The 103,354-nt window shown below is 62.1% G+C and carries 83 protein-coding genes and 1 tRNA gene; 35 read left to right on the top strand and 49 right to left on the bottom strand.

Going from position 1 to position 103,354, the window contains the following annotated elements:
- The first annotated feature begins 525 nt into the window (after nucleotides 1-525).
- On the top strand, nucleotides 526-888 hold the full coding sequence (locus J5N58_RS23170) for a helix-turn-helix domain-containing protein (RefSeq protein ID WP_244713288.1): 363 nt from the start codon (nucleotides 526-528) through the stop codon (nucleotides 886-888).
- Nucleotides 889-1,406: 518 nt separating this feature from the next.
- Here J5N58_RS23170 and J5N58_RS23165 read toward each other — a convergent pair.
- From J5N58_RS23165 to J5N58_RS23145, 5 genes are read right to left on the bottom strand one after another with little or no spacing between them, the layout of a single operon-like run.
- Complete coding sequence (locus J5N58_RS23165) at nucleotides 1,407-2,366, bottom strand: glycoside hydrolase family 26 protein (protein ID WP_112828352.1); 960 nt, start codon at nucleotides 2,364-2,366, stop codon at nucleotides 1,407-1,409.
- Between the two features lie 18 nt (nucleotides 2,367-2,384).
- Complete coding sequence (locus tag J5N58_RS23160) at nucleotides 2,385-2,888, bottom strand: DUF995 domain-containing protein (RefSeq protein ID WP_113442117.1); 504 nt, start codon at nucleotides 2,886-2,888, stop codon at nucleotides 2,385-2,387.
- Nucleotides 2,889-2,934: 46 nt separating this feature from the next.
- Complete coding sequence (locus J5N58_RS23155; protein ID WP_425314487.1) at nucleotides 2,935-4,788, bottom strand: glycosyltransferase family 2 protein; 1,854 nt, start codon at nucleotides 4,786-4,788, stop codon at nucleotides 2,935-2,937.
- 20 nt (nucleotides 4,789-4,808) lie between these two features.
- Nucleotides 4,809-5,792, bottom strand: coding sequence for a UDP-glucose 4-epimerase GalE (galE, locus tag J5N58_RS23150; RefSeq protein ID WP_113339731.1), 984 nt, complete (start codon nucleotides 5,790-5,792; stop codon nucleotides 4,809-4,811).
- Between the two features lies 1 nt (nucleotide 5,793).
- Nucleotides 5,794-6,786, bottom strand: coding sequence for a UDP-glucuronic acid decarboxylase family protein (locus J5N58_RS23145; RefSeq protein ID WP_244713322.1), 993 nt, complete (start codon nucleotides 6,784-6,786; stop codon nucleotides 5,794-5,796).
- Between the two features lie 568 nt (nucleotides 6,787-7,354).
- Here J5N58_RS23145 and J5N58_RS23140 point away from each other — a divergent pair.
- Entirely contained in the window at nucleotides 7,355-7,546 is a 192-nt protein-coding gene (locus J5N58_RS23140; protein ID WP_113442115.1) for a hypothetical protein, read from the top strand.
- Between the two features lie 15 nt (nucleotides 7,547-7,561).
- Here J5N58_RS23140 and J5N58_RS23135 read toward each other — a convergent pair whose 3' ends face one another.
- Entirely contained in the window at nucleotides 7,562-8,332 is a 771-nt protein-coding gene (locus J5N58_RS23135; RefSeq protein WP_113339729.1) for a helix-turn-helix transcriptional regulator, read from the bottom strand.
- A gap of 702 nt (nucleotides 8,333-9,034) precedes the next feature.
- On the opposite strand from J5N58_RS23135, the gene J5N58_RS23130 reads away from it, so the two are divergent.
- The 7 genes from J5N58_RS23130 to J5N58_RS23100 all read left to right on the top strand — a co-directional run bounded on the left by J5N58_RS23130 (nucleotide 9,035) and on the right by J5N58_RS23100 (nucleotide 20,118).
- Complete coding sequence (locus J5N58_RS23130; RefSeq protein ID WP_414900418.1) at nucleotides 9,035-10,024, top strand: fibrinogen-binding protein; 990 nt, start codon at nucleotides 9,035-9,037, stop codon at nucleotides 10,022-10,024.
- A gap of 140 nt (nucleotides 10,025-10,164) precedes the next feature.
- The gene (locus J5N58_RS23125; protein WP_112828359.1) at nucleotides 10,165-12,213 is read left to right on the top strand and encodes a hypothetical protein; all 2,049 of its coding nucleotides are present in this window, start codon (nucleotides 10,165-10,167) and stop codon (nucleotides 12,211-12,213) included.
- Between the two features lie 22 nt (nucleotides 12,214-12,235).
- Nucleotides 12,236-14,824 carry a type I secretion system permease/ATPase gene (locus J5N58_RS23120; protein WP_425314486.1) on the top strand — a complete coding sequence of 863 codons (2,589 nt, stop codon included), beginning with the start codon at nucleotides 12,236-12,238 and terminating at the stop codon, nucleotides 14,822-14,824.
- 5 nt (nucleotides 14,825-14,829) lie between these two features.
- Nucleotides 14,830-16,179 carry an HlyD family type I secretion periplasmic adaptor subunit gene (locus J5N58_RS23115; protein WP_112828430.1) on the top strand — a complete coding sequence of 450 codons (1,350 nt, stop codon included), beginning with the start codon at nucleotides 14,830-14,832 and terminating at the stop codon, nucleotides 16,177-16,179.
- A gap of 39 nt (nucleotides 16,180-16,218) precedes the next feature.
- Nucleotides 16,219-16,710 (top strand): hypothetical protein, encoded by a 492-nt coding sequence (locus J5N58_RS23110; protein WP_112828360.1) that lies wholly within the window; start codon nucleotides 16,219-16,221, stop codon nucleotides 16,708-16,710.
- A 26-nt stretch (nucleotides 16,711-16,736) separates the two neighbouring features.
- Nucleotides 16,737-18,362: a GNAT family N-acetyltransferase gene (locus tag J5N58_RS23105; protein WP_244713286.1), complete on the top strand. Its 1,626-nt coding sequence runs from the start codon at nucleotides 16,737-16,739 to the stop codon at nucleotides 18,360-18,362.
- A 166-nt stretch (nucleotides 18,363-18,528) separates the two neighbouring features.
- Nucleotides 18,529-20,118: an MBL fold metallo-hydrolase gene (locus J5N58_RS23100; protein WP_112828361.1), complete on the top strand. Its 1,590-nt coding sequence runs from the start codon at nucleotides 18,529-18,531 to the stop codon at nucleotides 20,116-20,118.
- Between the two features lie 18 nt (nucleotides 20,119-20,136).
- Here J5N58_RS23100 and J5N58_RS23095 read toward each other — a convergent pair whose 3' ends face one another.
- Nucleotides 20,137-20,499 carry a YbaN family protein gene (locus tag J5N58_RS23095; protein ID WP_112828362.1) on the bottom strand — a complete coding sequence of 121 codons (363 nt, stop codon included), beginning with the start codon at nucleotides 20,497-20,499 and terminating at the stop codon, nucleotides 20,137-20,139.
- Between the two features lie 435 nt (nucleotides 20,500-20,934).
- Between J5N58_RS23095 and J5N58_RS23090 the strand changes: the two genes are divergently transcribed.
- From J5N58_RS23090 to aguB, 4 genes are all read left to right on the top strand, one after another.
- Nucleotides 20,935-22,188, top strand: a complete 1,254-nt coding sequence (locus J5N58_RS23090; protein WP_244713280.1) for an NAD(P)/FAD-dependent oxidoreductase — start codon at nucleotides 20,935-20,937, stop codon at nucleotides 22,186-22,188.
- Nucleotides 22,189-22,500: 312 nt separating this feature from the next.
- On the top strand, nucleotides 22,501-23,859 hold the full coding sequence (locus J5N58_RS23085; RefSeq protein WP_113339724.1) for a glutamine synthetase family protein: 1,359 nt from the start codon (nucleotides 22,501-22,503) through the stop codon (nucleotides 23,857-23,859).
- A gap of 3 nt (nucleotides 23,860-23,862) precedes the next feature.
- The gene (locus J5N58_RS23080) at nucleotides 23,863-25,170 is read left to right on the top strand and encodes an NAD(P)/FAD-dependent oxidoreductase (RefSeq protein ID WP_280520081.1); all 1,308 of its coding nucleotides are present in this window, start codon (nucleotides 23,863-23,865) and stop codon (nucleotides 25,168-25,170) included.
- Nucleotides 25,171-25,181: 11 nt separating this feature from the next.
- On the top strand, nucleotides 25,182-26,054 hold the full coding sequence (gene aguB, locus J5N58_RS23075) for an N-carbamoylputrescine amidase (protein ID WP_113425891.1): 873 nt from the start codon (nucleotides 25,182-25,184) through the stop codon (nucleotides 26,052-26,054).
- A gap of 111 nt (nucleotides 26,055-26,165) precedes the next feature.
- Here the strand turns inward: aguB and J5N58_RS23070 are convergent, their stop codons facing one another.
- The 3 genes from J5N58_RS23070 to rirA all read right to left on the bottom strand — a co-directional run bounded on the left by J5N58_RS23070 (nucleotide 26,166) and on the right by rirA (nucleotide 29,092).
- Nucleotides 26,166-26,696 carry a gluconokinase gene (locus tag J5N58_RS23070; RefSeq protein WP_244713278.1) on the bottom strand — a complete coding sequence of 177 codons (531 nt, stop codon included), beginning with the start codon at nucleotides 26,694-26,696 and terminating at the stop codon, nucleotides 26,166-26,168.
- An 88-nt stretch (nucleotides 26,697-26,784) separates the two neighbouring features.
- Complete coding sequence (locus J5N58_RS23065; RefSeq protein WP_113425890.1) at nucleotides 26,785-28,383, bottom strand: GMC family oxidoreductase; 1,599 nt, start codon at nucleotides 28,381-28,383, stop codon at nucleotides 26,785-26,787.
- Between the two features lie 232 nt (nucleotides 28,384-28,615).
- On the bottom strand, nucleotides 28,616-29,092 hold the full coding sequence (rirA, locus tag J5N58_RS23060; RefSeq protein WP_112828369.1) for an iron-responsive transcriptional regulator RirA: 477 nt from the start codon (nucleotides 29,090-29,092) through the stop codon (nucleotides 28,616-28,618).
- A 202-nt stretch (nucleotides 29,093-29,294) separates the two neighbouring features.
- Between rirA and J5N58_RS23055 the strand changes: the two genes are divergently transcribed.
- Complete coding sequence (locus J5N58_RS23055) at nucleotides 29,295-30,320, top strand: Fe(3+) ABC transporter substrate-binding protein (protein WP_244713300.1); 1,026 nt, start codon at nucleotides 29,295-29,297, stop codon at nucleotides 30,318-30,320.
- 50 nt (nucleotides 30,321-30,370) lie between these two features.
- Here the strand turns inward: J5N58_RS23055 and J5N58_RS23050 are convergent, their stop codons facing one another.
- From J5N58_RS23050 to J5N58_RS23040, 3 genes are all read right to left on the bottom strand, one after another.
- Nucleotides 30,371-31,444: a M48 family metallopeptidase gene (locus tag J5N58_RS23050; protein ID WP_113442109.1), complete on the bottom strand. Its 1,074-nt coding sequence runs from the start codon at nucleotides 31,442-31,444 to the stop codon at nucleotides 30,371-30,373.
- Nucleotides 31,434-32,507 carry a YjgN family protein gene (locus tag J5N58_RS23045; protein ID WP_112828372.1) on the bottom strand — a complete coding sequence of 358 codons (1,074 nt, stop codon included), beginning with the start codon at nucleotides 32,505-32,507 and terminating at the stop codon, nucleotides 31,434-31,436. Before J5N58_RS23045 ends, J5N58_RS23050 begins: the two co-directional genes overlap by 11 nt.
- A 185-nt stretch (nucleotides 32,508-32,692) precedes the next feature.
- Entirely contained in the window at nucleotides 32,693-34,189 is a 1,497-nt protein-coding gene (locus J5N58_RS23040) for a CoA-acylating methylmalonate-semialdehyde dehydrogenase (protein ID WP_112828373.1), read from the bottom strand.
- A gap of 115 nt (nucleotides 34,190-34,304) precedes the next feature.
- Here J5N58_RS23040 and J5N58_RS23035 point away from each other — a divergent pair, with 115 nt between their 5' ends.
- Entirely contained in the window at nucleotides 34,305-35,186 is an 882-nt protein-coding gene (locus tag J5N58_RS23035) for a LysR family transcriptional regulator (protein WP_113442108.1), read from the top strand.
- Between the two features lie 2 nt (nucleotides 35,187-35,188).
- On the opposite strand, the gene J5N58_RS23030 is transcribed toward J5N58_RS23035, so the two are convergent.
- The 3 genes from J5N58_RS23030 to J5N58_RS23020 all read right to left on the bottom strand — a co-directional run bounded on the left by J5N58_RS23030 (nucleotide 35,189) and on the right by J5N58_RS23020 (nucleotide 37,144).
- A complete protein-coding gene (locus J5N58_RS23030) occupies nucleotides 35,189-35,791 on the bottom strand; it encodes a DUF1007 family protein (RefSeq protein WP_244713276.1) in 603 nt (200 codons plus the stop codon).
- Nucleotides 35,788-36,450 carry a hypothetical protein gene (locus tag J5N58_RS23025; protein WP_162757318.1) on the bottom strand — a complete coding sequence of 221 codons (663 nt, stop codon included), beginning with the start codon at nucleotides 36,448-36,450 and terminating at the stop codon, nucleotides 35,788-35,790. Before J5N58_RS23025 ends, J5N58_RS23030 begins: the two co-directional genes overlap by 4 nt.
- 88 nt (nucleotides 36,451-36,538) lie before the next feature.
- Complete coding sequence (locus J5N58_RS23020) at nucleotides 36,539-37,144, bottom strand: HupE/UreJ family protein (protein ID WP_244713274.1); 606 nt, start codon at nucleotides 37,142-37,144, stop codon at nucleotides 36,539-36,541.
- A 241-nt stretch (nucleotides 37,145-37,385) separates the two neighbouring features.
- On the opposite strand from J5N58_RS23020, the gene J5N58_RS23015 reads away from it, so the two are divergent.
- A complete protein-coding gene (locus tag J5N58_RS23015) occupies nucleotides 37,386-38,069 on the top strand; it encodes a HupE/UreJ family protein (protein WP_112828376.1) in 684 nt (227 codons plus the stop codon).
- 290 nt (nucleotides 38,070-38,359) lie between these two features.
- On the opposite strand, the gene J5N58_RS23010 is transcribed toward J5N58_RS23015, so the two are convergent.
- From J5N58_RS23010 to hglS, 3 genes are read right to left on the bottom strand one after another with little or no spacing between them, the layout of a single operon-like run.
- On the bottom strand, nucleotides 38,360-39,592 hold the full coding sequence (locus tag J5N58_RS23010) for a pyridoxal phosphate-dependent aminotransferase (protein ID WP_244713272.1): 1,233 nt from the start codon (nucleotides 39,590-39,592) through the stop codon (nucleotides 38,360-38,362).
- Between the two features lie 56 nt (nucleotides 39,593-39,648).
- Nucleotides 39,649-41,070 carry an FAD-binding oxidoreductase gene (locus J5N58_RS23005; protein ID WP_244713265.1) on the bottom strand — a complete coding sequence of 474 codons (1,422 nt, stop codon included), beginning with the start codon at nucleotides 41,068-41,070 and terminating at the stop codon, nucleotides 39,649-39,651.
- Nucleotides 41,071-41,080: 10 nt separating this feature from the next.
- Nucleotides 41,081-42,481 (bottom strand): 2-oxoadipate dioxygenase/decarboxylase HglS, encoded by a 1,401-nt coding sequence (gene hglS, locus J5N58_RS23000; protein WP_113339713.1) that lies wholly within the window; start codon nucleotides 42,479-42,481, stop codon nucleotides 41,081-41,083.
- A 106-nt stretch (nucleotides 42,482-42,587) separates the two neighbouring features.
- On the opposite strand from hglS, the gene J5N58_RS22995 reads away from it, so the two are divergent.
- On the top strand, nucleotides 42,588-43,517 hold the full coding sequence (locus J5N58_RS22995) for a LysR family transcriptional regulator (protein ID WP_113339712.1): 930 nt from the start codon (nucleotides 42,588-42,590) through the stop codon (nucleotides 43,515-43,517).
- Between the two features lie 15 nt (nucleotides 43,518-43,532).
- On the opposite strand, the gene J5N58_RS22990 is transcribed toward J5N58_RS22995, so the two are convergent.
- The 4 genes from J5N58_RS22990 to J5N58_RS22975 all read right to left on the bottom strand — a co-directional run bounded on the left by J5N58_RS22990 (nucleotide 43,533) and on the right by J5N58_RS22975 (nucleotide 48,063).
- On the bottom strand, nucleotides 43,533-44,633 hold the full coding sequence (locus J5N58_RS22990; RefSeq protein WP_244713258.1) for a L,D-transpeptidase family protein: 1,101 nt from the start codon (nucleotides 44,631-44,633) through the stop codon (nucleotides 43,533-43,535).
- 247 nt (nucleotides 44,634-44,880) lie between these two features.
- Nucleotides 44,881-47,220 (bottom strand): heavy metal translocating P-type ATPase, encoded by a 2,340-nt coding sequence (locus tag J5N58_RS22985; RefSeq protein ID WP_244713298.1) that lies wholly within the window; start codon nucleotides 47,218-47,220, stop codon nucleotides 44,881-44,883.
- Between the two features lie 180 nt (nucleotides 47,221-47,400).
- Nucleotides 47,401-47,477 (bottom strand) — tRNA-His (locus J5N58_RS22980).
- A gap of 136 nt (nucleotides 47,478-47,613) precedes the next feature.
- Nucleotides 47,614-48,063, bottom strand: coding sequence for a phasin (locus J5N58_RS22975; RefSeq protein WP_112828382.1), 450 nt, complete (start codon nucleotides 48,061-48,063; stop codon nucleotides 47,614-47,616).
- Between the two features lie 239 nt (nucleotides 48,064-48,302).
- On the opposite strand from J5N58_RS22975, the gene J5N58_RS22970 reads away from it, so the two are divergent.
- Entirely contained in the window at nucleotides 48,303-52,028 is a 3,726-nt protein-coding gene (locus J5N58_RS22970; RefSeq protein ID WP_244713292.1) for a PAS domain-containing sensor histidine kinase, read from the top strand.
- A 240-nt stretch (nucleotides 52,029-52,268) separates the two neighbouring features.
- On the opposite strand, the gene J5N58_RS22965 is transcribed toward J5N58_RS22970, so the two are convergent.
- The 3 genes from J5N58_RS22965 to J5N58_RS22955 all read right to left on the bottom strand — a co-directional run bounded on the left by J5N58_RS22965 (nucleotide 52,269) and on the right by J5N58_RS22955 (nucleotide 56,260).
- Nucleotides 52,269-52,700, bottom strand: a complete 432-nt coding sequence (locus J5N58_RS22965) for a hypothetical protein (RefSeq protein ID WP_113442101.1) — start codon at nucleotides 52,698-52,700, stop codon at nucleotides 52,269-52,271.
- 181 nt (nucleotides 52,701-52,881) lie between these two features.
- Complete coding sequence (locus J5N58_RS22960; RefSeq protein WP_244713250.1) at nucleotides 52,882-55,014, bottom strand: autotransporter domain-containing protein; 2,133 nt, start codon at nucleotides 55,012-55,014, stop codon at nucleotides 52,882-52,884.
- 274 nt (nucleotides 55,015-55,288) lie between these two features.
- On the bottom strand, nucleotides 55,289-56,260 hold the full coding sequence (locus J5N58_RS22955) for a helix-turn-helix transcriptional regulator (protein ID WP_244713248.1): 972 nt from the start codon (nucleotides 56,258-56,260) through the stop codon (nucleotides 55,289-55,291).
- A 344-nt stretch (nucleotides 56,261-56,604) separates the two neighbouring features.
- On the opposite strand from J5N58_RS22955, the gene J5N58_RS22950 reads away from it, so the two are divergent.
- A complete protein-coding gene (locus J5N58_RS22950; RefSeq protein WP_244713290.1) occupies nucleotides 56,605-58,179 on the top strand; it encodes an ABC transporter permease in 1,575 nt (524 codons plus the stop codon).
- A gap of 253 nt (nucleotides 58,180-58,432) precedes the next feature.
- Here the strand turns inward: J5N58_RS22950 and J5N58_RS22945 are convergent, their stop codons facing one another.
- Entirely contained in the window at nucleotides 58,433-60,385 is a 1,953-nt protein-coding gene (locus J5N58_RS22945) for an acetoacetate--CoA ligase (RefSeq protein ID WP_244713246.1), read from the bottom strand.
- Nucleotides 60,386-60,533: 148 nt separating this feature from the next.
- Here J5N58_RS22945 and J5N58_RS22940 point away from each other — a divergent pair, with 148 nt between their 5' ends.
- A complete protein-coding gene (locus J5N58_RS22940) occupies nucleotides 60,534-62,453 on the top strand; it encodes an AsmA family protein (RefSeq protein WP_113339704.1) in 1,920 nt (639 codons plus the stop codon).
- 2 nt (nucleotides 62,454-62,455) lie between these two features.
- On the opposite strand, the gene J5N58_RS22935 is transcribed toward J5N58_RS22940, so the two are convergent.
- From J5N58_RS22935 to J5N58_RS22915, 5 genes are all read right to left on the bottom strand, one after another.
- On the bottom strand, nucleotides 62,456-63,271 hold the full coding sequence (locus J5N58_RS22935; RefSeq protein ID WP_112828390.1) for an ABC transporter permease: 816 nt from the start codon (nucleotides 63,269-63,271) through the stop codon (nucleotides 62,456-62,458).
- 9 nt (nucleotides 63,272-63,280) lie between these two features.
- The gene (locus J5N58_RS22930; RefSeq protein WP_112828391.1) at nucleotides 63,281-64,192 is read right to left on the bottom strand and encodes an ABC transporter permease subunit; all 912 of its coding nucleotides are present in this window, start codon (nucleotides 64,190-64,192) and stop codon (nucleotides 63,281-63,283) included.
- Between the two features lie 10 nt (nucleotides 64,193-64,202).
- Nucleotides 64,203-65,363 carry an ABC transporter ATP-binding protein gene (locus J5N58_RS22925; protein ID WP_113339703.1) on the bottom strand — a complete coding sequence of 387 codons (1,161 nt, stop codon included), beginning with the start codon at nucleotides 65,361-65,363 and terminating at the stop codon, nucleotides 64,203-64,205.
- A gap of 82 nt (nucleotides 65,364-65,445) precedes the next feature.
- Nucleotides 65,446-66,543 carry a polyamine ABC transporter substrate-binding protein gene (locus J5N58_RS22920; RefSeq protein ID WP_113339702.1) on the bottom strand — a complete coding sequence of 366 codons (1,098 nt, stop codon included), beginning with the start codon at nucleotides 66,541-66,543 and terminating at the stop codon, nucleotides 65,446-65,448.
- A 127-nt stretch (nucleotides 66,544-66,670) separates the two neighbouring features.
- Nucleotides 66,671-68,092, bottom strand: coding sequence for a helix-turn-helix domain-containing protein (locus J5N58_RS22915; protein WP_112828394.1), 1,422 nt, complete (start codon nucleotides 68,090-68,092; stop codon nucleotides 66,671-66,673).
- A gap of 237 nt (nucleotides 68,093-68,329) precedes the next feature.
- Here J5N58_RS22915 and aceA point away from each other — a divergent pair, with 237 nt between their 5' ends.
- The 4 genes from aceA (at nucleotide 68,330) to J5N58_RS22895 (ending at nucleotide 71,616) form a co-directional block, all read left to right on the top strand.
- Nucleotides 68,330-69,619, top strand: a complete 1,290-nt coding sequence (aceA, locus tag J5N58_RS22910; protein ID WP_112828395.1) for an isocitrate lyase — start codon at nucleotides 68,330-68,332, stop codon at nucleotides 69,617-69,619.
- Nucleotides 69,620-69,761: 142 nt separating this feature from the next.
- Nucleotides 69,762-70,007: an SMc00767 family acetate metabolism repressor gene (locus J5N58_RS22905; RefSeq protein ID WP_112828396.1), complete on the top strand. Its 246-nt coding sequence runs from the start codon at nucleotides 69,762-69,764 to the stop codon at nucleotides 70,005-70,007.
- Between the two features lie 218 nt (nucleotides 70,008-70,225).
- On the top strand, nucleotides 70,226-71,269 hold the full coding sequence (locus tag J5N58_RS22900) for a hypothetical protein (protein WP_113466769.1): 1,044 nt from the start codon (nucleotides 70,226-70,228) through the stop codon (nucleotides 71,267-71,269).
- 14 nt (nucleotides 71,270-71,283) lie between these two features.
- Complete coding sequence (locus J5N58_RS22895) at nucleotides 71,284-71,616, top strand: Pepco domain-containing protein (protein ID WP_244713240.1); 333 nt, start codon at nucleotides 71,284-71,286, stop codon at nucleotides 71,614-71,616.
- A gap of 192 nt (nucleotides 71,617-71,808) precedes the next feature.
- Here the strand turns inward: J5N58_RS22895 and J5N58_RS22890 are convergent, their stop codons facing one another.
- Complete coding sequence (locus J5N58_RS22890) at nucleotides 71,809-72,681, bottom strand: LysR family transcriptional regulator (protein WP_113339698.1); 873 nt, start codon at nucleotides 72,679-72,681, stop codon at nucleotides 71,809-71,811.
- Nucleotides 72,682-72,774: 93 nt separating this feature from the next.
- Here J5N58_RS22890 and J5N58_RS22885 point away from each other — a divergent pair, with 93 nt between their 5' ends.
- The gene (locus tag J5N58_RS22885; RefSeq protein ID WP_162758908.1) at nucleotides 72,775-73,068 is read left to right on the top strand and encodes a hypothetical protein; all 294 of its coding nucleotides are present in this window, start codon (nucleotides 72,775-72,777) and stop codon (nucleotides 73,066-73,068) included.
- 4 nt (nucleotides 73,069-73,072) lie between these two features.
- On the opposite strand, the gene J5N58_RS22880 is transcribed toward J5N58_RS22885, so the two are convergent.
- Nucleotides 73,073-73,219 (bottom strand): hypothetical protein, encoded by a 147-nt coding sequence (locus J5N58_RS22880; RefSeq protein WP_244713238.1) that lies wholly within the window; start codon nucleotides 73,217-73,219, stop codon nucleotides 73,073-73,075.
- A 237-nt stretch (nucleotides 73,220-73,456) separates the two neighbouring features.
- Entirely contained in the window at nucleotides 73,457-74,638 is a 1,182-nt protein-coding gene (locus J5N58_RS22875) for a BaiN/RdsA family NAD(P)/FAD-dependent oxidoreductase (protein ID WP_244713236.1), read from the bottom strand.
- A 127-nt stretch (nucleotides 74,639-74,765) separates the two neighbouring features.
- Here J5N58_RS22875 and J5N58_RS22870 point away from each other — a divergent pair, with 127 nt between their 5' ends.
- From J5N58_RS22870 to edd, 5 genes are all read left to right on the top strand, one after another.
- Nucleotides 74,766-76,202 (top strand): glutamine synthetase family protein, encoded by a 1,437-nt coding sequence (locus J5N58_RS22870; protein ID WP_112828401.1) that lies wholly within the window; start codon nucleotides 74,766-74,768, stop codon nucleotides 76,200-76,202.
- Nucleotides 76,203-76,220: 18 nt separating this feature from the next.
- Nucleotides 76,221-77,507, top strand: coding sequence for an NAD(P)/FAD-dependent oxidoreductase (locus tag J5N58_RS22865; RefSeq protein WP_112828402.1), 1,287 nt, complete (start codon nucleotides 76,221-76,223; stop codon nucleotides 77,505-77,507).
- A gap of 100 nt (nucleotides 77,508-77,607) precedes the next feature.
- Nucleotides 77,608-79,080, top strand: coding sequence for a glucose-6-phosphate dehydrogenase (gene zwf, locus J5N58_RS22860; protein ID WP_112828403.1), 1,473 nt, complete (start codon nucleotides 77,608-77,610; stop codon nucleotides 79,078-79,080).
- Nucleotides 79,081-79,090: 10 nt separating this feature from the next.
- Nucleotides 79,091-79,789, top strand: coding sequence for a 6-phosphogluconolactonase (gene pgl, locus J5N58_RS22855; protein ID WP_112828404.1), 699 nt, complete (start codon nucleotides 79,091-79,093; stop codon nucleotides 79,787-79,789).
- Nucleotides 79,790-79,912: 123 nt separating this feature from the next.
- A complete protein-coding gene (edd, locus tag J5N58_RS22850) occupies nucleotides 79,913-81,730 on the top strand; it encodes a phosphogluconate dehydratase (RefSeq protein ID WP_112828405.1) in 1,818 nt (605 codons plus the stop codon).
- A 137-nt stretch (nucleotides 81,731-81,867) separates the two neighbouring features.
- On the opposite strand, the gene J5N58_RS22845 is transcribed toward edd, so the two are convergent.
- Together J5N58_RS22845 and J5N58_RS22840 are read right to left on the bottom strand one after the other, a co-directional pair.
- Nucleotides 81,868-82,872, bottom strand: a complete 1,005-nt coding sequence (locus tag J5N58_RS22845) for an inorganic phosphate transporter (RefSeq protein WP_244713234.1) — start codon at nucleotides 82,870-82,872, stop codon at nucleotides 81,868-81,870.
- Complete coding sequence (locus J5N58_RS22840) at nucleotides 82,872-83,516, bottom strand: DUF47 domain-containing protein (RefSeq protein ID WP_244713228.1); 645 nt, start codon at nucleotides 83,514-83,516, stop codon at nucleotides 82,872-82,874. Before J5N58_RS22840 ends, J5N58_RS22845 begins: the two co-directional genes overlap by 1 nt.
- Before the next feature lie 178 nt (nucleotides 83,517-83,694).
- Here J5N58_RS22840 and J5N58_RS22835 point away from each other — a divergent pair, with 178 nt between their 5' ends.
- Entirely contained in the window at nucleotides 83,695-84,174 is a 480-nt protein-coding gene (locus J5N58_RS22835) for an NUDIX hydrolase (RefSeq protein ID WP_112828434.1), read from the top strand.
- A gap of 75 nt (nucleotides 84,175-84,249) precedes the next feature.
- Here J5N58_RS22835 and J5N58_RS22830 read toward each other — a convergent pair whose 3' ends face one another.
- Entirely contained in the window at nucleotides 84,250-84,645 is a 396-nt protein-coding gene (locus J5N58_RS22830) for a DoxX family protein (protein WP_244713223.1), read from the bottom strand.
- A 146-nt stretch (nucleotides 84,646-84,791) separates the two neighbouring features.
- Nucleotides 84,792-85,991 carry an MFS transporter gene (locus J5N58_RS22825; protein ID WP_244713217.1) on the bottom strand — a complete coding sequence of 400 codons (1,200 nt, stop codon included), beginning with the start codon at nucleotides 85,989-85,991 and terminating at the stop codon, nucleotides 84,792-84,794.
- A gap of 186 nt (nucleotides 85,992-86,177) precedes the next feature.
- Here J5N58_RS22825 and J5N58_RS22820 point away from each other — a divergent pair, with 186 nt between their 5' ends.
- From J5N58_RS22820 to J5N58_RS22810, 3 genes are all read left to right on the top strand, one after another.
- Nucleotides 86,178-87,179 (top strand): AraC family transcriptional regulator, encoded by a 1,002-nt coding sequence (locus J5N58_RS22820; protein WP_113466929.1) that lies wholly within the window; start codon nucleotides 86,178-86,180, stop codon nucleotides 87,177-87,179.
- Nucleotides 87,180-87,395: 216 nt separating this feature from the next.
- Nucleotides 87,396-89,282 carry a methyl-accepting chemotaxis protein gene (locus J5N58_RS22815; RefSeq protein ID WP_244713215.1) on the top strand — a complete coding sequence of 629 codons (1,887 nt, stop codon included), beginning with the start codon at nucleotides 87,396-87,398 and terminating at the stop codon, nucleotides 89,280-89,282.
- A gap of 593 nt (nucleotides 89,283-89,875) precedes the next feature.
- On the top strand, nucleotides 89,876-90,379 hold the full coding sequence (locus J5N58_RS22810) for a Holotricin-3 precursor (RefSeq protein ID WP_113442092.1): 504 nt from the start codon (nucleotides 89,876-89,878) through the stop codon (nucleotides 90,377-90,379).
- A gap of 69 nt (nucleotides 90,380-90,448) precedes the next feature.
- On the opposite strand, the gene J5N58_RS22805 is transcribed toward J5N58_RS22810, so the two are convergent.
- The 8 genes from J5N58_RS22805 to J5N58_RS22770 all read right to left on the bottom strand — a co-directional run bounded on the left by J5N58_RS22805 (nucleotide 90,449) and on the right by J5N58_RS22770 (nucleotide 99,817).
- A complete protein-coding gene (locus J5N58_RS22805) occupies nucleotides 90,449-91,732 on the bottom strand; it encodes a DUF2778 domain-containing protein (protein WP_244713214.1) in 1,284 nt (427 codons plus the stop codon).
- Nucleotides 91,733-92,029: 297 nt separating this feature from the next.
- Complete coding sequence (locus tag J5N58_RS22800) at nucleotides 92,030-92,731, bottom strand: SDR family oxidoreductase (protein WP_113437342.1); 702 nt, start codon at nucleotides 92,729-92,731, stop codon at nucleotides 92,030-92,032.
- Nucleotides 92,732-92,878: 147 nt separating this feature from the next.
- Nucleotides 92,879-93,271 (bottom strand): hypothetical protein, encoded by a 393-nt coding sequence (locus J5N58_RS22795; RefSeq protein ID WP_112828414.1) that lies wholly within the window; start codon nucleotides 93,269-93,271, stop codon nucleotides 92,879-92,881.
- A gap of 143 nt (nucleotides 93,272-93,414) precedes the next feature.
- A complete protein-coding gene (locus tag J5N58_RS22790) occupies nucleotides 93,415-94,503 on the bottom strand; it encodes an ABC transporter ATP-binding protein (RefSeq protein WP_113437341.1) in 1,089 nt (362 codons plus the stop codon).
- A gap of 15 nt (nucleotides 94,504-94,518) precedes the next feature.
- Nucleotides 94,519-96,174 (bottom strand): beta-galactosidase BglA, encoded by a 1,656-nt coding sequence (gene bglA, locus J5N58_RS22785; RefSeq protein ID WP_244713212.1) that lies wholly within the window; start codon nucleotides 96,172-96,174, stop codon nucleotides 94,519-94,521.
- Nucleotides 96,175-96,223: 49 nt separating this feature from the next.
- The gene (locus tag J5N58_RS22780; RefSeq protein ID WP_113339683.1) at nucleotides 96,224-97,372 is read right to left on the bottom strand and encodes a carbohydrate ABC transporter permease; all 1,149 of its coding nucleotides are present in this window, start codon (nucleotides 97,370-97,372) and stop codon (nucleotides 96,224-96,226) included.
- Between the two features lies 1 nt (nucleotide 97,373).
- On the bottom strand, nucleotides 97,374-98,384 hold the full coding sequence (locus J5N58_RS22775) for a carbohydrate ABC transporter permease (RefSeq protein WP_162748310.1): 1,011 nt from the start codon (nucleotides 98,382-98,384) through the stop codon (nucleotides 97,374-97,376).
- Nucleotides 98,385-98,458: 74 nt separating this feature from the next.
- The gene (locus tag J5N58_RS22770) at nucleotides 98,459-99,817 is read right to left on the bottom strand and encodes an ABC transporter substrate-binding protein (protein ID WP_113339681.1); all 1,359 of its coding nucleotides are present in this window, start codon (nucleotides 99,815-99,817) and stop codon (nucleotides 98,459-98,461) included.
- A 296-nt stretch (nucleotides 99,818-100,113) separates the two neighbouring features.
- Here J5N58_RS22770 and J5N58_RS22765 point away from each other — a divergent pair, with 296 nt between their 5' ends.
- Entirely contained in the window at nucleotides 100,114-101,139 is a 1,026-nt protein-coding gene (locus tag J5N58_RS22765) for a LacI family DNA-binding transcriptional regulator (RefSeq protein ID WP_244713211.1), read from the top strand.
- A gap of 54 nt (nucleotides 101,140-101,193) precedes the next feature.
- Here J5N58_RS22765 and folD read toward each other — a convergent pair whose 3' ends face one another.
- Both folD and J5N58_RS22755 read right to left on the bottom strand, forming a co-directional pair.
- A complete protein-coding gene (gene folD / locus J5N58_RS22760; protein ID WP_113442087.1) occupies nucleotides 101,194-102,093 on the bottom strand; it encodes a bifunctional methylenetetrahydrofolate dehydrogenase/methenyltetrahydrofolate cyclohydrolase FolD in 900 nt (299 codons plus the stop codon).
- A gap of 135 nt (nucleotides 102,094-102,228) precedes the next feature.
- Nucleotides 102,229-103,050, bottom strand: coding sequence for a WecB/TagA/CpsF family glycosyltransferase (locus tag J5N58_RS22755; protein ID WP_113442086.1), 822 nt, complete (start codon nucleotides 103,048-103,050; stop codon nucleotides 102,229-102,231).
- Nucleotides 103,051-103,354 lie beyond the last annotated feature (304 nt).

Genomic DNA, 103,354 nt, shown 5'->3' with positions numbered 1-103,354 from the left:
TACCTCAGCCGCAGACGCTCTCCCGCGCAGCGGGTTCGTTCACCGGCACAAAGGCAGGCAGATCCTTAACAGCCGATTTGGCGGCGCAAAACTGCCGTGAGCCTTTTGGCCGCCCCGCCGCAAAAATGAGCCCGGAAGCGGAAATTATTGCCGTTCGACCGTCCAGTTGACTGATGCCCAAAGCCAGGGCACAAAGGTGGTATCCACGGTCGCTCGCGGCAGGAAAACAGAGGGAATTTCAAGGTTTTTTCTCTAAGCCATTGAAATCATGTGAGAATCCAGGTTCCCCAGCCAATCTCTCCAAACTCCAATGATTTCAATCACTTGAGCGTACCTTAGAATGTACCTCATGCGCGACCAGTCGCAATAAAGTCGTACAGATTGCTGCTTCCAGACAGCTATGTCCTCATGCATTCGATCAGCACGATGGAGCCACTGCAATGCGTACGGACAATTTGTCCGTTGACATCAGCACACAAACGATACACTCTTCTTGGCATGGAAACGGTCTCTAAGGAGGACCCAATGGCCGAGAATATCAAAGACGAGTTCGCCCGCCGCGTCTACAAGCTGATGCTCAATAAGGGCATGAACCAGAGCGAATTGGCCCGCGCCTCCGGTTTGGAGCGCAACCGCATTTCGGCTTACGTGCGCGGAGTGGCGCTGCCGACTGGGCTATTCTTGACGAAGCTAGCCTCGGCGCTCGGCGTGAAGCCTACCGACCTGCTGCCGGACAGCAGGCTCGACGAGGAGAAGCCAACCTACTCTGTGTTGCGTTCAGCTGATGGAAAAGACATGCGCCTCACTACTGACGTGTGGCTTCCGGTCGACATTGGCAACCAAGTTGTCCAACTGCTCACAAAACATGCGAAGACACCTGAACTGTGACGGAAAACCTATGCCCTCTTCGAGGTAAACCCGGATGGGGCACCGTTGGAAACTTGAGGGAATATTTGTCCGAAAAGATGTGAAGAGGCAATCTGACAAGAGGCCTTGCCAGCGCCCCCGCCTTCCTCTTTTTTGTCGAAGAAGCCAATACCGTTGCAGTTGCCTGTGAATATCCTCCGAGATTTGTAAACGCCTTCTTCCTGATCTTGAGGCAAGAGGAGCATCATGAGCAAACTGAATTTCAAGTGGGGAGTTTAAGCGCGACGCTGCGCGTCAGACCACAGCGCCACTGACTGCCTGATGCTCCAGGTGTTTTCCAGAGTTTGGAGCCACCGGTCGGCAGGCTTGATGTGGCCGCAAAGGTTATGCGACCGGCTTTTGGCGATACGGTCGCTGGTGAACGGCTTGCCCAGGGACGTTGATGCGCCGAGCGCGGAAAGGCCGGAACAACCGCTCGGGTTGCTCCGGCCTTGCGCACTGCCCCGTCTCCCCCGACAGCAAGCAGAAGATCTTTCCGGTCAGTTGGTCGCCTCGCCCCGGACCACCCGCCAGTCGGGGCGGCCGAGGTTGAAGGGCCATGCGTGAACGTCGCGGTCGTTGAAGTAGACGACCTCGACGAGGCTGGGGAACTCGTCCCGTTTCAGCGTCGCCTCCTGCATCCAGGGGGTGATATAGCCGTCGCTGCCCTCGTAGCCGAATTCCGCGACCCAGACCGGCTTGCCGTAGCCCTCGACCAGATCGTAGCCCTGCTTCAGGCTCTCGGGGAAGTTTCGCGGCGCGCCATAGGCGCGTTCGTCATATCCCTCGAGACCGAAGACCGAGAGGCCCACCTGGTCGACATAGCCGTCGCCGGGATAGTAGGCCGTGAGGTTCGGCAATCCCTTCGGCGACCACATGCGTTCCGCCTTCGGGGCCTCCTGCCGCAGGATGTCCATCATCCGCCGGTAAGCGGTGATGTAATCCTGCGGCGCCCACCCGGCCCATGAAAAGCGCCCCGAAGTATCTTCCATTTCCTGAGCCCAGCGCACGATGACCGGGCTCTTCATCTGGCCGATCAGCGCAGAGATGGTCCGCATGTTGACGTCGTAGTCGCCGCGCATCACCTTTTGCCGCAACTGATCCGAGGTGAGCCGCCAGCCCACGTCCCATGACCAGGGCTCGATGGTGATGAGCAGGTTGCGGTTTCGCTCCAGCGCATAGGTATCGGCAAGCTTCAGCGAGTCGAGATCGACGTCTTCCCACGGCAGGAAGAGGCCTTCGGTCGATACGTTCTTCTGGCTCGAAAAATCCCCGTGCGGATCGTAGGCTCCGAACCTGATGCCCCCTTCGTGGACAATCGGCCGCTTGTCGCGGATCGTCTGGGCGGTCGTATTGACGAGACCTCCCAGGCCCTGCGCCCGTGTCAGGGGATAGGAACCGACGACGACCAGCGACGTAACCGCCGTTGTCAGAAGCGTTCTTCTCTTGATCTTTTTCATCGCAGTCCTCCTTCCTTTTCAGTTTGCCGCCAGGTTCTTCTTGAGATCGAGCGCGCGGCGGCTGATCGTGTCGGCGGCAATCAGCCTGCGGAACTCGTCTCCGGTTTGTTGCGGCGCGTGCCGGAATACATACCAGTGACCGAACGGATGGCGGCGCTGGTAGACCTTGTCGCCAACCTTGGCGTGGCCGAAACAGGTGGCCGCCCGGCCGGCGCCGTCGCTTGCGGTCCATTTGGCGAAGATGCAGAGCTTGCCATTGTTGTCGACGGCCCACCTGCCCTCACCCAGGGAAGGCTTGCCCTTCTCGTTGGTATAGGCGACGAAGCGGTGTCCCTTGGTATTGAACCGGCCGCCGCCCGTGCCCCAGACCCAGGTCTTGCCGCTGTAGATCGCCGTCAGTTCGGCCGCGCTCAGCGGTTCCACCTTCTTCTGCGATACGCCGCTGGCGGCGAAAGCGGCGACCGGCAAGAACAGGGTGAGCGCCAGGCATGCGATGCCACCGTTCCTCAGTTTTTTCTTCATTGTACCCTCCCTTTCTACAGATGCGCGTGGACAGTCCGGCCCAGCGCTACGCCTTGGGTTCAATTTCACCGATGGTTTCCGGCGGAGCGGCCCCAAGGCCGTTCCAGCGCAGATGGAATTTCACCGTCTTCGTCTTGCCGCCGAAACCGGCGCCGGCGACCGTGAACTGGGTCTTGGTGACGGTCAGAACATTCTGGCCGTGAGCCAGCGCCTCCAGCGAGCCGAGGCCGTTTCGACGGAGTTCGGCGCCGCTGACACCGACCGCCAGTACGCAACCGACCATCGCAAAACCCACGCCGCCGGAGCGGGAGACCGCACGCAAGCCGTTTTCGGCCGCATGACGCATGACGATCAGGGCGGCGGCCATCGCATAGACCGCGGCATTGATGCAGACGAAGATGTAGAAACCCCGCGCGGCGCCATCTGCCGGCGCAAACGCCATGGCGGCCGCCGAAAAGCCGGCCAGCACGGCGTAAGGCGCAAGGATGCGAACCGGCAGAAGCCGCACGTCCTGCTTGCCCTTGGGCGTGATGCGGAAATCAACGAAGCTGCGGGTGATGCAGTCGCGAATGGCGAGCAATGTTCCGGCAAGCGACCACGGCCAGCGCAACAGGATGAAAACGATACCTTCCCAGCCGAACAGCTTGGCATCATGGGGGCGATAGGTGCCGCTTCGCCTCCAGAAGATGGCAAGGCCGATCAGCACCAGGGACACGGGTGCAAAATGGAGAAGAAAATCCGGATAGCTGACATTGACGAAGACCTTGCCCGTCACGAGAGCCACCAGCGGCATGGCAAACATCAGCGCCATGAAGCCGGAGAAGAGCGGATACCAGAGCTGCGAGAAGATGAACTGGAACTTCAGCCGCGGCGGCAGTTGGCTGACCAGCGGCGCGGAATACTGGAGCAGGATCGTCGTGAGGCTGCGCGACCACTGGAACTCCTGCACGCAGAGATCGGCGAAGGTTTCCGGTCCGTCTCCATGGGCGATCGCGTCGAGCGCATGCACGCCGCGCCAGCCGCCGGCATTCATCATCAGCGTGGTCGAATGGTCCTCGGCAAGCTCGGGGCCGAGACCGCCGATCTCGCGCAATGCCCTGGTGCGAACCGCATAATGCGACCCGATGCAGAGCGGCGCCCAGCCATTGTTGTAGCCGGCCTGCAAGGCGCCATGCAGGCTCGCCTCGGCATAGAGCCGTCCGCGTGCCGCCCAGCTCGATTTGGCATTGGCATCGCAGATGCTCGGCGCGGACACGTAACCGACCGACGGGTCCGAGAAGGGACGGATCACCTCCTGCAGATAATCCGGATCGGGCACATGATCGGCATCGAATTGTGCGACGAAATCATAGCGGTCATAGCCGTAACGATCGTAGAAATAGGCGAGATTGCCTTCCTTGCAGCGCGTCCGGCGTGGCCATTCGGCACGGTGGTATTCGGCAATGCCCTTGCGGGTGGAGATAAAGATCCCGCGCTCGGCGCACCAGCGCCTGGTCTCTTCGTCAGGGTCCTCGTCAGCCAGCCAGACGTCGAAATCGAGACCGCGTTGCGACAGCATGGCGGACAGCGTCCTGCAAACGACCTCGAAGGGCTCGGAAGGAGCCTTGGTGACGACCATGGCAACACGACCGTTCGGCAGAGGTACGGAGCGCCGCATGCGCCTGGCATTGAAGAAGATCAGGATGAAATAGGCCGGGACGAGCGATATCCAGGCCATGACAAGCGTGATGAGGGCAAATGACAGCCAGCCGATGACATGGGCCGGATCGAGCCACCAGATCCAGAAATTGGCGAGCGCTCCGAACCAGCAGAGCATGCCGAAAAGGTAGGCAAGCCGTGCTTTCCCGCAGAAAATCGGCTCCATCGCCCCGTCCCCGATATCCTGCCTGTCGGCGGCCATGCCGATGTTCGGGATCGCGCTCATCGAACCACCTCCAGGCCGAAGGTGGGGCTGGCGGTTCGGATGATCGTATCGATATCCGAAAGGCGCGGCACGAAGCCGAGCGCGATACGGGCGCTCGCGGTATCCGCGAACAATGCCGGCGGATCGCCGGGCCGCCGTGGCTTGAACGTGACGGGAACGCGCCGGCCGGTGACGCGGCCGATCGCCTGCAGGACTTCATCGATCGAGGTGCCCTGGCCCGAACCGAGGTTCAGCCGAAGCGTCCTGCCGCCGTTCGCGAGATGCCGGAGCGCCGCCACATGGGCATCGGCCAAATCGCTGACGTGGATATAGTCACGAATGCAGGTGCCGTCGTCGGTCGGGTAGTCCTGGCCGAATATCTCCAGCCGGTCGAGCCGTCCGGCGGCCGCAAGCAGGGCCCGCGGGATAAGATGCGTCTCCGGCTCATGGCGTTCGGCGAGTTCTCCGTCCGGATCGGCTCCCGCGGCGTTGAAATAGCGCAACGCGACGAAGTTCAGCCCATAGGCTTCGGCGTAATCCTCAAGAGCCATCTCGAAGATCAACTTGGTGCGCCCATAGGGATTAACCGGCACCTGCATGCTGTCTTCGCGGATCGGCAGTTGCTCGGGAATGCCGTAGGTCGCACAGCTGCTGGAAAAGACGATCCTGCCGATGCCTGCCGAAAGGCAGGCATCGAGCAGGCTGAGGCCCGCTACCACATTGTTGCGGTAGTATTTTTGCGGATTGGCGACGGATTCCCCGACATAGGCATTGGCAGCGCAGTGGATCACGCAATCCGGCGCGAAGCGGTCGAAGGCCGCCCGCAGCGCACCGCCATCCGCGATATCGGCCTCGATCAGCGGTCCCCACCGGACCGCATCCGCATGTCCGGTGGAAAGGTTGTCATAGGCCACCGGGATGAAGCCCGAATGGGAAAGCGCCTTGCAGATATGGCTGCCGATGAAGCCGGCGCCTCCGGTAACGAGAACAGTGCGAGACATCTCACAATGCCTCCGCGGGTTCGCGTCCTTCCGTTGCAGCTTGGCCGATCACGGCATCGAAGTAACGGATGGTCTTTTCCAGTCCGTCCCTTAACGACACACGCGGCCGCCAGCCGAGTTCTTCCGCAGCCCGTGAAATATCGGGGCGGCGCTGCTTCGGATCGTCGACAGCAGCGGCAAGATGCACGATGCGCGAGCGGGAATTGGTCAGGTCGCGGATCAGTTCGGCGAGTTGAAGAACCGGGATCTCGACCGGATTGCCGAGATTGATAGGCCCGATGCAATCGCTTCCGGCGCCGGAGAAGCGCATGAAAGCCTCGATCAGGTCGTCGACGTAGCAGAGCGAGCGGGTCTGGCGACCGTCGCCGTAAATCGTCATGTCCTGGTTCTGCAACGCCTGAACGATGAAGTTCGAGACAACGCGGCCGTCATCCAGGCGCATGCGCGGGCCATAGGTATTGAAGATGCGGCCGACCTTGATATCGACGCCGTACTTGCGGTGATAGTCGAAGAACAGCGTTTCAGCGCAACGCTTGCCCTCGTCATAACATCCCCGCGGCCCGATCGGGTTGACGTTGCCGCAATAGCTTTCCTGCTGCGGGTGCTGGAGCGGATCGCCATAGACCTCGGATGTCGAGGACTGCACCACCGTCGCCCGATTGCGGCGCGCGAGATCCAGTGCATTCAGCGCACCGAGCACGCCCGTCAGCAAAGTGCCAACGGGATCGCGCTGATAGTCCGGCGGAGAGGCCGGCGAGGCGAAGTTGAAGATCAGGGAAGCCGCGACATCGTAGGGCTCGCGGACATCGTGCTCCATCACGCGGAAACGCGGATTCGACAGGAGATGACGGATGTTTTCCCGCCGCCCGGTCGAAAAATCGTCGCAACAGACAACGCTGTGGCCCGCCTGGAGCAGCCGCTCGCACAGGTGCGATCCGAGGAACCCGGCACCGCCATTGACGAGAACTGTTCGGGGAAAAGGTCCGGACGCCATGTCAAGCGCCGGAGAACCATCAGAGAAGAGTTTACGCATTACACATACCCCCTGCCTCGGAGCCATGAATAAAGACCCCGAACGCGACACTACGAAAACCATACACCGCAAGTCTTATTACATCTGTATCAAAACAGAACATCTTTCTTTTGGAGAAGACTTTTAAATTAAGCTTGCGTAAACATAAGTACGCTCTCGATTTCTATTTAGGTCAATGATTTTTTTTGGTAAATTCCGATTTGATTATGAGTAATACTTTGTGGTTACAATTCCTTAATCATTTGATGGCAGGCCCCCTTCCCTCCGCGTAGCACCTGCCGCATCAACAGAAATCGCTAATACACCTCTGTCAAAATGCGCTCGAATCAGTCAGATTGTGTCGGAGAGCAACCGGCGGCGGAGAGATCTCGTGCGATACCACACAAGGGCAGCCAGCAAAGGGCTGGGCGCGATGCTCAGATTAAGCGCGTTGGCCGCAGTTGCGCTCGGCGCAGCATCGCTCGCGTCGTGCTCCGTCGCAGATGAAGAAATGGCGACAAGCCAATCCACGCCCAGGAAACAACAGGCCATGGTCCGCAGGACGGCTTCGGACGCGATGGCCTATGGCTACGGCGATACCCGCAGCGGACGGAAGACCGTTGCCGATGACGTCATCAACACGCAACCGGCCCGAGCAACCAGAACCGCCTATCTCGGTTCCGCGCCCTACATCTGCTCCCCGAGTGGCTTCGGCCAGAAGTCACGCTGCTTCCTGCGCTGAGACGACCGGCAGCGATCAGTTCTGACGCCTGCTTGAACCGCCACCCCGATCATTGTTGAAGAACCGGGACGCCGCCTCCGTACGGTTGCGCACGTGCATCTTCTTATAAATATTGCGGATATGAACCTTCACGGTATTTTCCGAAAGGTTGAGACGATCGGCGATGATCTTGTTTTGCGTCCCCTCGCAGATCAGATCGAGGATCTGCACCTCGCGCGTCGTGAGCGCCGCCATGTCGCCGTTCGGCAAGGTAAGCGTGTTGGATCTCGCTGCCTTGACGAGACCGCTTTCAAAGGAGGCCTCCACCAGGGGAGCGTCACTGCTCAGGCGTTGCAGAAGTGCGGATGGAAAATGCTCGCCACCCTTTGCAAGAAGGTCGACAGCGGCGAGAAAGACATCCAGCCGCAAGTTGAGCGGCAAAATCCCATCAATTGTTCGGGCTTCCGCCAGAGTGCGAAAATATGGGTCGAGCTGGCCTACGGCCTCGACGACGATGCCCACCGATGTGTCACCCTTGCTCGGCTGCAGGCGCTGAAGAACTTCCTGTATATCCACGGTGGACAAACGATAGAGCAAGATCAAATTTGCCCCGTCGCCTTCATAATCCTTTATATCCTGGATACCTTGCCGAACAATAATGTTATGATTTGGGAATTTTCTGGAAAGAACCTCTGCGAGGCATTCCGCGAGCAAGTCCTGCTTCGCTATCATCAGTATTGTATTTTCTTGCATTACCCCCGGCATATGACGTGCGGTATCACTTATATGTGACTCTGTCATAAACATACATGCCTCCCCTTGGCGTTAACTTACGCGCTACATGTAGAACCTCGGGAGAGCCGCTGTTGGCCCCCAACACCCCTTCGTCTTTTAACTATTAGTTAATTATGTTAGTGCGAAAAACAGGGATTGGAAATGACCATTTTGGGTTATTCCGCGTCAAAAAAACCACAAACGCGGGCAAAACGCGACTTTTTTGGGCACATTCGGGCCTTCTCCACAGGTTTTGCGTCCATGACGCCCTTCAGTATTACCCCCTGCTTTTTAGTGAAATTTTAACGGATTTCCAAAGCCCTCCGAAAACGCCTGACGCCAACGCCGGCCATCAACGGGGTCTTCGGGAGCATCCGGCATTTGTGACTAATCCCATTTCGTGGCTATGAACGCCGCCCGTTTTCCTGTTGATTTTGATCGTCGGGAGGAAAAATCGACGGCATTCACGGGTACTTTGTAAGAATTCCTGCAATTTCTCTCTTCCGATCAATAAACAAAACTCAAAACAGGAACGATTTCGAAATGTATTCGCATTTCGGGACGGGGAGAATACGTCTTCAGGATAGATACATCCCGAAAACGACTTAGCCACGGTGGATAAAACGTAGTTCGTATACCCACTGCACACAACAATACGGAGCAAGCGCGAAACAGATCCCATTTGAGATGAGAGGGATTTTCGAGAGCTGCTCCATTTTTTTTGGAGGAATGGAAATGTCCCACGACTATGATCCGAAGGGCTCCGAGGAGACCAATGTCGGCGCTCTGGCTGACGGCTTTGCCAACAGCGCGATCAACTCAACCGAGGTCGATGAGGGGTCGACCGGCTATGTCGGCGGCGTCGCCAACGGCGACAACCGTGACAATACCGACAACAGCGTCGATGTAGACGTCGATTCCAAGATCGACGTGGATGTCGCGGCCGACAACGGCAACAATCGCGACAACGAATATGACTGGAGCTACGACAGCAAGTCCTATTCGAACACCGAAACCGAAACCGACATCAAGACCATCACGGACAACGACACCAAAACCGTGACGGACAGCTACAATTCCTCCGACTACGACTGGAGCTATGACAGCAAGTCCTACTCCAACACCGAAACGGATATCGACACCGACATCAAGACGGTCACGGAAACCGAGACCGACATCAAGACGACGACCGACAGCTTCAACATCACCACGAGCGACAGCTTCAATTCGTCCGATGACGATTTCGGCCAGCTCGACAACGTCCACGACTTCGGCAATCTCGGCATCGCCGGTGGCGACCTTACCTTCGATATCGGCGACGACTTCTCGTTCTCGCTCAACGTCGACAACATCCTGAACAACTCCCTGAATGGCGTCGGCAACGACAGCGGCTTCAGTGCGGTCCAGGCGAGCCACCTCGCCGACCAGGATACCGCCTGGGAAGTCAGCATGCAGAATGGCGGAGCCCAGAACTTCCTCTCGGCAACCGGCGGCACTGCCGACAGCAGCGAGGGCATGGAACTCGACGCCAAGGGCTGGGACCTCAGGGCCAGCGACGACGTCAGCGGCGCCAGCACGGCTGATGCCTCCGCGATCCTCGCTAATTCGGGCTTCCACTTCGAATTCGTCCAGGGCGCCAACATGCTGTCCAACACCATCGACAGCAGCGTCATCGGCGGCAATTCGAACGTCACCGACATCGGCGAGGATTCGTCCGGCGCTTAACTGCTCTCCCCCAAGACAGGAAAGGACTGCACCGGTCGTGGCCGGTGCAGTCTCAACGGCTTGAGGCTCACCAGCGGATGCAAGAGATGCGCCGAAACGCACGGACGCATGCTGGAGGGCGTGAGTAAAGGGAGGCGGCCATGCAGGCGGACAGGATTTCCGACATCATCGCCCATTTCATCGGGCATTTCGACAGCGTGATAGACGAGGCGCGGCTGCGCATCGGCTACACCGAAGGTAAAGTTCATGGCGAGGACCCGCCGCCTCCGCCGGAACTCGAGGCCCTCGATCCGGACTTCGCATCGCAACTCGTGCTGAGAGGGTTCGATCCCGACGTCACCTACAGGGATGGCGATTATCGCCTGTTCGATGTCGGGGGCCGGGCGCCGTTCGATCCCGATCCGCAACAGCTTCTGCGCGACCTGGATGACGGCCTGTCGGGAGGCTACAGGCTGCCGCGCATAGACCAGGCCGACCCGACCATCCCGATGGAGATGCCGGAAGAACGTCTCGCAGTCTATCCGGGCCCCGGGTCCGCGATATCCCACATTTCCCAGGTCAACCTGCTTTTCGACGATGACTATCTGAACATGACCGGCCAGGAGCACGCACGCCTGGACACCGGCTACGTCACCGAACGGCTGGCCGAATTCGCAAACGCAGCGGACGTCTTCACGCCATTTGCGGATTTCGACCGTACCGACACCTATGAAAACCTGCAGCAGATAGCGCAGGAAGTCCACGAATTCAACGAGGGCCTGCTCGCCAACGACACCACCTCGTTGACCGAGGATGCGGAAGTCGATTTCGTGATCGCGGGCAACGATATTCAAGGCACCTACGTCAACGGCGTCCTGACGGACGAGGCTCCGGCACTGGACGATCACATGCCCGACCGCGGCATCGCGGACCAGCCGGAGGAGCCGGAGCCGAGCGAGACGCCGCTCGAACAGGCCGGTCCGGAAAACGTTCTGACCGTCGCCGCCGGCGCCAATGTCGTCGCCAACGTCGCGAGCGTGACCACGACGGGTGTGATTACGCCTGTGATGAGCGTCATGGGCAATTACCATCAGGTCGATGTCATCACGCAGGCCTATGTCTATTCCGACAACGACAACAACGACTATATCCCGACGGGATGCGGGAAAGGCGAGGACGGCGCGGGCGAGCAGGCACCGACGGTCGCGATGAATATCGGCGTCTTCGACCGTACGACCTTCGGAGAAACGAGCGAAAATCAGGCGGACGACGGCCAGGGCGAAGACCCCGTCTATCCTTCGGACTGGCGCGTGAGCGTCATCGAAGGCGATGTCTGTTTCGTGCAGTGGATCGAGCAATACAATTTCGTCACCGACAACGACCAGATGGTGGTCACGACGACCGGCTGCGAGACCTCGGTGCTGGTGGGCGGCAATGCGGTCTTCAACCTTACCGCCTATCTCGGGATAAGCCAGCAATACGATCTCGTCATCGTCGGCGGCAATGTGCTGGACATGAACATCATCAGCCAGCTCGCAATCCTCTACGACAACGACAGGATCGGGGGCGACGGCACGCTTCCCGATGGCGTCGAGACGCAGACCGGAAACAACCTTCTCTGGAACCAGGCTTCGATCCAGAATGTCGGGGCCAATGACCGTTTCGAGACGATGCCGGACCACATGCAGCAATCGCAGCAGGCGATCGAAACTGGCGATCCGGACATGCCGGAGACTCTGGCCGGCGACACCAATTTCGCCGGATACGAATGGCTGAACGTGCTCTACATCACCGGCAATCTCTACGACGTGACCTACATCAAGCAGGTCAGCATTCTCGGTGACGCCGACAGCGTCACGCAGGTGGCTTCCGAGTTGCTCGCCAACAACGAGAACGCATCGGTCATCATCGATACCGGCAGCAACACGGTGGCGAATATCGCTCAGGTCATCGATTACGACAGCTTCGGCGGAACGACCTATGTGGCGGGGCAGACCTATTCCGATGCCATTCTCATTCAGGGAGGGCTGGTGGAAAACGACACGACGCAGCCGCAGCCGTTGAACAACCAGCTCGCCAACGAAATCCTCGCCTTTCTCGATGACGATCCCGTGACCCCCGACACGGATGACGCAATCTTCAATTCAGGCGGCGATCTTTGCGGGCCGGGCGCAAGTCCGGCGGACGTGATGCAGACCGTGATCGCCTGAACGCCAATCCCTGGGGAACGCAATGAACCACGTATCGAAAGAGGAACTGTCGAAAAGCGAGGCGATCGAGCTTGGCAAGGACGCGCAACCGGCCTTACCGGCCGGCAAGGAGGATGCGGGCCTGACGGATGCATGCATCTCGGCGATCGATGACGTGATCGATAACCTGAAGAAACTGACGGTCTCGACCACGCAACTTGCGGAGAGGCTGGAACCGCCCCAACCGGTTGTCGAAAGAACGGCGAGCGAAATGCCGAAGGCCTTCGTCCGGCCGCAGCCGGACAGCCCGGCGCGGCCTGCCGGCCCGCCTCCCGCTGCCGTCGATCGGATCGGAACCGGTGACATGCGGGCCGCAGTTCCTCCGGCACGGACGCCGCCCCAGCAGCCGGCGGCGGCCATTCCGACGATCAACGATGTTATCGAGAACCTGAAGCGTCTCGATGACGCCGCCTTCCAGCCCTCCATGCGGCAGACTGCCGCCACAGAGGCCGCAGTCGCGAAACCGGACGGTCCCGCCTCCAGGGGGCCGCAGGCAACTGCTCGAACGGTGCCGCCGGACACCGCGGCTGCGGCACCAGACAGGTCCGCCGGACGGGCGGCCGCCCCTGCTCAAAATAATGAGAACAAAAGCGGGGCGGCCGTCTCGTCAACGACCGCAAAGGTCGTGCCCACCACAGCCGAAACGGTGGCCCGACGCGAGCAGCCGGTCCGTGAAATCGACGGCAAGCCCTTGCCGGACAAGCCATTCGGCAAGACGATCGAAAATAACCGCGGGCCTGTCCGGGAAAACGAACGGCGTCCCTCCGGCGGCGGAGGCGGCAACGGCAAGGAACCGGACGGCGGCGGCAATGGCGGCGGCGGCAGCGGCGGTCACGCCGGCTTCCACAAACGCAGCGGTCCGGTGAATTTCGCCGCAAGTCTCGCCAAGGGCATCGCAGCCGTCCGGCGCAACATGCTGATCGTGATGGTGTTCACCGTTGCCATCAACGTGCTGCTTCTCGCCATCCCGCTCTACCTGTTCCAGATTTCCGACCGCGTGCTCACCAGCCGCTCGATGGACACGCTCATCATGCTGACCGTCGCGGTCGTTGGCGCGGTCCTGTTGCAGGCTTTCCTCGACGCCATCCGCCGCTTCATCCTCATGCGCACGGCCGTCGAACTGGAGGTGCAGCTTGGCGCCCCCATCCTCAGCGCAGCCGCCAGGGCCTCGCTGCACGGGTCCGGCAAGGACTACCAGATCCTGCAGGACCTGCAGCAACTGCGCAGTTTCCTGACCTCGGGGACGCTGATCGCCTTCCTCGACGCGCCCCTGATGCCGCTCTTCGTGCTGGTGGTTTATCTGGTGCATCCGCATCTCGGCCTCATCATTCTCGGCTGCTGCGCGGTGCTGTTCTTCATCGCCTTCCTGAACCAGCGTTTTACGGCGCGATATTTCGCGGAGGCCAACGGTTTTGCCAGCCGGGCGAACTTCCACCTCGAATCCATGTCACGCAATTCGCAGATCATCAATGCGCTCGCCATGATCCCCGAGGCAGTCCGAATGTGGGGGCAGGAGACCGCCGGCTCGCTGAAGTCGCATGTCGCGGCACAGGACAGGAACATCATGTTCGCCGGCGTCTCCAAGGCCTGCCGCATGATGACGCAGATCGCCCTGCTTGGCTGGGGGGCTCATCTGTCGCTTTCGGGGCACTTGACCGGCGGGATGGTGATCGCGGCCTCGATCATCTCCGGCCGGGCTCTTGCTCCGATCGAAGGCGCGATCGAGGGATGGAACCAGTTCAACAAGTCGGCCTCTGCTTACGGCCGCATCAAGCAGTTGCTGGTGAATTCTCCGCTGAACTTTCCCCGGCTTCGACTGCCCAATCCCGAGGGAAGGCTCGATGTCGAGCGGATCCTCTTCGTGCCGCCGCCGCAGAAGAAGGTCATCCTCAACGGCATTTCCTTCTCTCTCCGCAAGGGGGAATCGCTTGCGATCATCGGCAATTCCGGCTCCGGCAAGACGACGCTCGGCAAGATGCTGGTCGGCTCCATCCTGCCGACTTCGGGCAATGTGCGCCTCGACCTGATGGACCTCAGGAACTGGGACCAGCGGCAGTTCGGCGAAAGCATCGGCTACCTTCCGCAGGACGTGCAGCTTTTCCCCGGCACCATCAAGGCGAATATCAGCCGCATGCGCGACGACGTCGACGACCGCCAGATCTTCGAGGCGGCCATGCTGGCGGACGTCCACGAACTGATCGCCGGTTTCCCGCAGGGCTACGAAACCGTTGTCGCCGCAGACGGGGCGCCGCTTTCGGGTGGGCAGAAACAGCGTATCGCCCTTGCCCGCGCCTTTTTCGGCGATCCGAAATTCGTGGTGCTCGACGAGCCCAACTCCAATCTCGATACCCAGGGCGAGGCAGCGCTCGCCCGCGCGCTCATTCATGCGAAGAAGCAGGGCATCACCACGGTCACGATCACCCAGCGCCCTGCTCTGCTGCAGGTGGTCGACAAGATCCTCGTGCTCAAGGACGGTTCGGTCGCGATGTTCGGCGAGCGCGTCGAAGTGCTCAAGGCCCTGAGCAAGAGTGCCGGCGGCGAGCGCGATGCGCCGCGCATCGACAACAGGTGACGATCATGACACGCAGCGTTTCAGCGAAAACCGACCAGGGACCCGTAGAATGGTATAGCGAGGTTCCGCGCTCAATCCGGCGGCACAGCATGATCGGGCTTGCGGTTCTCTTCAGCACGTTCGGCGGCTTCGGCTTCTGGGCGGCGACAGCGCCACTTGCTTCCGCGATCATCGCGCAGGGCAGCTTCGTGGCGACCGGCAGCAACAAGATCGTGCAGCATCTCGAGGGCGGGATCATCAGGGAAATGCGTGTCAGCGAAGGCGACATGGTCAAGGAGGGCGACATTCTGGTCACTCTCGATCCGACCGCGGCGCTGGCCAACGAAAGGGCGCTTACCCTGCGGCGGCTGCGGCTGGAGGCCGTGGTGGCGCGGCTCAAAGCCGAAGCCCAGGGCGCCAAGCAGCTTCAAATCCCCGACATCGTCATGAAGGAAGCAAGCGATCCGGACGTCAACGCGATCATCCAGAGCCAGAACGTCATATTTCACAGCAAGCAGGTCAAGCTGGAGGAACAGCTCAACCTCATCGAAAAGAACATCAAGTCGCTGGAATTCCGCTACAAGGGCTATCAGGGCCAGAAGGAATCCTTCCAAAGACAAATTTCGCTCTTGACGGAGGAGCGCGATTCCAAAGCCAAACTCGTCAAGGTCGGCTATCTGCGCAAGATGGATCTCCTCGCCATGGAGCGGGCAATCGCCGACGCGCTCGGCGATCTCGCAAGGCTTGAGGGCGAGCTGAACGAGAACCAGGCGCAGATCGCCAAATACCAGCAGGAAGCCGTCATCGCCGTCAATTCCAACAAGCAGGCGGCGCTCGACGCCCTGGAAACGGCGGAATCCGATCTCGACAGTGTGCGTGAACAGATGACCGAGGCAGCCGAGGTGCTGGAGCGAACGGTCATCCGCTCGCCGGTCAGCGGCACCGTCGTGCGCTCCTATTACCATACCGCCGGCGGCGTCATCACCACCGGCAAACCGATCATGGAAATCCTGCCAGCCGGGGTTCCCTTGATCATCGAGGCGCAGGTATTGCGTACCTCGATCGATCAGCTGCGCGAGGGCCAGACCGCAGCGATCAGGCTTTCGGCGCTCAACCGCCGCACCACGCCGGTGCTGACGGGCAAGGTATTCTACGTCTCGGCGGACTCGATCGAGGAGGGCACGCTCGGCACCCAGAAGGACGTCTACATCGTGCGGGTGGAGGTGCCGGACGAACAGCTGTCGTTGGTCCATGGCTTCCATCCCGTGCCGGGTATGCCGGCCGACGTGCTGATCCAGACATCGGAGCGGACATTCTTTGAATACCTCTCGAAACCGATCAGCGACAGCATGTCACGCGCATTCAAGGAACAATGAGGAAAGCCGCCGCTTACGAATGACCTGGAGGTCCAAACCATGGGAAACATGCCGGATGTTTTGTTGCGGGTCGGCCGGCTGAACTATGTCTGGACCAATACCGAAAGCCTGCTGATCTATGTCATCGCGCATCTTCTGGGGGTCGACAAGGAGGCGGCGATCATCGTCTTCCTGACGCTCAACACCACCCGGGCGCGCATCGATCTGGTGGAACGGCTCGCCAAGCGCCGCTCCACTTCGAAGGCCGACCGGGAGGCCGTGCTCCTCGCCATGGCGCGGCTCAAGAAGGAAGCCAAGGTCCGCAACAAGTACAACCACAGCATCTATTCGTTCGACGAAAGCGGCGACATCTCCAGCACCCAACTCATGCGGCTGGTCGAGACCGACAGCGAGATCCGCTACGGCAAGGTCGAGCAGATGGACGACAGGGAAATCCGGCAACTCGAAAACTCGATCGCCGAAATTACCGACATCAGCAAGGCTCTGTGGGCTTTCATCCATGCAAGCCCGCATCTGGCAGGCTCGATCTGATTTCCGGAATTCAGGAGGGGAATACGGTGCGGATAGACGTCATCGACACACCGGAGGCTTTCGCAGCCATCCGCGAAAACTGGGAAGCGGTGTTCATGGCCGATCCGGATGCCCAGCATTTTCTCTCTTGGACATGGCTGAACCGTTATCTCTCCCGACGCCGGCGCTGGTTCATCCTGGCGCTGCGGGAGGCCGCGCCGGGTTCCCCCTATGTCGCCTTCTTTCCGCTGCGCCTTCAGACGAGGGCGAATGCGGACGGCGTCTTCTTCGACGAGATCATCATGGCCGGCAATTTCGCTGCCGACTACACCGGTTTCATCACCCGGCCGGAATATGAGAAGCAGGCGGTCGCCGGCTTTGCCGCCGGCCTCAGGCACGAAAGATGGATGCAGATCAAGCTCGATTATTTCAGCGGCCCGCCCGGACGCCGCGAGGCGATGATCGTTGCGCTGCAGGGACCGGACGTGATGTTCCGCAACAACGTACCGCGCAACGAACAGCGGATCGACAACACCATCTGCCCCGTCATCCACCTGCCCGATAGCTGGGACAGCTACCTGGAGCAGCACATGAGCAGCCAGACCCGGCAGAAGCTCCGGCGCTTCCTGCGAAAGGTCGAAAACAGCGGCGAATATCGCATCACCATGGCGACGCCTGAAACCGTCGAACGCGACCTCGATATCCTCTTCGATTTCTGGCGGACACGGTGGACGCCGTTCAAGGGAGAGGACAAGACCGAGAAACTGATCCGGTCGTCGCGCGAGATGCTGACGGACTGTTTTTCCGACGGCAATCTCGACGTGCCGGTTCTGTGGTACGGCGAGCGGCCACTCGGTGCGCTCGCCAACATCGTCGACCGTCAGAAGAAGGCGGTGCTGTTCTACATCACCGGCCGCGACGAAAGCTGGACCACTCCCTCTCCCGGCCTCTTGCTCCATGGCTATTGTATCCGCAAGGCAATCGCCGAGGGTTTCCGCACCTATGACTTCCTGCGCGGCAACGAGCCCTACAAATACATGTTCGGTGTGACGGAGAGGCGTATTTCCTGCACGCTGTTTCGAACGCGCAACGGGCTGAATACCGGCGGCCTCATCAATCCGCGCAGCGTCCGTTTCGTTTACGAGCGTGGGCTCGACTTTTACCGTTCCGGCAGGAAAGCGGAGGCGGAAACGGCCTTCCGCCAGATCCTCGACGCCATGCCAGACCATCGGGGCGCCGAATTCGGCCTCGCCAACCTTTTGTTCGAACGCGGCGAGTTCAGCGCGGCGGAGACCTCCTATCGGGCGCTGATCCCCCGGCTTCGCGATCCCGTGCCGGTCCTCCTCAGGCTCGGGGAATTGCATCTTGCCACACGGCGCTACGGACTGGCGGCAGAGACGCTGCGCACGCTTTGCGAGCGCGCACCGCAGCATGTGGAAGGCCGCTACAAGTGGGGGATCGCCCTTCTTGCGGACAAACGCCTGCCGGAAGCCGCCTCGGTCCTGGCGGAGGCGGCCCGCACCCGGCCCGGCGACGATGCTCAGCAGGTCTTTGCAGGGAAGGCCCGTGCGGCGCTGCTGCGCCTTTCCTTCGCCATGGAGCCGCGTCCGGACCCGGCCTTCTATCCGGACCTGGCGCGCTTCGGAGAAGACATGCCCGCACGTCTGAACTGAACGGACGATGCGACCGTAGATCGCGGTCGGCCTCTGCAGGCTTGACGCTGCCGGACGATATCGGGATGACTGATGTGGTGCCCCACGGGTTACCATCGCAGCAACCGGCGGCCGGCCGGAATGCGACAGCGATGCGCTGAAAGCCGGCCATCCACGGAGCCGCGATATGAAGCCTTCCTCCCCTGTCCTCCGCTTCCATGGCGCCGCCGGCACGGTGACCGGCTCCTGCTTTCTCGTCGAAAACGACGGTGCGCGCGTGCTCGTCGATTGCGGCATGTTCCAGGGTTCGAAGAGCGAGAAAGAGCTGAATTATCGCGCCTTTCCGTTCGAGCCCTCCTCCCTCGACGCGGTGATCCTGACCCACGCGCATATCGACCATTCGGGATTGCTGCCCAAGCTTACGAAGGTCGGATATGACGGGCCGATCTTCGCCACCCGCGGCACGATCGATCTCTGCTCTGTGATGCTGCCGGATTCCGCCCATATCCAGGAGAGCGAGGTCGAACAACTCAATCGCCGCAACCAGCGTCGCGGCCGCGATACCGTCGAGCCGATCTATACGGCGGAAGATGCCGCCCGCGCCGTCACGCTGATGCGCACCGTCGAACTCGAACGCTGGCAACAGGCCGCCGAGGGGATACGCTTCCGCTTCTGGAATGCCGGCCATCTGCTCGGCTCGGCATCCATCGAAATGGAGATCGACACACCTTTCAAGCGACTGCGGGTGCTCTTTTCCGGCGATATCGGTCCGAGCCACAAGCTTCTGCAATTCGATCCTGAAGCGCCTGAGGGTTTCGACTATGTCATCTGCGAAAGCACCTATGGCGACACCGACCGCGACAATGTCTCCGATCAGACGCGGCGGGCGGCGCTAAAGGCCGAGGTGAAGGCGGCGACCAATATCAACGGGGCGCTTCTGATCCCGTCCTTTGCGGTCGAACGTACGCAGGAACTGCTGGCCGACCTCGTCTACCTGATGAAAACGGGCGCAATCGCCACCTGCCCGATCGTTATCGATTCGCCGCTCGCCACCCGGGCGAGCGAAATCTTCCGCCGCCATTCCCGCGAACTGGAAAACGGACGGATGCTGGCCGAGGCCATGGAGGCGCGCAATGTGCGCTTCACCGAGACGGTCGAGCAATCCAAGGCCATCGATCACATGCACGGCTTCCATATCGTGATCGCCGCCAGCGGCATGTGTGATGCCGGACGCATCAGGCACCGGCTGAAGAACTGGCTCTGGCGCGAGGAGGCGACCGTCCTGCTGGTCGGCTATCAGGCAGCCGGCACTCTCGGCCGCATTCTCGAAGAGGGCGCGCAGACGGTGCGCATCCAGGGCGATGAAATCACCGTTCGCGCCCGCATCCGCCGCCTCGATATCTATAGCGGCCACGCCGACGGGCCGGAACTTGCTGCCTGGGTGAAGGAGCGGCTGCCGATCACGTCAGGCGTTTTCCTCGTGCATGGCGAAGAGATGGCGCTTGCCGGGCTGGGAGAACGGCTTTCAGCCTTCCTTGCGCCGGAGCGGATCTTCATTCCGCGCCTCGACAGCGCTTTCGAACTGACAGCAGGAGGACCGGCCGACATTTCCGAAATCAGGGCTCCGCGCATCGATCCCGCCCGACCCGGCCACAAGGACTGGCACAACGATCTGCAATCGCTGGTGCTCGATCTTCAGGACGAACTCAAGCAGGCGGCCGACGACAAGGCGCGCGGCGTCATTCTCCGGCGGCTTCGCCGGGCGCTGAGCGAATAGCGGAAGAGGAATCGCCACTCAGAGCGAGGGCGACGGGCGGGACAGGACGAAGACGGCGCAGGCGACGAGAATGACGCCGACCAGCAGTTTCAGCCAGAGTTGCGGCGGGCCGGCGAACCAGACGATGGCGTAGCTTGCCGTCATCAGCGAAACGGAGGCGATCTTGGCGTTGCGCGAGATCGCGCCCTCGCGCCGCCAGTCGGTCAGCGGCTTGCCGTATTTCGGATGTTCGAGCAGCCAGCGCTCGAAACGCGGCGATGACCGGGCGAAAAGCCCTGCGGCGAGGATCATGAAGGGCGTGGTCGGCAGGACGGGCAGGAAAACGCCCACAATACCGATCGCCACCATCAGCCATGCGATTGCCAACATCACGATCCGCATCGGCGGAACTCCCGTCCTAGGTTTCAATGCAACTACTGTTCACTCGTCGAAACGGCCATGCACACCCGCCGGTCACCTCGCCTGGAACCCGGGACACATCCTCATCGGACTGGCGCTGCGACTCTCCGGCTAAGAGGTGCGGGGGCTCTTGGCTACCATGCTTTCGCGGGAAAGCCATGCGTGATATTCGCCCACCTGCCAGTCGAGCCCCCGCGGCCCCGTCATGAAACCCAAAGCCTCGACGGCAGCGTTTTTGCCGTCAATCCGCTTCTGCCGGCGCCGCGGCATCGCAGTCGCTTTTTCTCTCGGTTCCCCACGTTCCCCATTTGCAACGGTAAGGTCGATTTCACGAAATGTGGCAATTTTTCGTTTGCGCCGCACCAAAGCGGGTAGCATCTTCCCGTTTCATCGTCATCGAAATGGAATTCAGGTAACATGTCTGCAGATACCATCGTGCTCGGCGCCGGCATTGTCGGCGTTTCCACCGCTATCCATCTGGCGCGTCGCGGAAGGTCGGTGGTTCTGGTGGATCGGCGTGGCGCCGGCGAGGAAACCTCCTTCGGCAATGCCGGTCTGATCCAGCGCGAAGGCGTCGTTCCCTACGGCTTTCCGCAGGACCTTACCCTTCTCATGCGGTACGGCCTCAACAATCGCATCGATGCGCATTATCACATGCGCGCCATGCCGAAGCTGGTGCCGTTTCTCTCGCGCTACTGGTGGCATTCGAACAAGGTGCGGCACGACGCCATTGCCCGTGCCTATGCGCCGCTCATCGAAAACTCGATCACCGAGCATAACGATCTTATCGAAGCCGCCGGGGCGCAACACCTGATCCGCAAGGACGGCTGGATGGAAATCTTCCGCACCGGCGCCAAGCGGGATGCGGAATACGCAGAAGCCGAACGGCTGGGCCGAGAATACGGCGTCAAGTTCGTGGAACTCTCTAACGCCGACCTGGCCAAGGAGGAACCCTTCCTCAGAGGCGATTTCGCCGGTGCGCTGAAGTGGGCCGATCCATGGTCGGTGCTCGACCCGCACGGCCTGACCATGGCCTATCTCAAATATTTCGAAAGCCTCGGCGGCCGCTTCGTCAAGGGCGACGCCACGACGCTCACACGCAAGTCCGGAGCCAAGGGCTGGCAGGTGAAGACCGATGGCGGTCTGGTTGAAGGTGGCGAGGTCGTACTGGCGCTCGGCCCATGGTCCGAAGACGTGACGCAGAAGCTCGGCTACAACTTCCTTGTCGGCGTCAAGCGCGGCTATCACATGCATTACGCCCCGGCCGGCAAGGCGAAGCTCAACAACTGGACGATGGACAACGAGCGCGGCTATTTCCTCGCCCCGATGAACAAGGGCATCCGCCTGACCACCGGCGCCGAATTCGCCTTCCGCGATGCACCGAAATCGCCGGTGCAGATCGACCGCGCGGAAAAGATCGCCCGCTCGATCTTCCCGCTCGCCGAACGGCTCGATCCGGAACCCTGGATGGGCGCGCGCCCCTGCACGCCCGACATGATGCCGATCATCGGCAAGGCGCCTCGCCATGACGGCCTCTGGTTCGCCTTCGGCCACGCCCATCACGGCCTGACGCTCGGCCCGGTAACCGGCCGTCTGATCGCCGAAGCGATCACCGGCGAGAAACCGTTCATCGATATCAGCGCATGGCGGCCCGAACGCTTCAATCCCTGACAGAACATGCACAATTCTTCGGCGGCGCACAAAAGTGCCGCCGAAATCGCCGGGACGGGCTGGCAATCTCTCTTTTTCGATGCTAGGGTATTTTCGGTCAATTGACCAAAAACTGCATCGCAGCAGCGGACCGGATAATAAACAGGCGACACCCACGCCACCGGTCGAGGGGCACTGAAATACCGGCACGAGAATGGCACGTTTCTTGATCTATAACGCGAAGACCGCTCACAGTTAGCGCTGCATCTTCAACCGCGCGTGCGTTTTGCATGCCGACAGATCTCAGAAGTGTTTCTCATTTTCCGGTGGCCCATGGACATTGACAGCTACGCACGAGCCTTTTTTGCAGAAAATCCCGATATCGAAGTGCTGGAAGCCTTCGTGATCGACGTCAACGGCGTTCCTCGCGGAAAGTGGATCCCGCGCGAGCGGGCACTCGACGTGCTGACCAAGGGCATGGCGATCCCGCGCTCGGTCTATGCGCTCGACGTCTGGGGCCGCGACGTCAACTCCGCCGGCCTTGCCGAGGGCACGGGCGATCCGGACGGCATCTGCTTTCCTGTGCCCGGCACGCTGTCGCGCGTCACCTGGCTGTCGCGCCCGACGGCGCAGGTTCTCCTGCAGATGAAGAACCCCGATGGCACCGGCTTCTTCGCCGACCCCCGGCAGGTTCTCGCCAATGTGCTGGAGCGTTACGCCAAACTGAAGCTCACCCCCGTGGTGGCGACCGAACTCGAATTCTACCTGATCGACCCCGTCCGCTCGGCGCTCGATCCGGTCCGGCCGCCGAATACCCGCGACGGTCGCTGGCACACCGGCCAGACGCAGGTTCTGTCGATCTCCGAATTGCAGGATTTCGAGGAAGTCTTCTACGGCATCTCGGCCGCCGCCCGCGCGCAAGGGGTGCCGGCCGATACGACGCTGCGGGAAAACGGTCCCGGCCAGTATGAGATCAATCTCAACCATGTGCCGGATGCGCTCGCCGCCGCCGATTATGCGGTGCTCCTGAAACGCATCGTCAAGGGCGTGGCCCGCGTCAACGATCTCGACGCCACCTTTATGGCCAAGCCCTACGGCATGCAGGCCGGCAGTGGCATGCATGTCCATTTCTCGGTCCTCGACGAGCATGGCCACAACATCTATGTCGGCGAGGACGGCCCTTCCGACGCGCTGATGCATTCGGTCGGCGGCCTTCTGGAGAACATGGGCGAGAGCATGGCGGTGTTTGCACCCCACCAGAACTCCTATCGCCGGCTGCGCCCCTCCGAGCATGCGCCGACCTACGCCTCCTGGGGCTTCGACAACCGGTCCGCCGCTGTGCGCGTCATCACGGCTTCCAAGCCCGCGACGCGCATCGAGCAGCGCGTCGCCGGCGCCGACACCAATCCCTATCTGGTGCTGGCGATGATCCTTTCGGCGGCGCTTGCCGGGATGAAGGAAAAGACCGCACCGGGCGGCGCGATCAGCGGCGACGACCACGCGATCAATCACGAGCCCCTGCCGACCAACTGGGATCTCGCCGTGCAGCGCTTCGCCAAGTCCAGCTTTGCCTATGCGGCGCTCGGCCAGAAGTATCGCAGCCTTTATACAGCCTGCAAACAGCAGGAAATCTCCGAATTCTCCCTGCGCGTCACCGATGTCGAATATGACGCCTACATCCGCACGGTGTGACCCATGACCAGCATGAACCAGACTTCCGCCACCAATCCCGGCCACGCCCCTTCCTGGTATGCCCATAGCGCCAATGACAAGCGCGTGCGCGAAAGCCTGAAGGGCGAGCACACCGCCGATGTCTGCGTGATCGGCGCCGGCTTTACCGGTATCTCGGCGGCTCTCCAGCTTGCGGAAAACGGCTTCAAGGTGATCGTCGTCGAGGGCGAGCGCATCGGCTTCGGCGCGTCCGGTCGAAATGGCGGCCAGATCGTCAACGGCTACAGCCGCGATCTCGAGGTGATCGCCCGCCGTTACGGCCCGGAGAAGGCGGCGAAACTCGGTGCCATGTCGCTCGAGGGCGGCAACGTCATTCGCGAACGCGTGGCGAAATACGGCATCCAGTGCGATCTCGTCGATGGCGGTTTCTTCGCGGCCTTCACCGACAAGCAGGTGCGCGAGATGGCGCATGTGAAGACCAATTGGGAAAAGCACGGCCATACCGGCCTTGAGATGGTCTCAAAGGCCGACGTCGGCAAATACGTGAAATCCGACCGTTACGTCGGCGGCATGATCGACCGCTTCGGTGGCCATATCCACCCGCTCAACCTCGTGCTCGGCGAGGCTGCAGCCTTCGAGAGCCTGGGTGGACAGGTCTTCGAGAAATCCCGCGTCACCGGCGTCGACATGGGCGCCAATCCGGTCGTCCGCACTGCCGAGGGTTCCGTCAAGGCGAAGTACGTCCTCGTCTGCGGCAATGCCTATCTCGGCACCATGCTGCCGAAGATCACCGACAAGATGATGCCCGTCTCCTCACAGGTCATGGCAACCGAGCCGCTCGCCCCGAAGCTGATCGAGGAACTGCTGCCGGCCAATTACTGCGTCGAGGACGCCAACTATGTGCTCGATTACTATCGCCGCACCGCCGACAACCGGCTGCTTTATGGTGGCGGCATCGGCTATGGCGGTCAGGACCCGGCAAACCTTACCGGCGTCATCCGCCCGAACATGCTGAAGACCTTCCCGCAGCTCGCCAATGCTAAGATTGAATTCGCCTGGAGCGGCAATTTCGCGCTGACGCTCACACGTATTCCTCACATGGGCAGGCTCGCCGACAACGTCTACTTCTCGCATGGCGACAGCGGCCACGGCGTGACGACCACACATCTGCTGGGCAAGATCCTCGGCGAGGCCGTCGCCGGCCACGCGGAGCGTTTCGACGTCTGGGCCTCGCTGCCGGCCTTCCCCTTCCCCGGCGGCAAGACCTTCCGTGTGCCGCTCACCGTTCTCGGCGCATGGTGGTACGGCCTGCGCGACAAGCTCGGCGTCTAAAGGAGACCGGCATGACAAGCGTTACCGTCGCGGCAACCCAGATGGCCTGCAACTGGGATCTCAAGGGCAATATCGAGCGGGCCGAAAAGCTGATCCGCAAGGCTGCGGCCGATGGCGCGCAGATCGTCCTGATCCAGGAGTTGTTCGAGGCTCCTTATTTCTGTCAGGACCAGATCGCCGAATTCTTCGACATGGCGAAACCCTTCGAGGGCAATCCGCTGATTGTGCATTTTGCGAAGCTTGCCGCTGAACTGAACGTTGTTCTGCCCGTCAGCTTCTTCGAAAAGGCCGGACAGACCTATTTCAACAGCGTCGCCATCGTCGATGCGGACGGGGCGGTGCTCGGCCTTTATCGCAAGAGCCATATTCCCGATGGTCCGGGCTATACGGAGAAATACTATTTCTCGCCCGGCGATACCGGTTTCCGTGTCTGGCAGACGCGCCATGCGAAGATCGGCGTCGGCATCTGCTGGGACCAGTGGTTTCCCGAGGCAGCCCGGGCCATGGCCCTTCAGGGCGCCGAACTCTTGTTCTATCCGACCGCGATCGGCTCGGAACCGCAGGACCCCACGATCGACAGCGCCGACCACTGGCAGCGCGTGATGCAGGGCCACGCCGCCGCAAACGTCGTGCCGGTCATCGCCTCCAACCGGATCGGGACAGAGCCGGGCCGCAAGGGCACCGAGCTTACCTTCTACGGCTCGTCCTTCATCGCCGACCAGACCGGCGCCAAGATCGCCGAGGCCGACCGGAGAAGCGAAACGGTGCTCACCGCCACCTTCGATCTCGATGGCATTGCGAAGCAGCGCACCGCCTGGGGCCTCTTCCGCGACCGCCGGCCGGAACTCTACGAACCGCTGCTGACGATGGACGGTCGCGCCTGATCCTTCACATGAGGCCAAGGCGTCTCCTGCCTTTGAGGGCGCGCCCCTTCCCGTTCATGCCCGCTGTCTGCCGGCAAACACGGAGGGGAAACGGCAGGCGGAGGGAGGCTTTCACGTCTCCCGCGCCAGCCCTCGGATGGCATTTTCGACAATGTTCTCCACGCTCCGATCTATATCGACCGTCACCACGCCCGCTTCACCCGTCGGGACTTCGAGCGTCCGCAGTTGGCTCTCCAGCAGCGAAACAGGCATGAAATGGCCAGTGCGCGCGCCCATGCGGGACAGCAGCAGTTCCGGCGCTCCCTCCAGATAAACGAAAGAAAGCCTGCCGGATGTCGCCTGCCGCAGTCGGTCGCGGTAAATCTTTTTGAGCGCCGAACACGAGACGACGATCCCCTCGCCGCGATCGAGCGCCTCGGCCATCAGCCTCCCGATCGTCTCCAGCCAGGGCCAGCGATCCTCGTCCGTCAGCGGAATTCCCTGCGCCATCTTCTCGACGTTTTCGGCGGGATGCAGACCGTCGCCCTCAATGAAGGCAAGGCCAAGCCGTTCGGCCAGCAAGGCGCCTACCGACGACTTGCCGCAGCCGCTTACCCCCATGACGATGACCGCCAGCGGCGCTTTCAGTTTCGTCTCAGCCAAGCCGGCCCCTCCCTGCGACATGAATACCGGCGGGAAAACTAGACGCGCCGGAGGGGAAATCCAAGCCTCCGGCCAAAACCGCGAAACCTCAGGCCGCCCGAATGGAGGCCGCGATCTTCTCCGCCATCATGATGACTGGCGCATTGGTATTGCCGCCGATCAGGGTCGGCATGACGGAAGCGTCCACCACCCGCAGACCTTCGATGCCCCGGACCCGCAATTGCGGATCGACGACGGATGCCTCATCGGCACCCATCCGGCAGGTGCCGACGGGATGATAGATGGTATCGGCGCGGGCGCGGATCGCCGATGCAAGCTCACCGTCCGAGTTGCCGACGGGGTAAAGCTCGCTGCGGCGGTAACGATCCAGGGGAGCCGCCTCCATGACATCGAGCATCACTCTCGCTCCGGCGATCATGCCGGCCATGTCCCGCCCATCCGAGAGATAGGCCGGATCGATCAGAGGTGCTGCGAGAGGATCGGCGCTCTTCAGGCCGACATGGCCGCGCGAATGGGGCCGCAGCAGGCAGACATGGCAGGAATAGCCATATCCGAAATGGAGCCGTCGTGCGTGGTCATCGACCATGGCAACGACGAAATGCAGTTGGATATCGGGGCGATCGAGCGCCGGGTCGGTCTTCAGGAAGGCGCCCGATTCCGCAAAGGTCGAGCGCAGCAGACCCGTTCCCTGCCGCCGCCACTCGCCTGATGCCCGCATCATGTCGCGCATGCCGGTCAGGCCGATGCCGATCATATCGGGGTCGTCGGAGCGGTAGACGAGCGTGTAGTCCAGATGGTCCTGCAGGTTGGCGCCGACCTCCGGACGATCCGCCACCACGGCGATGCCGAGGCGCCGCAATTCATCGGCCGGACCGATGCCCGACAGCATCAAAAGTTGCGGCGACTGCAGCGCCCCGCCTGAAACGATCACCTCACGCGCGGCGCGGACCGTCTCTTCCCGACGTTCCTGCCGATAGACGATGCCCGTCGCTCTGCCGTTCTCGATCAGAATGCGCGTCGCACGGGCGCCGGTGATGACGGTGAGGTTTGCCCGCTCCAGATGATCGTGCAGATAGGCGGCAGAGGCGGAACAGCGCTCGCCCTTTTTCGGTCCCTGCCAGAACTGGGTCGCCTGATAGAGGCCCACCCCCTCCTGATCGGCTCCGTTGAAGTCATCGTTCTTGCGGAAACCGCGTAACTCGCCGGCCTCGACGAAAGCCCGGTTGATCGGACGTGCCCAATCGGGATCGCTCACCTGCAGGGGGCCGCTGGCGCCGTGCAGCGCATTCCCGCCGCGGATGTTGTTTTCCGATTGGATGAAATAAGGCAGCACGTCAGAGAAGGACCACCCGTCGCATCCAGCCGCAGCCCAATCGTCGTAATCCGAGGCATGGCCGCGGACATAGAGCATGGCGTTGATGAGGCTCGATCCGCCGAGCCCCCTGCCCCGCGGCTGAAAGCCGCACCTGCCGTTCAGTCCCGGTTGCGGTTCGGTGACGAAGCACCAGTTCGGGCCTTTTATGCGTCCGGGGACGATGGCGGCCGCCCCTGAGGGAACGCGCAGCAAGAGATCGCGCCCTAGTCCTCCCGCCTCGATCAGACAGACCTTCACATCCGGGTCCTCACTCAGCCGTGACGCCAGAACGGAGCCCGCCGACCCGCCGCCGGCGATGACATAATCATACATTGAAGGCGCCCCTCCCAAAGCCACCTGCGTTCGGCCGAACGCCTGCGGAAGACCGTCTATCTTCCGTTTACGTAAAGGTACTTTGAAGGCAGCGGACACTCAAGGGGCATCAGCCCGGAGCGGCTATCTTTCTGTGACAGAGGAACGCTGAAGATCGCGAAAGCGCCAAATGAAAACCCCGCCGGCGCTCTGCCACAGCGGGGTTCCAAGGGGCCAAAACTGACGGGCCTTCTCAGGCTGCGGGGGCCGAGATCGTGGCTTTCGGCTCGAAATCGTTGATTCCAAGCAGGAAATTGATCTGCGGGCGAGCCTTGACGAGATCGTCGATGCTGTATTGGCTGAGCACTTCGAAGAAGGCACCGAGCGCCTTGCGCAGCGCGGAGTTCAAACCGCAGCTGTCGATCAACGGGCAATCGACATCACCGTCATCCTCGAAGCATTCCGCCATGGCGAAACTGTCTTCCGTGACCTTCACCACATCGAACAGGCTGATCTTGTCCGCCGGACGGCCAAGACGAACGCCGCCGTTACGGCCACGCACGGTTTCCACTAGACCCGCCTTATTGAGGGGCTGAAGAATCTTGAACAGGAACAGCTCGGACACGCCGTAAGCCTTGGCGATTTCCGGAATCCGGCTCAGATGTTCCTTGTTGGCCGCGCAATACATGAGCATGCGCACCGCATAATTTGTCTGCTTTGTCAAACGCATGCCTGACTCCCTGACTCGTTTGACGCCTTATATAGCGTCTTTTGTAGTTTTGAACAATTCCAAAATACTCAAGTTCAGCGTTCACGTACCGGTGACCGAAACTAGCCGCATTGACAGGCTTCCGCAATTCATGATTAGAACGCTCAACTAATATCTAATATGGAATGCACCAGAGGAGGTTTCCATGCTCTCGGCAAAAACAATGCGCGCCGCGCTTCTCGCCACTGTGTCTTTCGGTATGATGACAGGCGCCGCGCTTGCCGATGGCGAGGTGAACGTCTACTCCTACCGCCAGCCGGAGCTGATCCAGCCTCTGCTCGACGAATTCACCAAGGAAACCGGCATCGCGACCAACGTGCTCTTTCTCGACAAGGGCCTGGTCGAGCGCATCGCCGCCGAGGGCGCCAATTCTCCTGCCGACGTCATCCTGACCGTCGACATCGGCCGTCTGATCGAGGCCAAGGACGGCGGCGTCACCCAGCCGCTCCAGAACGAAACCATCAACAAGGACATTCCGGCCCAGTATCGCGATCCTGCCGGCGAGTGGTTCGGACTGACCACCCGCGGCCGTGTCGTCTATGCCTCCAAGGAGCGGGTGCCGGAAACGGCGATCACCTATGAGGAACTCGCCGACCCCAAGTGGAAAGGCCGGATCTGTGTGCGTGACGGCCAGCATTCCTACAATATCGGCCTGTTCGCCTCGATGATCGCCCATCATGGCGCCGAATTTACGGAAAAGTGGCTGACCGGCGTGAAGAACAACCTCGTCCGCAAGCCTGACGGCAATGACCGCAGCCAGGCCAAGTCGATCATGTCCGGCGAATGCGACATTGCGCTCGGCAATACCTATTATGTCGGCCTGATGCTGACCAACGACAAGGACCCGGAGGAGAAGGAATGGGCCGCCGCCATCAAGGTGCTGTTCCCCAACGCTGCCGACCGGGGCACCCATGTCAACATCTCCGGCATGGCGCTGGCCAAGAACGCCCCCAACAAGGACAACGCCGTCAAGCTGATGGAATTCCTGTCCTCCGGCAAGGCCCAGGAAATCTATGCGGATCAGGTGTTCGAATATCCGGTTCTGCCGGGCGCCAAGGTCTCGGACGTCGTTGCCTCCTTCGGCCCGATCAAGCCCGACACGCTGCCGCTCGTCGACATTGCCGCCAATCGCAAGCTCGCTTCCGAGCTCGTCGACAAGGTCGGCTTCAACGACGGTCCGACCCAGTAAAGACGGTCCAGTCCCTCACAATGACAGGGGCGGCTTGAGGCCGCCCTTTTTCATTTGCGGATTTCCTTCGCCCATTCGTCGATCTGGCGGCGGCGCTCTGGCGTGCCGGGGTGGGTCGAGAGGATGGAGGTTTCGCCGCTGTCGCCGAGTTTCTTTTCGATCAGTTCGAAGAAGCGGCCGATTGCCGCCGGGTCGTGGCCCGCCTTGGCCATCAGTTCGACCGAAACGTGATCCGCCTCGCTTTCGGCAGAGCGCGAGTAGGACAACGAGATCAGTGCTGCGCCGTTGGTCAGGATGTCCTCACCGGCGGAGCCGATATCGCCGGCGATCAGCATGACCAGCCCGGCCATGCCGGCCGCCCGATAGAGCTGGCGCAGCGAATGGGTCTTTTCCACATGGCCGATCTCATGGGCCAGAACGCCGAGGATCATCTCGCTGTCGCCGGCCGCAAGGTCGATAAGCTCGTCGGTGATAACCAGCGTACCATCCGGTAGAGCGAAGGCGTTCGGACCGATGACGCCACCCTTGCGGAAATTGAGGTGGTAACCGTCCTTGCCACGGGCCGAATAGGCGGCGAGCGCCTCGAACTTCTCAGTCAGCTCCCTTTGCCGTTCTTCCGGCAGCCCGCTCTTCGAAAAGACCGTCTGGTCGAGGGAAGCCAGCGTTCCAGATGACATCATTTTCGGAACCACGGGCGGCGTGACGGCAACGGCGACCTCAACCAGCGCCGGCAGGGCGAAACGATAGACGAGGCCGCCCAACAGGAAGATTCCGAGGACAACGGCGATCAACCGGGGATGAAATCTCTCCAGTTCATGCACAAAGCCATGATGGCGGGAGCGGGTTTTTCGCAGCCAGCCATCGATTGCGTCGTTATCAGCGGTCTCGAATGTCGATCCGTCGACGAAACCGATGCGGCGGGGGATATTGCCGACCCGATCGGAGATCGTCACCCGGCGGGCATCGTTGAATGCGGCGGGATCGCCCGCCTCCCCGTCGAGACGCACCAGAAGGGTGGTGCCGCTCACAAGAAGCGTTGCAGCCAGCGCCTTGCTGGAGCGCGGCGGATGCCAGTGTCCCCGGGCGATAACCCGGGCGTCGCCGCCTGTCGCCTCAGAAGCCAAAGTCGAAACCTTCCATGTCAATATACTCGGCCGTTACCGCGGAACCCGTCGCCTCGATGGAGGCGATCACTTCACCGATATCGCCATCGAAGGCAATGCCGGAATGTTCGACAGTATAGCGCCGCTCGCGGATGGCCGCCCAGGGTCGCATCAGGCCGAAGGAGAATACCGAGACGATGAGGTTCGACGCCACGATCCAGAGATAGCGGAACGGAGAAAGGTCGGCATAAAGCCTGTGGCGGCCATCGAAAACGGTGGCCCGCATCACGACGTTGCGCACGCCGACACGATAGATGATCGCGGCAATCGCGTAGATCGCCAGCAGGGGTATGAGGGTCATGTAGAGCGCGCCGATGATCTGAAAACTGCCCTCGGTGGTCTCAGGATCGATACCCGAGGCTTCCAGCGCCGAAAACAGCCCGTATCCCACAAGGACCGACATCATCAGCCCCAGAGCCCCGATCAGCGCCGAGATCCACCAGACGCCATAGAGCTTGCCGATTCCGGGATCGCTCGCAAAGGCGCGGTCGCCGTAGCGCAGGTTGTTGAAGATGTAGCGGTAGAGCCAGCGGCTGGCGAAGGGCGCCAGAATGCCGAGCGACACCACCGCAACGAGACCACCGAGGATAAGCGCGACGAAGGCGCCCCAGGTGGTGCCGACGAAATCGAAGCGGATGTTGCGATAGCTGGTGACGCGGGCGTTGAAGCGCAGGCTGCGCGCCACGATCCATGGCAGCAGGAGCAGCATGCCGACCGCCAGCACCGCGCCGGCCAGCGGCATGAATGTCAGGACAATGTTGTAGACGATCAGGTAGCCGACGACGATCACGCGGCCGATGAAGATCTGCATGCCCCGCGCGTGATAATCGAAGGAATGACCGTCGACGAAGGTATTGCCGTAGAAGTAGCGGTTGCGCCGCACCTTCGCCCAAGCCGAATAGATCCCGATGGTGACGATTGTCAGCAGGATGTTGACGAGCCATATGCCGAAATACTCACCGGCTCGCCCGCGAAACTCCCCGCGCGTCACGGCGGATGCCGGAATGAACTGTGCTGCTGTCATTTTCGCCCCACTTGCCCGTGCCAATTCTGCAGATTCGGTCCCCAACCGCATCTACAGATAGACCTGCCACGGCTGCAGAATAGTCGCAAGTTGTGCGCAACGAAAAAACGGGCCTCTTTCGAGACCCGTTTTCGAAGTTCTTCAAAGTATTTGCAGACCTCTCACTGGTAGAGAGATCAGGCGGATCACTTCATCGTCGGCATGACGAATTCTGCACCGTCTTTGATGCCCGAAGGCCAGCGGCTGGTGACGGTCTTGGTACGGGTCCAGAACTTGATCGAGTCCGTGCCGTGCTGGTTGAGATCGCCGAAGGAAGAGGACTTCCAACCACCGAAGGAGTGGTAGGCGAGCGGAACCGGGATCGGAACGTTGACGCCGACCATGCCGATGTTGATGCGGGATGCGAAGTCGCGGGCGGCATCGCCGTCGCGGGTGTAGATCGCAACGCCGTTGCCGTATTCGTGCTTCATCGGCAGGGAAAGCGCATCCTCGTAGTTCCTGGCGCGAACGACCGAGAGAACCGGCCCGAAGATTTCCGTCTTGTAGATGTCCATGTCCGGGGTAACGTTGTCGAACAGGCAGCCGCCGACGAAATAGCCGTCCTCATAGCCCTGCAGCTTGAAATCGCGGCCGTCGACGACGAGTTTGGCGCCCTGGGCGACACCGCTGTCGATCAGTGACTTGATACGGGCCTGAGCTTCCTTAGTGACGACCGGACCCATGTCGGCCTTGTCATCGGTATAGGGACCGATGCGCAGCGCTTCGACCATCGGCGTCAGCTTTTCGATCAGGCGGTTGGCGGTTTCCTCGCCGACCGGAACGGCAACCGAGATCGCCATGCAGCGTTCGCCGGCGGAGCCGTAACCGGCGCCCATCAGGGCGTTGGCAGCTTGATCCAGGTCGGCATCCGGCATGATAATCATGTGGTTCTTGGCGCCGCCGAAGCACTGGGCACGCTTGCCGTTCATGGCAGCGGTGCCATAGACGTAGCGGGCAATCGGGGTCGAGCCGACGAAGGAGACTGCGCTGATTTCCGGGTGGGTCAGGATCGCATCGACCGCGCCCTTGTCGCCGTTGACGACGTTCAGGATGCCGGCGGGAAGACCTGCTTCGATCATCAGTTCGGCAAGGCGGATTGGAACGGAGGGATCACGCTCGGAGGGCTTGAGGATGAAGGCATTGCCGCAGGCGATTGCGGGAGCGAACATCCACATCGGGATCATTGCCGGGAAGTTGAACGGGGTGATGCCCGCGCCGATACCGACCGCCTGGCGGATCGAGTACATGTCGATGTTCGGGCCGGCGCCTTCGGTGAATTCGCTCTTGGAGAGGTGCGGGATGCCGATGACGAATTCGCAGACCTCAAGCCCGCGGATGATGTCGCCCTTGGAATCCTCGACCGTCTTGCCATGCTCCTTCGAGAGCATTTCGGCCAGTTCGTTCATGTTCTTGTTCAGGAGTTCGACGAACTTCATGAACACGCGGGCGCGGCGCTGCGGGTTGGTTGCGGCCCAGGCGGGCTGCGCAGCCTTGGCGTTCTGCACGGCGGCGTCAAGCTCGGCGTCGGTCGCAAGCGCGACCTGCGCCTGGATCTCTCCGGTTGCCGGGTTGTAGACGGGCGATGTGCGTCCGCTGGTGCCGGCGACGTGCTTGCCGCCGATGAAATGACCGATCTCACGCATGGATGAACCTCCTCAGGGGTCTTTTTGTGATGGCGCAGCTTCCCACTTCGATTTGCGCAAGGCAATGATCTGGATTACAGAACCGTTGTGCATTTTTCGACATAAGGGACAGGAAATGAACTGGGACGATGTGCGCATGTTCCTTGCCGTGGCCCGCTCCGGACAGATCCTTGCGGCGTCACGACGGCTCGGGGTCAACCATGCGACCCTGTCGCGCCGGATCACTGCGCTCGAGGAGTCCCTGCAGACCCGCCTGCTCATCCGCCGCACCAATGGCTGCGAACTGACGCCTGAGGGCGAGGTCTTCAGCCGCGCCGCGGAGCGCATGGAAACGGAGATGCTGGCGGCGCAATCGGATATCGGCCGCGTCGACAGCGCGGTCGCCGGCACGGTGCGCATCGGCGCTCCGGATGGTTTCGGCGTCGCCTTCCTCGCCTCCCATCTCGGCGCGCTGACCCGGCGTTATCCGGCGCTCAAGATCCAGCTCGTGCCGGTGCCGCGCGCCTTCTCGCTTTCCCAGCGCGAGGCCGATATCGCCATCACCATCGAGCGGCCGGAACAGGGGCGGCTCATCTCCTCGAAACTCACAGACTATACGCTCGGGCTGTACGCCTCGCGGAGCTACCTTGCGGAAGCCGGCATGCCCGAAGCCGTCGAGGTCCTGCGGGAACACCGGCTGATCGGTCATGTGGACGATCTCGTCTACTCGGCCTCGCTTGCCTATTCCGGCGAAGTGATGCGCGGCTGGGATTCCAGCTTCGAGATTTCGTCGGCGATCGGTCAGACGGAGGCCGTGCGCGCCGGCTTCGGCATCGGTATCCTGCATGATTACATCGCGCGGCAGCACGACGAACTCGTGCGCGTGTTGCCCGAAATCGTCATCCGCCGCGCCTACTGGACCACCTATCACGAAAGCGCCCGCGAACTGGTGCGCGTGCGCACCGTCGTCTCCTTCCTGCAGGAACTCATCGACGAGAACCGGCAGATCTTCGTCTGAGATTACCGGCAGGTCAGGGTGATCGCCTGCGGCACGACCAGCCCGCCGAAATAGGCCAGGTCCGGTCTTTCGACGACAGAATAGGCGCAGTGCCCCTCGCCGCCCCGGATCAGCACCGGCCTGTCCTCGGCCAGCCGGAAGGCGACAGTATAATCCCGGTCCCGCTGCATCAGCGTCAGGATTTGCCCCTCCCCAATTGCCACAGGCGCTTCCAGCCGGAAGCCGAAGGTGACGGACACGCTGCCGGTCGCAACCGACGCATGGAAGGCGTCAGGCTCCCCCATCTCCAGCAGCTCGCCCCCGAAAGCCAGCTCCGTCAGAAAATGGGTCGCGCCAAGATCCTCCGTCAAAGCCTGCCGCATCTCATCGGCCTCGCCGCCATCGAATATGCCGTCGCCGTCATGGTCGAAACGGGCGAACAGCCGAGCGCTGTACTTCTCGTCAAAGGCAAGGCTCTCGGCAACTGCAATCAGCCGGCCTTCCCGGATATCGAACAGGACCCGCGTGGTGACGGCGATGTCGGGATGTGCAGACGCGGAAAGCGCTGATCCCAGCAGCATCAAGCAACCGGCGGCAAGTGAAAGTGCGCGGGACGATGGGGTCATCTTCCCCCTCCCCCGCGGTCGAGCTGTTCGAGTACCGGTTCGAAACCGGCGAAATCCCCCGTCACGGCGAAATCGGGGAACGGGGGAGGCTCCAGACCGCCCTGCCTGTTGGCCAGATGCGCGCCGCCATAGAGAAAGCCGATAGCGATCAGCCAGCTTGCGAAGATCCGCGCCCCGATCATCGCCCAGGCTTGATGCAAGGCGGCGGCGAGAAGCGCCATGCCGGTAACGATCCAGATCTCCGTCGCCAATGCCAAAGGCAGATAGCTTCGGGCATGCAGGGTTACGTCGCCAAGCAGTCCGGCAATCGCCAGCACAGCGCCGGCCGGAACCAAAAGAGGCAGGGCCAGCCATGGCCGGATGCTACGCGAAAGAACCAGAGGCAGTCCGATCAGCAGGCAGGCTATGGGGCCGGCAAGAAACATGTTGGCCGCGGCCCCCGGCACCGGCGCCATCAGTTCATAGAATTTCTCTCGGAAGACGAAACCGAGAGCCACGCCGGCAAGGAGGAGCACGATTGCCGAAGCCAACACCTTGCGCGGCAGCTGTCCGATCAGGATGCCGAGACCCAGAAGCGGCAGCAGGCGCTCGGCGGTAAAGACGGAGGCAAGCGGCCAGTCGGCATAATCACCCGGTGACTTCAGAAGGAAGGATAACAAGATGACACTCCCTCCCCCGACGGCCAACACAAGGGCCGGCCAGAGCGGGAGGGAAGAAACACCGGATGACGACGCGATGCGCACTGTTTCAGGCGACGAGGAAATAGACGCCGCCGAGGCCGATCAGTCCACCGAGGGCACGGGAAAGCTCCCCGCCCCTGAACCGCTGGAAGGCAAGACCGACGGAAATGCCGAACAGGTGGATAAGGCCGGTCGCGACCACGAAGCCGATGGCATAATCGGCCGGATCTGTGGCCGTCGGCAGTTCGGCGCCGTGGGCATAGCCGTGGAAAATGGCGAAGACGCCGATCACCAACACGGCCAGCCATTCCGGCGGACGCCAGACGAAGGCAATCGCGGCACCCAAAACGATGATCGAAAGGGCGATGCCGCTTTCCACCGCCGGCAGCGGCACACCGGCGATGCCCAGCATGCCGCCAATGACCATGATGAGCGGAAAAGCGATCGGCAGGCTCCAGACGGACCGGCCGCCCATCTGCGCACCCCAGAGACCGACGCAGAACATGGCAAGCAGGTGATCGGCACCGGAAAGCGGATGCTCGAAACCATGAAGGAAACCACCCGTCTCCCCCTGCAGGATATGCGCTTCGGCGACGGCCGGAAGCACGAGCGAAGCGGCAAACCCGAGAAGGGCCGGAACGGCGAGGGCTCGCGGCATCTTCGGAAACAGCATGGTCAAAATCTCCAAAATCGAAAACCGGTATGAGGCAAGAAGGTCGCCCGCAAAGGTGGCAAAACGGACACGGGCTCACAATCGCGCCGTCTTGTCGCGAAGGCAAGGTTCCGTCCTTACTGGCAGCGCCTGACCGGCCGGACTATATCCGAATCGCCGAAGATTGTAGATGGGTCTGTGTCGCAAGCATGGCGGATCGATCCGTCCATAACGATCCGCATGACGCCTCCGGAGCAATCTGATGATCCGTTCTTTCCTGTCATCCCGCCGCGTGCCTGCCATCCGGTTGCCTGTCGTGCCGCCGGCAGAGTCGGCACTCGTTCCCGTCCTCACGCGAATCCGGGCTGCGTCGGCTGTCGTTCTGGTGCTGCTTGCCGCGGTCGCCTTTTCCTCCCCCGCCACCGCCCATGATCTCGGCGGCCCCATGGGCGGCTTCGGCAGCGGCTTCGGTCATCCGCTTGCCGGTTTCGATCACTTCCTTGCCATGCTGGCGGTCGGTCTGTGGGGCGCACAGATGGGCGGCCGCTCGGTATGGACGCTGCCCGCCACCTTTCCGCTCATCATGTGCGTGGGCGGTATTGCCGGCATGTTCGGCCTTTTGCCGGACGAAGCGATCAGGATCGCCATCGCCGTCTCGCTGATGGTGCTCGGTGGCGTCATCGCCGCCGGCTGGCGCGCGCCCGAATGGGCAGCGCTGGTGATCGTCGCCCTGTTCGCCATCTTTCACGGCTACCCGCACGGTCAGGCGACGCTCCGGGCTGCCGATCCCGCAGCGTTTACCGTCGGTTTCGTGGTATCGACCGGCGTCATCCACATCCTCGGCATCGGCGTCGGCTATGGCCTGAAAGGCATCTGGAGGGGCAATCTGGTGCGCGCCCTCGGCGGCGTCATCGCCGTCTGTGGGGTTTATTTTCTGTTCAAGTAGGCGATGGAATCCCACGCAAACGGACTTTCAGGCTGCCGGCAATATCCTTGCCTGCATTGTCGATGACAGAAGCACGGAATTTTCCATCTCGTCACTCCTGTGCTCGTCACAGGAATCCAGCCAGCCCAAGTCGTTGGGCTGAAAGGTCTTTTGACCCGACCGACGTCGGGTCGCTGGATGCCTGTGACAAGCACAGGCATGACGGAAGGATGACTTACGCCCACCGGAACCGGTAGCTTCACTTCGTCGGCGCCCTAAGGCCTGCCGCAACGGCAGGCCCTTGTTCGGCGTTAGCGCAATCTTGCGCACGCCTCCGCAATACGCTTCAGCGCCTCGACAAGTTCGCTTTCCGCGCTCGCATAGGAAATACGGAAGAAGGGCGAGAGACCGAAGGCAGAACCCGGCACCACCGCGACATTGGCGTCTTCCAGCAGATAGGCGCAGAAATCGGCGTCGGTTGCGATCAGCTTGCCGCCCGGCGTGGTCTTGCCGAGAATGCCGTCGCAGCCGGAGAAGGTGTAGAAGGCGCCTTCCGGCACCCGGCAATCCAGCCCTTCGACGGCGTTCAGGCCGGCGACCACGAGGTTGCGGCGACGCTGGAAGCTCGCCTTGCGCTCGGCAAGGAAATCCTGTGGGCCGTTCAGCGCCGCAACGCTTGCCGCCTGGCTGACCGAGGACGGGCAGGATGTCGCCTGGCTCTGCACCACGGCCATCGCCTTGATGAGATCGCGCGGGCCGCCGGCATAACCGATGCGCCAGCCGGTCATGGCATAGGCCTTGGACACGCCGTTGACGGTGAGGATGCGGTTCTTCAGGCGCGGTTCGATGGCAGCCGGGGTGACGAAGCGGAAATCGTCGTAGACGATGTGTTCGTACATGTCGTCGACCAGCAGCCAGACATGCGGATGGCGCAACAGGACATCGAGCAGCGGCCGGTAATCCTCCTCGCGATAGGCCGCGCCCGACGGGTTCGACGGCGAATTCAGGATCAGCCAGCGGGTCTTCGGCGTGATCGCCGCTTCCAACTGTTCGGCCTTGAGACGAAAACCGGCCTCGGCATCGCAGGCGATCAACACCGGCTTGCCCTCGGCGATCTGCACGATATCGGAATAGGATGTCCAGTAAGGTGTCGGGATGACAACCTCGTCACCCGGGTTGAGCGTCGCCATCAGCGCGTTGAAGAGGATCTGCTTGGCGCCGGTCGCGACCGTGATCTCGTCCAGCGCGTAGTCGATGCCGTTCTCACGGCTGAACTTGTCGCGGATCGCCGCCTTCAGTTCCGGCGTGCCGTCGAGAGCGGTGTACTTGGTCTGGCCGGCCTGCATGGCCTTCCAGGCGGCTTCCTTGATATGGTCGGGCGTATCGAAATCCGGCTCGCCGGCTCCGAGGATGATGACCGGCCTACCTTCGCGCTTCAGGCTTTGAGCCTTGGCGCCGATCTTCAGGATTTCCGAAACGCCGATGGACGAAATACGCGAAGCCGGCTGGAATGCCGCCTCCTCGACCCTGGTGTTGATGCTCATTGCACAGTCCTCGTTACCTGATAGCCGCCCTTGCGGGCATTCATTGATCCTGTGAGCTAACCGAAACGGACCGTGCCGAGGCTGCCCGGCGATGTCAGGGCTTTCAGCCCTGCCGCCATGTCCTTGATCTTTGCGTCCGTGTAGAGATCGTAGTAGCTCTGGTTCTTGCGGCCGATTGCGTGTTCGGCGCTGAAGCTACCGGCGAAATCGCCGACTGCGATGGTGAAGACCCAGTCACGCAGCCGCGTCTCGAATTTCTTGTCGGTCGCGGCGGAACCGTCCTTCGGCACGACGAGATTGAAGTGCACGCCGCCGTCGCCGATATGGCCGAAATCGCAGATTGTCACCTCCGGGAAGGCGGAGGGCATCATGGCCTTCATGCGGTCGCAGAAGGCCATGATGTCGCCGCGGCGGAAGGAGAGGTCGAAAGCGATCAGCTTGCCGGAATGCTTGACGCCCTCCGACAGCGCATGGCGAAGCGCCCACATCTCATGCGCCGGGCCGACAAAGGCGTCGGCGAGCGGCTCATCGTCGCTTTCCCAGATTTCGGCGAGAACCGTTTCGAGAACGGCGTCCAGCGACTGCTCGCCCTCGCGCGGCTCCCAGGTGCGGGATATCTCGCACAGGATCACATAGTCCGGGATGACGCCGCCCTGGAAGGGGTTGCGCAGCGACGGCACATGATCGAGGGCGGCGGCGACCGCGTTTTTCGACATGCCTTCGAAGGCTGAGAGATAGGCGCCGAGCCGCTGCTCCATCGCCCGCAGCAACGGCATGACCTGCGCGCCGCTTGCCGGCACGAGATAGGCGGTCGCGACCTGCCTTGGCAGCGCTTCGAGGTTCAGCACGCATTCGGTGATGATGCCGAAAGCGCCTGATGTGCCGATAAAGACCTGTTTCCAGTCCACGCCGGTATTGTTCTTGCGCAGGTCGCAGTTGAGGTCGAGAATAGTGCCTGCCCCGTCGGCCAGCACGACCTTCACGCCGAGCGTGTTGCGCCTGACATCGCCGTATTTCAGGAAGCGGGAGCCGCCCGTATTGGTCGACAACATTCCGCCGATGCGGGGATCCGCGCCGAGATCAATCGGGAAGAACAGGCCATGCTGCTCCAGCCGCTGGTTGACGTCCGAAAGCCGGAAGCCGGCATCGAGGGTCAGCGAGCGATTGTCGAGATCGAGATCGAAGCGCTGCACCATCCGGTCGAGGCTCAGAACAGCCTGCGTGCCCGAACTATCCGGCGTCGACCCCGAGACGAGGCCGGTATTGCCGGATTGCGGGATCAGCGCGATGCCGTTTTTCACGCAATAGGCAACGACCGCAGAGACCTCTTCCGTGCTTGCCGGTCGAAGCACCAGGGCGGCGACGCCCTCGTCGTACCGCGCGCCGGTCTGGTAGGCCAGCATGGCGGCGGGATCGCTGACGACACCTTTCTCGCCAAGGATCTTCTCAAGCGCCGAAACATGCTCCCGGTCGATCATCGTCTTGCTTTTACTCCGCTGCCTGCAGGGCCGAGAGAGCGCGGCGGCAATCGTCGATCGACGCCTGCTCGATGCCTGCGTAATGGTCGAACTCGTTCAGCACCTTGGCGCCGAGATCGGTTTCGAAACGCTGCTGGTTCGGGCTCGCCACGAAATCCTGGGTCGCGTCGTCACCGAGGTTGGACTGGAAGATACCCGCAGCGCTGACCGGCAGGAAGTCTTCGTAGACAATCGGGTCGAACTGCACGAGGCCATCCGCAATCAGGCTGTCGAGGGTGGCGGAGGCGTCCGCCTTGGCCTTGCGGCCCTTTTCCGTCAGCGAATAGGCAAAGTAACCGAGCCCTTCGGCGCGGATCGCTTCCCAGGCGTCGGGGAACGGCACGAAGGCTTCGGCAAGCGCCTTTTCGTATTCGGCGGCATTCGAACCGTCGGCAGCCGGGCGCACGATCTTGCGGGAGGCGTTCAACAGGTCGTCGTAGAGCGCACGGCCCTTCGGGGTGAGCGCAATGCCGCGCTGCTCGATCTCGCCGAAGCGGGCGGTGTGCGAGCCTTCCTTCCACTCGCCGGCCTCGCCTTCGAACAGAACCGGCTCGTTGAGAGCCTTGAACGAGGTCTGGCGCAGCAAGATCGCGCATTTTCGGGTTGGCGGCCCCTCGACGACAGCCTTCGGCGCGATGCCGTATTCCGGCATGCGGGCCTGCACGAGATCGATATCGAGCGTGCGCGGCGTCAGGTGGTTGATGTGCGGCCCCTTGAAGGAAACGACGTCGGCAATGAGGCGATGGGCGGCGTGAAGGCGGTCATACATTTCGGCACTGACGCGCGCCTTGTCGTGCCAGCGGAAGGTTTCGAGCGCTTCCGAGACGAACCGCTCTGCGTCAGCACGGTCGAGGCCGCCCTGTGTCTCCGCCTTTTCCGTCAGCTCGATGACGCCGCGCGTGAAGATCTGCCGCGTGGCAAGCGTTGCCTCAGCCTCGACGCGAAGCTTTTCGTCGGCGATCAGGTCGAGCCGCAGGAGCGAGGTGAAGACGCGGAAGGGGTTCTTCTTGAGGCTCGCATCGCCGACCGGGCGAAACGCGGTCGAATGGACAGGAACGCCGGCCGTCGACAGGTCGTAATAGCCGACCGGATACATGCCCATGACGGCGAAGACCCGGCGCATCATGGCAAGCTCCGCCGGCGTGCCGAGACGGATCGCACCGTGCCGCTCCTCGGAAATGCGGTCGAGGCTATCGGTTTCTTCCAGACGCGCCTTCAGCTTCGGATCGGCGGCGAGCGTCTCGTCATTGACCTTGGCCACCAGTTCCATCAGCGTGCCATAGGCCGGGACCTCGTTGCGGTACATGGCGGACATGGCGGCGGAAAACATCGAGCGGATGTCATCGCTCGAAACGAAAGCGGGCTGGGTCATTTGGGCTGCTCCACGAAATACGGCTGGATCATTCGTAAAATGGCTTATACCCTCACGGAATTCCAAATGATGCTGACGAATGTCAATGACTTGATGCGAAAACCGAATGACTCTGAGCCGCCGCACCATCCCCGACGCCACCACGCTGCAGGCCTTCGAATGCGTTGCCCGCCATGGCAGCGTAACCCAGGCCGCCAATGAGTTGAACCTGACCCAAAGCGCGGTGAGCCGGCAGGTCAAGGATCTCGAAACACAGCTCGGGCTCCTGCTGTTCGACCGGGTGCGCCAGCGGGTGGTACTTTCCAGCGACGGCCAGCGCCTGCTGCCGCAGGTGCGCAAGATCCTGCAGCAGACCGAGGAAATGATGCTGAGAGCCATGGCGTCGGCGCAATCGGAGCATCAGCTTTCCATCGCCACACTCCCGACCTTCGGCAGCCGCTGGCTCATTCCGCGGCTCTCGGATTTCGCAAGGCGCTATCCCGGCAAGAGCCTGAACATCGAATCTCGGTCCTCCCCCTTCGACTTCGAGGAAGAGGACTTCGATATCGCCATCCACTACGGCCAGCCGGTCTGGGCGCGGGCCACCTGCCACTTCCTGTGCAGCGAGTGGATCGTTCCGGTGGCCAGCCCCGCCATGCTCGAAGGTATCGGGGACGACGATCTCAGGCACCTGCGCCACCGGCCGCTGCTTCATCTCGCCACCCGGCCGAAACTCTGGGCGGAATGGTCGCTCGCCAATGACATCGAACTGGAAAGCCCCTATCGCGGCAATCGCTTCGACCAGTTCGCCATGATTATCGAGGCCGCGGTCGCCGGCCTCGGCTATGCGCTCGTGCCCCGCTACCTGATCGAGCAGGAACTCGCCGACGGACGCCTCAGGATCGTCATCGACCGCCCGATGAAGACAGACAACGCCTATTTCCTCGTATTGCCGGAGGGACGGATGAAGAAGCCGGCAAGCCTCGACTTCTGCAACTGGATGCTTGAACAGGTCAATAACATCGAAAGGGGCTCGCCGGGCGACGGCCCGACCTGAACCAGGCCAAGGCGGTCAGCGGTCGGGCGTAGCGCTCGCTTCTTCCGGTTTTGCCGCAGGCTTCCACATCGAGGGACCGGCATAGGGATCGGCAAGCGCCGCATCCGGACGGCTCACCGGATACTTGATGCTCGAAATGCTGGCCGCCATCTTGTTCGCGCCGTTCTTCTTGAGAAGTGCGCGGAAGCTCGGATGCATGCCGCCGTCCACATAGGCGAAGACGGCTGATGATTTCGCCGAAGTCATGGCGATCTCGACCTTTTTGTTCTCCGCTTCAAGCCTGGCCATCAGCCCCGGATCGGCAGTCGAGATTGCCGGCGGACAGGCGGCCAGCGGATCGCTCGGTTCGCCGCCTTCGAATTCCGTATTGAAGACATAGCGCCGGCCACAGGCGGAAACCTTGGGCTGCCGCCGGGTAAATTCGAAGCTGTCATAGCCTTCCTTCAGCGTGCGCCAGAACGGCATGCTGGGATCATCCCTGTGCAGCGCCATGTTCTCCGCCGTCATGCGGAAGGGATAGGCCTGCACCTGGAAACGCTCCTGCCCGCCGGCCAGCGCCTTCTGCACGATGGCATAGATCTCGCCGACACCCTGGTCGGTCATCGCATAGCAGCCGGCAGAGGAACAGGCCCCATGCACCATCAGGGCATCCCCGGTATAGCCGAGCGCCGATTCAAGCCTGTTGGGATAGCCGAGGTTGAAGGACGCGTAATACTGGGAATTCGGGTTCAGCATGCCGGCGGAGACATGGTAGAAACCCTCCGGCGCCTGACGGTCGCCGCTCGTCATCTTCGGCCCGAGTTTCCCCGACCAACGGCACATCGGATAGGTCTTGAACAAGGCATACTGGCCGCTGGTATCGACCTTCCAGACTTCCAACTCGCTTTCCTGCTTGAAGATGCGCACCAGAACGGGGCTTGTCGGCGACATCTTCTTCTTCTTCATTTCGGCAATCGTCTTGCTCGAAAGCTGAGGCGCGGATTTCGACAGATCGTCGAGACCATCCGCCATGCAGCCGGACAGCAGGACTGCGACCGTGGCGGCCACGGCCGACTTCACCGCCACCCTTTTGAGGGCCGCGACGGGGAAATGGAATGAAGCAGTCGATAACATCATCACTATCCAATGAAAGCCGTTTGCAGCATCGGACCGATCGAAGACCGGACGACCGCGATACGGATGTCACTCCGGGCAAGGGTCGTACAGTTGGATTAATTGCCCGTTAACCAGCGACGCCGTCCCGCCCGACATGCGTGGACAGGATCTAAAACCTGCCGCCGCAGCATGCGCAAGTGCCTGTTTCTGCAAGCATGGCCGGAGCCGATCACATATCCGTCAGATCGGCCCCGATGCGTTTCCGTCGTCAGCGGATCGGACGCAGCAGACGCAGGGCGTTCATCGTCACCAGCACGGTTGCTCCCGTATCGGCCAGGATCGCCGGCCACAAACCCGTTATACCGAGGATCGTCGTCACTAGGAAGACCGCCTTCAGACCGAGCGAAATGGCGATGTTCTGGACGATATTCTTCATCGTCCGCTTCGACAGCGCCACCATCTTCGCGACATCGCCGACACGGCCGTGCAGGATCGCCGCATCCGCGGTCTCAAGCGCGACATCGGTGCCACCGCCCATGGCGATACCGACATTGGCCGCCGCAAGCGCCGGGGCATCGTTGATGCCGTCTCCGACCTTGCCGACCACGAAGCCTTCCTTCTGCAGCTCGCCGACGATGCGCTGTTTGTCCTCGGGCATCAGTTCGGCGCGGACGTCGATGCCGAGCTCGGCGCCGATGGCATTCGCGGTGCGCCGATTGTCGCCGGTCAGCATGATCGTCTTGACGCCGGCGTCGGCCAGCGCCTTCAGCCCCTCGACCGCATCCGCCCGCGGTTCGTCGCGCATGGCGACGAGGCCGATGAGCTCGCCGCCGTTGACAAGTGCCGAAACGGTCTTGCCTTCGTCGTTAAGGGTCGAGATCGCCTGCAACTGCTCATCCGGAATGGTCACCATTTCGGCTGCCGCCTTCGGCGAACCGAAGAAGATTTCCACGCCATCGACCGTGGCGGAAACCCCCTTGCCGCCATAGGCCTTGGCATCGGAGGCCGGAGGAATGTCGACATCATCGGCTATCGCCCTTTCCAGCACGGCAAGCGCGAGAGGATGGCTCGAACCCACTTCGAGAGCGGCGGCCAGTCGGATCACTTCAGCGGCGGACCTGCCGATAGCCACGACGTCGGTCACCTTCGGCTTGCCCTCGGTGAGCGTGCCGGTCTTGTCCAGGGCCACGGCCGTCAGCCGGCCGAGACCTTCCAGAACCGCGCCACCCTTCATCAACAGGCCGCGGCGGGCGCCGGCGGAAAGCGATGCGGCAATCGCGGCAGGCGTGGAAATCACCAGCGCACAGGGGCAGCCGATCAACAGGATGGCGAGGCCCTTGTAGATCCATTCATTCCAATCGGCACCGGCAAAAAGCGGCGGCAGAATGGCGACCAGCGCCGCGACCACCACGACACCCGGAGTATAGTAACGCGAGAAGCGGTCGATGAAGCGTTCGGTCGGAGCCTTCGATTCCTGGGCTTCCTCGACCAGCCTGACCACGCGGGCGATGGTGTTGTCGGCGGCCGCCGCGGTCACGCGGACCCTCAGCGCCGCATCGCCATTGACGGTGCCGGCAAAGACGCTGTCATCGACACCCTTGCGCACGGGCACGCTCTCGCCGGTCACCGGAGCTTCGTCGATCGGGCTTTCGCCCGAGAGGATAAGGCCGTCGGCGGAAATGCGGTCGCCGGGGCGAACGAGGATGACCGAGCCGACGCCGAGCGATTCGGCGGGGACTTCACGGGTCTTGCCGTTTTCCTCCAGCAACGCGGTCTTCGGCACGAGTTCGGTCAGCGCATTGATGCTGGCGCGCGCCCTGCCGGCGGCAACGCCTTCCAGCAGTTCGCCGACGAGGAAGAGGAAAACGACAGCCGCCGCCTCCTCGGTCGCATTGATAATCAACGCGCCGACGGCAGCGACGGTCATCAGCATCTCGATAGAGAAAGGCGTTCCGGCAAGCGCCGCCATTACGGCGCGGCGAGCAATCGGCAGCAGACCCACCAGCATCGCCAGGATGAAGGCATAGGCCTCGACTTCAGGGAAAATCAGGCCGGCTGCATAGGCGGCAACCAACGCAAGCCCGGCGAAGATCGTCAGTCGGCCCTTGCCACTGCGCCACCACGGACCATCCGAAGGGCCGTGGTCGTGTCCGTGCAGGCCCTCAATGCCGCTCGTGGCCGGGGAAGCGTTGCCCCTGCGCTCATGATCGCCGCCGGTTTTTTCATGGTCGTGTCCCTCATGATCGTGGTCATGATGATGGCCATGATCGTGGCCGCAACTGGCATGGTCATGGTCATGGTCATCGTCATGGGTGTGGGTGTGGGTGTGGCCATGGTCATGCGAGCAGGAAGGGCCGTGATCGTGCACGACGAATTTTTCCTCGGTCGCAGGGATTGGCGTTGCGGGATAACCTAGCCCCTTCACCTTCCGGCCGATGGCCTCGATGTCGCTGGTCGCGTCGTGGCTGACCGTCATCATCGCTCGCGTCACGGAGACGGAGACATCGGAGACACCCGGCATTCGGCGCACGGCCGTATCGATCTTGGAAGCGCAGGAAGCGCAATCCATGCCTTCTATCTTGAAGCGGGTCTGCTTTGCATTGCTCATCATCGTACCTCATTCCTGTGAGGCACGTTGTAGGACCTCTAGTCACTAGAGGTGCAAGAGGCGTTTGTGAGATATTTCATGGAAAAAACGGGGCAGCATGCAGCGGGCGGGCGCCGACAGAAAGCAAACCGGACAAGCGCCGGCATCGGGTCGCAGGGATATGACGATGGGGGAAAGAAATGGTACGGTTGGTGGGAATCGAACCTACGACCTCAGGTGCCACAAACCTGCGCTCTAACCAACTGAGCTACAACCGCACATCTGACGCGCGAAGCGTCGTGAGGGGTCACATACGGGTACTCGGCTTTTTTTTCAAGCCCTTTCTGCAGCAAAAGCAAAAGGGGTCGGGCATGACCCGACCCCTTGGGTTTCCGATGGGAAAATTCCGGAGCCTCAGGCGGCCTTGAAGGTGGATACGACCTTCTCGACGGCTTCCTTGCCCGGCTTGGCGACGGTTTCGGCAACCTTCTTTGCGGCTTCCTGCATAGCCTTGGCCTGCTCGACCGTGACTTCGGCCTGCTTGCGGATGAAGGAGGTCTGCAGTTCGACGAGTTCGGCGACCGACTTCACGCCCAGCAGCGCTTCCATGTGGGAAAGCGACATGTCGGCATTGGTGCGGAGCGCGTCGATGGCCTTGAGGCCGAGTTCGACGGTGCCGGCCTGGGCCGACTGCACAGTGGTCTCGACGGTCTTCGACGCTTCCTCGGCGGCAGCCTTCATCTTGGCGAAGGCTTCCTTCGACTGGGTGGCGCCCTTTTCAGCGAAGTCGCGGAAGCTTTCCGAGAACTTGGAAGGGTCGAAGGCGGAGAAGGAAAAGACGTCCTTGGGAGTAGTAGCAGCCATTTGAGTGATCCTCTGTTTTGAGGCCCGTTTACGGGCTCGAATTCATTCCATAATCCTTATATAACACGTCATATTGTGCACTGCAATATGTTTGTGCGATGCAATATACAATTTCGCCGCGTGCCGTTAACCGTATTGGCCGAAAGCGATGGCGTTCGCTGGACCGAAAGGCCCTGCCTAGGTATTAAAAATCTGTTAATTTGCAGTGCATGCCGGCAATTGCTAAGACAGGTCTCACGATGCCCGCCCAGTATCCGTTCATCGACGTCGCAGTCCACGAGAGCATCCGAGCCCGCTTCGCCCGGGGGGAAGCCCTGGTGGTGTTTGCGCCAGCGCTCGACAAGGTGCTGTGGGCGAACGGCGCCGGCGCGCGCTTCTTCGGCAATGCCTCGATCTATGACTTCATCGAGGATGGTCCCGCCCGCAATGACGTGACCTTCCGGCAGCTTGAAGCCGTCGCCCGGCAGCTTTCGAAAGTCGGCGACAGCCGCCCGCTGCTGATGCGTGTCGCCTCCGGCTTCCAGCGCGTCCCTGTTTCGGCCTCTGTCGAAATGCTGGAACTGCGCAGGGGCGAGCCGGTCGTACTGCTGGCCGTCCCGCTTGCCGGAAAGACTTCAACGGCAACCCAACGCGCTACCGACATGCTCGCCGGCTTCGACGATCCGGATACCCACATGGCCGTGCTCGACGGCGAGGGAGCGGTGGTCGCGGCATCCGCGCATTTCGCCGAACTCGGTGTCACGCCGCATACGGCCCGCATGCTGGTCAACCTTGTTGGCGCCGACCCCCACCACCTCGTCAAGCGGCCGACCCCGACCGGACGCGGCTATCTGCCGGCGGCGATCGGCAAGCTCTCCGACGATCCGGCGCTTCATCTGCTTTTCGTGGTCGAGACCATCCTCGGCACCATGGACCCGACCGACGATTTCGATGACGATGAGGCCGAAGCGGAGATCGTTGCCGTAACGCAGGAAGCACCCCAGCCTCTCAGCGAGGCCGTGCCGGAGGTGGTGACCGAGGCCAAGCCCGCTGCCGGCGAGATCCCGCAGTCCACCGAGATCCCGCCCTCCGCCGGCGCGTTCGCCGACGTTGTCGAGGCCCTCGGAGACATCGAGGAAATCGAGGAAAGCGCCGAGGAACTGGCGGAAGAAACCATCGACTCCTCCGAGGATTTCGAGGCGGAGGCTATGCAACCGACAGACGACGACAGCCAGCCCGCGGATGACGTGCTGGAAGTCCATGCGTCTGCCGAGGAGATTGCCCAACCGGAGGACGTCGCGAAGCCTGACGTGGATGAGCCGCAATCGGCGTCGACACCTGCCGCTTCCGCTCAGCGCGTTGAGACTATCACGGCCGCAGAGACCCTAGCCGGTGAGCCTGTGGAAACACCTGCGGATCGCGGCTTCGTCTTCTCGCCTTCCCGGCGGGCGGTGCGTTTCGTCTGGAAGATCGACGCCGAGGGACGCTTCTGCGACGTATCGGACGAATTCGCCCAGGCGGTCGGTCCGCGGGCAGCCGATATCAACGGCGTCGCCTTTACCGATCTCGCAGCCCTCTTCAATCTCGACCCGGACGGCAAGATCGCCGAACTCCTGAAGAAGCGCGACACCTGGTCCGGCAAAACGATCCACTGGCCGATCCAGGGCACGACCCTCATGGTGCCGGTCGATCTGGCCGCGCTTCCGACCTATACGCGCAGCCGCGATTTCGACGGTTTCCGCGGTTTCGGCATCGTGCGCTTCGCTGACGCCGTCGAGGACCCCAACCGCACAGGGCTGACCTTCGTCGAGAGCGCCGAGAGGGATCTGCCGGAAGCCGAAGACGGGATGGAGAGCCCTGTTGTGCCTGCGACCGGAGAAACCGCCGGACAGAGCGACGACACCGTGCCGGACGACATCGTTCCAGCCGCGAACGAAACGGCCAAGCTTGCGGAAGAGCCTGAGGTCTCCGTGATCGAGGACACCCTGACCGATGTCACCGAAGAGCCGGCATACGAGACCGCAGACCTGTTTGCGGTACCGGAAGAGCCCGCCGGCGAGACGTTGCCTCCGGAACCCGAGCAGCCGGCTCCGGCTCTTGAAACGCCCGCGCACGAACCGCCGGCGCTGCAGATTTCGGAAACGCCCAACCGACGCCATTCGGACAAGGTGGTGCAGCTTGAGGAGCGCCGCAGCCGGGAGCGCGACGGGCTCACGGCCGGAGAACAGGCTGCCTTCGAGGAAATCGCCCGCAAGCTCGATCCGCTCGGCCTCAGGCTCCGCCGGGATGGCGCCCCTGCCGCCGCCACGGCAGAGACCGAAGCGGCGAGCACGGAAACGCCGGCCGCAAAGTCCGCCGAAGCCGTTTCGTCTGTCTCCGAGCCCCTGACATCGTTGCCCGAATCCAGGGACGAACCCTCCATCGAAGTGCCGCAGCCGGCGAAGGAAGCGTCCGTCGTACGGTTGAAGCGCGACAACAGCCTGACGGGTGACATCATCGACCTGATGCCGGTCGCGCTGCTTGTCCATGTCGGCGACCGGCTCATTCACGCCAATCCGGAATTCCTGAACCTCACCGGCTATGCTTCACTCGACGAGTTGAATGCGACCGGCGGTCTCGATGCGCTGATCCAGCGACAGGATCTCGAACAGGCAGGCGACGAGGCCGGACAGGTGGTCGTGGTCCGCGCCGACGACCGGCTGGTTCCGGTGACGGCACGGCTGCAATCGGTGAAATTCGACGATGCCAGCGCGCTGATGCTGGCGCTGGTGCCGTCGGCGGCGGAAAGTGGAGGCCGGGAACCGGTTGAACCGATGGCCGCCGAGCAGCCGCAAGGCCAGCAGGCGGTGGCCGAACATCTCGCCCACCTGCAGGTCGAAGTCGACGAACTCCGCTCTATCCTCGAAACCGCGACCGACGGCGTGGTGATCCTCGGCGCGGATGGCGATATCCGCTCGATGAACCGGGCGGCAAGCGCCCTCTTCAATTATGACGAGGAGGAGACCCGCGGAAAGCCCTTCGTCATGCTCTTTGCCCATGAGAGCCAGAAGTCCATCCTCGACTATCTCGGCGGTCTCTCAGGCCATGGGGTTGCAAGCGTGCTGAATGACGGCCGCGAAGTGATCGGCCGCGAGGCGTCCGGCGGCTTCCTGCCGCTCTTCATGACCATCGGTCGTCTCACGAGTTCCAACGGCTATTGCGCTGTGATCCGCGACATCACCCAGTGGAAGCGGACGGAAGAAGACCTGCGCAGCGCCAAGCGCGCCGCCGAGACAGCGAGCGCCCACAAGACCGACTTCCTGGCGCGCGTCAGCCATGAGATCCGCACGCCCCTTAACGCGATCATCGGTTTCGCCGACATGATGGCCAACGAGCATTTCGGCCCGGTCGGCCATCCGCGCTACAACGAATATGCCAACGACATCGTCCGTTCCGGCCGGCATGTGCTCGACATCGTCAACGACCTTCTCGACATCTCCAAGATCGAGGCTGGCGAGATGGATCTCGACTTCACCGCCGTCGGTCTCAACGAGACGGTTTCGGCGGCGGTGGCGATCGTCCAGCCCCAGGCCAACAGCCAGCGGGTCATCATCCGCACGGCGCTTTCGCAATCGGTGCCGAACGTGGTCGCCGACCTGCGCTCGATCAAGCAGATCGTTCTCAACATCCTGGCGAATGCCATCCGCTTCACCCCGTCCGGCGGCCAGATCATCGTATCGACGGCCTATGAGGCGAACGGCAGCGTGGTGCTGCGGATCCGCGATACCGGCATAGGCATGACCCGGTCGGAGCTGGAACAGGCCATGAAGCCTTTCCGCCAGGTTTCCGCCGGCGCGCGCAATCGCGGCGACGGCACCGGTCTCGGCCTGCCGCTCACCAAGGCCATGGTCGACGCCAACCGCGCGAACTTCTCGATATCCTCGGCACCGAACGAGGGTACGCTGGTCGAGATCAGCTTCCCGTCGCCGCGCGTCCTCGCCGGCTGAGAACACCGCTTCCCGATGTCCAGCGACCTGGGTTTCGGGGAAGCGCCATGACGCAACTTCCGGTCTTCCGCTGAAATGGATGTGGAGCGGCGGGCTCCGCCGGGGCCGGGAGGAAGCCCGTGCCCGCCACTCCACCTTCGCCGTCATTGCGCGGCAATGAACGTGGGTTACGCCGCTATCTGATACCCACTGCCGCCGCAGACGACTTGAACCTGCTGCAATATGTTCCGGCTTGCCGGGTCACCACATTTCCGGATCGGCCGCCACGGAAGATCCGTAGCAATCCCGCTCAAGCGCTTGCCGCGCTTTCGCCTGTTGCTGCTGGGCGATCATGCCGCCCGCCGTGGATGCGACCTGGGAAGCGATGGCACCTCCGCGCCCACCAAAACCAACGAATCCACCGGCCATACCAAGCATGTTGCCCGCCATCGCCGAATTCATCTCTCGCTTCAGGGCAGCCTCGCAATCGGCCTCACGCCCCGTTGGGGGATTGGCGGTTTGCGCCATCTGTCTTGAAGCGGACGGCATCTCCGACGGCTTGGGCTTGGCCTGTTTGGCGGCGGGCCGATTGAGGGTCGCTGGCTCGATCGCTGCCGGATCGCCGCCGGCAGATTGCGTCTGACTGCAGCCCGCGACGCAGGCAAGCAGAAGAACGACGGCGCTCCTTCTCAAGATCGCCTCCGGATGCGCGACCGGCGCGTGCTACGAAATTCGAGGCATCGCAGCAGCATGGCAAGAATGAATGCAGGCATGTCTTTCCTCCTTGATGAGACAGGATTCTGCAGAAACTGAACCGCGGGCCTCGGACCGGAAGCGCCAACGGAAGCACTCCCGGCCCACCCGGGGTGGGGAATCAGAACAGGACCTGGAAGCGGGCAGCCCCCGAAATCTGCGCATCCAAACCTTCCGTCGCCGCATGGCCCGACAGCGAAATCACGGCGTTTTCGGTTACCTTCAGGTCGATATCGGCGCCGGCGCGAACCCAGGTCTCGGCGAATGAGCCGCCGCCGAAATCGAAGCCGTAGAGACCGACGACCTGACCCTGCGCCCGCGGGGCATCTCCTGTCGCATGCACGAGTTCCATCGAACCGCGAAGGGTAACCGCAGAGGTCAGTTCCGTGCGGGAGGCCAGGCCGAGGCGTATTTCATTGGTAGTAACGACCTGCTTGTCGAAGGCGCTGGGGAAGGGCCCGCCGGTTTCGGTGTAGCCATCTACCGTCGTGCGGCCCCAGGTGTAGGCGAGATATGGCGAGAAGCCGGTTGAAGCCAGGCTGAAGGCATCCTGCCAATCGGCACGCAGACGCAGCACACCGCTGCGCATGTCGGTGTCGCCGTCCGAATAGGCCATGGCGGCGCCGTTGGAATAGCCGCGCTTGATATCAGCGTCCCAGCCGCCGTAAAGGCCCGTCAGGGAGAATAGCACCGGCATGCCATCCGGGCGCCAGTTCATTTCACCGATGGCATACTGCCCGTTAAGTTCAGCGTCGCCGTTGTTCAAGAGATCCTGCTGTGAGCGCAGCACGCCACCGCCAAGACCGATCCGCATGGTGCCGTCGAGCAGATCGCCGCAAAGGCCGGCTTCCGCCAGCGAAACTCCGGTGTCCCGCCCGTCGTCGTAATGGGCGATGTCGCCGTTGGTCCAGCCGCAGACACCGCCTTGCTGCGTCGGGTAGTTCATAAGCGGACGGTGATGGGCGCCGTTCAACGGCACATTGGCCACCATCCGGCCGGCCCAGCCGGCATAGCCCGCATCGTAGAGCGTCCTGTTGTATTCGTTGACGTTCATCACGCCGGGCGGCGGCGTCGGGCCCGGTTCGCCTCCGGGGCCCGGATCGGATTCCGGCACAGGCACACGGGCGATGAAGGGGCTCTCGCCTGAGGGGTTGTCATCGTCCCTCATCATGCCGACGATGACCGAGCCATTGTCAGAAACACCGGTTGCTTCCGACAGAATATGGCCGCCGACATCCACGCCGGCCTGCAACAGCCAGTCGCTGACGTAGATCATGCCCGTCTCGCGGGTCCAGCGGAAGGCGTGCTCCAGATAGGTTTCATCGTCATCCGACGTGCCGACGATGATGCTGCCGTCCTTGTTGACAGCCAGCGCCTCACTGGAGGTACCGCCCAGCGTGCCGAGATCCTCCATCTGCGGATTGCTCCCTGGCCCGCCCGTGCCATTCTCTGTCCAACGAAAGGCATGGACACCATAGGGGGTGGAGAGCGTGGACCATCCGACGACCACCCCGTTGTCGCTGACACCGGTTGCCCGCGAATAACTGCCTCCGAGAACGCCCAGGTCTTCGGCACTGGCCGTGCCGTCCGCAATGAGGTTTGCGAGATTCCATCGGATGGCGTGAAAGGTCGCCCCTCCCGCGCCCTCGCCCCATCCAACGGCGAACATGCCGTTGCCGCTGATATCGTCGCCCAGCGTCAGGGCATCGGGCGCCCGGCCGCCCAGCTTGAACATCTGCGGGTTGGCATCCAGCCCGGTCGTCGCACCCTCGACCCATACAAAGGCCCTGACGTCGGAGTGGATTTCCGTCGAGCTCGCCCAGCCGACGATGCGCTTGCCGTCTCTCGATACGCCGCTCGCAGACGAAATCCCGCCGGCATCGATGCCCGCGAAAGTGCCGAGCTTCTCGAACCCTCCGCCCGACGTCCAACGGAAAGCAAAATCATCGGCATCGGCATCCAGAAATGAGCCGACGACGGCGCCATTGTCCGATACGTCGTAGCCGAGCGTCTGGTGATTTTCGATGATCTGGCCGATGTCCTGCAGAGTTCCTGTCGTCGCATCGTAGAGAAACGACCGGTAACCGGAATCCGCAGTATAGCCTTCGCCAACGACATATCTGCCATTGCCGCTGACAGCCACCGCGCTGTGCCAGGTGATAGCAGAGGGCAGTTCGCGGATATTTTGGAAGAATCCTTCGGAATGAGCCGGCGTCGGCATGACGAGCGCCGTCGATCCCAACAACCCGGCCATCCAGATCTTCCTGCTGCGTGCCAGCCGCCGTATCTTATAGCTTGTCCGCGTTTGCCCCATGCTTCCGTCTCCGAACACCTGCGATAGTTACTTCAAGGTTTCGGACCTATTGGCCGCAGGTCGTCCGAGCTATCAACGCGGGGAACAGCCATGCATAAGCATTTGCAGAGCCGCATAACTTTTTTGTCCAGACGGTAAAAACGCAAAAAAGGACCATGCCGCGCCAGCAATGCTGGCGCGGCATGGTCCCGTTGCTTCAGTTGCACTCCAGATCTCAGTCCGCTTCACTTTCGCGGCGGTGCTGGCCGGGCGGCACTCCAAAGCGGCGGCGATAGGCGCTGATGAAGTTCGACAGCTGGTTATATCCGACCATCCAGGCGAGATGTTTCAAGGGAATATCCCGCTTCTCAGAGATCATCCTGTGCGCCGTCTTCATGCGGGCGTCCAGAAGCGCCTCGAAAACCGTCATGCCGTAGACATGGCGGAAACCCTGATTGAGCCTGCGGGGCGCAAGCCGCACCAACGCGGCAAGCTCATCAAGGCTCGGCGGCGTGCGCAGGTCCGACATCAGCAGGTGATGCGCCTCGCGCACGCGGGCAAGATCGCGCGGCGTGATGGAGGGCTGGACAACGGCGCTTTCGCCCAACCGGTCGAACTGATGCGTCAGCAGTTCGAGCGCCTTGCTCTCGCGCCAGAGCGTCGCCATGTTGCCGCGATAGGGCGGCTGCAGCAGGTCGTGGGCGGCGCGCATCACGGCGCGGTTGATCTCGAACATGTGCAGGATGGGCAACTGGCCATCCTGCAGGGCGTCGCGGATCAGCGGCGGCAGACCGTTGCGGGCCGCCAGATTCTCGAGCGCGTCCGGCTCCAGCATCAGCGTGACGGCGCGCCACTGCTTGCCGGCCTCCAGATGATAGACGATCTCCCGCTCGGCAAGGCTGAGCACGAAGGAACGTCCCGCCCCCTTCCAGCTCTGCCGCGGATTGCCCTTGGCCTCGATCGCGCCTGCGCCATCGAGCATGGCGCCGAAAACGAGGTTGCCGGCCGGAGCATCGCCCTGGGCTCTCAGCTGCCAGGCGTGGGAAGACATGCCCTCGACACGGTAGAGCGCGATACCGGGGCGCACAGGCAGGCGCTCGATGAAGCCGGAAAACGGCCCATCATCGAATGCTATGCGCCCCTCGGAATCGAAATTCAGCGCGTCCCTCGTGGCCGCGGTCTCGGCTATCCACGCCATTTCATCCATTCGAATATTCCCGCTGCAATTCAAAAACAATAATATGCATGATGCATATATATTTTATGAAGGCTGGCAGACTGTCAACCATGCGGATGCATTTTTGCGACAACGGCCTTGCACCATAACCCGGCAATCCGCCTTGTCGACCCGTTCCCTTCCGCGCCGGTTTCCGCTAGATCATGGGGCAAACGGACCTTGGAATCCATGCCCGTCCGAGAAATCGAACCTGACCGGAGACGCACAACTTGCCCACGGATGCGCCCGCAGCGCCTCTTGCGAAACACTCTCTCGTGCAGCGAAGGCCCGGCGCCATAGCGTTGGCCGCCATCATCGTATCGGCCCTGGTGGCCATGCCGGTCGCGGCCATTTTCGTGATCGGGTTTACCGGCGATGGCGGCAACTGGGAGCACATGTTGACGAACGTCGTGCCACGGGCAGGCCTGCGCACCCTCTGGCTGCTCGCAGCGACTGGCGCCGCGGCCGCGATTGTGGGCATCGTCAGCGCATGGCTGGTGGCAACCTGCGAATTCCCATTGCGCCGCGTCCTCTCCTCCGCCCTTGTGCTGCCGCTCGCCATGCCTTCCTATCTCGCGGCCTATGCCTTCGGCGAATTCCTCGATTTCACCGGTCCGGTGCAGAGCACCTACCGGGCGCTGTTCGGTTTCCATTCCGTCCGCGACTACAGTTTTCCCGACATCCGCTCGCTCGGTGGTGCCGTTCTGGTAATGTCCGCCGTTCTCTATCCTTACGTGTATCTCTCGTGTCGCTCGATGTTCATGATGCAGGGACGGGCGGCGGCCGATGTCGCCCGCACGCTGGGCGCCGGCCCCTTCCGGGTCTTCGCCAAGGTGCAGATCCCGATGGCCCGCCCCGCGATCATGGTCGGCCTGACGCTGGTGATGATGGAAACGCTGAACGACATCGGTGCGGTCGAATATCTGGGCGTCAATACGTTGACCTTCTCGATCTACGATACCTGGCTCAACCGCGGCAGCCTGTCGGGGGCAGCACAGATCGCCTGCATCATGCTGGTTTTCGTGGTCGGCCTCCTGGCGCTCGAGCGATGGGCGCGCCGGCAGCAGCGCTTTTCCAGCCACAAGACGACGGCCATCGTCACGGACGCTGTCCGGCTTCATCTGCGGGGTTTCCGCAAATGGGGAGCGACGCTCTTCTGCCTTCTGCCCGTGCTGGTGGGCTTTGCCATTCCTTTCGCCGTACTCGCGGGCTTTGCCCTGCGGCGCCTGGAAAACTTCGCGGAACCGCGCCTGCTGAAAGCGCTCGGCCATTCGGCGATGATCTCGTCCTCGGCTGCGGTCGCGACCGTCGTCCTCGCCTTCGTGCTCGCCTATGCGGCCCGTTCGCATCGCTCGCCGGCGATTTCAGTGGCAAGCCGCGTAGCCTCTCTCGGTTACGGCGTTCCCGGTACCGTGCTCGGCATCGGCGTCCTCATGCCATTGGCAGCGCTCGACAATCTTCTCGACGGTGCGATGCGCACATATCTCGGGGTCTCGACCGGGCTTCTGCTTTCCGGCACCGGCTTCGCCATCGTCTACGCCGCGACCGTCCGCTTCCTGACGATGGCGGAAGGCACCATCGATGCCGGCTTCCACAAGCTTTCGCCACATCTAGACATGGCTTCCCGCACGCTCGGGCGGAACGGCTTTCAGACCTTTCGCGAGGTGCTGCTGCCCAATATGCGTCCGGCGGTCCTGACGGCAGCGCTGCTCGTCTTCATCGAAACCCTGAAGGAGCTGTCCGCAACCATCCTGCTGCGTCCCTTCAACTTCAACACGCTCGCAACCCTCGTCTATGAGGACGCATCCCGCTCCAAGGTGCAGGACGCCTCGGTCGCCGCGATCATCATCATTCTCGCCGGGCTCATTCCGGTCATCATGGTGTCGCGCTCGCTCGACAAGAGCCGCTGACGGACAATCCCAGGCCATCCGGACAAGAAAAAAGGGCGGTCGAGACCGCCCTGAAGTTATGCTGTTCAACTGGAGTCGAGTCGATCACAACATCATGTTTTATCGGAACCGAAAGGTTCGCAAACACACGCTCATCGTGTGCACCCAAGTTGCCCTAGCTATGACAAAGGCCCGTTAACAAGTCGTTACCGCCGGGTGCGGACCGTCCCCCCGGAAATGGGGAGCCGGCACCGGACCTGCGGGAAACCTCAACCTAGGATCGCAGATCGGCGAGATCGGCAAACAGCTCCAGCGCCTCCGGATTGGCCAGTGCTTCCTTGTTCTTGACGGGTCGGCCATGCACCACTTCGCGCACTGCGAGTTCGACGATCTTGCCCGATTTGGTGCGCGGGATGTCGGCAACCTCGATCACCTTGGCCGGCACATGGCGAGGCGATGCCCCGGTGCGGATGCGCGTCTTGATCGCCTTCACCAGATCCTCGTCGAGACGGCGGCCCGCCGCAAGCCGGACGAACAGCACCACGCGCACGTCGTCGTCCCATTCCTGCCCGATGCAGAGCGCTTCGAGCACTTCATCCATCTGCTCGACCTGATTGTAGATCTCCGCCGTGCCGATGCGTACGCCGCCCGGATTGAGCGTCGCGTCAGAGCGGCCATGAATGACCAGACCGCCGTGAGCGGTCCATTCCGCGAAATCGCCGTGGCACCAGACGTTGTCGAACCGCTCGAAATAGGCGGCGCGATATTTTGCGCCCTCCGGGTCGTTCCAGAACATGACCGGCATCGACGGAAAGGCCTTTGTGCAGACCAGTTCGCCCTTTTCACCGCGCACCGGCCGACCTTCGTCATCCCAGACGTCAACGGCCAGGCCGAGGCCCGGACCCTGGATTTCGCCGCGCCAGACGGGTTTCACCGGATTGCCGAGCACGAAGCAGGAGACGATATCCGTGCCGCCGGAAATCGAGGCAAGGTGCACGTCTTCCTTGATGCCCTCGTAGACGAAGGAAAAACCTTCCGGCGACAGGGGCGATCCGGTCGAGGTTATGAGGCGCAGGCTGGAAAGATCATGCGTCATCTTCGGTGTCAGCCCGCCCTTGCGGACCGCATCGATGAACTTCGCCGACGTTCCGAAGATCGCGAACCTTTCCGCCTCCGCATAGTCGAACAGGATATTGCCGTCCGGATGGAAAGGCGAGCCGTCGTAAAGGCAGAGCGTGGCGCCGGATGCGAGGCCCGAGACCAGCCAGTTCCACATCATCCAGCCGCAGGTGGTGAAATAGAAAAGCTTCTCGCCCTCCTGCAATCCGCAGTGGAAGCGCTGTTCCTTGAGATGCTGCAGCAGCGTGCCGCCCGCCGAATGGACGATGCATTTCGGCACACCTGTCGTTCCGGAAGAAAACAGGATGTAGAGCGGATGCGAGAAGGGCAAGGGTGCGAACTCAATGGCCTTCGCCTCATAGGGCGCGACCAGATCGGCGAGCGTGACGGCGCCGGGAACCGCCGCCGCAAGCGCCTCGGCATCACCGGCATAAGTGACAACCACCAGAGGCGATCCGAGTTTTGCCGATACCGCCTTCACCTTTTCGGCGACATCCTGCTTCTTGCCGTTGTACCAGTAGCCATCGACCGCGATGAAGAGCTTGGGCTCGATCTGTCCGAAGCGGTCGAGAACGCCCTGCTCGCCGAAATCCGGTGAACAGGATGACCAGATCGCGCCGAGCGAGGCAGCCGCCAACATCAACGCAACCGTTTCCGGCATGTTCGGCATCATCGCCGCGATGCGGTCGCCCTCGCCGATGCCACGCGCCTGAAAGGCCTGCTGCAGACGAGAAACCGCGCTGAGCAGACGGTCCCAGGACCATCGGTCCTCGGCCTTGTCCTCGCCGCGGAAGACGATGGCATCTCCCTCGCCGGCCCCTGCAAGCAGGTTCTCGGCGAAATTCAGCTGCGCCTGCGGAAAGAAGCGGGCCTCCAGCATGACGTCGCCGTTTTCCAGAACGACATCCCCCTTGTTGCCCTTCACACCGCAATAATCCCATACGGCCGACCAGAAGCCGGCGCGATCCTCGATCGACCAGGCATGGAAATCATCGTGGTCGGTAAATTCGCGACCGATGCGTTCGCCACACCATTGTGTGAAGCGGTGCATCGGGGTCTGCTTGATGAAGGCGTCGGATGGCACCCAGAGCGGCTTGTCTTCTTGCATGCGTTCCTCCTCGAAAGACCCCGTCTGTATAACAGTTTGCAACGCAATATAAAGTGCTGGAACACGGCTCGCATTTGCAACGGCGCGGCAATTCCTATATCCCGCATCGGCGATACGCGAGACAACCGGACCGAGCCCCGACAGTCCCATGCCCGAAGCGCCGCAGACCATCGAACCGAAAAAGGCCGCCCCGCGCCGGTCGCCGGTCCGGCGTGCGTTGCGGATCGCGCTCGCCCTGCTCAGCGCCGCTCTCCTCGTCTTCGTGATCTCACGAGCAGCCGCACCCTACCTCATTTCCAGCGGTCTGGTGCGCTCCGCCATGGAGCGGGCGGTCGCGCAGTGGACCGGTCACCGGGTTTCAATCGAGGGGACGCCGGAAATCGTCTTCTGGCCAGAGCCGCGCGTCACCCTGAATGCGGTTACGATCAGCAAGCAGACGGAGAGCGGCCGGAAGGTGCTTGGCAGGGTCGAAAAACTATCGGCATCCTTCGGGCTCTATTCCGCGATCCAGGGCCGCCCCCGCTTCAAGTCCTTCCATTTCCTCAAGCCCGAAGTCTTCGTCGATCGCGACAAAGATGGCCGGCTCGACTGGGCGAGCGAGGGGCTTTTATCCGCTGCGGTCCGGCAGGTCGCGTCGCAGGCGGGCGGCGGGCAGGCGCTGAGCGGCGATCTCGATGCGCCAGTGGGGTCGATCACCGTCGAAAACGGCAGCGTCCGCCTTACGGATGCGGCTTCCGGGCGTGACTACGCCCTGGAGGGCATCGCGGCGGATATCTCGTGGCCGCGTCTTTCCGGAACGCTCGAGGCGGAGGCGTCGCTGACATTTGCCGGACGGCAGTTCAAACTGGATTTCTCATCGCCCCAGCCCCTGCTCCTCTTCGGCGGCAAGACGGCGGCGATGGCGTTTTCTCTCGATGGCGCGGCATTCTCGTCAGCCTTCGAGGGCGTCGCGGGCATGGGACGCGCAGATCTCGGTTCCGGCGACCTGAATCTCAATCTCAAGGATGTCCCCGCCCTTCTCGACTGGGCCGGGGTCAAGATCGCCGGCCTCGACAAGCTCAAGGCGGCCTCGCTCCGCGCGCGGCTCTCAAGGGTCGAAAACGAATTGCGGTTCGACGGGCTGGAATTCGTTCTCGACGACATCCGCGGCAGCGGCATTCTGGGGCTTTCCCGTCCGAAGAACGGAAAGCCGCTACTCAGCGGCACGCTCGCTTTCGACCGGTTGAACATCGCCGACCTCCTCAGTTCGTTTTCGCTGGACCTGCCGAACGAGCAGCCGCGCGACGAAGCCCGCCAGCCGCGGCTAACGCAATGGCTCGACTTCGACCTCACGCTTTCAGCAAGCCAGGCCGCGCTGCCGCCCTTCGATCTCGGCGACGTCGCAGCCAGCATTTTGCTGACGGGAAAGACAGCCAGGTTCGACATTGCCGACGCCGCTTTCGAAGGCGGCGATATCACGGCAAGCTATGCCGGGGCCGAGGGCGATTTTTCCGGCGGCGGCAGTCTGACACTTGCGGTCCGCAACGCCGATTTCGGCGCGGTCATCGACCGGATGCAGATCAAGGGACCGCTGCCGCGCGGGCGCGGTTCGGTCGATCTTGCGCTGAAAACCGAAGACCCCCTGTGGGCGACCGATCTTTCCGAGATTTCCGGCAAGCTTTCCTTCACCACGGAAAACGGCGTGCTGCAGGCGATCGACAGCCAGAAATTCCGGGAACTCGCCGCGACCAAGGCCTACTACCAGCTTAGCGCAGCCGGCGGCGAGGCCGGCCTGCCCTATAACCGGCTGGAGTTCGTGGCAAGCTTCGGCGGCGGCTCGGCGGAGATCGACAAGGCCCGCCTGATCGGACCGAACGAAACGCTCATCCTTTCCGGCATCGTTCCCTATGAGGATAAGGCGCTCGCCGTTTCCGGCGACCTTTTCGCCTCCGATCCCGCCCGCCGCAGCGAGCTTCCGCGCATGCGCTTCTTCGTCGGCGGTTCCTGGCCGGACCCCGTCATCTCGCCCGTCCAGATGCCGGCGGAGGCGCTTCCGCCCCTTCCGGGGACCGTAACGCCCGCACCGTGATTTCAGGCCGTCCGGGCCGCCACATGCTCGTCGCGCTGACGCTGCAGTTCCTGCCGTTTGGTCATGATCGAGGCGAAGATGACGCCCGTCGTCACCAGACCGATCAGGATCGAGCAGACCGCGTTGATTTCCGGCGTCACGCCGAGGCGCACCTGACTGTAGATCTTGATCGGGAGAGTCGTCGCGCCCGGGCCTGTGGTGAAGCTCGCAATCACCAGGTCATCAAGCGACAGGGTGAAGGCCAGCATCCAGCCCGAAACGACGGCCGGCATGATAAGCGGCAGGGTGATCTTGAAAAAGGTCTTGACCGGCGGGCAGCCAAGATCCAGCGCCGCTTCCTCAAGGCTCATGTCGAAGGTCAGCAGGCGAGACTGCACGACGATTGCGACATAGCACATGGTGAAGGTCGTGTGGGCGATCGTCACCGTCATCAGGCTGCGGTCGATATTCATCGCAACGAAGAGCAGCAGCAGCGACAGGCCGGTGATGACCTCCGGCATGACGAGCGGGGCATAGACCATGCCGGAAAACAGCATGCGTCCCGGAAACCGGCCGAAGCGCACGAGCGTCAATGCCGCGAGCGTGCCGAGCACCGTGCCGAACGTCGCGCTCATGATGCCGACGCGCAAAGTCACCCAGGCGGCATCCAGCAGCCCCTGGTTCGACCAGAGCGAGGAGTACCACTTGAGCGAAAACCCGCCCCAGACGGTCACCAGCTTCGAATCGTTGAAGGAATAGACCACCAGGATCAGGATCGGCAGATAGAGAAACGCAAATCCCAGCGTCAGGACGGTCGAATCGAGCTTACCAGGCTTCATCGTTCCACCTCACGCCTTCTCTTGCTGGTTCTGGAAGATCATGATCGGTATCACCAGCAAGATCAGCAGCACCACCGCCACGGCGGAGGCGAGCGGCCAGTCGCGATTGCCGAAGAACTCCGTCCACAACGTCTTACCGATCATCAGCGTGTTCGGACCGCCGAGAAGATCGGGGATGACGAATTCGCCGGTAATCGGAATGAAGCAGATCATTGCGCCTGCGATCACGCCCGGAATGGAAAGCGGTAGGGTGATGCGCCAGAAGGCCTTCCATGGTGGGCAACCGAGGTCGCTTGCCGCCTCCAGCAATGTTCCGTCGAGCTTCTCCAGAGCCGAATAGAGCGGCAGCACCATGAAGGGCAGGTAGGAATAAACGATCCCGATGAAGATAGCGGTTTCGGTGCGGAAGATCTGGACCTGCTGGTCCGGCCCGAAGATGCCGACCGTCTGGAGCAGGAGCGTCAGCAGGCCTTCCGGTTTCAGAATGCCGATCCAGGCGTAAACGCGGATCAGGAACGATGTCCAGAACGGCAGGATGACCAGCATGAGCAGTGTCGGACGGATTGCCAGCGGGGCGCGCGCCATGGCGAGCGCCATGGGATAGCCGATCAGCAGCAGCAGCACGGTGGAGATGAAGGCGATCCTGAGCGACGACAGATAGGCGCTGTAATAGAGCGGGTCTTCGGTCAGGAAGAGATAGTTTTCGAAATCGAGCTGGGAGAAGAAATCGCCGATCGCCGAAAACCCTTGGAAGAGCGGCGTATAGGGCGGCATGGCGATCGCCGTGTCCGACAGCGAGATCTTCATGATGATGAGGAAGGGCGCCAGGAAGAACAGTGCCATCCAGGCATAGGGCACGAGGACCACCAGCCAGCGGGCGGGCGATGAACTCGTTGTCTGAGCTGCGGTCGCGTCGCTCATCGGCGCCTCCTCAACGGGTCAGCACGAGACCGGCCTCGGCGGGCCAGGTCAGCCAGACCTTGTCGTCCACCGTGATCGGGCGGTCCACGAGGCGCGAAACATTGGCCTGAGCGGCGCGGAAGGTCGATCCGTCGGCGAGCTTGACGATGAAAACCGAGAAGTCCCCGAGATAGCCGATATCCCAGACCTCGCCCTGCAGGGCGTTGGCCGAATTATCGGCAGGCGCGTCCATCGAGATACGGACCTTTTCCGGCCGGATCGCGAAGGCGACGGATGCGCCAGGCTCCGCCTGGCAGGAATGCTGTTCGACATTGACGTTGATGCCGCCTTCACAGGCGACGCGGGCAAAATCGAGTTCGCCGCGCTTTTCCACCGAGACGAGCTTGCCCTCGACGATATTGATGTCGCCGATGAAATCGGCCACGTAGCGGCTGTTCGGCGCCTCGTAGATTTCCGCCGGCGTCGCCACCTGCATGATGACGCCCTTATCCATTACCGCGATGCGGTCGGAGACGGTCATCGCCTCTTCCTGGTCATGGGTGACGATCAGGAAGGTCAGCCCGAGCGTCTGCTGGATGTCCATCAGTTCGAACTGGGTTTCCTCGCGCAGCTTCTTGTCGAGGGCGCCAAGCGGCTCATCGAGCAGCAGCACCTTCGGCCGCTTGGCGAGCGAACGGGCGAGCGCCACGCGCTGACGCTGGCCGCCGGAAAGCTGGCTCGGCTTGCGCTTGGCGAACTGTTCGAGCTTGACGAGCTTCAGCATCTCCTGAACGCGCGCCTCGATCTCGCCCCTGGCCATGTTGTCCTGCTCGAGACCGAAGGCGATGTTCTTTTCCACCGTCATGTGCGGGAAGAGCGCGTAGGACTGAAACATCATGTTGGTCGGACGCTTGTAGGGCGGCGTGCCGGAAATGTCCCTGCCCTGAAGGAGGATGTGGCCTTCGGTCGGCTCCTCGAAGCCCGCGAGCATGCGCATCAGCGTGGTCTTGCCACAGCCCGAGGGGCCGAGCAGGGAAAAGAACTCCCGCTCGTAGATGTCGAGCGTCAGGTTGCTGACGGCGGTGAAATCGCCGAAGCGCTTGGTGACATTCTCGAACCGGATGAACGGCTTTGCCTGCGGGTCGTTCCAAGGAGAAAATTTGCGTTTGACCGGTCCAAGAGATTTCGCCATCGCGTGACCCAATGTTGAAGACGTGAAAGTAGGGCTGAAACAAAGCCGGGCGGGAAATCCCGCCCGGCAAGGTTTTTCCGGATTAGCTGCCGGTCTTGATCTGCGTCCAGACCCGGTTCAGCACGCGCTGCTCCTTGGGCCCGTAGGGCGAGATCGTGAATAGTTTCTTGGTCGTCTCCTCGTCCGGATAAACCGACGGGTTCTTGAACACGGACTCGTCCAGGAACTGCTGCGAGGCGAGGTTGCCGTTGGCGTACTGAACGTAGTTTGAAGCCTTGGCGATGACTTCCGGCTTCATCAGGTAGTTGATGAACTCGTGGGCTTCCTCGACATTCTTGGCGTCCGCCGGGATTGCCAGGTTGTCGAACCACATATAGGTGCCTTCCTTCGGGATCACGTAGTCGATCTTGACGCCGTTGTTGGCTTCCTCGGCACGCGCCTTGGCCTGCAGCACGTCGCCCGACCATCCGATGGTGATGCAGATGTCGCCATTGGCGAGATCGTCGATGTAGGAGGAGGAATTGAAGGTCTTCACGGACGGCCGGATCTTCATGTAGACGTCGCCGCCGGCTTCCAGATCGGCCGTCTCCTTGCTGTCCGGGTTCTTGCCGAGATAGTTCATCGCGATCGCGAAGGTCTCGTCGGAAGCGTCGAGGATGTTGATGCCGCAGGACTTGAGCTTCTCGGCGTTCTCCGGCTTGAACAGAACGTCCAGACTGTCGATCTTGACGTCGCCGAGGGCGGCTTTCACCTTGTCGATATTATAGCCGATGCCGGTGGTGCCCCACATGTAGTTGACGGCATATTCGTTGCCGGGATCGTACTTCGCCAGCCGCTCCATGACGGCAGGCCACATGTTGGAAAGGTTCGGCAGCTTCGACTTGTCGAGTTTCTGGAACACGCCGGCCTGGATCTGGCGGGCGAGGAAGGGACCGGTCGGAACCACGACATCATAACCAGAGCCGCCGGCGAGCAGCTTGGTTTCGAGAATTTCATTGGAATCGAAGACGTCGTAGACGACCTTGATGCCGGTTTCCTTGGTGAAGTCCTCGAGGATCGATTCATCGATGTAGTCGGACCAGTTGTAGACGTGGACGACGCGATCCTCGGCATTTGCCCCACCGGCAAAAACAATAGCTGCCACGGCCACGGAGGCCCAGCGGATGAAATCGGCTTTCATTTTTTCTCCTGTTCCTGAATCGGGCGGGCAGAACGCCCTTCACCATTCCCTTTGTTTTTTTTGACAGACTAAGAAGGAATTGGTCGGGCGACAAGTTAAATTATGCGCGGCGCAATATCTCCGGCGATCACTGGAAATCGAAGGCCGAAAGGCCCGTCACCATCTCGTCCAGGCCGAGCGGACGGGTGACCGGAGGCTCGGCGCGGGCAAGACATCCCTGCCTCTCGCACAACCTGCAGGCCGTTCCCACAGCGACCGGCGGCGCCGTCGCGATCGCCTGACCGTAGACCACCTCTTCCCGGTGGGCGATGTCGCAGCCGATCAGCAGCGCGGTGCGCCTGACGCGCTCGGAAAAACCGGCCTGCGGACCTTCGAGCGTCCGAGAAATCGTCAGGAAACCGGTGCCGTCGGGCATTTCGACGGCATCGACGAGAACCTGCCCCGGCTGGGCGAAGGCGGCGTGTATATTGAGCTTGGGACAGCCGCCGCCGAACTTCGCCTGCGGATAACCCTGAGCGCCGGCCTTGCGGAAGCGGTGGCCGGCCGTATCCACCTCCAGCATGAAGAAGGGAACGCCGGCAGCACCTGGACGCTGCAGCATGGTCAGCCGGTTCGCCGCCTGCTCGTATGAGACGCTGAAGCGCGAGCGCAGGATATCGATGTCGTAGCGCGCCCTCTGCGCCGCCGCAAGAAAGGCACCGTAAGGCATGGTCACGGCATGGGCGGCGTAACGCGCGAGTTCGAAGCGGCCGAGCCGTTTCGCCTCCCCGGTCGAGAAGGCAAGCGCCTCCAGTTCTGCAGCGATCTCCTCGCCCAGCGCCAGCAGGCTTGTCTCCATCGCCACCTCCCGCAACTGGTCGAAGGGCGACAGACGCTCTGACAGGAAAAGCCGCATGGAATGGCGGTCATAGCGCCGCCGCAGGTTCGGCATGGCATGGATCGGCAGGGTGCGCACCACGATGCCGTGCCGGCTGCGGAGCCAGGCCTTCAGCGCGACGCCGAGATCGTCGCCGGGTGAAAGAGAGAGCGAGGCATGGAACGCCTCCGCCGCATCCTCGATGCGGGCATGGAAATTCGCCCGCCTCTCCAGTTTTTCCCGCACCTCGTCCACCGGCAGGCGGGTGCCGGAAATCGAGGTCTCATGCCCTTCCCTTGCCAGAAGCTCGGCCAGGTCCGTCAGCCTTGCCGCCTGCTCGCGATAGGCGCGGTAGAGCTTGACGATACCGGCGGCGGCATTGGGAGCGGCTTCCGCCACTTCGATCAGTTCCTGGTCGCCCGGCACCTCGCCCGAGAGCAGCGGATCGGCAAAGACCTCGCGCAACTGACCGGCCGTGCCGCCCGCCTCGCCCTGCAACTCGTCGAGATCGACCTTGTAGACGGCCGCAAGCTTCAGCAGCAGCTGGACTGTGAGCGGGCGCTGGTTGCGTTCGATCAGGTTGAGATAGGACGGCGAGATGTCGAGCGCTTCCGCCATTGCGGTCTGGGTCAGGCCGAGGCCGTTGCGGATGCGGCGCACGCGCGGGCCGGCAAAGATCTTGTTTTCCGCCATTTTACACCCCTTTTACAAAGCTCGACAGATTATCGGACTTCGCCAACTTTACATTTTTTACAAATTTACATCGTCGAATTGTCAAACACAAGACAGCCTAACCTCATTTATCCCATTGTTTTTCCGTTTATTCTGGAAATTTTGTGCAGCGCGCTGTAAATCCAGTCACATCGAAGGCGAGCTGATCGATATCGGAAATTCGAACAGCCCGTACAGCAAAGCAAGAGGGAGTGCCTTATGACTGATTTTTACAATCTCGTTCCGACTGCACCGAAAGGTCGCTTTGACGGCATCGACCGTCCGTATAGCGCGGCAGACGTCCAGCGCCTGCGCGGCTCCGTAGAGATCAAGTACTCGCTTGCCGAAATGGGTGCGAACCGCCTCTGGAAGCTGATTAACGAAGAGCCCTTCATCAATGCGCTTGGTGCTCTCTCGGGCAATCAGGCGATGCAGATGGTCCGCGCCGGCTTGAAGGCGATCTACCTCTCCGGCTGGCAGGTCGCTGCAGATGCCAACACCGCGTCCGCCATGTATCCGGACCAGTCGCTCTACCCGGCGAACGCTGCGCCTGAGCTTGCACGTCGCATCAACCGAACGCTTCAGCGCGCAGACCAGATCGAGACCCAGGAAGGCAAGGGCCTTTCGGTCGACACCTGGTTCGCTCCGATCGTTGCCGATGCGGAAGCCGGCTTCGGTGGTCCGCTCAACGCCTTCGAGATCATGAAGGCCTTCATCGAGGCAGGTGCTGCCGGCGTTCACTTCGAAGACCAGCTCGCATCGGAAAAGAAGTGCGGCCATCTCGGCGGCAAGGTCCTGATCCCGACCGCTGCTCACATCCGTAACCTGACCGCTGCGCGTCTCGCCGCCGACATCATGGGCGTTCCGACGCTGATCGTCGCCCGCACCGATGCCGAAGCCGCAAAGCTGCTCACCTCCGACATCGACGAGCGCGACCAGCCCTTCGTCGACTATGACGCAGGCCGCACGGCGGAAGGCTTCTATCAGGTCAAGAACGGCATCGAGCCCTGCATTGCCCGTGCCATCGCATACGCTCCCTACTGCGACCTGATCTGGATGGAAACCGGCAAGCCGGACCTCGAACAGGCCCGCAAGTTCGCGGAAGCCGTGCAGAAGGCGCATCCGGGCAAGAAGCTCGCCTACAACTGCTCGCCGTCGTTCAACTGGAAGAAGAACCTCGACGACGCGACGATCGCCAAGTTCCAGAAGGAGCTGGGTGCGATGGGCTACAAGTTCCAGTTCATCACGCTCGCCGGCTTCCACCAGCTGAACTTCGGCATGTTCGAGCTTGCCCGTGGCTACAAGGAACGCCAGATGGCAGCCTATTCGGAGCTGCAGGAGGCGGAATTCGCCGCGGAGGTCAACGGCTACACCGCGACCAAGCACCAGCGCGAAGTCGGCACCGGCTACTTCGATGCGGTATCGCTCGCCATCACCTCCGGCCAGTCCTCGACGACGGCGATGAAGGAATCGACCGAGACCGAGCAGTTCAAGCCGGCCGCCGAGTAAGGGGCTCGCCACTCATCCGGCAACCACCACCTTCTCCCCGCGAGCAGGGAGAAGGTCCCGGCAGGGGGATGGGAGGCAACAGCCAACGCGCACAGACAGCAGATCAAAACTTCAAGAACCCCGAATAGAGAGGAGAAATACCATGACCCCGCAGACCCGAGTTAAGGAACGCGCCGAAGAACAGGCATCCGCAATGACCGCCGACCAGCAGGCAATGATCCGCATGGTCGCCAACGACCTGCATCGCCTCAACCAGTCGGTCATGAAGGCCGTCGATGCGGGTGTCTCGGTCGAACTCGTCCGCTCCGCCCGCCACCACGGCGGCGACGGCAACTGGGGCGATCTTCTGATCCCGGTCATCGTCACCCAGAGCAGAAGCGCTGCCTGACGCAATCCATCCGGAGCCCTGCCCGGATCGGTTCCCGCGCAATGATCGCCACGCTTCGGGGGGAGCAGGCCGATCGTTGCGCGGGACTTTGCCTTTGGCCGATGGTCGGACCCGATCCACGCGATCGCAATACGAAATGGCGCGCAATGTAAAGTCGCCAATCTGTCAAATGCCCTTATAGCGTGTTAGTTTTCCTGTCATTTCAGAGGGGGCTCGAAATGGAACTGACGCAGCAGGACATTAACGAGATCGCCGAACTGCTCCCGTCCGCCGACGACGGCAACACTCAGATTGCCGAAATCACCCGACAAGCGGATCTCGCCTGGCCGCGCAACAGATTGTTCGCCACGGCCGCCAATCTTCAGTTGCTGACGGAAGGTATGATTCCGGGTATAGAGCAGACAAGCCCGCCGGCGATCACGCCCGCAGCGATGCCTGCCAGAACCTTCAGCATCAGCTATGGCTTCATTTCCCTCAAAGACGGATTGGCCGAGGAGATCGAATGGCCTGTCTCCAAGAGCGGCAAATTCGCGTTCGGGGTATCGATTTTGGCGACGGCACCGGCGGGAAAGGCCAGCCAGAAACCGCTTGAAACGTCCATTCGCTTCGTAAGGCGGCAATTTCCGGTAATCGTCACCTATACGAGGTTAGAACCGCACGGCATCCCACCCCATCCGGGCAATCCGAGTACGGTCGGAAGCAGCGCATGCTGGGTCAAACCGGCGATGAAGAACCCTCCCTTCGACCGGGGCATTCTGACCGCCCGCCACGTCGTCGAGCACTTGTCGCTTGGCACCCCGATCGACCTTGATCCTTCCACGGACCACAACACACCGAACCAAGGATATCTCGCCGACGATGGCCACTGCGCGGTAGACGCGGCGGTGATCGAAATCGATTCCACGGACTGGCCGGCCGGCCTGAGTTCGCTTTCCCTGCTCGGTCCGTTTCCAAACCCGACGCACGTTGTCGCTCCCGGCGATGCCGTCACGCTTGACGGACGCCTTACAAACCCAGGAAATCGGTCGGTTCTCTCGCACCATCCGCTGCCCGGCTACTGGGGTTCGATGATGGGCCAGCGGCTCGTGCTCGATGCGCAGGCCCAGGGCGGCGACAGCGGCGCGCTCGCCACCCACAATCATACCGGTGCGGGGGTGGGTATCTACATGGGCGGCATAGACGACGGCAATGGCGGCAGGAACGGCCTCTGCCAGGATCTCTATCAGGCCGTCAAATATCTCGAAGTCGATCCTTATCTCTAAAACGGGAGAACGACATGACCAACCTGACCATCATCGTGCCTGCGGCCGCGGCGGCCGTTCCCGAGAGAACACGCGAAGCAGACAAGGGCGGTGAGCAGCATGGACTAAGGGAAGCAGTTTCGCGCCTTGTAGGTTACGTGCCGAAGGACACGGGGCAGCTTGACAAGAAACTCGCCGAAACCATCGCGCAATTACAGGAAGTCATCGGCAAGATCGAAAAATCATCTGTTGGCTCGATGCAGTTGAAGAGCGTGGAAGTCGGCCTCGCCATCAGCGCCGAAGGCAGCATCGGCATCGTAACGGCTGGCGTGGAAACGAGCATCACACTCTCCTTCGAACGCGCTTAGAGGGCAGGTCCGCCGATTCTTCGGCATGACGACGCATTTTCTCAACGACCGGTTCGGCATCAAGGTCTCCGCCGCCGATACCGAAGGAGCGCTCTGTATCATCGACACCCTGCACGACCGGGTGGGCGGTCCCGCCGGGTCGCGGCGGCGAAACCTCCGTGGACCGATTGTTCCCGGCTACTCCTGGCCTGATTATCCTTCGCGGCTCGGGCGCCTGCCGGCGAAGAGATCGGCATGTGCCCGCATCAGCCGCGTCATGCGATCGACAACGGTGCGGATTTCCGGGCGATGCCGGTCGTCATTGTTCATCACGATCCACTGGCGATGGCGCAAGGCTCCGATTTCGCCGCCGGCCCGTTCGAGCCTCGGTTCCAGGTCGCCGGCGATGCAGGGCAGCACGGCAATGCCGGCGCCGGCGATAGCCAGATCGCGCAGCGAACTCGGTCGGTTGACGGTGACGACGATGCTTTCCGGCCGGTTTTCATGCGGCCAGCGAAGATAGGATGAAATGGCATTTTCCGGATCGACCGCCAGCCAGCGGTTTTCGCCGTCGCCATAGTTGCGCGCCCTGTAGGCGGCGTAGGCGACCTCGCCCAGGAACACTTTCGCAAGGTTCTGCTCCTCCGGTTCGAAGGCCCTGATACCGATATCGGCCTCCCGGTGGGCGAGACTTGCACGCTGTTCGGCGATGAAGAGATCGATGCGGAAATCGTCGCGCCGGGTGCAGATCGCCGGAAAATTCTCGCTGATGAGACGGGCAACCCAAGTGCCGGCTGCAATGCGCACCAGCGCGCGCGCTGCCGCTCCCTGCCGCCAGGTCTCGACCCGGCGGATCGCCGCCTCCATTTCTCCGAGATGGGAAAGAAGCTCGCGGCCGTCATCGGTCAGGCGATAGCCCGTCTGACTGCGCAGGAAGAGTTCGCGACCGAGCCGCCGCTCCAGTTCGATCATACGCCGACCGATCGTCGCCGGGCTTAGGCCGCTCGCGGAAGACGCCCCCGTCAGCCCTCCCCGGCGGGCGACTTCTATAAAAAGCTGATAGGCGTCCCAGGCGATGTTTTTCATGAGTGAAAGATATCGCACGGCTTCTGGCGTTTATCCATCGGAATTGGACGTATAAATCGAAAGACGGATTGTGGACCTTAAAGGAGATCCGTCATGCTTAGCGCTCTGGCGACACTTATTGCATTGACCGGCCCGACGCAGCCGCCGGCAAGAACGGCCGAAGCCGAACAGGCCTTTTACGAAACCCATACCGGGCCGTTCGGTGGCCGGCTGTCGCGGTGGCGTCGACGGGTGGGAGCAGGGTTCAGGCAATTGATGGCGCGAACGGCGGTTGCGAAGCGCTCAACGGTGGAGAGCCGTTCGTCGAAAGGAGACATCCGCAGGATCGCGGCGTCCGGCCGGCAGTCGCTCGCGGGCCGCGAGCGGACATCGTGCCGTCAATGTTGACGCTTCAGCCGGCGAGGCCGATAGCGAGTGCAGCGATGGCCGCAGCCGCGCCGAAGCAGATGATGGCCATGTTGCGAAGACGCGCCAGTTCGGCGTCGCGCGTTCTGGCAATGGCGATGGCACGGGACTTGCGATCTTGTCTGTTGTTCATCGGCTCTATCCTGGAGACTGCCGTTCAGGGAAATCAATGCCGTTTCTGCGCGGCAATCCGGTCCGACCTCATGTCCCATTCCGAGTGGCATCTTGCACTGCGGAATGCCGGCATAGGTCGAGAATGATCTAGCCACGTTAACAAGAACTAAATTATGGCATTAAGCTTGCGCAAAACACCATGAATGCGGAAATTTTGTTGCTGCGCATGCAAAATGCTGCAATTGCGACAATTCTGTCACATGCTTTCGCCGGCAGCGCGGCCGGAGGCCCAGGCCCACTGGAAATTATAACCGCCCAGCCAGCCGGTGACATCGACACATTCGCCGATGAAGTAGAGTCCGGGCACGGATTTCGCCATCATCGTGCGGGAATCGAGGCCGGCCGTATCGATGCCGCCGAGGGTGACTTCCGCCGTCCGGTATCCTTCCGAGCCGGCGGGCTTGATCGGCCATCTCCAGAGGAAGGAACCGATGGTATCCAGAACCTTGTCGGAAAGGTCCGCAAGCGGCCGTTCGATGCGGTGAAGCTCGGCGACATATTGCGCAAGCCTCTTCGGCAGATGCTGCGCCAGCACTGTCTGCACGGCCTGCCGGCCGTTTTCCTTCTTTGCAGCCTTCAGCAGGGCGGAAAAATCGAGATCCGGCTCCAGCGACAGGGTGATTTCGTCGCCTTCCCGCCAATAGCTCGATATCTGCAGGATGGCGGGGCCTGAAAGCCCCCGGTGGGTGAAAAGCAGCGCCTCTCGAAACGCCGTCTTGCCGTGGCGGGCCTCCGCGTCCACCGCAACACCGGAAAGCACCGACAACTCCGCCAGCAGATTGGGTTCCAGCGTCAGCGGAACGAGGCCGGGCCGTGTCTCGGTGACCGCCAGGCCGAAATCCCCGGCGACGCGATAGGCAAAGCCGGTCGCGCCCATTTTCGGAATGGACTTGCCGCCGGTTGCGATCACCAGCGCCCGCGCCTCGACGGGGCCCTCATTCGTAGCGACACGGAAAGTGTCCACGCCTTTTTCGATCCCGACGATTTCCGTCCCGAGCCGCAGTTCGACGCCGCCGGCACGCATCTCATCGAGCAGCATGCGGATAATATCCTTGGCGCTGTCGTCGCAGAAAAGCTGTCCGAGCGTCTTCTCATGCCAGGCGATCCCGTGCTTCTCGACCATCGCAACAAAATCGGAGGGCGTGAAACGGGCGAGCGCCGATTTGGCGAAATGCGGGTTGGCGGAGAGAAAATTCTTCGGCCCGGTATGGATATTGGTGAAATTGCAGCGACCGCCGCCGGAAATGCGGATCTTTTCCCCCGGCGCCTTCGCATGATCGAGCACCACGACCGAACGGCCGCGCTGTCCAGCCGTCAGAGCGCACATCATGCCGGCCGCACCGGCGCCTATCACAGCAACATCAAATATACGCGCCAATTTCCGGCCCCTGCGTCAAAGAAGATCTGTCTTTTCGATCGCATCTCCAAAGTCAATGATCTTCCCCCCTCGCCAATTCGAGAAGTCCGCGTATGATGACGCCATCAACAACCCCAACCGGTGAGACATGCCTCCGAAGAAAAATATGCTCAGACCCCAAGGCGCAGCGTCCAAAAAGGTGAGCATACCTCCGGATCCCGGGTCCAAGCGTGGGGTGAAGACATGGAAGGAAGCGACCGCTTGGCTGCGTGCCCGCGGCATTGAGGACATCGAGTGCATCACGCCCGATCTCGCCGGCGTTCCACGCGGCAAGATGATGCCGACCTCGAAATTCACCTCCAACACCTCGCTGGCACTGCCTTCCGCGCTCTACCGCCATACGATTTCGGGCGAGTATCCGGAGGAGACCGGCAACTTCCGCTACGAGCCGCGCGACAGCGACCTGAAGCTCATGCCCGACCTTTCGACGCTTTCCGTGGTGCCGTGGGAGACGGACCCCACCGCGCAGGTGATCTGCGATGTCGTCGGCTCCGATGGCGAGCAGACGTCCTACACACCACGCAACGTTTTGAAGAACGTGCTCAAGCTCTATGAGGACAAGGGATGGCGGCCGGTCGTGGCGCCGGAAATCGAATTTTATCTCGTAGCCATGAACGACGACCCGGACTATCCGCTGCATCCGCCGAAAGGTCGCTCCGGCCGTTCCATCCTCGGCGGCCAGGGCTATTCGATCGCCGGCATCAACGAATTCGACGAACTGATCGACGACATCTACCACTTCTCGGAAAAGCAGGGCCTCGAGATCGACACCCTGATCCACGAGGAAGGCCCGGCTCAGCTCGAAATCAACCTGCGCCACGGCAATCCGATCGAGCTTGCCGACCAGGTGTTCCTGTTCAAGCGCACGATCCGCGAGGCGGCGCTGAAGCACGGCATATACGCCACCTTCATGGCCAAGCCGATGCAGGGCCAGCCGGGATCGGCCATGCACATCCACCAGTCGCTGGTGGACGTCGAGACGGGCAAGAATATCTTCTCCAATCCGGACGGCTCGGCCTCGAAGGAGTTTTTCCATTTTATCGGCGGCATGCAGGCCTTCGTGCCGAAGACGCTGGTAATGATGGCGCCTTACGTGAATTCCTACCGCCGCCTGACGCCGGACATGTCGGCGCCGGTAAACAATGCCTGGGGTTATGACAATCGCACTACGGCCTTCCGCGTGCCGGTTTCGGATGCCGCCGCCCGACGCGTGGAGAACCGCCTGCCGAGTTCGGATGCCAATCCGTATCTCGCGCTCGCGGCTTCGCTTGCCTGCGGTTATCTCGGCATCGTCAAGCAGGTCGAGCCGACGGCCGCCTCCGAGGGGACGGCGAACGAGGGCTCGGTCGAGCTGCCGCGTGGGCTGCTCGAAGCCGTGTCGCTGCTCGAGTCCGAACCCGCTCTCGCCGAAGTGCTGAGCGAGGAGTTCATCGGCCTTTATGCCGGCGTGAAAAGGGGAGAGTTCGAGACCTTCATGCAGGTCATCAGTCCGTGGGAACGCGAATTCCTGCTGCTGAACGTCTGATCCCGTAGGAGTTTTCCCATGTCGTGGCAAAGCCCCATCGCGCCGGGCATCTCCTGGTATCAGGAAACCGTGGCCGAGCGGCCGGACTATCCGGCGCTCGACGGTTCCAGACAGACCTCCGTCGCCATTATCGGCGGCGGCTTCACCGGCCTGCAGGCCGCCTATAACCTTGCGACGTCCGGCGTCTCCGTCGTCGTGATCGAAGGCTGCCGCATCGGTGACGGCGCGTCCGGCCGCAATGGCGGCCAGTTCGGCACCGGCCAGCGCTCGTCGCCCGACGAACTCGAGGAGGAACTCGGCTTCGAACGCTCCAAGGCGCTGTTCGACCTTGCCGAAAACGCCAAGAAATACGTGCTCGACTTTGCCGCCGAACACGACATCGACATGGAGTTCCTGCCGGGCCAGCTCTACGTCTCCCACAAGGCGGGCTACGAGCGTGAGTATCGCCAATCCGTGGAGACGACCGTTACCCGTTACGGCTATCCGCACATAAGCTTCATGGACGGCAAGGAGACGGCGGAGCGCGTCGGCTCCAAGCGCTTTTTCTGCGGCACCCGGGATACGGGCACCGGCCATATCCATCCGCTGAAACTGCTGGTCGGGCTCGCCCGGGCGGCGAAACAAGCCGGCGCCGAGATCTTCGAGATGACCAGGGCGACGTCGATCCGGCAATCTGCCGGCAAGACGCGGATCGAAACCCCGTCCGGCACGATCACCGCCGAGCGGGTGCTGATCGCCACCAATGCCTATATCGAGAACCTCGAGCCGGTGACCGCCGCACACGTCATGCCGATCCGCTCCTTCATCGGCGCGACCGTGCCGCTCGACAAGTTCCCGGACGTCATTCCGGGCGCGGAAGCGATCGCCGATTCCCGTTTCGTGGTGCGCTACTGGCGCAAGACGCGCGACGGGCGCCTGCTGTTCGGCGGGCGGGAGGCCTATACGTCGGACACCCCGGGCGACATCTCATCCCACATCAGGCGGCAGATCGCCGAGATCTATCCGGGACTTTACGACATCGAGATCACCCATGCCTGGGGCGGCTCCGTTGGCATCACCCTGCCCCGCAAGCCGTTTGCGCGAGAGGTGATGCCAGGCGTAATGTCGATCGGCGGCTATTCCGGCCACGGCGTCATGCTGTCAAATTACTGTGGCAAGCTTTATGCAGATTCGATCACAGGAAAGACCGGCGAACTCGATCTTTTGAAGGACCTGAAGATCCCGCCCTTCCCCGGTGGCGCGAAGTTCCGCAGTCCGCTGCTGTTCCTTGCGCTCACATGGTATGCACTGCGGGATAGATTCTGATTTTTTCGCACTTGCGTGCTTTTCAGGCTCGGGGCCACTGGCTTTTTTAAATCGATTAGATTAGAAACGAAACCGACAGTGCCGAGAAAGAGAAGCCCGCATGAGCAGTCAGATCATTCCCGTGGAACCCTTTGACTATGTCGTCTTCGGCGGCACCGGCGACCTTGCCGAGCGCAAGCTCCTGCCGGCGCTCTATCACCGGCAGCTCGCCGGCCAGTTGACCGAGCCGACCCGCATCATCGGCGCGTCGCGCACGCCGATGACCGACGAGGAATACCGCAAGTTCGCGGTGGACGCCCTGAAGGAGCATCTTCGGCCCGATGAATTCGACGATGCCGAGGTGGCAAAATTCAGCGCCCGCATCTTCTATGTTTCCGTCGACGCCAAGTCGAACGACGGCTGGGACAAGCTGAAGGCGCTGCTCGACAGCGGCAAAGACCTGGTTCGTGCCTTTTATCTGGCAGTTTCTCCCGCGATCTTCGGCGACATCGCCGACAAGATCCGGGATTTCAAGCTCATCACCAAATCCACCCGCATCGTCGTCGAAAAGCCGATCGGCCGCGATCTCGCCTCGGCAGAAGCGCTGAACGACACCATCGGCAAGGTTTTCAAGGAAGAGCAGATCTTCCGCATCGACCACTATCTCGGCAAGGAAACGGTGCAGAACCTGATGGCGCTGCGTTTTGCCAACGCGCTCTACGAGCCGTTGTGGAACTCCGCCCATATCGACCACGTGCAGATCACGGTCGCAGAATCCGTCGGCCTCGAGGGTCGCGTCACCTATTACGACAAGGCCGGCGCGCTGCGTGACATGGTACAGAACCATATCCTGCAGCTTCTCTGCCTTGTGGCGATGGAAGCGCCCCACTCGATGGACGCGGAAGCCGTTCGCGACGAAAAACTCAAGGTCCTGCGTTCGCTGAAGCCGATCACCTCGGCGAATGTCGAGAAATTCACCGTGCGCGGACAGTACAAGGCCGGCGCTTCCGCCGGCGGCCCGGTCAAGGGCTATACGGAAGAGCTGGAAGCGGCCTCCGACACAGAGACCTTCGTCGCCATCAAGGCGGAGATCAACAACTGGCGCTGGGCAGGCGTTCCCTTCTACCTGCGCACCGGCAAGCGCCTGGCGAGCCGCGTTTCCGAAATCGTCATCGCGTTCAAGCCCATCCCGCACTCGATTTTCGACGAGGCAGCGGGCCGTATCGAGGCCAACAAGCTGGTCATCCGCCTGCAGCCGGATGAGGGCGTCAAGCAATGGCTGATGATTAAGGACCCCGGTCCGGGCGGCATGCGTCTTCGCCATGTCTCGCTCGACATGAGCTTCGCGCAGGCCTTCGACGTGCGTAATGCCGATGCCTATGAGCGCCTGCTGATGGATGTCATCCGCTCCAACCAGACGCTGTTCATGCGCCGCGACGAGGTCGAGGCGGCATGGAAATGGGTCGATCCGATCCTCAAGGGCTGGGAAGAACTCGGACAGCGCACCCAGGGCTATACCGCCGGGACCTGGGGGCCGAGCCAGGCGATCGCTCTCATCGAACGCGACGGTCGGACGTGGCACGAAAATGACTAGGAACGGGCTGATGGCACATCACATGCACGCCTTCGAGACCCGTCCGGCGCTCGCCGAAGGGCTGGCGAACCGGGTGACCAAGGCGCTCGAAGCGGCAATCGAACTCAAGGGCTCGGCAACCATCGCCGTATCCGGCGGTTCCACGCCGAAGGCTTTCTTCGAGGTGCTGTCCGGCAAGCCGGTCGAATGGGACAAGGTGACGATTACCCTCGTCGACGAACGTTTCGTGCCGGCCGACAATTCGCGCTCCAACCATCTGCTGCTTTCCACCCATCTGCTCAAGGGGCCGGCGGCGGCAGCGCGCGTATTGCCGCTTTATCACGACGCCGCCTCCATCGAAGAGGCGGCCACCATTGCAACCGGCGAGGCGAGATCGCTCGGCGCGCCCTTCGATGCCGTGATCCTCGGCATGGGCAATGACGGCCACACCGCATCCTTCTTTCCCGGCGGCGACCATCTGGCCGAGGCACTCGATCTTTCTCTGCCGCGCCGGGTCATGACCATGGAAGCCGAAGGCGCCGGCGAACCCCGCCTCACCTTCTCCTTCTCCGCTCTTTACGATGCCCGTTTCCTCGCGCTTCATATCGAGGGGGCGGAAAAGAAGGCCGTTCTGGACAAGGCCCTTGCCGGCAGCGACGAAAACGAGATGCCGATCCGTGCCGTACTTGGCCGGTCAGCGACGAAACCCGATATCTACTGGGCTCCCTGAGACATCAGGACAGCCAAAAGCCGTCCGTAAGCGGATACTGACCAATCTGACCCGGAAAGCCGGGCCTTGCGTGGCTGAAAGCGCCCGAGCGCGCGCCGCGCGTCACGACAGGAGGATTGTCCGATGAGTGCCGACAGCCGTATCGAAGCCATTACCCGCCGCATCGTCGAGCGTTCGAAGCCGACCCGCGAGGCCTATCTCGACCGCGTGCGCGCCCAGATTTCCAAAGGGGTGCATCGCTCGGTTCTATCCTGCGGCAATCTCGCCCATGGCTTCGCCGTCTGTTCCCCCGGGGACAAGGCCGCGCTTTCCGGCGACCAGGTTCCCAATCTCGGCATCATCACCGCCTATAACGACATGCTTTCGGCCCACCAGCCGTTCGAGACCTATCCCGCCCTGATCCGCAAGGCGGCCCACGAGGCTGGCGGCGTGGCGCAGGTGGCGGGCGGCGTGCCCGCCATGTGCGACGGCGTCACCCAGGGCCAGCCGGGCATGGAGCTTTCGCTTTTCTCCCGCGACGTGATCGCCATGGCGGCCGGCATCGGGCTTTCGCACAACATGTTCGACGCCGCCGTCTTCCTCGGCGTCTGCGACAAGATCGTGCCCGGCCTTGTGATCGCGGCGCTGACCTTCGGCCACCTCCCCTCCGTCTTCATTCCCGCGGGACCGATGACATCGGGGCTTCCGAACGACGAGAAGTCGCGCATCCGCCAGCTTTATGCAGAAGGCAAGGTCGGCCGCGCCGAACTTTTGGAAGCGGAATCGAAATCCTATCACGGTCCCGGCACCTGCACCTTCTACGGCACCGCGAACTCCAACCAGATGCTGATGGAGATCATGGGCTTTCACATGCCCGGCGCCTCCTTCATCAATCCCAATACGCCTCTGCGCGACGCGCTGACCCGCGAGGCTGCGAAGCGCGCACTGGCGATCACCGCGCTCGGCAACGAGTTCACGCCGGCCGGCGAGATGATCGACGAACGCTCGATCGTCAACGGCGTGGTCGGCCTGCATGCCACCGGCGGCTCGACCAACCACACGCTCCACCTCGTCGCCATGGCGCGTGCGGCCGGTATCCAGCTCACCTGGCAGGACATTTCCGACCTTTCGGACATCATCCCCCTGCTCGCCCGCGTCTATCCGAACGGTCTTGCCGACGTGAACCATTTCCACGCTGCCGGCGGCATGGGCTTCCTCATCAAGCAACTCCTCAAGGCCGGCTACCTGCATGACGACGTGCGCACCGTCTTCGGTCAGGGACTTGCCGCCTACACCATCGATCCGCAGCTCGGCGAGGACGGCACCGTGGTTCGCCAGCCGGCGCCTGAGGAGAGCGCCGATCCGAAGGTGCTCTCCCGCATCGAGGCCCCGTTCCAGCCGAATGGCGGCCTGAAGATGCTGACCGGCAATCTTGGCAAGGCGGTCATCAAGATCTCGGCGGTCAAGCCGGAACGCCATGTCGTCGAAGCACCTGCCATCGTCTTCCACGACCAGCAAGAGCTGCAGGATGCCTTCAAGGCTGGCAAGCTCGACCGCGATTTCATTGCCGTCGTCCGCTTCCAGGGACCGAAGTCGAACGGCATGCCGGAACTGCATCGCCTCACCCCGCCGCTCGGCGTGCTGCAGGACCGCGGCCATAAAGTGGCGCTGGTCACCGACGGCCGCATGTCAGGCGCGTCCGGCAAGGTGCCGGCCGCGATCCATGTCACCCCCGAGGCCGTCGATGGCGGCGCCATCGCGAAGATCAAGGATGGCGACATGATCCGGCTCGATGCCATCGCCGGTACGCTGGAAGTGCTGGTCGATGCTGCCGAGTTTGCCGCGCGCGCGTCCGCTACTCCGGATCTCTCGGGCAACGAATTCGGCCTCGGACGCGAACTTTTCGCACCGCTCCGCCGCGTTGCCGGCGCTGCCGACATGGGGGCCAGCGTTCTCTACTGAGCGCGTCTCATTGCCTTTGAAATTCCTGGCTAGAGCCCGGATACGAGACATCGTTTCCGGGCTTTGCGCGTCTGGCGCCGCTTGGCCGCCGCGTGGCGCGCCATCGCGGCGCACTAGGCGACAGCACCGAAATCGGGTCAGCCGAAGGCCACGCAGACGAGATAGGTCAGCCACGCAATCACCGCCGCAGCCGGAAGCGTCACGATCCAGGCGATCACGATATTGCCGGCGATGCCCCAGCGTACTGCGGAAACGCGGCGCGCGGCGCCCACGCCGACGATGGCACCGGTGATGGTGTGGGTTGTCGAAACCGGAATGCCGAGCCATGTCGCACCAAACAGTGTCAGCGCGCCGCCGGTCTCCGCGCAGAAGCCCTGCATCGGATTGAGACGAGTGATCTTCGACCCCATGGTGTGGACGATGCGCCAGCCGCCGAAGAGTGTGCCGAGCGCCATGGCCGTCTGGCAGGAAATCACCACCCAGAAGGGCACATAGAAGGTGTCGCCGAGGTAGCCCTGCGAAAACAGGAGCACGGCGATGATGCCCATGGTCTTCTGGGCGTCATTGCCGCCATGGCCCAGCGAATAAAGCGAGGCTGAGACGAATTGCATGACGCGGAAGGTCCGGTCGACGGCAAAGGGCGTCTGGCGCACGAAAATCCACGAGACGATCAGCACCAGAACCAGCGCCAGAAAGAAACCGATCATCGGCGACATGAAGATCGCGGCCACGGTCTTGCCGAGGCCGTAAAAGACGATCGCAGCGCTGCCGCTCTTGGCCAGCCCGGCACCGACGAGACCACCGACCAGCGCGTGCGAGGAACTGGACGGGATGCCGAAGACCCAGGTGACGATGTTCCAGACGATCGCGCCGACGAGAGCGGCAAAGATCACCTGCGGGCTGACGATCGCAGGATCGATGATCCCGGTTCCGAGCGTTTCCGCCACATTCAGGCCGAAGAACATGAAGGCGATGAAATTGAAGAAGGCGGCCCAGCCGACGGCGAACTGGGGGCTCAGCACGCGCGTCGAGACGATCGTGGCGATCGAATTGGCGGCATCGTGCAGGCCGTTCAGGAAATCGAAGAAGAGCGCCACGCCGACGAGGGCGATCAGCAGAGGCAAAGCAAGCGTGGCGTCCATCAGACGTTCTCGATCACGATGCCGCTGATCTCATTGGCGACGTCCTCGAAGCGATCGACCACCTTCTCCAGCTCGCCATAGATCTCGCTTCCGATCAGGTAGGCCATGGGATCGCTGGAGCCGTAGCGCTTGAACAGCTCCTTCAGACCCTTCTCGTAAAACTCGTCGGAACGCCCCTCGACGCGCATGACCTCCTCAGCGATTTCGTTGAGGCGATGGGCATTGGCGCCGATCCTGTTGAGCAGAGGAATGGCCTCGGAGATCAGTCGGGCGCATTCGGCGATCATGAGTCCAATCTCGCGCATGCCCGGCTCAAAGCTCGTCTGTTCATAGAGGCGGATGGTTTTGACCGTCTTCTGCATCATATCGATCGCGTCATCCATCGACTGGATCAGATCCTTGATGTCGCCCCGGTCGAAGGGAGTGATGAAACTACGGCGGACGGCCTGCAGAACCTCACGGGTAATGCCGTCGGCCTCGTCTTCGAGATCGATGATCTTCTGGCCGTGGGCCTCGATGTCACCTTCGCCGGCGAGCAGATCCTTCAGCGCATTGGCCGCCCCTACCACCGTGCGCGTATGGCGCTCGAAGAGAATGAAGAATCCGTCCTCTTGGGGAAGAAGTCTTTTGAACAGGCTTATCATGCATTCGTATCCAATCGGTCATATCCCGTGGAGGGACTGTCATAAAACTGTCATAAATGAAAGAAGAAGGCTGCAAAAGCTGGAAATTCAAGATAATCGTGGACTGTCATAAAGCCGCTATCGCCGCCCGTTCCAGCTTACCGTTCGAGATCCGTTGCCCAAGAAAAAGACCTTCCTGATGAAGCTTGCCGAGACAGGCGGTCCGCTCTTTACGGCGAAGTGGCTCGAGCAGTATGCGGCGATCTGCTTCCGTCGCTCGCCCGAAACGGGAGCGTTCGAGGTCTTGCTGATTACTGCGCGGGGATCGGGACGGTGGGTGATCCCGAAGGGCGGTCCGATGAAGGGAAAGACGCCCCGCGAAGTGGCGGCCCAGGAGGCTTTCGAGGAGGCAGGCGTCAGGGGCAAGGTCGGCAAGAAGCCGCTCGGCCGCTATAGCTATGTCAAGCGGCTGGACAATGGCGAAAACCTTCCCTGCATCGTCGAGGTCTTCACGCTGGAGACGGTTTCCGTCGCCGAGGCCTTCAAGGAACAGGGCCAGCGGCAGGCCGTGTGGGTGCGTCTTGCCGAGGCCGGCAGCTATGTCGAGGAGCCTGAATTGCGCGGCCTGTTTGCCAAGCTCGAAACCCGCCTGCGCAAGATCCCGCCGGATACCGCCTGAGGCAACCCGCCAAGATCCCCCAGGAAAAAGGCGCGGACAGGGCCCGCGCCTTTCATCGTTTCGGAGACCGCCGGTTCAGGCCCTGCCGCCATTTCGACGGGCATCGATGCTGACCGGCCCCGGACCGGCCGCCACCAGATAGAGAAAGATGAAGCAGAACAGGATAGCCGCCACGCCGCCGTTCTGGGAGGGGAAGACGCTCTGCGGAAAATGCGCGATGAAATAGGCGAAGGCCATCAGGCCGGAGAGAATGAAGGCCGCCGCCCGGCTCATGAAGCCGATCAGCAGCAGGAAGCCGAGCGTCAGTTCGAAAAGGCCGGCGATCCATGGCAGCGACAAGACCGGCGGCACGCGTTCGGCCACGGGAAAATGCAGGATTTTTTGGGTTCCGTAGCTGAACAGCACGAGCGCGGAAACGATGCGCAGCAGGCTGAGAAGATAGGGGCTGGCCTGGTCTAGTCTTTGCTTCACGAGGGAAGGCTCCTTGATGCTGATGGATGGAGGGGAGAAACTCCGGGATGGGCAAGCCTTCCGATATCCCATCCGCCGCGTCGCTCAACACACGTTCGCCCACCGGAAATCACGTTCCGGTGAGCTTTCGCGGGCGGTGGATAATTTCAGGCAGCGGCTGGCACGGGCCGCTGCTTTACGCCGAGAAGAATGCCGATTGCCGCGACCACCAGCACCAGACTGCTGGCCATGAAGACACCGGCCACACCGTTTGCATCGAAGATGATGCCACCGAGCGCGGCCCCCATGGCAATGGAGAACTGGATCGCCGCGACCAGCAAGCCACCGGCGCTTTCCGCCTCATCCGGAACATTGCGCGCAAGCCAGGTGGACCAGGCGACCGGCACGCCGCCGAAGACCAGACCCCAGAGGGCAACAATGATCGCGTTGACGGCAAACGGCGTGTCGCCTGCAACCAGCACAAAGCCCATGCCCGCCATCAGGAGCGGCATCAGCGTCAAGGTGAGCCGCAGGCTGTAGCCGATCAGCGGGCCGGCCGCGAGCGTGCCGAGGAAATTGGCGAGCCCGAAGCCGAGCAGCACGGAGGACACCACCTCGATGCCGCCCCCATCCGATTCCAGGAATGGCCGCAGATAAGTGAAGAACGCGAAGTGTCCGGCAAAGACCAGCGTCGCCGTAACGATGCCGAGCGCGATGCCCGGACGGGCCAGCACGTCAATGAAGACACGCAGGCTTGCGGCACCCGTCGGCCTGAGCTTCGGCAGCGACAGGAACTGCATGACCAGGGCGACGAGACCCAGCCCCGCAGCGAGCACGAACACCGCACGCCAGCCGGCCAGCGCACCGAGATAACTGCCGAGCGGTGCGGCGACGACGGTCGCGGCGGAGACGCCGCTGAAAATCATCGACAGCGCCCGCGGCACCAGCACGGGCGGCACCAGCCGCATGGTCACCGCCGTTGCCATTGCCCAGAAGCCGCCGATCGCTGCCCCGAGCAGCACCCGGCCGATCAAAAGCAGCGTCAGCCCGGGGGCAAAAGCGACCAGAAGGTTGGAGAGGATCAGAAGGAGGGAGAAGAACATCATCAGGTGCCGCCGGTCGACGCCGCGGGCGACCGGCGCGATGAGCAGGCTGGCGACCATGCCGACCACGGCCGTCGCCGTTACCGCCTGCCCCGCCGCTCCCTCGGTAACGTTCAGTTCGGCCGCAATCGGTGTCAGAAGGCTTGCCGGCAGGAATTCCGCCGTCACCAGCGAAAAGACGCCGAGCGCCATGGAAACGACCGCCGCCCAGGCCGGCTTTTCCGCACCGCCTCCAGCGCCGGATTGTTCGAATGTAGGGTTCATCGGTTTGTCCTTGGATTGGGCGTTTCCGGCAGTAATGCTTGACGGTTTTGCCTGCCGGAAACGGCATGAACAAAGGGATGGAGCGCTTCCGGACGACGGATGTTTCGGCCGGCGATGCTCCAGGTGAATGATGCAGCGCAGAATTTATGCTGGACTCTCCGGACGATCCATGTCACAAACTCCGTAATGCTTGATCGAAAGTCCGAAAATCCGGCAGCATCGGCCGGCGCCTACCCTGATCCGGATCTCGTGAGCGAATTGCTCATGGGCATGCGGTTGGTTGGCCTCGAATACCGGCGGATCGAAGCCACCCCGCCCTTCGGCCTCGCGTTCGGCGAGGTGGAGGGCCGCGCCCAGTTTCATTTCATCGCCCGCGGTCCGGTTTACCTGCGCACGCCGGGCGGCCAGCTTCACACGATGGAGACCGGCTCCGCCGTGCTCCTGCCGCGCGGCGGGCCACACGCACTCGTCTCGTCATGCGACATCGCATGCCAGGACGTTCGCGCGCTGGAGTCAAAGCCGATCTGCGCCAGCGTGAGCACGATCAAGGCTTGCGATAACGAAGCCTGCGGCAGCGACGGGCGCATTCTCGTCTTCAGCGGTTGCATGGAATTCGACCTTGGCGGCCTTCATCCGCTCGTGGGGATGATGCCGGAAGTCATGCTGGTCGGCACGCTGTCGGACCGCTATCCGGAAATCCTGCCTATGCTGGAGGCGATGGAACGCGAGACAAGGACCGCACGCGCCGGCTTTGCCGGCATTCTCGCGCGGCTTGCCGATGTGGTTGCGGCCTTCATCGTGCGCGCCTGGGTCGAATGCGGCTGCGGCGATGCCACGGGTTGGATCGCGGCTTTGCGCGACCCACGGCTCGGGCGCGTGCTGGTTGCTCTTCACAATGCGCCGGGCCATGACTGGACCGTCGCCGAACTGGCGGAACGGATGGGCGCCTCGCGTTCCGTCTTCGCGGAACGTTTTCTGGAAGTGACTGGCATGACGCCGGTGCGCTACCTGACGGAGTTGCGCATGCGGCTCGCCTCCCAGTGGATCGCTAGGGACCGCATGCCTATCGAGACGGCGGCGCTGCGCCTCGGCTACGGTTCGCAGGCAGCCTTCAGCCGTGCCTTCAAGCGCGTCATGGGCCATCCGCCCCGAAGCTTCGCCTCTGCCGCCGCGGCCGGCGCCGTCTGATCGGCACGTTCCTTCCCCGCTGGCGCGCATTTGTTGATTTCGGTCATTAAGACATTAGACACCTTGTTTATTTAAGGTATCGCTTACGTGATGTTGGGGGAAGGAACGGCTGGCGGTGCCGTTTCATCCAGCTGTGCATTGCTGACCGGACGCATTGCTTGGTGAACGCGGCGGCCTGTCGTCGGTAACATTGCATCCTTGGGGGACTTGCAGGATATGTTCGGAATGACCAATAGCGGCACCCGTGCCCGCATCGAAGCGCTGGAAGCGATCTCGGCGAATATCATGATCGCCGACGACGCGCTCAACATCATCTATATGAACGGCGCCGTCCGTAACCTTCTCAAGGATGCGGAAAGCGATCTCAAGAAGGAATTGCCCGCCTTCGAATTCTCAAAACTGATCGGCAGCAATATCGACGTCTTCCACAAGAACCCGTCGCACCAGCGCAACATGCTGGCTGGTCTTCAGAAAACGCACAAGGCGACCATTCGGGTCGGCATTCATGCCTTCGACCTGATCGTGACGCCTCTGAAGCGCGGTTCGAAAAACGAGGGGTTCGTCGTCGAATGGGCCAATGCCAGGGAACGGCTGCAGAATCTGGATTTCCAGAACCAGATCGAAGCCATCAGCCGCGTCCAGGCGGTCATCGAATTCTCCCCCGACGGCGCGGTGCTCACGGCCAACGACAACTTCCTCAATGCCCTCGGCTATACGATCGACGAGATCAGGGGCAGGCATCACAGCATGTTTGTCGAGCCCGACTACGCCGCGAGCCCGCAATATCAGGAATTCTGGAAAGCGCTCAGAAGCGGCAAATTCCAGGTGGACGAATTCCTGCGCATCGGCAAGAACGGCAGGAAGGTGGTGATCAATGCGTCCTACAATCCGATCTTCGACGAGAAAGGCAATGTCGCCAAGGTCGTGAAGTTCGCGACGGATGTCACCGAGCGCGTCCATGCCGTCAATACGATCGGCGACGGCCTCAACAAGCTTGCCTCCGGCAATCTCGCCTTCCGGATCGAGCAGCCTTTCGGCGCTGATTTCGAAAGCCTGCGCAACAATTTCAACGATGCAGTCACGCAGCTTGCCGATGCGCTCGGTTCAGTTTCCCGGGCGACCGGGCAGATCGATGCCGGCAGCCGCGAGATCAGCCGCAGCGCACAGGATCTGTCGAAACGTACCGAACAGCAGGCCGCCTCGCTCGAGGAGACCGCCGCAGCACTGGACGAGATCACGGTCAACGTCAAGAACGCATCCGCGCGGGCGGAAGAGGCGCGCCACGCAGCAGCGACCGCCAATTCCAGCGCCGTCCATTCCGGCACGGTCGTCGCCGATGCAATGAGTGCCATGGCGCGCATCGAGCAGTCGTCCAACCAGATTTCCAGCATTNCCGCCAATTCCAGCGCCGTCCATTCCGGCACGGTCGTCGCCGATGCAATGAGTGCCATGGCGCGCATCGAGCAGTCGTCCAACCAGATTTCCAGCATTATCGGCGTGATCGACGAGATCGCCTTCCAGACCAACCTTCTGGCGCTCAATGCAGGCGTCGAGGCGGCTAGAGCGGGCGAGGCCGGCAAGGGCTTCGCCGTCGTCGCGCAGGAGGTGCGGGAACTCGCCCAGCGTTCGGCGCAGGCTGCCAAGGAAATCAAGGACCTGATCAGCAAATCCTCCGAGGAGGTGAAGAGCGGCGTGACGCTCGTCAGCGAAACGGGCGAGGCGCTCCGCACCATTCAGGGCAATATCCTCACGGTCAACCAGCACATGGAAGCGATCGCCAACGCCTCCCGAGAACAAGCGACCGGCCTTTCCGAAGTCAACACGGCCGTCAACCAGATGGACCAGATGACCCAGCAGAATGCTGCGATGGTCGAGGAAAGCACCGCCGCCAGCGCGGCGCTCAGCCGGGAAACGGATAGCCTTCGCCAACTCGTCTCCCGCTTCGAACTCGGGGCGACGTTTGCGCAAACCGGCGCCGGCCCGGCGAGCTGGTCGTCGCGATCCGATCGGGCATCGGCCGAACAACCTCGCTCTGTCTCCCGCCCGGCCGTCATGACCCGGGGCAACACCGCCCTGAAGACCGACGACTGGCAGGAGTTCTGACCCCGGCGACCGCTTCGCTGCCCGTCGCGGAGTTCCCCCCTTTAACTTCCTCAACAACGTGTTGGGGAAGTTATTAAGGTCCCGGCAGAGGGATGACGAGGCCGCACTTCGCGCTCTACCTTTTCCAGACGGCAAGACACCATCCAGCCCTTCACCATCCTCCACGCTTTCCCACAAAATCCCCGCCCCGATCTTCCATGCCTGCAATCGCCCCGTTCGCTCGCGGATGGACCCGGTGTGCATGTCCGGCGAGGCGAGGCACCGTGGTCCGGCGTCCAGCGATGAAAATCGCAGCCCGATGGACGGAAAATCCTGCCTCCGGAGCAGAGGGGCCGAAGTCGCGGGCATGACCACCGAACGGGGGTGGAATACCCATTCGCCTCCCCCGGTCAGGGGAGGCGGCGTTCCCGGGGCGCTTCAATCGATGCACAGTCAATAAAAGAAATTACTTATTAATCTTGCATTCATATTCGAAATCATGAAATGGCACTGCGCGATCAGCCCGCTCGTCGGTCGGGGCCGGGATATCCTAAAGGGGAAGCCGTCGGCGGCTGGGATGCAACGAACAGAACCAGTTCCAGAAGGAAAGCAGAATGAACCATATCGCGAAAATTGCGGCTTGTGCGGCGGCCCTTGCCATTGTCGCGTCGATACCGGTCGGCGGCAGTCTCGGCACGATCTCCCCGGCCTTCGCCGGCAACGGCAATGGCGGCGGCAATGGAGGCGGAAACGGCGGTGGCAACGGGGGCAACAACGGGGGCGGCAAAGACAACAGCAACCGCTCCGAAAAGGCCGCGGACAAGAACACGAAAAGCGCCGACAAGACGAAGGCTCCGAAGACCGGCACCGAGGTCGATCTCGGACCGCTCAACGCCGCGCATGCATCGCCGACCGCCCGGCTGAACGCAGCGCCGAACTCGGCTGTCGGCAAGATCGCAGCCTATGAGCAGGCCCGTGCCGCCGCCCTTGAACTCACCGATCCGGCAGCCCAGGACGCGGCTCTTCAGACCGCGGTCGACAACCTCGAAACCGCTTTCGGTCGCACTTTCAGCGCCGAGCAAATCGAAGCGCTGAACTCCCTGCTTGACGCAGGCTGACGGCGAATAGCCCTTTCCCTCAGGAGAAGTTTCCGACTTCGGACGGCGCAGGCAAACCCTGCGCCATTCTCACATCATCGCCACATATTTCGGCAATTCGGCCATGCGCGGCACGACGATCAGCGTCTTGACCTCGCCGCGCTTGAAGGCCTTGAGGAAGCGGTTGTAATCCTCGAACACCACGCAGCCGGACGAGTCGCCGCGGGTGCGCAGCAGGTAGGTGTGGGTCAGGAAGCCGTCGCGACCGTACATCTTCGCATCGCCGACAGGGGTCATACGGATCGCCTCGATCCCGTGAAAGCGGGCTTCGCGCATGCGCAGGCTGTAGACATTCGGCGGAGTCGGGCCGCGGTTCTTGATATGCACGAAGCGGGGATCGTCACGCATATGGGCGCGGCCGGAATGGGCCTCGAGCTTCTCGCCGTTCGGCATGTGCACGATACCGGCCGAGATATCGTAAACGGCAACGCCGCGTCCCGGCAGCTTCGGTTTACGCGAAAAGAGCGAGGGACGATCCTCCTCGTCGTCCATGACGAGCGGGTTGCTGGGCTTGGCGTAGGCAAGTTCGACGGTCGCCGGCTTTTCCCTGAGAACCGCGGGCTTTGCCGGGGCCACGGCCGGCCTGCCGGGCTTTGCTGTCGGCATCGGGCCACCATCGGGCAGTTCCTCGTGATCGGCTTCGGCCGGTTCCGACAGGAGTTCAACGAAAGGTTCCTCGCGGGGGTCGGCGCCCAGCGGAACGACGTCCCTGGCCGGCATGGGGGCTGCATAAGCGAGGGCGGCTTCGCTCGCCGACGCGGCATTCGGCGCGACAGAGGCGGTGACCACCGGGTCGGTCATCTGCGCGGCATTGCGCTTTTCGGCCTCGGAGGCGGCGGCAAGCTTGAGCGCCGTGCGCGCGGCGACCGCAGTCGCAAGCTCCTGCCGCAGGCCATCCAGCGCCTGCGGATTGTCCCGATAATTGAAGCCCACGAGTTCCAGGCGATCGGACTTGTCGACCGGCGCAAGCGCCATCGAGGCCGGCAGCATGAGGATGCCGGCTTCGTCGCTATCCTCGATTGCCGCGGCAAGCCTCGCGCGCGCTTCTTCCATCGCTGCAAAATTGATGCGGTTCGCCTCGGCGTCTGCCTGCCTGGCGGACTTGCGGTCGGCCCGTGGCGCAGGAACGGGCAAGAGCCGGGCGCTCTCAGCGCGAATGGCCGATGTCGAGGACGTGCCGGACGAAAACATCTGAACTGTAGCGATTGCCACTGTGGCCCAGAGTCCGAGCGCGACACCGACGCCGATGGTCATCGGTGTTGCCCAGGCCTTCGGCCCCGGCGACTTACGGTTCGATGCACGGGGAGCGTTCATGCGGGACGCAATGCCACGCGAAACTGACTTGCTCGAGGACGCCATACTCTTACTCGCTACCAGAAGCCTCTCGTCGCCGGCGGTCGTCATGGCACGCGCAGCGCTACACATCCCGGACGGGAGACCGTCGCCTTTTCCTGCGGCCGTCCCGATCCCTGCCGGACATGCTAAACAATGAAGAAACTTGGTAACCAAGAGGTTTACGGCACGCGATTTGTTGTTGCATGCCGCATGGGGCAGGAAGATGGCGGTCGTCCGCCACCTCCAGCTCCGATCGTCGGGAACAGCGGAGCCCTATCAGACGGAGCGCGTCAGGCCGCCGTCGACGCGGATGTTCTGGCCGGTGATATAGCCGCCCCCCTCGGAGGCGAGGAAGGCGACGGTCGCGGCGATCTCGTCGGCCTTGCCGTAGCGTTTCATCGGAACGCTCTCGCGGCGTTCTTCGGTGCCCGGCAGGCTGTCGATCCAGCCCGGCAGGACGTTGTTCATGCGGACATTGTCGGCCGCATAGGTGTCGGCGAAGATCTTGGTGAAGGCGGCAAGGCCGGCGCGGGCAACGGCGGAGGTCGGGAACATCGCACTCGGCTCGAAAGCCCAGGCCGTCGAGATATTGATGATGACGCCCGATTTCTGCTTCTGCATGACCGGCGTCACCAGTCGGGTCGGGCGGACGACATTGAGCAAGTAGGTGTCGATGCCCTTGTGCCAGTCCTCGTCGCTAATCTCGAGAATCTGCGCGCGCGGACCGTGGCCGGCGCTGTTGACCAGCACATCGATCCGGCTCCAGCGGGAAAGCGTCGCATCGACCAGGCGCTTCAGGTCGTCATTGGACTGGTTGGAACCGGTCACACCGAGACCGCCGAGTTCCTGAGCCAGGGCCTCGCCCTTGCCCGAGGAGGACAGGATCGCGACCTTGAAACCGTCGGCGGCGAGCCTTCTGGCGGCGGCGGCTCCCATGCCGCTTCCGCCGGCGGTGATGATTGCGACTTTGTCCGACATGGTAATCTCCCTGCATCTTTCCGTGCGGGAGAATTTCGATATTTGCCCGGAAAGTCGAGTCAGAAAAGACGAAGGGCGATCAAGCAAAGCGAAAGGCCGGCAAGGCTTTCGCCCTACCGGCCGCATGGAACGAATGTCGGCGATGACTTACCAGGAGCGAACGTCGAGGACCTTGTCCTTATGCGCCGGATGGGTGGAGAAGATGAAGATACGGTCGAGTTCCTTCTGGCTCAGGAGGCGCAGGAAGCGGATCTCGGCGGTATTGTTGGCGAAGACCTTCATCAGCAGGCAGCCGATCTTGCTGATGCGCGCATCGGGAATGTCGAGATAGAACTGCTGCGGAAGGTTGTACTGGGTCAGAAGGCTGATGACCGCGCCCGACACCGAGATACGGATGATGTCACAACGGCGGGCCGCCATGTGCATCACGCCCTTCTCCGTGTATTCGATGCGCGCGGCATTCATCGTGTCCTCCATCGGAAACCGCGCTTCGCGGTCATACATGAAGGATTCTTCTCGCTTGAGGTAATTGGCTCGCATTTCCGTCCCGCCTGCATTTTCGGTTCTTGTTGAGCGAAATCTAGCAGCCGGAATTTAACAGAAGGTATTAAGAAAGGGCCGGAGTTAGCCCTGGAAGGGGTTCCGTCGCCGGCAGGGCAAACGGAACCTTACCTTCATCAGCCTCATTTTCGATAAGTGTGACCGTCCGCGTTAAACAAATGCAATTTCATGCGGTCGGCCGCGAAACGTAGGCGGTCACCCTTGGAGATCGCCACCGTGCCCGGCAGCTTGACGGTAATCGGCTCGTCCTCGACCGGGCCGTCGGCATAGATCAGCGTGACCTCGCCCAGCTGCTCGACGATGGAGACAGTGCCTTCGAAGAGATAGTCGTCACCGGTGACGATCGACAGATCCTCCGGCCGAACGCCGAAACTTGCCTTCTTGCCGGCATCGGCCTCAGGCGTGGCGATGTCGACGGAAACCGAGGTGCCATCGAGCAGGGTTATCGTCGTCCGGCTGCCGCCGCTTGCGATCGTCGCGGGCATGATGTTCATCGCCGGGGAGCCGATGAAACGGGCGACGAACAGATTGGCCGGACGGTCGTAAAGCTCGAGCGGCGGGCCGACCTGCTCGATGCGGCCAGCCGAAAGCACGACGATACGGTCGGCAAGCGTCATCGCCTCGACCTGATCGTGGGTGACGTAGATCATCGTGGTATCCGGCATTGACTCGTTCAGCTTGGCGATTTCGATGCGGGTCGCAACACGCAGCGCCGCATCGAGGTTCGACAAGGGCTCGTCGAAGAGGAAGACCTTCGGATTGCGGCAGATCGCGCGGCCGATTGCCACGCGCTGCCGCTGGCCACCGGAAAGCGCCTTCGGCAACCGGTCCAGATAGGGCGTCAGTTGCAGGATTTCCGCCGCGTTCTTCACGCGGCGCTCGATCTCCTCGCGGCTTTCACCGGCGATCCGCATGCCGAAGGCCATATTGTCGTAAACCGTCATATGCGGGTAGAGCGCATAGGACTGGAAGACCATGGCGATGCCGCGCCTGGAGGGCGGTACGTCGTTGACGACCTGTCCGTCGATAATCATCTCACCGCTGGTGATATCCTCCAGCCCGGCAATCATGCGCAGCAGCGTGGATTTGCCACAGCCGGAAGGACCGACGAAGACGACGAATTCGCCTTCCGCGATCTCCAGATCGATGCCGTGCAGAACCTTCACCTGCCCGTAGGTCTTGCGGATGTCCTTCAGAACGAGGCCCGTCATTGTCTTCCTCCCCAATCAGGCCCGGCGGGCGAAATATGCGCCCCAGGCCGGAAGTTCTATCCTGTTGTCCTTGACCATGCTCGTAAAGCCATGCCCCTCCAGAGGCTGCCATGCGCCGACCGGAAGTCCGGCCGAGGCAGGGGCGGCGCTCATGTTGAAGACGCAAAGCAGCGTCTCGTTGCCAAGCGTGCGGCTGTAGATGAGGACATTGCCCTCCTCCGGATAAAAGACGATATCGCCCTTGGCGAAAGCTGGATGCTGCCGGCGGAAGGCAAGAAACCGCCGGTATTGCTCGAGCACCGAATCCTCCCTGCCCTGCTGCGTGTCGACGGCCTTGATTACATGTTCGACCGGGATGGGGAGCCAGGTCTTTTCGGAGGTCGAAAAGCCCGCCTTGACGGCATGGTTGTCCCAGACCATCGGCGTGCGGCAGCCGTCACGCCCCTTGAATTCCGGCCAGAACTGAATGCCGTAGGGGTCCTGAAGATCCTCGAAAGCGATATCGGCTTCGGTGAGGCCCAGCTCCTCGCCCTCGTAGATGCAGGCCGAGCCGCGCTGGGTCAAAAGGATTGCGGCGAGTTGCTTGGCGAAGGCGTCGCGATCGACGACATCCGCCCCCCAGCGAGAGACATGGCGCACGACATCGTGGTTGGAGAAGGCCCAGCACGCCCAGCCTTCCGGTGCCGCCTTGGCGAAGGCCTGCTGCACCTCGGCGACGCGCGCCGGCGTCAGCGGATCGGGCGCCAGGAATTCGAAGGCGTAGCACATCTGCATCTTGTCGTTGCCGGAGGTGTATTCACCGACGATTTCCAGACCGCGCTGGCTGTCGCCGACCTCACCGACGGCGGCAATTGCCGGAAACTCCTCGAGCACGGCGCGGAAGCGCTTCAGGAACTCCAGGTTTTCCGGGCGGTTCTTGTCGTAGAGATGCTCCTGGAAATTATAGGGATTGACCGCCGGCGCGGTGGACGCATTGCGGCGTTCCGGCGCGAGCGCCGGGTTGTCGCGCAACAGCTTGTCATGGAAATAGAAGTTGATGGTATCGAGACGGAAGCCATCCACGCCACGCTTCAACCAGAAGCGCACCGCATCCAGCACGGCATCCTGAACCTCGGGATTATGCATATTGAGGTCCGGCTGGGAGGTCAGGAAGTTGTGCATGTAATACTGCATGCGGGTCGGGTCCCACTGCCACGCGGAACCGCCGAAGATCGACAGCCAGTTGTTGGGCGGCGTGCCGTCCGGCTTGGCATCGGACCAAACATACCAGTCCGAACGCGGATTGCTCTTGCTCGACCGGCTCTCGACGAACCAGGGATGCTGATCGGACGTGTGGGAAATCACGAGGTCGATCATGACGCGGATACCCAGGCGATGGGCCTCCGCGATCAGGCCGTCGAAATCGGCGAGCGTGCCGAACATCGGATCGACATCGACATAGTTGGAGACGTCGTAACCGAAATCCTTCATCGGCGAAGTGAAGAAGGGCGAGATCCAGATCGCGTCGGCGCCGAGATCCGCAACATGCGACAGGCGGGCGGTAATGCCCTTGAGGTCGCCGATGCCGTCACCGTTGGAATCCTGAAAGGAACGGGGATAGATCTGGTAGATCACGGCACCGCGCCACCAGTCCTTGTCGGGAGAAAGGGGCGATTGCATTTCAGCGGTCATGCTCTTTCCTTATGCAAAAACAACGTGTTCGAATTTCAAAGCAGCCGCGTCAGCCACCCTTCACCGAGCCCGCCAGCAGGCCGCGCACGAGGTAGCGCTGGAGCGCGAAAAAGACGATCAGCGGCACGATGATGGTGATGAAGGCCGAGGCCGTGAGGATTTCCCACTTGCCGCCGCGCGAGCCGAGAAGATTGACGAGCCGGCCGGTCAGGACCAGTTCGTCATTGCCGGTTCCGAGGAAGACCATGGCGACCAGCAGATCGTTCCAGGTCCAGAGGAACTGGAAAATGGCGAAGGAAGCGAGCGCCGGATAGGAAAGCGGCAACACGATTTTCGTGAAGATGGTGAAATCGGATGCGCCGTCGACACGGGCCGATTCCATGATTTCCCGCGGCAGGCCGGCGATGTAGTTGCGCAGCAGATAGATGGCGAGCGGCAGACCGAAACCCATATGGGCGAGCCATATGCCGAGATAGGTCTTGGACGGCACCCCGAACGCCGAGCCGATCCCGTTATACATCTTCAACAGCGGGATGAGCGACATCTGCAGCGGCACGACCAGCAGGCCGACGATGACGGCGAGGATGAGCGACCTGCCGGGAAACCGCATCCAGGCAAGGGCGTAGGCCGCAAAGGCCGCGACCAGGATCGGGATGATGGTGGCGGGTATGGCGACCGTCAGCGAGTTGATGAAGGATTGCCCGATGCCTTCCGCCGTCAGGACGTTGCGATAGTTCTCAAGCGTGAAGCGCGGCGGAATGGCGGCCGTGTAGAAGATGCGCTGGCCGCGGCTTCCCTCGAAAGCCTTCGGCGAGACCAGGCGGAAATCGCCGTTCTCCTCGACCGTCAGCTTGACGCCGTCCTTCAGATCGGCGGTGGAACCGGCCGTGAAGGCCGCCGGCTCCTGGCTCGAGCTGCCGAAGGCGCTGACCGTTCCCTGACCACCTTCGAAGACATTGCCGGATATGACGAAAGCGCCGTTTTCCTTGACCTGCTTTTCCGGCCCCGGAGCGCGATAAATAGCGTTCTGGGTGGAGGTCGAAAGCGCCGTCCACCAGCCTGAGGCGACGATCTGGTCCTTGTCGCGGATGGCGGAGATAAACAGGCCGGCCGTCGGCAGAGTCCAGAGCACGACAAGGAAAAGAACGGAAAGATGAACGGCCCACGTCAGCGGCGAGCGAACACTGCCTTTATGCATCTCAGCGTCCTTCCATTTCCCGGCGGGCGTTGCGGATGTTCCAGATCATGATCGGCACCACCATGACCATGATGACGACGGCGATCGAAGCGCCGCGGCCGAAATCGCCGCCGCCGCGGAACATCCAGTCGAACATCAGGTTGGCGAGAACCTGCGTCTGCCATTGGCCATTGGTCATGGCGAGCACGATATCGAAGACCTTCAGCACGAGGATGGTGATCGTGGTCCACACCACGGCAATGGTGCCCCAGATCTGCGGCACCTTGATCTTGAGGAAGATCTGCCAGGGATTGGCGCCGTCGATCACGGCCGCTTCGATGGTTTCTTCCGGAATGCCGCGCAGCGCCGCCGACAGGAGAACCATGGCAAAACCGGTCTGAATCCAGATCAGGATGACCATCAGGAAGAAGTTGTTCCAGAAGGGCAGCGTGATCCAGATCTGCGGCTCGCCGCCCAAAGCCACGACGATGGCGTTCAGGATGCCGATCTGCTCGGAACCGGCATCACGGTAGTCATAGACGAACTTCCAGATGACGGACGCGCCGACGAAGGAGATCGCCATCGGCATGAAGATCAGCGATTTGGCGATATTGCCCCACCAGATACGGTCGGTGAGCGCCGCGATGATGAGGCCGAACAGGGTGGAGGCCGCCGGGACGACGATCAACCACAGGATGTTGTTGAAGATCGACTGGCGGAATTCGGCATCGTTGAGCATCCAGCGATAGTTGGCAAGGCCGACAAAGCTGGTGCCGGAGCGGTCGAACAGCGAATAGGCCACCGATGAAAATACCGGATAGACCAGGTAGATAGACAGCGACACAATGGCCGGCCCGAGGAACAGCCAGGGGCGGATCAGGCTGGCGCGGCGGATATTGCGCGACGCCCGCGCCGTGTCGGCAAGCCGCGGCGGCAGGATCAGGTCGAGCAGCAGGTTCGAGCCATAGAAATAGCCGATCGCACCGGCAATCCCGATCACGATGGTCAGCAGCGCATAGAATAACTGTTGCAAGGCATCCCCTCCCAGCAGCGGCAAAGCTGCCGATGCCGCCGTAACCGGCGACATCGGCACGGCTCTTGTGACGGTTACTTCAGGCCGTCCCAGGCCTTCTGGATATCGGCAGCGACATCGGCCGCGGATTTGCCGCCGGTGTAGTCGACCATGCCGGTCCAGAAGGCGCCGGCACCGATCTTGCCGGGCATCAGGTCGGAGCCGTCGAAGCGGAAGGTGGTGGCACTCAGCAGAATATCGCCCTGTTTCTTCATCGGACCGTTGGCATAAGCCTCCTTGTTGGCCGCCTTGTAAGGCGTCAGGAAGCTCGACTGGGCCATCCAGACCTCATGGGCGATCGGCGTCTTCAGGAAATCGATGAAGGCGCGGGCGGCCGGTGTGTCCTTGGTAATCATGGCGAGCGTGCCGGCACCGAGAACCGGATTGCCGAGATCCTTCTTGCTGTCATAGGGCGGCATGTAGAAGAAATCCGCATCCTGCCCGACCACGGTGCCTTCCGGGAAGAAGGACGGAATGAAGGAGGCCTGGTGATGCAGGTAGCACTTCGGCGGCGAAGCGAAGAGACCTTTCGGGCTGTCGCGGAAATCGGTGGAGGCGACACCGGCCGCGCCGCCATCGACGAACTTGTCGTTTCTCGCGAACCAGCCGAATTCCTCGATCGCGCCGACGACGGCCGGATCGTTGAACTTGATCTCGTTCGATACCCACTTGTCGTAGACATCGGCGGGCTGGGTGCGCAGCATAAGATCCTCAACCCAGTCGGTCGCCGGCCAGCCCGTGGCGCCGCCGGAACCGAGACCGATGCACCAGGGAGTGCCGCCATCGGCGACGATCTTCTCGGTCAGCGCCTTCAGTTCCTCCATGGTCTTGGGAACCTCGTAACCGGCATCCTCGAAGTTTTCCGGCACGTACCAGACCAGCGACTTCACGTCGATCTTGTAGGGGAAGGCATAGATGGCGGCCTTGCCGTCCTTGCCCTTATAGGTGGAGAGGTCCACCCAGGACTGGCCGGCGGCGTAATTCTGCAGCAGCCAGTCCTTGTTCTCATCGCCGAGCGGCACGAGATGGCCCTTGGCGGCGAGATCGGCGATAAGGCCCGGCTGCGGCAGGATGGCAACATCCGGCGGGCTGCCCGCCTGGGTGTCGATGACGATCTGCTGCTCGTAATTTTCGGAGGAGGAGTATTTCACGTCGATGCCGGTGGCATCCTCGAAATAGGCCAGAACGCTTTCGAAGAGAGCCTGGTCCTCACCACGCCAAGGGCCGAAGATCGTCACCGACTGGCCGGACATGGCATGCGACTTCTTGAATTCCTCGAGGCTCGCCCAGTTGAATTTCGCATCCTCGCCCGGCTTGAACTTCAAATCCGCAGCGCCCGCAGCACCTGCAAGGAGCGCGGCAGCGGCGACGGTCATCAAAAATGTCTTCTTCATGTGAATTACCTCCCTCCACACAACCGACGAACAAACGTCGTTCTTCTTCCATGGCTCTTTTCAAAGCGCTTTGGCAGTAAAGTCATCCCACTGACGGCAAAGTGAAGTCAAGCACATTTCGATAGTTGCCGCAAATCGACGCAACTTGCCGCATGCAAAATGTTCAATTGCGACAGAATTCGACATTTTCCTGTTTCGGCACCCGGACGGGACTGCTAGAAAATAAAAGCGCTTTGGGCGGCCGGCGGCGGAAAGCACCGGATGAGGGCAGGCGCGGCAGGGAGGGACTGCATACCGTGAATCTGAAACAACTGTCCGAGCTTCTCGGCCTGTCGCAAACGACGATCAGCCGCGCGATCAACGGTTATCCGGAAGTCAACGAGGAAACGCGGCAGCGCGTGCTCAAGGCAGCGCAGGAAACCGGCTACCGGCCGAACCGGGCGGCGCAGCGCCTCGCGACCGGCAAGGCCGGCTCGATCGGGCTGGTGATGCCGACGGCTCCCGGGCACTATTCCGACGTCCATTTCGGCGAATTCCAGAGCGGCCTCGCAGAAGAAGCGCTGCGCCACGATTTCCACTTCGTCATCATGCCGTCCCATCCGCGCGACGAAGAGCAGGCCATCCGCTGGCTGGTGGCGAGCGGCAGTGTCGACGGCTATTATCTTGCCTATATGCGAGAGAGGGACCCGCGCATCGCCATGGCGAAATCGCTGGCGATACCGTTCATCGTGCATGGCCGCTCCTTTGGCCTCGATACCGACTATCCCTATCTCGACGTCGACAACGAAGGCGCTTTCCGGGATGCCGCCCGCCTCCTGCTGCAACTTGGACATCGCCGCTTCGCCCTTCTCAACGGTCCGGAAGATCTGGATTTTGCCCTGCGCCGCAAGCTCGGCACGATCGCGGCGCTGCAGGAAAAGGGGCTGACGCTTGCGCCTTCCCACATCCGCCATTCGGTCATGACCGACGAATTCGGCTATCGCGGCATGGCGGAACTGCTGCAACTGCCGGAACGGCCTACCGCGGTGCTTTGCGCCAGCACGGTGCTTGCGCTCGGCGCGGTCAGGGCGATCAACAAGGCGGGCCTGAAACTCGGCGAGGATATCTCGCTGATCGCCCATGACGACGTGCTGCCGCTCCTGAAACCGGAAAACTTCACCGTGCCGCTAACGACGACCCGGTCCTCGCTCCGGGCAGCGGGCATCCGCATCGCCCAGCGTCTGATCGCAGCGATCAACCGCATCGAACAGCAGCCGCCCGAGCACGAACTCTGGACCGCCGACCTGGTGATCCGCGCCTCGACCGGCCCGGCGCCGCAATAGCGCGCCGGATGCGGGAGCCTGCGCGAAATGCAGGCCCGCCGGCATTGGACCATGTCAGAACTTCGGCGCAGGCCGGCCGGCGGCGCGGGAGGCTGCGATCACCGTATTGGCCATCAGCATGGCGATGGTCATCGGACCGACGCCGCCCGGAACCGGGGAAATCGCGGCTGCAACCGGTGCGCATTGGGCGAAATCGACATCGCCGACCAGCTTGTTCCTGCCCTCGCCCTTTTCCGGTGCCGGCACGCGATTGATGCCGACATCGATCACGGTTGCGCCGGGCTTCACCCAGTCCGCCTTGACCATTTCCGCCCGGCCGACGGCAGCGACGAGGATATCGGCGCTGCGCGCAATGCCGGCGAGATCGCGGCTGCGGGAATGGGCGATCGTGACGGTGGCATTGGCGTTGAGCAACAGCTGCGCCATCGGCTTGCCGAAGAGGTTGGAGCGGCCGATCACCAGCGCATTTAGGCCGGAAAGATCGGCCCCATGGATCTGCCGCACAAGGATCATAGCACCGGCGGGCGTGCAAGAGACAAGCCCCGTATCCAGATCGCCCGTTGCAAGCTTGCCGGCATTGACGACGTGCAGGCCGTCGACGTCTTTTTCCGGTAGGATCGACTGGATGACCGCCTCGGAGTTCAGATGCTTCGGCAGCGGCAGCTGCACGAGGATGCCGTCGATGTCGGGATCGGCGTTGAGTTCCGCGACCAGCGCCATCAGTTCTTCCTGGCTGGTGGCCTCGGGAAGCGTGTGCTGCACGGACTTGAAGCCGCACTGCTTGGCCATCTTGCTCTTGGAGTTCACATAGGCGTGGCTCGCCGGATCGTCTCCAACGATCACAACGGCCAGGCCCGGCCTGCGGCCCGCCTCGGTCTCGAGTCTTTCGGCAGCAGCCTTCACCGCTGCGACAACCGATGCGGCTGCCTGCTTGCCATCAATCACCGTCGTCACGATAGCACCCTCTCGCTTGCTTCCTGGCCAATCCAGAGCCCGACCCTAAGGCAAAGAAAGCGGGCCGGATTTGCCTGTCTCCGCCCTATGCTGTCAAAATTGGGCAATTTGCAAGAGGCAGCGGCGGCAAGGCTGCTATGCCTTGGTGCCGCCGGCGGGATGGCGGCGGCCGGAGCCGCCCGGCAGATCCTTGCGTTCGGACAGTTTATGGCGGAGCACATGGTAGAGGAAGACGGGAATGCCGAGAATATAGCGGCGCCACAGGCGTTCCGGCTCCAGCCAGAGGCGATAGGCCCATTCGGCGCGGATACTGCGCAGCCAGGACGGCGCGCGCGGCACGCGACCGGACGCGAAATCAAAGAGCGCGCCGACACTCATGACGACACGGGCATGCTCCGGCCGGATGTTGCTGTCCACCCACTTTTCCTGAAGCGGCGTCCCCATGCCGACGAGCAGGATGTCGAGTTCGGCGGCGTCAAGAGCGGCAAGCACCTCGGTGCAATCGCCCTTGTCGAAGAACCCGTCGGAAACCGAGATGAACCTGTGCCAGGGCGCGTGCCGCTGGAAACCCGCCGTCGCCGCCGCGAGAACCTCCGGCGAGCCGCCGATCAGGCCGATGCGCCGCGGGGTCACCATATAGGTCAAAAGCGCCGGAACGAAATCGGTGCCGTTCAGGTTCGCCACGAACTTCTCGCCGTTCAGCAGACGAGAGGCGATATCGAGGCCGACACCATCCGGCAGCACGATCGAGCGGCCAAGAACCTCGCGGAATTCCTTGTCCGCCAGCATGATATTGGCATTGTTGGCGTTGAGGAAGGTGACATGGGCCTGACCTACCGGCAGGCTCGCGAGTTCATTGACGAAGGAAAGGGCACCGTCCCAGTTGAGGTCGTAAACGGAGCAGCCGAAGATCGGCAGGCGGGGCGCCAGAAGAGCGAAGGTCGGAGACGGATTCATGCCGGCCTCCCGCATCCTGCGGCGCAGGGCAGCACAGACTCGGGCAAGGCTGCACCGGCAAACGGAACCGCCAGCAAGCCCGGCAGGGATCGGATAGGGACGAATGACCGCATGACGCCACGCAATACGAGAAACGATGGCGCAGTCTTAGCAGGCACGGCTGAAAGCCACTTTAAACTTACCGTTAAGATTCGGGCTGCCGCGTTAACCCTTCTTTCATGGAGCCGGTCGCGATGTCTGCCCGCCCCGGGCCGGCGTCGCATGACAGGCTACGGGAAGTGGACGCGGGGTGCTGCTGCGTTCT

Source organism: Paenirhizobium cremeum (genome assembly GCF_022884085.1).
Classification (GTDB): domain Bacteria; phylum Pseudomonadota; class Alphaproteobacteria; order Rhizobiales; family Rhizobiaceae; genus Allorhizobium; species Allorhizobium cremeum.
This window is presented reverse-complemented; position numbering and strand designations above follow the sequence as displayed.

Bases quoted from the DNA above. Each gene is read 5' to 3' on its own strand.
- J5N58_RS23170 (WP_244713288.1), top strand. From the start codon at position 526: ATGGCCGAGAATATCAAAGACGAGTTCGCCCGCCGCGTCTACAAGCTG.
- J5N58_RS23165 (WP_112828352.1), bottom strand. From the start codon at position 2,366: ATGAAAAAGATCAAGAGAAGAACGCTTCTGACAACGGCGGTTACGTCG.
- J5N58_RS23160 (WP_113442117.1), bottom strand. From the start codon at position 2,888: ATGAAGAAAAAACTGAGGAACGGTGGCATCGCATGCCTGGCGCTCACC.
- J5N58_RS23155 (WP_425314487.1), bottom strand. From the start codon at position 4,788: ATGGCCGCCGACAGGCAGGATATCGGGGACGGGGCGATGGAGCCGATT.
- galE (WP_113339731.1), bottom strand. From the start codon at position 5,792: ATGTCTCGCACTGTTCTCGTTACCGGAGGCGCCGGCTTCATCGGCAGC.
- J5N58_RS23145 (WP_244713322.1), bottom strand. From the start codon at position 6,786: ATGGCGTCCGGACCTTTTCCCCGAACAGTTCTCGTCAATGGCGGTGCC.
- J5N58_RS23140 (WP_113442115.1), top strand. From the start codon at position 7,355: ATGGTCCGCAGGACGGCTTCGGACGCGATGGCCTATGGCTACGGCGAT.
- J5N58_RS23135 (WP_113339729.1), bottom strand. From the start codon at position 8,332: ATGTTTATGACAGAGTCACATATAAGTGATACCGCACGTCATATGCCG.
- J5N58_RS23130 (WP_414900418.1), top strand. From the start codon at position 9,035: ATGTCCCACGACTATGATCCGAAGGGCTCCGAGGAGACCAATGTCGGC.
- J5N58_RS23125 (WP_112828359.1), top strand. From the start codon at position 10,165: ATGCAGGCGGACAGGATTTCCGACATCATCGCCCATTTCATCGGGCAT.
- J5N58_RS23120 (WP_425314486.1), top strand. From the start codon at position 12,236: ATGAACCACGTATCGAAAGAGGAACTGTCGAAAAGCGAGGCGATCGAG.
- J5N58_RS23115 (WP_112828430.1), top strand. From the start codon at position 14,830: ATGACACGCAGCGTTTCAGCGAAAACCGACCAGGGACCCGTAGAATGG.
- J5N58_RS23110 (WP_112828360.1), top strand. From the start codon at position 16,219: ATGGGAAACATGCCGGATGTTTTGTTGCGGGTCGGCCGGCTGAACTAT.
- J5N58_RS23100 (WP_112828361.1), top strand. From the start codon at position 18,529: ATGAAGCCTTCCTCCCCTGTCCTCCGCTTCCATGGCGCCGCCGGCACG.
- J5N58_RS23095 (WP_112828362.1), bottom strand. From the start codon at position 20,499: ATGCGGATCGTGATGTTGGCAATCGCATGGCTGATGGTGGCGATCGGT.
- J5N58_RS23090 (WP_244713280.1), top strand. From the start codon at position 20,935: ATGTCTGCAGATACCATCGTGCTCGGCGCCGGCATTGTCGGCGTTTCC.
- J5N58_RS23085 (WP_113339724.1), top strand. From the start codon at position 22,501: ATGGACATTGACAGCTACGCACGAGCCTTTTTTGCAGAAAATCCCGAT.
- J5N58_RS23080 (WP_280520081.1), top strand. From the start codon at position 23,863: ATGACCAGCATGAACCAGACTTCCGCCACCAATCCCGGCCACGCCCCT.
- aguB (WP_113425891.1), top strand. From the start codon at position 25,182: ATGACAAGCGTTACCGTCGCGGCAACCCAGATGGCCTGCAACTGGGAT.
- J5N58_RS23065 (WP_113425890.1), bottom strand. From the start codon at position 28,383: ATGTATGATTATGTCATCGCCGGCGGCGGGTCGGCGGGCTCCGTTCTG.
- rirA (WP_112828369.1), bottom strand. From the start codon at position 29,092: ATGCGTTTGACAAAGCAGACAAATTATGCGGTGCGCATGCTCATGTAT.
- J5N58_RS23055 (WP_244713300.1), top strand. From the start codon at position 29,295: ATGCGCGCCGCGCTTCTCGCCACTGTGTCTTTCGGTATGATGACAGGC.
- J5N58_RS23045 (WP_112828372.1), bottom strand. From the start codon at position 32,507: ATGACAGCAGCACAGTTCATTCCGGCATCCGCCGTGACGCGCGGGGAG.
- J5N58_RS23040 (WP_112828373.1), bottom strand. From the start codon at position 34,189: ATGCGTGAGATCGGTCATTTCATCGGCGGCAAGCACGTCGCCGGCACC.
- J5N58_RS23035 (WP_113442108.1), top strand. From the start codon at position 34,305: ATGAACTGGGACGATGTGCGCATGTTCCTTGCCGTGGCCCGCTCCGGA.
- J5N58_RS23030 (WP_244713276.1), bottom strand. From the start codon at position 35,791: ATGACCCCATCGTCCCGCGCACTTTCACTTGCCGCCGGTTGCTTGATG.
- J5N58_RS23020 (WP_244713274.1), bottom strand. From the start codon at position 37,144: ATGCTGTTTCCGAAGATGCCGCGAGCCCTCGCCGTTCCGGCCCTTCTC.
- J5N58_RS23015 (WP_112828376.1), top strand. From the start codon at position 37,386: ATGATCCGTTCTTTCCTGTCATCCCGCCGCGTGCCTGCCATCCGGTTG.
- J5N58_RS23010 (WP_244713272.1), bottom strand. From the start codon at position 39,592: ATGAGCATCAACACCAGGGTCGAGGAGGCGGCATTCCAGCCGGCTTCG.
- J5N58_RS23005 (WP_244713265.1), bottom strand. From the start codon at position 41,070: ATGATCGACCGGGAGCATGTTTCGGCGCTTGAGAAGATCCTTGGCGAG.
- hglS (WP_113339713.1), bottom strand. From the start codon at position 42,481: ATGACCCAGCCCGCTTTCGTTTCGAGCGATGACATCCGCTCGATGTTT.
- J5N58_RS22995 (WP_113339712.1), top strand. From the start codon at position 42,588: ATGACTCTGAGCCGCCGCACCATCCCCGACGCCACCACGCTGCAGGCC.
- J5N58_RS22990 (WP_244713258.1), bottom strand. From the start codon at position 44,633: ATGATGTTATCGACTGCTTCATTCCATTTCCCCGTCGCGGCCCTCAAA.
- J5N58_RS22985 (WP_244713298.1), bottom strand. From the start codon at position 47,220: ATGAGCAATGCAAAGCAGACCCGCTTCAAGATAGAAGGCATGGATTGC.
- J5N58_RS22975 (WP_112828382.1), bottom strand. From the start codon at position 48,063: ATGGCTGCTACTACTCCCAAGGACGTCTTTTCCTTCTCCGCCTTCGAC.
- J5N58_RS22970 (WP_244713292.1), top strand. From the start codon at position 48,303: ATGCCCGCCCAGTATCCGTTCATCGACGTCGCAGTCCACGAGAGCATC.
- J5N58_RS22960 (WP_244713250.1), bottom strand. From the start codon at position 55,014: ATGGCCGGGTTGTTGGGATCGACGGCGCTCGTCATGCCGACGCCGGCT.
- J5N58_RS22955 (WP_244713248.1), bottom strand. From the start codon at position 56,260: ATGGATGAAATGGCGTGGATAGCCGAGACCGCGGCCACGAGGGACGCG.
- J5N58_RS22950 (WP_244713290.1), top strand. From the start codon at position 56,605: ATGCCGGTCGCGGCCATTTTCGTGATCGGGTTTACCGGCGATGGCGGC.
- J5N58_RS22945 (WP_244713246.1), bottom strand. From the start codon at position 60,385: ATGCAAGAAGACAAGCCGCTCTGGGTGCCATCCGACGCCTTCATCAAG.
- J5N58_RS22940 (WP_113339704.1), top strand. From the start codon at position 60,534: ATGCCCGAAGCGCCGCAGACCATCGAACCGAAAAAGGCCGCCCCGCGC.
- J5N58_RS22935 (WP_112828390.1), bottom strand. From the start codon at position 63,271: ATGAAGCCTGGTAAGCTCGATTCGACCGTCCTGACGCTGGGATTTGCG.
- J5N58_RS22930 (WP_112828391.1), bottom strand. From the start codon at position 64,192: ATGAGCGACGCGACCGCAGCTCAGACAACGAGTTCATCGCCCGCCCGC.
- J5N58_RS22925 (WP_113339703.1), bottom strand. From the start codon at position 65,363: ATGGCGAAATCTCTTGGACCGGTCAAACGCAAATTTTCTCCTTGGAAC.
- J5N58_RS22920 (WP_113339702.1), bottom strand. From the start codon at position 66,543: ATGAAAGCCGATTTCATCCGCTGGGCCTCCGTGGCCGTGGCAGCTATT.
- J5N58_RS22915 (WP_112828394.1), bottom strand. From the start codon at position 68,092: ATGGCGGAAAACAAGATCTTTGCCGGCCCGCGCGTGCGCCGCATCCGC.
- aceA (WP_112828395.1), top strand. From the start codon at position 68,330: ATGACTGATTTTTACAATCTCGTTCCGACTGCACCGAAAGGTCGCTTT.
- J5N58_RS22905 (WP_112828396.1), top strand. From the start codon at position 69,762: ATGACCCCGCAGACCCGAGTTAAGGAACGCGCCGAAGAACAGGCATCC.
- J5N58_RS22900 (WP_113466769.1), top strand. From the start codon at position 70,226: ATGGAACTGACGCAGCAGGACATTAACGAGATCGCCGAACTGCTCCCG.
- J5N58_RS22895 (WP_244713240.1), top strand. From the start codon at position 71,284: ATGACCAACCTGACCATCATCGTGCCTGCGGCCGCGGCGGCCGTTCCC.
- J5N58_RS22890 (WP_113339698.1), bottom strand. From the start codon at position 72,681: ATGAAAAACATCGCCTGGGACGCCTATCAGCTTTTTATAGAAGTCGCC.
- J5N58_RS22885 (WP_162758908.1), top strand. From the start codon at position 72,775: ATGCTTAGCGCTCTGGCGACACTTATTGCATTGACCGGCCCGACGCAG.
- J5N58_RS22880 (WP_244713238.1), bottom strand. From the start codon at position 73,219: ATGAACAACAGACAAGATCGCAAGTCCCGTGCCATCGCCATTGCCAGA.
- J5N58_RS22870 (WP_112828401.1), top strand. From the start codon at position 74,766: ATGCCTCCGAAGAAAAATATGCTCAGACCCCAAGGCGCAGCGTCCAAA.
- J5N58_RS22865 (WP_112828402.1), top strand. From the start codon at position 76,221: ATGTCGTGGCAAAGCCCCATCGCGCCGGGCATCTCCTGGTATCAGGAA.
- zwf (WP_112828403.1), top strand. From the start codon at position 77,608: ATGAGCAGTCAGATCATTCCCGTGGAACCCTTTGACTATGTCGTCTTC.
- pgl (WP_112828404.1), top strand. From the start codon at position 79,091: ATGGCACATCACATGCACGCCTTCGAGACCCGTCCGGCGCTCGCCGAA.
- edd (WP_112828405.1), top strand. From the start codon at position 79,913: ATGAGTGCCGACAGCCGTATCGAAGCCATTACCCGCCGCATCGTCGAG.
- J5N58_RS22845 (WP_244713234.1), bottom strand. From the start codon at position 82,872: ATGGACGCCACGCTTGCTTTGCCTCTGCTGATCGCCCTCGTCGGCGTG.
- J5N58_RS22840 (WP_244713228.1), bottom strand. From the start codon at position 83,516: ATGATAAGCCTGTTCAAAAGACTTCTTCCCCAAGAGGACGGATTCTTC.
- J5N58_RS22835 (WP_112828434.1), top strand. From the start codon at position 83,695: ATGAAGCTTGCCGAGACAGGCGGTCCGCTCTTTACGGCGAAGTGGCTC.
- J5N58_RS22825 (WP_244713217.1), bottom strand. From the start codon at position 85,991: ATGAACCCTACATTCGAACAATCCGGCGCTGGAGGCGGTGCGGAAAAG.
- J5N58_RS22820 (WP_113466929.1), top strand. From the start codon at position 86,178: ATGCTTGATCGAAAGTCCGAAAATCCGGCAGCATCGGCCGGCGCCTAC.
- J5N58_RS22810 (WP_113442092.1), top strand. From the start codon at position 89,876: ATGAACCATATCGCGAAAATTGCGGCTTGTGCGGCGGCCCTTGCCATT.
- J5N58_RS22805 (WP_244713214.1), bottom strand. From the start codon at position 91,732: ATGAACGCTCCCCGTGCATCGAACCGTAAGTCGCCGGGGCCGAAGGCC.
- J5N58_RS22800 (WP_113437342.1), bottom strand. From the start codon at position 92,731: ATGTCGGACAAAGTCGCAATCATCACCGCCGGCGGAAGCGGCATGGGA.
- J5N58_RS22795 (WP_112828414.1), bottom strand. From the start codon at position 93,271: ATGCGAGCCAATTACCTCAAGCGAGAAGAATCCTTCATGTATGACCGC.
- J5N58_RS22790 (WP_113437341.1), bottom strand. From the start codon at position 94,503: ATGACGGGCCTCGTTCTGAAGGACATCCGCAAGACCTACGGGCAGGTG.
- bglA (WP_244713212.1), bottom strand. From the start codon at position 96,174: ATGACCGCTGAAATGCAATCGCCCCTTTCTCCCGACAAGGACTGGTGG.
- J5N58_RS22780 (WP_113339683.1), bottom strand. From the start codon at position 97,372: ATGCATAAAGGCAGTGTTCGCTCGCCGCTGACGTGGGCCGTTCATCTT.
- J5N58_RS22770 (WP_113339681.1), bottom strand. From the start codon at position 99,817: ATGAAGAAGACATTTTTGATGACCGTCGCCGCTGCCGCGCTCCTTGCA.
- J5N58_RS22755 (WP_113442086.1), bottom strand. From the start codon at position 103,050: ATGAATCCGTCTCCGACCTTCGCTCTTCTGGCGCCCCGCCTGCCGATC.